This is a genomic window from Actinotalea lenta, assembly GCF_030586465.1.
Lineage (GTDB): Bacteria > Actinomycetota > Actinomycetes > Actinomycetales > Cellulomonadaceae > Actinotalea > Actinotalea lenta.
The window spans coordinates 185,720-299,924 of sequence record NZ_JAUQYP010000002.1; the positions used below are offsets into that span (position 1 = coordinate 185,720).

104 protein-coding genes and 1 pseudogene (2 of these 105 cut by a window edge) are annotated in these 114,205 nt (G+C 71.8%); 59 read left to right on the forward strand and 46 right to left on the reverse strand.

Annotated features, from left to right (window positions below):
* Positions 1–482, reverse strand: the 5' portion of a protein-coding gene (locus tag Q6348_RS14725; RefSeq protein ID WP_304602149.1) for a class II fructose-bisphosphate aldolase. It extends 388 nt beyond the left edge of the window; 482 of the gene's 870 nt are visible here — the first part of the coding sequence; it begins with the start codon at positions 480–482; the stop codon falls past the left edge of the window.
* Positions 483–726: 244 nt separating this feature from the next.
* Between Q6348_RS14725 and Q6348_RS14730 the strand changes: the two genes are divergently transcribed.
* The 4 genes from Q6348_RS14730 to Q6348_RS14745 all read left to right on the forward strand — a co-directional run bounded on the left by Q6348_RS14730 (position 727) and on the right by Q6348_RS14745 (position 5,610).
* The gene (locus Q6348_RS14730) at positions 727–1,788 is read left to right on the forward strand and encodes an SDR family NAD(P)-dependent oxidoreductase (protein ID WP_304602150.1); all 1,062 of its coding nucleotides are present in this window, start codon (positions 727–729) and stop codon (positions 1,786–1,788) included.
* A gap of 211 nt (positions 1,789–1,999) precedes the next feature.
* Positions 2,000–3,616 (forward strand): methyl-accepting chemotaxis protein, encoded by a 1,617-nt coding sequence (locus Q6348_RS14735; RefSeq protein ID WP_304602151.1) that lies wholly within the window; start codon positions 2,000–2,002, stop codon positions 3,614–3,616.
* An 84-nt stretch (positions 3,617–3,700) separates the two neighbouring features.
* Positions 3,701–4,258: a YqgE/AlgH family protein gene (locus Q6348_RS14740; protein WP_304602152.1), complete on the forward strand. Its 558-nt coding sequence runs from the start codon at positions 3,701–3,703 to the stop codon at positions 4,256–4,258.
* A 170-nt stretch (positions 4,259–4,428) separates the two neighbouring features.
* Positions 4,429–5,610: an endo-1,4-beta-xylanase gene (locus Q6348_RS14745; RefSeq protein WP_304602153.1), complete on the forward strand. Its 1,182-nt coding sequence runs from the start codon at positions 4,429–4,431 to the stop codon at positions 5,608–5,610.
* Between the two features lie 122 nt (positions 5,611–5,732).
* Here Q6348_RS14745 and Q6348_RS14750 read toward each other — a convergent pair whose 3' ends face one another.
* The 5 genes from Q6348_RS14750 to Q6348_RS14770 all read right to left on the reverse strand — a co-directional run bounded on the left by Q6348_RS14750 (position 5,733) and on the right by Q6348_RS14770 (position 8,359).
* Complete coding sequence (locus Q6348_RS14750) at positions 5,733–6,347, reverse strand: GNAT family N-acetyltransferase (protein ID WP_304602154.1); 615 nt, start codon at positions 6,345–6,347, stop codon at positions 5,733–5,735.
* A gap of 4 nt (positions 6,348–6,351) precedes the next feature.
* Positions 6,352–6,486 carry a hypothetical protein gene (locus Q6348_RS14755; RefSeq protein WP_304602155.1) on the reverse strand — a complete coding sequence of 45 codons (135 nt, stop codon included), beginning with the start codon at positions 6,484–6,486 and terminating at the stop codon, positions 6,352–6,354.
* A 201-nt stretch (positions 6,487–6,687) separates the two neighbouring features.
* Entirely contained in the window at positions 6,688–7,650 is a 963-nt protein-coding gene (locus Q6348_RS14760) for a hypothetical protein (RefSeq protein ID WP_304602156.1), read from the reverse strand.
* The gene (locus Q6348_RS14765; protein WP_304602157.1) at positions 7,647–8,045 is read right to left on the reverse strand and encodes a TIGR03618 family F420-dependent PPOX class oxidoreductase; all 399 of its coding nucleotides are present in this window, start codon (positions 8,043–8,045) and stop codon (positions 7,647–7,649) included. The genes Q6348_RS14760 and Q6348_RS14765 overlap by 4 nt, the downstream gene beginning before the upstream one ends.
* 11 nt (positions 8,046–8,056) lie before the next feature.
* Positions 8,057–8,359, reverse strand: a complete 303-nt coding sequence (locus Q6348_RS14770; protein ID WP_304602332.1) for a chorismate mutase — start codon at positions 8,357–8,359, stop codon at positions 8,057–8,059.
* Positions 8,360–8,545: 186 nt separating this feature from the next.
* On the opposite strand from Q6348_RS14770, the gene Q6348_RS14775 reads away from it, so the two are divergent.
* The gene (locus tag Q6348_RS14775) at positions 8,546–8,800 is read left to right on the forward strand and encodes a hypothetical protein (protein WP_304602158.1); all 255 of its coding nucleotides are present in this window, start codon (positions 8,546–8,548) and stop codon (positions 8,798–8,800) included.
* A gap of 47 nt (positions 8,801–8,847) precedes the next feature.
* On the opposite strand, the gene Q6348_RS14780 is transcribed toward Q6348_RS14775, so the two are convergent.
* A complete protein-coding gene (locus Q6348_RS14780; protein ID WP_304602159.1) occupies positions 8,848–9,975 on the reverse strand; it encodes a 6-phosphofructokinase in 1,128 nt (375 codons plus the stop codon).
* A gap of 141 nt (positions 9,976–10,116) precedes the next feature.
* Here Q6348_RS14780 and Q6348_RS14785 point away from each other — a divergent pair, with 141 nt between their 5' ends.
* The 23 genes and pseudogenes from Q6348_RS14785 to Q6348_RS14895 all read left to right on the forward strand — a co-directional run bounded on the left by Q6348_RS14785 (position 10,117) and on the right by Q6348_RS14895 (position 33,079).
* Complete coding sequence (locus Q6348_RS14785; RefSeq protein WP_304602160.1) at positions 10,117–10,392, forward strand: 2TM domain-containing protein; 276 nt, start codon at positions 10,117–10,119, stop codon at positions 10,390–10,392.
* A 125-nt stretch (positions 10,393–10,517) separates the two neighbouring features.
* Complete coding sequence (locus Q6348_RS14790; protein ID WP_304602161.1) at positions 10,518–12,329, forward strand: MFS transporter; 1,812 nt, start codon at positions 10,518–10,520, stop codon at positions 12,327–12,329.
* Positions 12,326–12,748: a MarR family winged helix-turn-helix transcriptional regulator gene (locus Q6348_RS14795; RefSeq protein WP_304602162.1), complete on the forward strand. Its 423-nt coding sequence runs from the start codon at positions 12,326–12,328 to the stop codon at positions 12,746–12,748. Before Q6348_RS14790 ends, Q6348_RS14795 begins: the two co-directional genes overlap by 4 nt.
* Positions 12,749–12,790: 42 nt before the next feature.
* The gene (locus tag Q6348_RS14800; RefSeq protein ID WP_304602163.1) at positions 12,791–13,420 is read left to right on the forward strand and encodes a TetR/AcrR family transcriptional regulator; all 630 of its coding nucleotides are present in this window, start codon (positions 12,791–12,793) and stop codon (positions 13,418–13,420) included.
* A gap of 45 nt (positions 13,421–13,465) precedes the next feature.
* Positions 13,466–14,266 (forward strand): ABC transporter ATP-binding protein, encoded by an 801-nt coding sequence (locus tag Q6348_RS14805; protein ID WP_304602164.1) that lies wholly within the window; start codon positions 13,466–13,468, stop codon positions 14,264–14,266.
* On the forward strand, positions 14,263–16,593 hold the full coding sequence (locus tag Q6348_RS14810; protein ID WP_304602165.1) for an FtsX-like permease family protein: 2,331 nt from the start codon (positions 14,263–14,265) through the stop codon (positions 16,591–16,593). Before Q6348_RS14805 ends, Q6348_RS14810 begins: the two co-directional genes overlap by 4 nt.
* Before the next feature lie 139 nt (positions 16,594–16,732).
* Positions 16,733–16,993 carry a sulfurtransferase TusA family protein gene (locus tag Q6348_RS14815; protein ID WP_304602166.1) on the forward strand — a complete coding sequence of 87 codons (261 nt, stop codon included), beginning with the start codon at positions 16,733–16,735 and terminating at the stop codon, positions 16,991–16,993.
* A gap of 323 nt (positions 16,994–17,316) precedes the next feature.
* Positions 17,317–17,574 carry a sulfurtransferase TusA family protein gene (locus Q6348_RS14820; RefSeq protein ID WP_304602167.1) on the forward strand — a complete coding sequence of 86 codons (258 nt, stop codon included), beginning with the start codon at positions 17,317–17,319 and terminating at the stop codon, positions 17,572–17,574.
* A 5-nt stretch (positions 17,575–17,579) separates the two neighbouring features.
* Complete coding sequence (locus Q6348_RS14825) at positions 17,580–18,008, forward strand: hydrogenase iron-sulfur subunit (protein ID WP_304602168.1); 429 nt, start codon at positions 17,580–17,582, stop codon at positions 18,006–18,008.
* 36 nt (positions 18,009–18,044) lie between these two features.
* Positions 18,045–18,524 carry a DsrE/DsrF/DrsH-like family protein gene (locus Q6348_RS14830; protein WP_304602169.1) on the forward strand — a complete coding sequence of 160 codons (480 nt, stop codon included), beginning with the start codon at positions 18,045–18,047 and terminating at the stop codon, positions 18,522–18,524.
* Positions 18,525–18,552: 28 nt separating this feature from the next.
* Positions 18,553–21,291: an FAD-dependent oxidoreductase gene (locus Q6348_RS14835; RefSeq protein WP_304602170.1), complete on the forward strand. Its 2,739-nt coding sequence runs from the start codon at positions 18,553–18,555 to the stop codon at positions 21,289–21,291.
* On the forward strand, positions 21,288–23,039 hold the full coding sequence (locus Q6348_RS14840; protein ID WP_304602171.1) for a CoB--CoM heterodisulfide reductase iron-sulfur subunit A family protein: 1,752 nt from the start codon (positions 21,288–21,290) through the stop codon (positions 23,037–23,039). Before Q6348_RS14835 ends, Q6348_RS14840 begins: the two co-directional genes overlap by 4 nt.
* Positions 23,036–23,290 carry a hypothetical protein gene (locus tag Q6348_RS14845; protein WP_304602172.1) on the forward strand — a complete coding sequence of 85 codons (255 nt, stop codon included), beginning with the start codon at positions 23,036–23,038 and terminating at the stop codon, positions 23,288–23,290. The genes Q6348_RS14840 and Q6348_RS14845 overlap by 4 nt, the downstream gene beginning before the upstream one ends.
* A 1-nt stretch (position 23,291) precedes the next feature.
* The gene (locus tag Q6348_RS14850) at positions 23,292–24,473 is read left to right on the forward strand and encodes a 4Fe-4S dicluster domain-containing protein (RefSeq protein ID WP_304602173.1); all 1,182 of its coding nucleotides are present in this window, start codon (positions 23,292–23,294) and stop codon (positions 24,471–24,473) included.
* A gap of 348 nt (positions 24,474–24,821) precedes the next feature.
* Positions 24,822–25,358 carry a mycothiol transferase gene (locus Q6348_RS14855; RefSeq protein ID WP_304602174.1) on the forward strand — a complete coding sequence of 179 codons (537 nt, stop codon included), beginning with the start codon at positions 24,822–24,824 and terminating at the stop codon, positions 25,356–25,358.
* Positions 25,359–25,373: 15 nt separating this feature from the next.
* Positions 25,374–26,360: an NAD-dependent epimerase/dehydratase family protein gene (locus tag Q6348_RS14860; protein WP_304602175.1), complete on the forward strand. Its 987-nt coding sequence runs from the start codon at positions 25,374–25,376 to the stop codon at positions 26,358–26,360.
* A gap of 93 nt (positions 26,361–26,453) precedes the next feature.
* Positions 26,454–27,422: pseudogene (locus Q6348_RS14865) on the forward strand (oxidoreductase); the annotation flags it as partial.
* A 218-nt stretch (positions 27,423–27,640) separates the two neighbouring features.
* Entirely contained in the window at positions 27,641–28,342 is a 702-nt protein-coding gene (locus Q6348_RS14870; protein ID WP_304602176.1) for an FAD-dependent oxidoreductase, read from the forward strand.
* 178 nt (positions 28,343–28,520) lie between these two features.
* Positions 28,521–29,666 carry a 4Fe-4S dicluster domain-containing protein gene (locus tag Q6348_RS14875; RefSeq protein WP_304602177.1) on the forward strand — a complete coding sequence of 382 codons (1,146 nt, stop codon included), beginning with the start codon at positions 28,521–28,523 and terminating at the stop codon, positions 29,664–29,666.
* Positions 29,663–30,490 carry an FAD/NAD(P)-binding protein gene (locus Q6348_RS14880; RefSeq protein WP_304602178.1) on the forward strand — a complete coding sequence of 276 codons (828 nt, stop codon included), beginning with the start codon at positions 29,663–29,665 and terminating at the stop codon, positions 30,488–30,490. The genes Q6348_RS14875 and Q6348_RS14880 overlap by 4 nt, the downstream gene beginning before the upstream one ends.
* Entirely contained in the window at positions 30,490–31,305 is an 816-nt protein-coding gene (locus tag Q6348_RS14885) for an NADH-quinone oxidoreductase subunit B family protein (RefSeq protein ID WP_304602179.1), read from the forward strand. Before Q6348_RS14880 ends, Q6348_RS14885 begins: the two co-directional genes overlap by 1 nt.
* Positions 31,302–32,603: a Ni/Fe hydrogenase subunit alpha gene (locus Q6348_RS14890; RefSeq protein WP_304602180.1), complete on the forward strand. Its 1,302-nt coding sequence runs from the start codon at positions 31,302–31,304 to the stop codon at positions 32,601–32,603. The genes Q6348_RS14885 and Q6348_RS14890 overlap by 4 nt, the downstream gene beginning before the upstream one ends.
* Entirely contained in the window at positions 32,600–33,079 is a 480-nt protein-coding gene (locus Q6348_RS14895; protein ID WP_304602181.1) for a hydrogenase maturation protease, read from the forward strand. The genes Q6348_RS14890 and Q6348_RS14895 overlap by 4 nt, the downstream gene beginning before the upstream one ends.
* 77 nt (positions 33,080–33,156) lie before the next feature.
* Here the strand turns inward: Q6348_RS14895 and hypE are convergent, their stop codons facing one another.
* From hypE to Q6348_RS14920, 5 genes are all read right to left on the reverse strand, one after another.
* On the reverse strand, positions 33,157–34,215 hold the full coding sequence (hypE, locus tag Q6348_RS14900; RefSeq protein ID WP_304602182.1) for a hydrogenase expression/formation protein HypE: 1,059 nt from the start codon (positions 34,213–34,215) through the stop codon (positions 33,157–33,159).
* Positions 34,212–35,324 carry a hydrogenase formation protein HypD gene (gene hypD / locus Q6348_RS14905; protein WP_304602183.1) on the reverse strand — a complete coding sequence of 371 codons (1,113 nt, stop codon included), beginning with the start codon at positions 35,322–35,324 and terminating at the stop codon, positions 34,212–34,214. Before hypD ends, hypE begins: the two co-directional genes overlap by 4 nt.
* Complete coding sequence (locus tag Q6348_RS14910; RefSeq protein WP_304602184.1) at positions 35,321–35,716, reverse strand: HypC/HybG/HupF family hydrogenase formation chaperone; 396 nt, start codon at positions 35,714–35,716, stop codon at positions 35,321–35,323. The genes hypD and Q6348_RS14910 overlap by 4 nt, the downstream gene beginning before the upstream one ends.
* A gap of 1 nt (position 35,717) precedes the next feature.
* Complete coding sequence (hypF, locus tag Q6348_RS14915) at positions 35,718–38,135, reverse strand: carbamoyltransferase HypF (RefSeq protein ID WP_304602185.1); 2,418 nt, start codon at positions 38,133–38,135, stop codon at positions 35,718–35,720.
* Positions 38,136–38,249: 114 nt separating this feature from the next.
* Complete coding sequence (locus tag Q6348_RS14920) at positions 38,250–38,948, reverse strand: hypothetical protein (RefSeq protein ID WP_304602186.1); 699 nt, start codon at positions 38,946–38,948, stop codon at positions 38,250–38,252.
* Between the two features lie 234 nt (positions 38,949–39,182).
* Here Q6348_RS14920 and Q6348_RS14925 point away from each other — a divergent pair, with 234 nt between their 5' ends.
* Both Q6348_RS14925 and Q6348_RS14930 read left to right on the forward strand, forming a co-directional pair.
* Positions 39,183–40,325, forward strand: a complete 1,143-nt coding sequence (locus Q6348_RS14925; RefSeq protein WP_304602333.1) for an LLM class flavin-dependent oxidoreductase — start codon at positions 39,183–39,185, stop codon at positions 40,323–40,325.
* Positions 40,322–40,948 carry a CE1759 family FMN reductase gene (locus Q6348_RS14930; protein ID WP_304602187.1) on the forward strand — a complete coding sequence of 209 codons (627 nt, stop codon included), beginning with the start codon at positions 40,322–40,324 and terminating at the stop codon, positions 40,946–40,948. Before Q6348_RS14925 ends, Q6348_RS14930 begins: the two co-directional genes overlap by 4 nt.
* 21 nt (positions 40,949–40,969) lie before the next feature.
* On the opposite strand, the gene Q6348_RS14935 is transcribed toward Q6348_RS14930, so the two are convergent.
* Positions 40,970–42,745: a DUF4012 domain-containing protein gene (locus tag Q6348_RS14935; RefSeq protein WP_304602188.1), complete on the reverse strand. Its 1,776-nt coding sequence runs from the start codon at positions 42,743–42,745 to the stop codon at positions 40,970–40,972.
* A 198-nt stretch (positions 42,746–42,943) separates the two neighbouring features.
* On the reverse strand, positions 42,944–44,845 hold the full coding sequence (locus Q6348_RS14940; protein ID WP_304602189.1) for a DUF4012 domain-containing protein: 1,902 nt from the start codon (positions 44,843–44,845) through the stop codon (positions 42,944–42,946).
* Between the two features lie 230 nt (positions 44,846–45,075).
* On the opposite strand from Q6348_RS14940, the gene Q6348_RS14945 reads away from it, so the two are divergent.
* The 5 genes from Q6348_RS14945 to Q6348_RS14965 all read left to right on the forward strand — a co-directional run bounded on the left by Q6348_RS14945 (position 45,076) and on the right by Q6348_RS14965 (position 50,747).
* Positions 45,076–45,681, forward strand: a complete 606-nt coding sequence (locus tag Q6348_RS14945) for an acyltransferase (protein WP_304602190.1) — start codon at positions 45,076–45,078, stop codon at positions 45,679–45,681.
* A 51-nt stretch (positions 45,682–45,732) separates the two neighbouring features.
* Entirely contained in the window at positions 45,733–47,034 is a 1,302-nt protein-coding gene (locus Q6348_RS14950) for a nucleotide sugar dehydrogenase (protein ID WP_304602191.1), read from the forward strand.
* Between the two features lie 41 nt (positions 47,035–47,075).
* The gene (locus tag Q6348_RS14955; protein WP_304602192.1) at positions 47,076–48,164 is read left to right on the forward strand and encodes a DegT/DnrJ/EryC1/StrS family aminotransferase; all 1,089 of its coding nucleotides are present in this window, start codon (positions 47,076–47,078) and stop codon (positions 48,162–48,164) included.
* A gap of 2 nt (positions 48,165–48,166) precedes the next feature.
* Complete coding sequence (locus tag Q6348_RS14960) at positions 48,167–49,174, forward strand: Gfo/Idh/MocA family protein (protein WP_304602193.1); 1,008 nt, start codon at positions 48,167–48,169, stop codon at positions 49,172–49,174.
* A 250-nt stretch (positions 49,175–49,424) separates the two neighbouring features.
* A complete protein-coding gene (locus Q6348_RS14965) occupies positions 49,425–50,747 on the forward strand; it encodes a lipopolysaccharide biosynthesis protein (protein ID WP_304602194.1) in 1,323 nt (440 codons plus the stop codon).
* 54 nt (positions 50,748–50,801) lie between these two features.
* Here Q6348_RS14965 and Q6348_RS14970 read toward each other — a convergent pair whose 3' ends face one another.
* Positions 50,802–52,649 carry a hypothetical protein gene (locus tag Q6348_RS14970; protein ID WP_304602195.1) on the reverse strand — a complete coding sequence of 616 codons (1,848 nt, stop codon included), beginning with the start codon at positions 52,647–52,649 and terminating at the stop codon, positions 50,802–50,804.
* A gap of 326 nt (positions 52,650–52,975) precedes the next feature.
* Between Q6348_RS14970 and rfbG the strand changes: the two genes are divergently transcribed.
* Positions 52,976–54,019 (forward strand): CDP-glucose 4,6-dehydratase, encoded by a 1,044-nt coding sequence (rfbG, locus tag Q6348_RS14975; RefSeq protein ID WP_304602196.1) that lies wholly within the window; start codon positions 52,976–52,978, stop codon positions 54,017–54,019.
* Here the strand turns inward: rfbG and Q6348_RS14980 are convergent.
* Positions 54,016–55,086, reverse strand: coding sequence for a glycosyltransferase family 2 protein (locus tag Q6348_RS14980; protein ID WP_304602334.1), 1,071 nt, complete (start codon positions 55,084–55,086; stop codon positions 54,016–54,018). The genes rfbG and Q6348_RS14980 overlap by 4 nt on opposite strands.
* A gap of 81 nt (positions 55,087–55,167) precedes the next feature.
* On the opposite strand from Q6348_RS14980, the gene Q6348_RS14985 reads away from it, so the two are divergent.
* Genes Q6348_RS14985 through Q6348_RS15005 form a run of 5 tightly spaced genes read left to right on the forward strand, consistent with a single transcriptional unit; the run spans position 55,168 to position 59,973 of the window.
* Complete coding sequence (locus tag Q6348_RS14985; RefSeq protein WP_304602197.1) at positions 55,168–56,121, forward strand: NAD-dependent epimerase/dehydratase family protein; 954 nt, start codon at positions 55,168–55,170, stop codon at positions 56,119–56,121.
* 53 nt (positions 56,122–56,174) lie between these two features.
* Entirely contained in the window at positions 56,175–57,011 is an 837-nt protein-coding gene (locus Q6348_RS14990) for a transketolase (RefSeq protein WP_304602198.1), read from the forward strand.
* On the forward strand, positions 57,008–57,970 hold the full coding sequence (locus Q6348_RS14995) for a transketolase family protein (RefSeq protein WP_304602199.1): 963 nt from the start codon (positions 57,008–57,010) through the stop codon (positions 57,968–57,970). The genes Q6348_RS14990 and Q6348_RS14995 overlap by 4 nt, the downstream gene beginning before the upstream one ends.
* Positions 57,971–58,004: 34 nt before the next feature.
* The gene (locus Q6348_RS15000) at positions 58,005–58,955 is read left to right on the forward strand and encodes a sulfotransferase family protein (RefSeq protein WP_304602200.1); all 951 of its coding nucleotides are present in this window, start codon (positions 58,005–58,007) and stop codon (positions 58,953–58,955) included.
* Positions 58,956–58,959: 4 nt separating this feature from the next.
* Positions 58,960–59,973: a phosphotransferase family protein gene (locus Q6348_RS15005; protein ID WP_304602202.1), complete on the forward strand. Its 1,014-nt coding sequence runs from the start codon at positions 58,960–58,962 to the stop codon at positions 59,971–59,973.
* Here Q6348_RS15005 and Q6348_RS15010 read toward each other — a convergent pair.
* From Q6348_RS15010 to Q6348_RS15075, 14 genes are all read right to left on the reverse strand, one after another.
* The gene (locus Q6348_RS15010) at positions 59,945–60,454 is read right to left on the reverse strand and encodes a GtrA family protein (RefSeq protein WP_304602203.1); all 510 of its coding nucleotides are present in this window, start codon (positions 60,452–60,454) and stop codon (positions 59,945–59,947) included. The two genes, Q6348_RS15005 and Q6348_RS15010, sit on opposite strands and share 29 nt — an antisense overlap.
* On the reverse strand, positions 60,451–61,227 hold the full coding sequence (rfbF, locus tag Q6348_RS15015) for a glucose-1-phosphate cytidylyltransferase (protein WP_304602204.1): 777 nt from the start codon (positions 61,225–61,227) through the stop codon (positions 60,451–60,453). Before rfbF ends, Q6348_RS15010 begins: the two co-directional genes overlap by 4 nt.
* 78 nt (positions 61,228–61,305) lie before the next feature.
* The gene (locus Q6348_RS15020; protein ID WP_304602205.1) at positions 61,306–62,595 is read right to left on the reverse strand and encodes an O-antigen ligase family protein; all 1,290 of its coding nucleotides are present in this window, start codon (positions 62,593–62,595) and stop codon (positions 61,306–61,308) included.
* Positions 62,596–62,776: 181 nt separating this feature from the next.
* Positions 62,777–63,970 (reverse strand): glycosyltransferase, encoded by a 1,194-nt coding sequence (locus Q6348_RS15025; protein ID WP_304602206.1) that lies wholly within the window; start codon positions 63,968–63,970, stop codon positions 62,777–62,779.
* Positions 63,963–64,541, reverse strand: a complete 579-nt coding sequence (locus tag Q6348_RS15030; RefSeq protein WP_304602207.1) for an acyltransferase — start codon at positions 64,539–64,541, stop codon at positions 63,963–63,965. The genes Q6348_RS15025 and Q6348_RS15030 overlap by 8 nt, the downstream gene beginning before the upstream one ends.
* A gap of 4 nt (positions 64,542–64,545) precedes the next feature.
* Positions 64,546–65,670 carry a non-hydrolyzing UDP-N-acetylglucosamine 2-epimerase gene (wecB, locus tag Q6348_RS15035; RefSeq protein ID WP_304602335.1) on the reverse strand — a complete coding sequence of 375 codons (1,125 nt, stop codon included), beginning with the start codon at positions 65,668–65,670 and terminating at the stop codon, positions 64,546–64,548.
* 29 nt (positions 65,671–65,699) lie between these two features.
* Complete coding sequence (locus Q6348_RS15040; protein ID WP_304602208.1) at positions 65,700–66,791, reverse strand: polysaccharide biosynthesis C-terminal domain-containing protein; 1,092 nt, start codon at positions 66,789–66,791, stop codon at positions 65,700–65,702.
* Positions 66,788–67,819, reverse strand: a complete 1,032-nt coding sequence (locus Q6348_RS15045; protein ID WP_304602209.1) for a polysaccharide biosynthesis protein — start codon at positions 67,817–67,819, stop codon at positions 66,788–66,790. The genes Q6348_RS15040 and Q6348_RS15045 overlap by 4 nt, the downstream gene beginning before the upstream one ends.
* Before the next feature lie 59 nt (positions 67,820–67,878).
* On the reverse strand, positions 67,879–69,228 hold the full coding sequence (locus Q6348_RS15050; protein ID WP_304602210.1) for a glycosyltransferase family 4 protein: 1,350 nt from the start codon (positions 69,226–69,228) through the stop codon (positions 67,879–67,881).
* On the reverse strand, positions 69,225–69,863 hold the full coding sequence (locus Q6348_RS15055) for an acetyltransferase (RefSeq protein WP_304602211.1): 639 nt from the start codon (positions 69,861–69,863) through the stop codon (positions 69,225–69,227). Before Q6348_RS15055 ends, Q6348_RS15050 begins: the two co-directional genes overlap by 4 nt.
* Entirely contained in the window at positions 69,860–70,492 is a 633-nt protein-coding gene (locus Q6348_RS15060; protein ID WP_304602212.1) for a sugar transferase, read from the reverse strand. The genes Q6348_RS15055 and Q6348_RS15060 overlap by 4 nt, the downstream gene beginning before the upstream one ends.
* Complete coding sequence (locus tag Q6348_RS15065; protein ID WP_350339682.1) at positions 70,492–71,631, reverse strand: DegT/DnrJ/EryC1/StrS family aminotransferase; 1,140 nt, start codon at positions 71,629–71,631, stop codon at positions 70,492–70,494. The genes Q6348_RS15060 and Q6348_RS15065 overlap by 1 nt, the downstream gene beginning before the upstream one ends.
* Positions 71,631–73,445, reverse strand: coding sequence for a nucleoside-diphosphate sugar epimerase/dehydratase (locus Q6348_RS15070; RefSeq protein ID WP_304602213.1), 1,815 nt, complete (start codon positions 73,443–73,445; stop codon positions 71,631–71,633). Before Q6348_RS15070 ends, Q6348_RS15065 begins: the two co-directional genes overlap by 1 nt.
* A 234-nt stretch (positions 73,446–73,679) precedes the next feature.
* A complete protein-coding gene (locus Q6348_RS15075) occupies positions 73,680–74,228 on the reverse strand; it encodes an arsenate reductase/protein-tyrosine-phosphatase family protein (RefSeq protein WP_304602214.1) in 549 nt (182 codons plus the stop codon).
* Positions 74,229–74,352: 124 nt separating this feature from the next.
* Here Q6348_RS15075 and Q6348_RS15080 point away from each other — a divergent pair, with 124 nt between their 5' ends.
* A complete protein-coding gene (locus Q6348_RS15080; RefSeq protein WP_304602215.1) occupies positions 74,353–75,102 on the forward strand; it encodes a VIT1/CCC1 transporter family protein in 750 nt (249 codons plus the stop codon).
* A 33-nt stretch (positions 75,103–75,135) separates the two neighbouring features.
* Here the strand turns inward: Q6348_RS15080 and Q6348_RS15085 are convergent, their stop codons facing one another.
* From Q6348_RS15085 to Q6348_RS15105, 5 genes are all read right to left on the reverse strand, one after another.
* Positions 75,136–76,161: a LacI family DNA-binding transcriptional regulator gene (locus Q6348_RS15085; RefSeq protein ID WP_304602216.1), complete on the reverse strand. Its 1,026-nt coding sequence runs from the start codon at positions 76,159–76,161 to the stop codon at positions 75,136–75,138.
* On the reverse strand, positions 76,158–77,618 hold the full coding sequence (locus Q6348_RS15090; RefSeq protein WP_304602217.1) for a GH1 family beta-glucosidase: 1,461 nt from the start codon (positions 77,616–77,618) through the stop codon (positions 76,158–76,160). Before Q6348_RS15090 ends, Q6348_RS15085 begins: the two co-directional genes overlap by 4 nt.
* On the reverse strand, positions 77,615–78,520 hold the full coding sequence (locus Q6348_RS15095; RefSeq protein ID WP_304602218.1) for a carbohydrate ABC transporter permease: 906 nt from the start codon (positions 78,518–78,520) through the stop codon (positions 77,615–77,617). Before Q6348_RS15095 ends, Q6348_RS15090 begins: the two co-directional genes overlap by 4 nt.
* Entirely contained in the window at positions 78,517–79,515 is a 999-nt protein-coding gene (locus tag Q6348_RS15100; RefSeq protein WP_304602219.1) for a carbohydrate ABC transporter permease, read from the reverse strand. Before Q6348_RS15100 ends, Q6348_RS15095 begins: the two co-directional genes overlap by 4 nt.
* A gap of 127 nt (positions 79,516–79,642) precedes the next feature.
* Complete coding sequence (locus Q6348_RS15105; RefSeq protein ID WP_304602220.1) at positions 79,643–80,968, reverse strand: ABC transporter substrate-binding protein; 1,326 nt, start codon at positions 80,966–80,968, stop codon at positions 79,643–79,645.
* Positions 80,969–81,294: 326 nt separating this feature from the next.
* Between Q6348_RS15105 and Q6348_RS15110 the strand changes: the two genes are divergently transcribed.
* Positions 81,295–82,002 (forward strand): helix-turn-helix transcriptional regulator, encoded by a 708-nt coding sequence (locus Q6348_RS15110; protein WP_304602221.1) that lies wholly within the window; start codon positions 81,295–81,297, stop codon positions 82,000–82,002.
* Positions 82,003–82,024: 22 nt separating this feature from the next.
* On the opposite strand, the gene Q6348_RS15115 is transcribed toward Q6348_RS15110, so the two are convergent.
* Positions 82,025–82,579: an NYN domain-containing protein gene (locus Q6348_RS15115; protein ID WP_304602222.1), complete on the reverse strand. Its 555-nt coding sequence runs from the start codon at positions 82,577–82,579 to the stop codon at positions 82,025–82,027.
* A gap of 106 nt (positions 82,580–82,685) precedes the next feature.
* Entirely contained in the window at positions 82,686–84,011 is a 1,326-nt protein-coding gene (locus Q6348_RS15120; RefSeq protein WP_304602223.1) for a Glu/Leu/Phe/Val family dehydrogenase, read from the reverse strand.
* 146 nt (positions 84,012–84,157) lie between these two features.
* Here Q6348_RS15120 and Q6348_RS15125 point away from each other — a divergent pair, with 146 nt between their 5' ends.
* Both Q6348_RS15125 and Q6348_RS15130 read left to right on the forward strand, forming a co-directional pair.
* Positions 84,158–85,129, forward strand: a complete 972-nt coding sequence (locus tag Q6348_RS15125; RefSeq protein WP_304602224.1) for an ATP-binding cassette domain-containing protein — start codon at positions 84,158–84,160, stop codon at positions 85,127–85,129.
* Positions 85,129–85,950 carry an ABC transporter permease gene (locus Q6348_RS15130; protein WP_304602337.1) on the forward strand — a complete coding sequence of 274 codons (822 nt, stop codon included), beginning with the start codon at positions 85,129–85,131 and terminating at the stop codon, positions 85,948–85,950. The genes Q6348_RS15125 and Q6348_RS15130 overlap by 1 nt, the downstream gene beginning before the upstream one ends.
* Before the next feature lie 68 nt (positions 85,951–86,018).
* Here Q6348_RS15130 and Q6348_RS15135 read toward each other — a convergent pair whose 3' ends face one another.
* A complete protein-coding gene (locus Q6348_RS15135) occupies positions 86,019–87,089 on the reverse strand; it encodes a M15 family metallopeptidase (protein WP_304602225.1) in 1,071 nt (356 codons plus the stop codon).
* A gap of 222 nt (positions 87,090–87,311) precedes the next feature.
* Between Q6348_RS15135 and Q6348_RS15140 the strand changes: the two genes are divergently transcribed.
* Positions 87,312–87,830 carry a flavodoxin domain-containing protein gene (locus Q6348_RS15140; RefSeq protein WP_304602226.1) on the forward strand — a complete coding sequence of 173 codons (519 nt, stop codon included), beginning with the start codon at positions 87,312–87,314 and terminating at the stop codon, positions 87,828–87,830.
* Between the two features lie 11 nt (positions 87,831–87,841).
* Here the strand turns inward: Q6348_RS15140 and Q6348_RS15145 are convergent, their stop codons facing one another.
* A complete protein-coding gene (locus Q6348_RS15145; RefSeq protein WP_304602227.1) occupies positions 87,842–88,348 on the reverse strand; it encodes a DUF2505 domain-containing protein in 507 nt (168 codons plus the stop codon).
* A gap of 62 nt (positions 88,349–88,410) precedes the next feature.
* Here Q6348_RS15145 and Q6348_RS15150 point away from each other — a divergent pair, with 62 nt between their 5' ends.
* Positions 88,411–89,877, forward strand: coding sequence for a sensor histidine kinase (locus Q6348_RS15150; RefSeq protein WP_304602228.1), 1,467 nt, complete (start codon positions 88,411–88,413; stop codon positions 89,875–89,877).
* A gap of 83 nt (positions 89,878–89,960) precedes the next feature.
* Here the strand turns inward: Q6348_RS15150 and Q6348_RS15155 are convergent, their stop codons facing one another.
* Positions 89,961–90,212 carry a WhiB family transcriptional regulator gene (locus Q6348_RS15155; RefSeq protein ID WP_304602229.1) on the reverse strand — a complete coding sequence of 84 codons (252 nt, stop codon included), beginning with the start codon at positions 90,210–90,212 and terminating at the stop codon, positions 89,961–89,963.
* Positions 90,213–90,548: 336 nt separating this feature from the next.
* Between Q6348_RS15155 and Q6348_RS15160 the strand changes: the two genes are divergently transcribed.
* The gene (locus Q6348_RS15160) at positions 90,549–91,004 is read left to right on the forward strand and encodes a hypothetical protein (protein ID WP_304602230.1); all 456 of its coding nucleotides are present in this window, start codon (positions 90,549–90,551) and stop codon (positions 91,002–91,004) included.
* Here Q6348_RS15160 and Q6348_RS15165 read toward each other — a convergent pair whose 3' ends face one another.
* On the reverse strand, positions 91,005–94,784 hold the full coding sequence (locus tag Q6348_RS15165) for an FtsK/SpoIIIE domain-containing protein (RefSeq protein WP_304602231.1): 3,780 nt from the start codon (positions 94,782–94,784) through the stop codon (positions 91,005–91,007).
* 88 nt (positions 94,785–94,872) lie between these two features.
* Between Q6348_RS15165 and Q6348_RS15170 the strand changes: the two genes are divergently transcribed.
* The gene (locus tag Q6348_RS15170; protein WP_304602232.1) at positions 94,873–95,556 is read left to right on the forward strand and encodes a response regulator transcription factor; all 684 of its coding nucleotides are present in this window, start codon (positions 94,873–94,875) and stop codon (positions 95,554–95,556) included.
* 11 nt (positions 95,557–95,567) lie between these two features.
* On the forward strand, positions 95,568–96,899 hold the full coding sequence (locus tag Q6348_RS15175; RefSeq protein ID WP_304602233.1) for an ATP-binding protein: 1,332 nt from the start codon (positions 95,568–95,570) through the stop codon (positions 96,897–96,899).
* Here Q6348_RS15175 and Q6348_RS15180 read toward each other — a convergent pair.
* Entirely contained in the window at positions 96,867–97,325 is a 459-nt protein-coding gene (locus tag Q6348_RS15180) for a GtrA family protein (RefSeq protein WP_304602234.1), read from the reverse strand. The genes Q6348_RS15175 and Q6348_RS15180 overlap by 33 nt on opposite strands.
* 50 nt (positions 97,326–97,375) lie before the next feature.
* On the opposite strand from Q6348_RS15180, the gene Q6348_RS15185 reads away from it, so the two are divergent.
* On the forward strand, positions 97,376–98,545 hold the full coding sequence (locus Q6348_RS15185; RefSeq protein ID WP_304602338.1) for a 5-(carboxyamino)imidazole ribonucleotide synthase: 1,170 nt from the start codon (positions 97,376–97,378) through the stop codon (positions 98,543–98,545).
* A gap of 67 nt (positions 98,546–98,612) precedes the next feature.
* On the forward strand, positions 98,613–99,125 hold the full coding sequence (gene purE, locus Q6348_RS15190) for a 5-(carboxyamino)imidazole ribonucleotide mutase (RefSeq protein WP_304602339.1): 513 nt from the start codon (positions 98,613–98,615) through the stop codon (positions 99,123–99,125).
* A gap of 46 nt (positions 99,126–99,171) precedes the next feature.
* Here purE and Q6348_RS15195 read toward each other — a convergent pair whose 3' ends face one another.
* Positions 99,172–99,831, reverse strand: coding sequence for a hypothetical protein (locus tag Q6348_RS15195; protein WP_304602235.1), 660 nt, complete (start codon positions 99,829–99,831; stop codon positions 99,172–99,174).
* A 203-nt stretch (positions 99,832–100,034) separates the two neighbouring features.
* Between Q6348_RS15195 and Q6348_RS15200 the strand changes: the two genes are divergently transcribed.
* Positions 100,035–101,279, forward strand: a complete 1,245-nt coding sequence (locus Q6348_RS15200; RefSeq protein ID WP_304602236.1) for an acyltransferase family protein — start codon at positions 100,035–100,037, stop codon at positions 101,277–101,279.
* Here Q6348_RS15200 and Q6348_RS15205 read toward each other — a convergent pair.
* Both Q6348_RS15205 and Q6348_RS15210 read right to left on the reverse strand, forming a co-directional pair.
* Positions 101,162–102,112 carry an LCP family protein gene (locus tag Q6348_RS15205; protein ID WP_304602237.1) on the reverse strand — a complete coding sequence of 317 codons (951 nt, stop codon included), beginning with the start codon at positions 102,110–102,112 and terminating at the stop codon, positions 101,162–101,164. The two genes, Q6348_RS15200 and Q6348_RS15205, sit on opposite strands and share 118 nt — an antisense overlap.
* A 366-nt stretch (positions 102,113–102,478) precedes the next feature.
* Positions 102,479–103,783 (reverse strand): LCP family protein, encoded by a 1,305-nt coding sequence (locus Q6348_RS15210; RefSeq protein WP_304602238.1) that lies wholly within the window; start codon positions 103,781–103,783, stop codon positions 102,479–102,481.
* A 283-nt stretch (positions 103,784–104,066) separates the two neighbouring features.
* On the opposite strand from Q6348_RS15210, the gene Q6348_RS15215 reads away from it, so the two are divergent.
* A complete protein-coding gene (locus Q6348_RS15215; protein ID WP_304602239.1) occupies positions 104,067–106,226 on the forward strand; it encodes a hypothetical protein in 2,160 nt (719 codons plus the stop codon).
* Between the two features lie 3 nt (positions 106,227–106,229).
* Here the strand turns inward: Q6348_RS15215 and rfbB are convergent, their stop codons facing one another.
* Positions 106,230–107,225, reverse strand: a complete 996-nt coding sequence (gene rfbB, locus Q6348_RS15220; RefSeq protein WP_304602240.1) for a dTDP-glucose 4,6-dehydratase — start codon at positions 107,223–107,225, stop codon at positions 106,230–106,232.
* 185 nt (positions 107,226–107,410) lie between these two features.
* Between rfbB and Q6348_RS15225 the strand changes: the two genes are divergently transcribed.
* The 5 genes in view from Q6348_RS15225 to Q6348_RS15245 are tightly spaced (at most 50 nt apart) and all read left to right on the forward strand, a layout consistent with a single transcriptional unit that may run on beyond the window.
* Entirely contained in the window at positions 107,411–110,137 is a 2,727-nt protein-coding gene (locus Q6348_RS15225; RefSeq protein WP_304602241.1) for an N-acetylmuramoyl-L-alanine amidase, read from the forward strand.
* Positions 110,138–110,187: 50 nt separating this feature from the next.
* A complete protein-coding gene (locus tag Q6348_RS15230; protein ID WP_304602242.1) occupies positions 110,188–111,069 on the forward strand; it encodes a class I SAM-dependent methyltransferase in 882 nt (293 codons plus the stop codon).
* Entirely contained in the window at positions 111,066–111,899 is an 834-nt protein-coding gene (locus Q6348_RS15235) for an ABC transporter permease (protein ID WP_304602243.1), read from the forward strand. The genes Q6348_RS15230 and Q6348_RS15235 overlap by 4 nt, the downstream gene beginning before the upstream one ends.
* Positions 111,896–113,095, forward strand: coding sequence for an ABC transporter ATP-binding protein (locus tag Q6348_RS15240; RefSeq protein WP_304602244.1), 1,200 nt, complete (start codon positions 111,896–111,898; stop codon positions 113,093–113,095). Before Q6348_RS15235 ends, Q6348_RS15240 begins: the two co-directional genes overlap by 4 nt.
* A protein-coding gene (locus Q6348_RS15245) for a glycosyltransferase family 4 protein (RefSeq protein WP_304602245.1) crosses the window boundary here: on the forward strand, positions 113,092–114,205 show its 5' portion. 254 nt of this gene lie beyond the right edge of the window; the window shows 1,114 of its 1,368 coding nt (coding positions 1–1,114); it begins with the start codon at positions 113,092–113,094; its stop codon lies beyond the right edge, outside the window. The genes Q6348_RS15240 and Q6348_RS15245 overlap by 4 nt, the downstream gene beginning before the upstream one ends.

The window sequence follows — 114,205 nt, forward strand, 5'->3', positions numbered from 1 at the left end:
ACCTCGACGAGGGTGGCCACGGAGTAGGCGTGCACGGCCTCGTCGGACCCGATGTCGTCCTCGACGCCGACGATGTTCTCGATCTCGCTCTCCACGTCGACGCCGGCGGCGTGCGCCTCGGCCACCACCTCGGCGGTCTCGCGCTCCGCGGTGGCGAGGTCGCGGTCGGAGGCGTCGAACAGCACGGATGACCAGCCGGCGGCGACGACCTGGGAGATCACGTCGCGGTGCGGGCAGTGGTCCAGGTGGAGCGCGACCGGCACCGGGGCGTCCTGGGCGGCGAGCCGGACCATCGTGGTGAGCAGCTCGACGCCGATCGACCGGACCGTCTTGACGGAGACCTGCACGATGACGGGGGAGGAGCGTTCGGTGGCCGCGGCGACCACCGCGCGCAGGCTGAGGTCGTCCAGGATGTTCACCGCGGCGACCGCGTAGCCGCCCTCTCGTGCGCGACGTGCCAGCCGAGCCGTGGACGTGATCATCGGGGCCTCCTCGCCGAGCCCTCCGCGATCAGGACCTATGTCCTGCTGGACAGGACTATACAAGTACGGATGTCAACGTCCAGCCTGTCGGTAGAACGTGCACGGGACGTGCGCGGGCCGGTCGGCACCGCCACCGCCGGAGCTGCTGGCGCGGCGGCTGCGCCGCGGTCTATCGTCCAAGTGGACACAGACGTCCGTTTAGAGCCGGGTGGCGAGTCCGACCCGTTGAGACGAGGAGGCCCCTGTGGCTGGACAGCTGAGTGCGAAGAGCACCATCAACGCGTGGCTCAAGCACCCCGTCGGGGGCGCGATCCTGCGCGAGATGCTGGCGGCCGGAGGGCAGGACGAGAAGGCGCTGCGCCCGGTGCGGATGTTCTCCCTCGAGCGTGTGGCGTCGATGAGCCGCGGCCAGATGACGGACGAGATGGTCGCGGACATGGTGGCCCGCGCCAATGCGGGTGGCGCCCAGGAGGCGTCCGGCGAGGCTGCGGAGGCGGTCGCCGGCGCCGCGCAGGCGGTCGGCCAGGAGACCGGGGAGGCCACCCCGCCGCCGTGGGTCGAGCGCATCGTGCCGGACCGGTTCGCGGGTCGCACCGTGATCGTCACCGGCGCGGGGTCGGGCATCGGCCGGGCGACCGCGTCCCGGATCGCTCGCGAGGGCGGACGCGTGGTCGCGGTGGACGTGTCCGAGCAGCGGCTCGCGGAGGTCGCCGCCGAGCACCCCGGGATGATCACCGTGACGGCGGACATCACCGACCCCGAGGGCGTGGCCGGCATCGTGGCCGCAGCCGGGGACCGCATCGACGGTCTCGCCAACGTCGCCGGGGTGATGGACGACATGACCCCGTTGCACGAGGTGCGCGACGCGGTGTGGCGCCGGGTCATGTCCGTCAACGTCGACGGTGCGTTCCTGCTCACGCGCGCCGTGCTCCCTGCGATGCTGGCGGCCGGACACGGGTCGGTGGTCAACGTGGCCTCGGAGGCGTCCCTGCGCGGCAGCGCCGCCGGCCTGGCGTACACGACGTCCAAGCACGCCGTCGTCGGCCTGACCAGGAGTGCCGCGTTCATGTACGGCCCGTCGGGGATCCGCGTCAACGCGGTGGCGCCGGGTCCGGTCGCCACCAACATCGAGGCGACGTTCGCCTCCGAGCTCGGTGGGCAGCGGCTCGGCCCCTTCATGGCGCTGATCCCGCCGATCGCCGAGCCCGCGCAGCTCGCGGCGTCGATCACGTTCCTGCTCAGTGACGACGGGACCAACCTCAACGGCGTGATCCTGCCCTCGGACGGGGGCTGGTCGGTCGCCTGAGGCCCGAGGCGGCGCCGACGCCGACGGGTCTGCACGCTGCTGACGCGAATCGCGCAGTTGACCACGGGATGGTGCGCCCGGACGGGTGATCGCGCGCGGGGATCGGTTGTGCCGCGAGGGCATCGGTCGATACGTAGGACGTTCGGCCTGCCCGCCCCCCGTCACGCCTGAGCCCCCCAGCCTGATGTGACACCCGTTCTACGGAGTCCTCATGGAGCAAGTCCCCCCGGTCGCGCACCCCCGCGGCCGCCGAGTGTCGATCCGGACCAAGATCCTCGGCATCGGCGTCGTCGCCACCGTCTTCCTGGCCGGCATCGGCTCGTTCGCGGTGAGCCAGCTCGTCACCCTCCGGGCACACGCCGCCCACCTCGCGGAGGTCCAGACCAGCGTCAACGGCGCCCTGTCCACCCTCACGGACGCGATGTGGAACGTGCGGATGAACGTCTACGCCGTCGCGGCCGCCCTCCCCGCGGAGAAGGACACCGCTGGCGCCGCCGTGACGAAGGCCTTCGAGGACCTGCACACCAGCGCCGACGCCTTCGCCGCGACCTACGAGTCCGAGACGGGCGCCAAGCCTGCCGTGTGGGCGGACTTCACCACCGCGCTCGCCGCCTACGACACCCAGGTCGGCGGTGCCATGGTCTCCGCCGGGCTGGCGGACAACCGGACGTCGTTCGCGGCGATCAAGGCCGGGGGTGCCGCCAAGGCGGGTGCTGACCTGATCGCGCACCTCGGTGAGGTGCAGAGCGAGGTCGGGACCCTGATGGACCGGATCGCCGCGGACGCCGCGGCGGCGGCCGCCCGTGCGACGCTGCTGACCGTCGTCGCCGTCGTGGCGGGTTCGCTGCTCGTCCTCGTGCTCGGGTGGTTCGTCGCGGGCGGTGTGCGGCGCTCGGTGGTCTCCGTCAAGCGCAGCGTCGACGCGCTGGCCACCGGAGACCTGACCGTCGTCCCCGAGGTCCGTTCGCGTGACGAGCTCGGCGAGATGGCCCACGCGATGGGGGAGGCGCTCGGGCGGCTGCGCACCCTGATGGCGGAGGTCGTGCGGACCGCGCAGTCCGTCGCGTCCTCGGCGGAGGAGCTCTCCGCCGCGCAGACCCAGGTCGCGGCCGGCTCCGAGGAGACCTCGGCCCAGGCCGGCGTGGTCTCCGCCGCTGCGGAGGAGGTGTCGCGCAACGTCCAGGCCGTGGCGGCCGGTGCCGAGCAGATGGGCGCCTCGATCCGCGAGATCGCGACCAACGCCACGGAGGCGGCGCGGGTCGCCGGGACCGCCGTGGAGGCCGCTCGCTCGACGTCGGCCACGGTGCACCAGCTGGGCGCGTCGTCGCGGCAGATCGGTGAGGTGGTCAAGGTCATCACGACGATCGCCGAGCAGACCAACCTGCTGGCGCTGAACGCCACGATCGAGGCCGCGCGGGCCGGGGAGGCCGGCAAGGGCTTCGCCGTGGTCGCCGGCGAGGTCAAGGACCTCGCCCAGGAGACCGCCCGCGCCACGGAGGACATCGCCCGCCAGGTCGAGGCGATCCAGGCGGACACCACGGGTGCCGTCGCCGCGATCGGGAACATCTCGGAGATCATCGACCGGATCAACGGCTTCCAGGAGACCATCGCCTCCGCGGTCGAGGAGCAGACGGCGACCACCAACGAGATGTCCCGCGGGGTCGCCGAGGCCGCGACCGGATCCGGCGAGATCGCCACCAACATCGTGGGCGTCGCGTCGGCGGCGGAGGACTCCACCCGCGTGCTGTCCGACCTGGGGGCCGCCGTCGCCGAGCTCGCCGCGATGGCCGCCGGCCTGCAGTCCCAGACCGCCGTGTTCACCTACTGAGGCAAGGTCCGCAGGCCCCGTCGTCCCGCACGGGCGGCGGGGCCCTGCGCGCGCCGCGCGCCCGTCCCGGTCCATGATGGAGAGATGACCGACCCCCTCACCGGGCGGCTGCTGGTGGCCGTGCCCGGCCTCCTCGACCCGAACTTCCGGCACGCCGTCGTCCTGGTCCTGGACCACAACGACGAGGGCACCCTCGGGGTGGTCGTCAACCGCCCGCTCGAGGTGGACGTGGACGCCGTGCTGCCCAGCTGGCAGCGGCTCGCGACGCCGCCGGGCCGGTTGTTCCAGGGCGGACCGGTCGGCCTGGACGGCGCCCTCGGCGTGGTCCTGGTGTCCACGACCACGGCGCCGCCACCGGGTATCGACCGGGTGTCCGGACCCTTCGGGCTGATCGACCTGGACGCCGAGCCCGAGACGCTCGCGGGCCAGGTCGCCGAGCTGCGGGTGTTCGCCGGCCACTCCGGGTGGGCCGGCGGGCAGCTCGAGGCCGAGATCGCGGCCGGGGACTGGCTCGTGCTCGACGCCGACGAGCGGGATCCCTTCTCCGTCGCGCCGGAGAAGCTGTGGAGCCAGGTGCTCAGGCGCCAGGGCGGCGACCTCGCGCTGCTGGCCAACGCCCCGGAGGACCCGCGGCTCAACTGACTGCGGCTCGGCTCGCGGCTCAACTGACTGCGGCTCGGCTGGCCCGCGGCTCGGCTGACGGCGACCGGCCCTTGCCGGGCGTCGTGCAGCCCTCCTAGGGTGTAGAACGTTGTCGACAACGTTATTACAGGGAGTCGGCACGGTTCACACCAGTGCAAAGGGGCACTCCGATGAGACGCATCACGATGACACTGGCCGCAGGTGCGGCGGCGGCAGCGCTCGCCGTCACCCTCCCGGCATCGGCCCGCTGGCACACGGGCGATCCGCAGGACCAGAGCCTGCGGGCGCTCGCCGCCGACCACGGTCTGTACGTGGGGACGGCGATCGACGTCGGTGCGCTGTCCGACCCGACGTACTCGCAGATCGCTGCGAGCCAGTTCTCGACGGTCACCGCCGAGAACGCGATGAAGTGGGAGACGATCGAGCCCGAGCGCGGGGTCTACAACTGGGCTCCGGCGGAGCAGTTCATGGCGTTCGCCAAGGCTCACGACCAGAAGGTGCGCGGCCACGTGCTGGTCTGGCAGAACCAGCTCCCGGCGTGGCTCACCGAGGGCGTGGCCGACGGCAGCATCAGCAAGGCCGAGCTGCGCGGCATCCTGCACGACTACATCACTGCCGTCGTGACCCACTTCCAGGGTCGCATCTGGCAGTGGGACGTCGTGAACGAGGCCGTCACCGACCCCTGGGACTCGCCGGACGGCCACATCACCTACAAGGGGTTCTGGTACGAGAACCTCGGTGCGGGCTACATCGCCGACGCGTTCCGCTGGGCGCGCGCGGCGGATCGTCAGGCCCTGCTGACCTACAACGACTACAACATCGACGCCTTCGGGGACGGCGGGCCGCTGGACAAGACGCAGTTCGTCTACGACATGGTCAAGGACCTGCGAGCCCAGGGCGTTCCGATCGACGTGGTGGGCAGCCAGGCGCACCTGTCGACCCGGTACGGCAACTACTCGCCGTTCCAGATCGCCGACGCGCAGCAGAAGTTCGCGTCGCTCGGTGTCGCCACCGCGCTGACCGAGGTCGACGTGCGCAACCTCATGCCCGCCGAGCAGACCGGCGACACGATGAACCCGCTGCTCCAGGCGCAGGCCTACGACTACAGCGCCCTCATGCAGGGCTGCCTGGCGTCGCGGCACTGCATCTCGTACACCGTCTGGGGCTTCGACGACGGGCACAGCTGGACCAACACCTGGGACTTCGGCGCGGGCGCCGGGGCCGAGGCGATGGCCACGCTGTACACCGCCGACTACCAGCCCAAGCTCGCCTACCGGGCGATCCAGGCCGACCTGGCCTTCACCGGCGCGCCGCAGGTGCTCTCGCGGATCCCGCAGCACCCGACGCGCTGAGCCACCGCCGTCGCCCGCCTGGGCGACAGCAGCCGAGATCGGGTGTCCGCCCAGAGATCGGGTGTCCTCGGCACCCGCTCGGGCACCCGATCTCGGCGCACGTGGCGGGAGGGGCGGGGGCGTCAGAGGAGGTCGCTCGGGGCCACCAGGAACACGCCCTGCGCGAGCCTGAGCTCCTGCATCCCCAGGTGCCGGTAGAACGCCAGCGCACGCTCGTTGTCGGGCGCGATGCCGAGGTGGACCCCGGGCGCCCCCCGGTCCCGGGCGGCGGCGAACAGCGTGCTCATCAGCCGCCGACCCCAGCCGTGGCCCTGCACCGCCGGCAGCAGGTCGATGTGCAGGTGGGCCGGGTAGGGGGCCAGCTCCGGGAGGAGGTCGCGCTCCGGCTCGTGCAGCGCCCGCACGAGACCCTCCTCCAGCGCCGTGGGCCGTGGCCCGGGCGGGTAGCGGCCGCCGACCCGCGGCAGCCAGTCGCGGCGCACCGCGGCGGCGAACGCCGCGCTGTCGGCAGTGCCGACCACGTACCCCTGCACGCTGCCGGCGACGTCGAGGACGAACGCCAGCCCCGGGTCGAGGACGAGGTACGGCAGCGCGAACAGGTCCGCCCACAGCCCGTCGTCGGTCAGCAGCCCGGTCGCGTCCCGGCCCGAGTCGGCGGTGCGCAGGCAGATGTCGGCGAGTGCCGCGGCGTCGGGCCGGCGCGCGGCACGGATCGTGCCCTGCCCGGCCCCGGGCACGTGCTCAGGCGTGGGCGTGCCTCCGGGTCCTCGCCGGGACGTCCCAGGCGGGTGCGGCGGCCGATGCCTCGAGGGCGGCGGCGGGCTCCAGGTCGAGTCCGGCGAGGCGTGCCAGGGCGGTGGCGAGTGCGGTGCTCATGGTGGTCCTTCGCGGAGCTCTCGAGCGGTCCTGCCGTGCGCGGGCCGCCTCCAGGCTACGAGTCCGCTGCGGGCGGGGAAGGTCTCGCGACGCGGCTTCCCCCGGATGGAGCAGCGAGCCGGTGCGGTTCGTCCACGTCTGGTGGTGTCTGCGCAGGGCGGGCGCCTGCGCAGGTGGCGACCTGGAGCGCGCTCCGGTTCGTCACGCCAGCAGCGTGCCGCGGCGCTGCGTCAGCTCCGCGAGGCCGTGCCGGACGGCGGCCCGCCGGTCGGCCAGACGACGGGCGACGTCGTCCACGGCCCGCCGGGCACCCGCAACCTCGTCGATCGCGTGCAGGATCGCCCCGCGGCTGCTCAGGTCGGAGAAGATGTTGTCGAACCAGATGTCCATCGTCCGGGTGAGCTCGCTGACGTGCACACCGCTCACGGGTGGCAGGTCGACGTCGGCGAGCTCGCGGCTGAGCCGGGCCAGCGCGGTGTCCGCCTGGTGGATGAGGGCCGACGCGTCGTCCATCCGCTCGTGCTTGACCATGCTGGAGACCATGCCGCCGCCGAAGAACGTGTCGTAGGTCGACCACCCGCGCGCGCTGTCCAGCCGGCCGGCGGCGGCGGCCAGCGCGCGCGCCGCGTCCCCCGCGGCGCCGACAGCCTCGTCGATCTCACGCAGCTCCTCGCGGTGCGCACCGATCCGGGACGCCACCTCGTCCAGAGCGGCGGCGATCTGCGGGTCGTGCTCGTGCAGCCACCGCTCGCGGGACGCTGTGGCGGCGGCGCGGCGGGCATCGAGGTTCCCGATCGCGCCGAGCTCGGTCTCGAGGCGGGTGGCCTCGGTGCGGGCGGACGCGACCCTCGCGCGCGCGGCGTCCAGCCGGGCCTGCGCGGCGGCGTGCTCGAGCCGGGCGGACTCGGCCTCCTCAGCGCGGCGCCCGCGCAGCGCGGCTCCCAGCCGGCGCCACGACCAGCCGCTCAGGGCCCGCTCGGCGCGTGCCGCCTCGTCCAGCCGTAGGGCGGCCTGCTGCTCGGCCGCCCGGAGGTCGCCCTCGGCCGCGCGGGCGGCCGCGAGCCGGGTGCCCAGTGCGAGCCGGAGGGCGCTGAGCCGGGCGAGCTCCTCGACCTCGTCCTGGTAGTGCGCTCGGTCACCGGCGGCGGGCTGCCCGCCGGTCACGAAGCCGGCCAGGCGTGCCAGCGGTCGAGGCGGACGTGCACGCTGACCCGGGCTCGGTCCCGCACCGGGTACGCCCTGCCCGTGTAGTGCCGCGAGAGCCGGTCGATGTCCGCGAGGTCGACGTCGTCGGTGATCGAGACCACCTCGCCCTGCACGGAGACGTGCGTGTACCAGTCCTCTCCGAGCGCGGTGAGCGCGACGCGGCCGTCCCGGCGCAGGTGCTCCAGGCGCGCCCGCGCGGCGTCCAGGTTGAGCAGCACGGTGCCGTCCGGCTCGACCAGGTACCACGTCGCGACCGTCACGGGACGGCCGTCGGCGGCGACGGTCGCCATCACGGCGGGGTTCGCGGCGCCGAGGAACTCGGCGACGGGGGTGGGCAGGGGGACGTCGGGCACCGGTGCTCCTGTCAGTCGCGGTCGGCGTGCTCGGAGGCGATCCGCTCGTGGTGGTGGATCACCTCGGCGGTGACGAAGGCGAGCCACTTCTCGGCGAATGCCGGGTCGAGGTTCGACTCCTCGGCCAGGGCGCGTAGGCGGGCGACCTGGACGCGCTCGCGCTCCTTGTCCGCCGGCGGCATCCCGGCGCGGGCCTTGAGCCGCCCGACCCGCTGGGTGAACTTGAAGCGTTCGGCGAGAAGGTGGACCAGGGCGGCGTCGATGTTGTCGATGCTGCCGCGCAACGTCGCCAGCTCCGCGCGCGCCGCGGCCATCGGGTCGGCGGGTCCGTTCGCGTCGTCCACGGAGCCAGCCTAGAGGCCGTAGGGTCGAGGACGCGTCCGGTCGGCGGCGGGTGAGACCGGGACCGAAGTCCCCTCACATCCGTGGGCCCGCGGCCGAATGGAGCCTGGCCAGGGGTGTGTCGAACGACGGGGAGTGCTGTGCTGAGCGTGTCGAGGGTGCTGGTACGAGACCAAGGGACGCGGGCGCTGCTGTTCGTCGTGGACCAGAAGACGACGCCGCTGCGCATCGAGGCGACCCAGCACTCGCTGTGGATCGAGGCGGCCGACACGGGGCGGCCGGTGGTGGACGCCCCCGAGGCGCACCTGGAGATCCTCAACGACGAGGCGATCCAGTTCGTGGGCGCGGCGCGGCTGCGCGGCGAGCGGGACCTGCGCGCGGTGCGCGTCACCCTGGAGCTGCCCTCCCGCTGAGCGCCGGGGGAGCACGGCCGTCCGGCGGTGCGGAGCGCCGGACGCGGTCAGTCGCCGAGGCCCACGCCGATCTTGCGTGCCGCCGTGACCCACTCGTGGTCCGTCGGCACGGTCTTGACCTTGCCGGCCACCTCGGACAGCGGGACCGGTTCCGTGCCCTCGCCGCGTGCGGCCACCATGTAGCCGAACTGACCGTCGGCCGCGAGGTCCGCCGCCGCGGCGCCGATCCGGGTGGCGAGCAGCCGGTCCGCGGCGCACGGCGTCCCGCCGCGCTGCACGTAGCCCAGGATCGTCACGCGCGACTCGAGCCCCGTCGCCGCCTCGAGCTCGCGCGCCAGGCGGAACGTGTGCTCGCGCTGGGCGTCCTCGACGCTGGCCAGGTGGGCGCGGGCGGCGCGCTCGGCCTCGGCGTTCTTGGCGGACTTCACCAGGAGGCGGGCGGCCTGGTAGTCGGCGGTGTCGTCGATGTCCCGCGCGCCCTCGGCCACGGCGACCACGGAGAACGAGCTGCCCCGGTCCAGCCGCGCCTGGATCCTCTCGGCGACCTTCTCGACGCTGTACGGCAGCTCGGGGATCAGGATGACGTCCGCCCCGCCGGCCAGGCCCGCGCCGAGCGTCAGCCAGCCGGCGTTGTGGCCCATGATCTCGGTGAGGATGATCCGGTGGTGGCTGTGCGCCGTGGAGTGCACGCGGTCGAGAGCCTCCGTCGCGATCTCCATCGCGGTGGCGAAGCCGAAGCTCGTGTCGGTCATCGCGATGTCGTTGTCGATCGTCTTGGGCAGGTGCAGGATGTTGAGCCCCGCGTCCATGAGGCGCTTGGCGTTCTTGGCGGTGCCACCGCCGCCGAGCAGCACGAGGCCCTCGAGCTTCTCGCGCTCGTAGTTCTCGACCACGGTGGGGACCATGTCGACGGGGCCGTCCTCGGTGGGGAACTTGTGCACCTTGTCGCGGCTGGTGCCGAGGATCGTGCCCCCGATGGTGAGGATGCCCGACAGCGCCTTGCCGTCCAGGGGCACGTGCCGGTCGCTGACGAGGCCCGTGATGCCGTCGCGGAAGCCGAGCAGCTCCCAGCCGTAGTGCCCGACGGCGGTCTTGCCGAAGCCGCGGATCGCGGCGTTGAGGCCGGGGCTGTCCCCGCCGGCCGTGAGGATCCCGATGCGCGTGGCGCTGGCCATGACCACTCCCGTGTGACGACGACGGTCCCAGTCTGGCGGCCCCGCCACGCGGCAGCCACCTTGGCGCGCTCCTCGTCGCGAACGCCGCACGCCGGGGTTCGCGCGGCGCGAGAATGGGTGCCGACGACACCGGGAGGGGACATGTCGGAGCAGGTGGGGAATGAGGAGCGCTACGCCGCCTACAAGCGCGTCAAGGCGCGTCGCGACCTGGCCGGGCACGCGGTCGCCTATGTCGTGGTCAACGCCTTCCTGGTCATCGTGTGGTGGCTGACCAGCCCGGGCGGGTACTTCTGGCCGGTGTGGGTGCTGGCCGGGTGGGGGATCGGTCTGGTCCTGAACGCGTGGGACGTCCTGGGCCGCCGACCCATCAGCGAGGAGGACGTCGACCGGGAGCTGCGCCGGGGCCAGCGGCGCTGAGGTCCGCGACCGCGACAAAGGTCCCGGTCGTCGCTAAGATACTTAGTATCTAGCAATCATTTCGGCCCGCGGCCTGGCTCACCGGCGCGCACGGATCGTGGCCGACCCGATCGACGGAGCCCCCGGTGAGCAGACGCGCCCCCTTCATCGCGGCCGACCATCCCCGCTACCGCTGGGTGGCCCTGAGCAACACCACGCTCGGCATGCTGATGGCCACGATCAACGCCTCGATCGTGCTCATCTCGCTGCCGGCGATCTTCTCCGGGATCGGTCTCGACCCCCTCCAGCCCGGCAACGTCAGCTACCTGCTGTGGATGCTGATGGGCTACATGCTGGTCACGGCGGTCCTGGTGGTCAGCTTCGGCCGGCTCGGCGACCTGTACGGCCGGGTCCGGATCTACAACCTGGGCTTCGTGGTGTTCACCGCCGGGTCGATCGCCCTGGCTCTCGTGCCGTGGGGCGGCCAGGCCGGGGCGCTGTGGTTGATCGGCTGGCGCCTGGTCCAGGGTGTCGGCGGCGCCATGCTGTTCGCCAACTCCTCGGCGATCCTCACCGACGCGTTCCCCGCGCACCGCCGCGGCATGGCGCTCGGCGTCAACCAGGTGGCGGCGATCGCCGGCTCGTTCCTCGGGCTGCTCGTCGGTGGCCTGCTCGCGGTGATCAGCTGGCGCGCCGTCTTCGTGGTGAGCGTCCCGATCGGCGTGCTCGGCACCGTCTGGTCCTACCGCTCGCTGCACGAGACCGCCCGCCGCGCGACGCGGGCCAGCATGGACTGGGCCGGCAACGCGTCCTTCGCGCTCGGCCTGACCCTGCTCCTGGTCGGGATCACCTACGGCATCCAGCCCTACGCCGGGAGCCCCACGGGCTGGACGAACCCGTGGGTGCTCGGCTCGATCGTCGCCGGGCTGGGGGTGCTGACCCTGTTCGTGGCGATCGAGCTGCGGGTCGAGGCCCCGATGCTCGACCTGCGACTGTTCCGGATCCGGGCGTTCGGGATGGGCAACCTCGCGGGTCTGCTCGCTGCGATCGGCCGCGGCGGCCTGCAGTTCATGCTCATCATCTGGCTGCAGGGCATCTGGCTGCCGCTGCACGGCTACTCCTACGAGTCGACCCCGCTGTGGGCGGGCATCTACATGCTGCCGATCACCGCGGGCTTCCTCCTCGCCGGGCCCCTGTCCGGCACGCTCTCCGACCGGTTCGGCGCGCGCGGCTTCGCCAGCACCGGCCTCGTGCTCGTGGCCCTGACCTTCGGTGCGCTGCTGGTCCTGCCCGTGGAGTTCACGTACTGGCAGTTCGCCCTCATCACGCTGCTCAGCGGGATCGGGTCGGGCCTGTTCGGCGCACCCAACCGCACCGCGATCATGAACAGCGTGCCGGCGTCGGCCCGCGGCGCGGCGTCCGGGGTGGCGGGCACCGTGCAGAACGCAGGCTCGGCGCTGTCCATCGGCGTGTTCTTCTCGCTGATGATCGTCGGCCTGTCCCGGACCCTGCCGCGCGCCCTCACCAGCGGCCTGACGGCGCACGGTGTCCCGACGGCGGTGGCAGCGCAGATCGGGCAGCTGCCGCCGGTCGGCTCGATGTTCGCGGCATTCCTGGGCTACAACCCGATCCAGACGCTGCTGGCCCCCACCGGCGTGCTCGGGTCGCTCCCGGCGTCCGACGTCACCGCACTGACCGGCAAGGAGTTCTTCCCCCGGCTGATCTCCGGGCCCTTCCACCACGGGCTGATCGTGGTGTTCGGTGTCGCGGCGGTACTCTCGCTGATCGGCGCGATCGCGTCGTTCTCGCGGGGCGGTCGCTACGTGCACGCCGACGAGCCGGAGGCCACGACGTCGGGGCCCGGTGTGCCGGCCGGCGCGCTCGACGTCGCCGGTCCGCGCGCGGGCGACGGTGCAGGTGCGGAGGTCGGCGCACGGGGCGGAACGAGGGGTGCATGAGCGACGACGCGGCCAGGCTCGCGACGGCTTTCGGCCTGCTGGCACGGCAGCTGCGTCCGGTGCGCGGGGAGCTGTCGCTGGGGCACTTCTCGACATTGGCGAGCCTGGAGCGGCATGGTCCGCAGCGCATCGGTGACCTCGCGCGGGTCGAGCGCACGAGCGCGCCGGTGATGACCCGGATCGTCAACGTGCTCGAGCGGCGCGAGCTCGTGGCCAGGGCGGTCAGCGAGCAGGACCGTCGCGTCGTCGAGGTCACGATCACGGCGGCGGGTCTCCGCCTCGTCGAGGAGGTGCGTGCCGAGCGGGCGGATGCGGTCACCCTGCTGCTCGCGGGGCTCACCGACTCGGAGCGCGAGGCGCTCGCGGGGGCGGTCGAGGCGCTCGAGGCCCTCGCCGCGCGCGCCACGCCCGACCTCTGAGGCCACCGCCCCCGGAGGCTGTACGGGTGTATAGTCCTGTACGTGCGTACAGGCGAGTGGCCGGCGGGAAAGATCCTGCTGCGGGACACGGCCCTGGCGTTGTTCGCCGAACGCGGTGTCGACGCGGTCAGTGTGCGCGACGTCGCCTCGGCGGCCGGGGTGTCGCCCGGCCTGATCGTGCACCACTTCGGAACCAAGCAGGCGCTGCGCGAGGCGGTCGACGACCACGTCACCGAGGTGCTCGAGGTCCTCCTGCGCGCGGCCGAGGAGGAGTTCGCGGGGGCGGGCTCCGCCGCCGAGCCGTCCGGGGACATGGCCGCGGGCTTCGCGGCACACCTGCTCGAGCACCTGCCCAGCGGTTCGCCGGTCGTGGACTACATGCGCCGCATGCTGATGTCGGGTGCGGCCGGGACGCCGCTGTTCCGCCGGTGGTTCGACGTCACGCTCGCCGCCGTGCGTCGGTGGACCGACGCGGGGTTCCTGCGCGAGCAGCCCGACCCACCGGTCGTCGCTGCGTTCCTGCTGGTCAACGACCTCGCGGTGTTCCTGCTCCGGGACCAGCTCGCCCAGGTGCTCGGCCAGGATCCGATGGGCCCCGAGGGGATGCGGCGCTGGAGCGCGGTGGTCCTGTCCACCTACGCCACGGGTCTGCTCGCTGTCCCCGACGGATGACGCGAGGTCCCGCCACCCCACCCCACGACCGTCAGGAGCTGCACCGTGACCGGACGCCACGACGCCGAGACCACCGATACGCGCGCAGGGACCGGTGGCGCCGACGCGCCGCACCGGCACGCGGCCGAGCACCTCGCGCCGCGCGGGGGGGTGCGGCTGGCGGGGGTGCGCAAGACGTACGGCGCGGGGGACAACGTCGTGCACGCCCTGGACGGCGTCGACCTCGAGCTCCCTGCCGGGTCGTTCACCGTGGTGCTCGGCCCCAGCGGCTCGGGCAAGACCACGATGCTCAACGTGGTGGGCGGCATCGAGCAGGCGACCGCAGGCACGGTCGAGGTGGCCGGCCAGGACATCTCGGGCCGCAGCCCGGTGGACCTGGCCGGGTTCCGGCGCGAGCACGTGGGGTTCGTCTTCCAGTTCTTCAACCTGGTCCCGACGCTGACGGCGCGGGAGAACGTGGAGATCATCGTCGAGCTCACGGGGGTGGGGCAGGCCAAGCGGGCGCCGGAGCTGCTGGCCCAGGTGGGGCTGGCCGAGCGCGCGGACCACTTCCCTGCCCAGCTGTCCGGCGGCCAGCAGCAGCGGGTGGCCATCGCCCGGGCCCTGGCCACCGACCCCGACCTGCTGCTCGCCGACGAGCCCACCGGCGCGCTCGACCTCACCACCGGCCGGCAGATCCTCGGTGTCCTGCTGGACCTGAACCGCGCCGGGCGCACGGTCGTGGTGGTCACGCACAACGCGTCCGTGGCTCAGATCGCCGACACCGTGGTCACCGTGGTCGACGGCAAGATCCGTTCGGTCGAGCACCAGGAGTCGCCGGCGGACGCCGAGGCGGTGTCCTGGTGAGTGCCTCGCTGCGCAAGGCCGTGCGGGACCTGCGGCGTCAGCGCACGCAGGTGTCCGCGGTGGCGCTGACCGTGCTGCTCGGCGTGATGATGTTCGTCGCCACCGGTGGCGCCTACCGCAACCTGTCCACGTCCTACCAGGGCACCTACCACCGGCTCGGGTTCGCGGACCTGGTCGCCACCGGCGCCGATGCGCAGGGGTTGGCCTCGGCGGCCCGTGCGGCCGGTGCGGGAGCGACCCGGGTGCGGACCGCCGTCGACGTGCCGATGACCCTGGACGGCACGCGGTTGTCCGGTCGGCTGCTGGGCACCACGGCCGACGCCCACGCCGCGGTCGACGACGTGCAGGTGGTGGACGGGCAGTACCTGTCTCCTGGTGACCCCACCGGGGTCCTGCTGGAGAAGCATGCCGCCGCCACGTTCGGGCTGGGCCCCGGCGACACGCTGACGATCGCCACCCCGAGCGGCTGGCAGACCGTCACGGTGCGCGGTGTCGTCGTCTCCCCGGAGTTCCTGTGGCCGGCGCGCAGCCGCCAGCAGGTGCTCGGCGACCCGCACTCCTTCGCCGTCGTGGTCGCGGCCCAGGCCCAGGTCGCCGCGTGGTCCGGGCAGCAGGCGAACGAGGCCCTCGTGCTCCTGGGCGGGGCGTCGCAGGACACGGTCAGCGCCGCGCTGCGCAGCGCGGGAGCGTCCGACGTGCGCACCCAGGCGGACAACCCGTCCGACGCGGCCCTGACGCTGGACCTGGACGGGTTCAACGCGATGTCCAAGGCCTTCCCCCTGATGTTCCTCCTGGCCGCGGGTGTCGCCGCCTACGTGCTGCTGGCCAGGCGGGTGCTCTCCGAGCGCCCGGTCATCGGTGCGCTGATGGCGGCGGGTGCGCGACGCGGCCGGGTCGTGGGGCACTTCGTGCTCCAGGGCCTGCTGGTCGGTCTGGTGGGGTCGGTGCTCGGCACCGCCCTGGGCGCACCGTTGACCGTTCTGATCAGCCGTGCGTACACCACCGAGCTCGGCATCCCGGACACCGTCGTGACGGGTCACCCCGACCTCGCCGTGATCGGGGTGGCGCTCGGCGCGGTCGTCGGGGTGCTGGGCGCCGCGGTGCCGGCGTTCGTCGCCGCGCGCACCGTCCCGGCGGAGGCCATGCGCAACCAGGCGGCGCTGCCCCGCCCGGGGCGGTGGAGCCGCCTGGTGGCGCGGTGGCGCAGGCTGCCGGCGACGACCCGGATGGCGCTGCGCGACGTGGTCCGCAACCCGCGGCGGACCTTCGCGACCATGCTCGGGTCGGTGCTCGGCCTGGTCCTGGTGCTCGCGGCGGTGGGCATGATGACCTCGATGGTCGCCGCGCTGGACGAGCAGTACGGGACCGTGCAGCGCGAGGACGCCTCGATCGTCGTCGCGCCGGGCACCGCCTCCCACGTCGGTGCGCAGGTCTCGGCGCTGCCCGACGTCGCCGCGGTGGAGCAGGTGCTCGCGGCCCGGGTCACGGTGGCGTACCAGGGGTCGGGCTACGCGACCGACCTGCAGGGCTTCGACCCCGGGACGACGATGCACGGCTTCGTCACCGCCGCCGGCCCGGTCGCGCTGCCCGGCGACGGGGTGCTCGCGGGCGCGGGGCTGGCCGACCGGCTCGGGGTCCGGGTCGGTGACACCCTCACGGTGCACGACTCCGCCGGGCAGGCCACGTCGGTGCGGCTGGCCGGCCTGCTGGACGAACCGCTGGGCACGATGCTCTACGGGACACCGGCCACGGTCCGCTCGCTGGCCTCGGACGCGAGCCCGGTGCTCCTGGTCCGGTTCGACGGCGGCCTGGGCACGGCGGCACGTGACCAGCTGCGCTCGACGATCACGGCGATGCCTGACGTCCTCGCCTACACCGACACCCGCGCGCTGCTGACCATGGTGCAGAGCTTCCTCGGGCTGTTCTGGGCCTTCGTCGGGGTGATCGTCGTGCTGGGCGGCGTGCTCGCACTGGCGGTGATCCAGGTGACGATGTCCGTGAACCTGGTGGAGCGGACCACGGAGCTCGCGACGCTGCGAGCCGCGGGGGTGTCGGTGCGGCGCGCTGCGGGCGTGGTCGCGACCGAGAACATGGTGGCCACGGCACTCGGTCTGCCGATCGGCCTGGTCGCGGGCGTCCTCGCGGCGCGGTGGACGCTCGGCCTGTTCGGCACCGACATGTTCCACCTGAGTCTGAGCATCGGGTGGTGGGTGCTCGCCCTGGCCGGGCTGGGCGTGCTCGCGGCCGCCGGGGCGTCGCAGCTGCCCGCGGCGCGGTCGATCCGTCGCCTCGACGTGGCCCGCGTGGTGCGCGAGCGCGCTGCCTGAGCCGGTGGGTCCGGTCCCATGCCGGATGCGGCCTGACCTGCGGGACCTTTGGCACGTGCGGCCTGCTGCCGCCGGGGAACAGGGTGGACATCGAGGTCCTCGCAGCGTCGCGGGGACCGACCAGAAGGGGGAGAGGCCAGTGGCTGCACGCGCGAGTCGTCTCAAGGCGTTGGAGTGCGTCGCCGTGGTCGACACCAGGGGGCGTCGACGCCCCGGCCCTGTCCTCGCCGTCAAGCGCTCGATCCCGCAGGCTCCGCGCGGCGGGGTGCTCGAGGTCCTCGCGACGGACCGCAGCACGCTCGCGGAGCTGCCGTCGTGGACCGCGAAGGTCGGTCATGAGTACCTCGGTGCGTTCGAGGACGACGGCGACCTGCACCTGTTCGTCCGGCGTCTGGACTGAGGGCCGGCGCCGCCGCGGCGGTCCGCGCGCGGGCGGCCGGCCCCTCTGGACCGGGTACGGCCGGGGGTATTGCGGGACCTCGGACCCGGCTCGTCCTCTAGTGTGACCTGGCTCACAGTCATACCCCAGGGGGTAGGGACGTTCGACCCGCGGCCCACAGCGCCCCCCGACCGAGGCTGAGTGCCATGAGAACGACGCACGAGGCACGGTCGGCGCACCGCGGCGCCCGTCCGGCCACGCCCGCGACGGCCTCCCTGCCCCCTCTGCTCCGTCACCGCCGTGGTGACGGCTGACCAGCACATTTACCGATCCCTGGAGGGACAATGTCCGTCACTGTCGAGGAGCTCAAGGCCCTCACCGGAACCACCGTGGTGGACGCTCGCGGCACCTCGTGCCCCGGCCCCATCCTCGCGGCCAAGAAGGCCGTCCGCGGCGTGTCCTCGGGCGCGGTCATGGAGGTCCTGGCCACCGACTCCGGGACGCTCAAGGACCTGCCCGCGTGGGCCAAGAAGATGGGTCACGAGTACCTGGGCCACTACGAGGACTCGGGCTACCTGCGCCTGTTCCTCAAGATGAAGTGACGTCCATGGGCCACGACGTCACCGGCGAGCCGATGCCCCGGATCCTGGTGTTCTCCACGAACAACATCTCGGACCCGGGCATCGACCTCGCCGGCAGCCGGCACCTGCACTATCCCGCAACGGTCTCCGTGCTCCCGGTGCCGTGCTCCAGCGGCATCAAGCCCACCTGGATCCTGCACGCGCTCGCGACGGGCCAGGACGGGGTCTTCATCGCCTCGGACGGCGAGGAGTGCTCCTACCTGCCGGACTGTGCCGAGCGCACCGCGGGCATCGTCACGCGCGCTCAGGCGCTCATGGCCGAGCAGGGGTACGAGCCCCAGCGCCTCAAGATGGCCGCGGTCTGCTCGGTGTGCGCCGAGCCGTTCGCCAACTACATGCGTGAGTTCGCCGCCGCCCTCAACGAGCTCGGGCCTCGGCCCGTCCCGGTCGGCTGACCCGCACTGCTCACTACCGGGAAGGGAACCCAAGAGGTGGAGTCGACGAAGAAGACGATCATCGTGTTCAGCGGTGATTTCGACAAGGTGATGGCCGCGTTCATCATCGCCAACGGCGCTGCCGCCATGGACGACGAGGTCGTCATGTTCTTCACGTTCTGGGGCCTCAACGCGCTCCGCAAGGACGCGCACGTGGCCGCACCGGACAAGACGTTCGTGCAGAAGATGTTCGGCGCGATGATGCCGCGCGGCCCCAAGAAGCTCTCGATGTCGAAGATGAACTTCGCGGGCATGGGACCCAAGCTCATGCAGCGCGAGATGAAGGCGCAGAACGTCATGTCGCTGCCCGAGCTCATCGAGACCGCGCGCGAGCAGGGCGTGAAGTTCATCGCGTGCACCATGTCGATGGACGTCATGGGCCTGACCAAGGACGAGCTGCTCGACGACATCGAGTACGCCGGCGTCGCCTCCTACCTGGGCGAGGCCGACGAGTCGAACGTCAACCTCTTCATCTGAGCCTGCTGGCGAGAGACGGAGCCACTCGATGGACTACGACGTCCTGGTGATCGGGAGCGGGATCGGCGGCATGGAGTCCGCGATCAAGCTCGGTGACATGGGCCACAAGGTGCTGCTGGTCGAGAAGGAGGCCAGCGTCGGCGGACGGATGATCCTGCTGTCCAAGGTCTTCCCGACGCTCGACTGCGCGAGCTGCATCTCCGGCCCGAAGATGTCCTCGACGATCAACCACCCGAACATCACCACGAAGACGTACTCCGAGGTCACGGGGATCAAGCGTCGGCCGGACGGACGCTTCACCGCGAGCGTGAAGGAGAAGTCGACGTTCGTGGACTGGGCGGCCTGCACCGGGTGCAGCGACTGCCAGACCGCGTGCACCGTCGCAGTACCTGACGAGTTCAACGCCGACCTCGCCGCACGCCGGGCCGCCTACATCGCGTTCCCGCAGGCGGTTCCGAAGAAGGCCGTGCTCGACCGGGAGGGCACGTCGCCGTGCATCGGCGCCTGCCCGGCCGGCATCAAGGCGCACGGCTACGTCTCGCTGGTGCGGTCCGGCAAGGACGAGGAGGCGTTCCAGCTGGTGCTGGACGCCACGCCGCTGGTCGGCACGCTCGGGCGGGCCTGCTACGCGCCCTGCGAGTCCGAGTGCACCCGGACCAAGCTCGAGGGTCCGGTGCCGATCCGGCTGATCAAGCGGTTCGCCGCGGACCAGCACTACGCCGCGCACGGCGAGACGCCGTCCGGCCCGGCCGTCGAGGTCGCCGCGCCCAACGGCAAGAGGGTCGCCGTGGTCGGCTCCGGGCCCGCCGGTCTGACCGCCGCCTGGCAGCTCGCCCGCCAGGGGTACCAGGTCACGATCTTCGAGAAGCGCTCACAGCCGGGCGGGTTCCTGCGTCACGCGATCCCGTCCTACCGCCTGCCGCACGAGGTGGTCGACGCGGACATCGCGAACCTCACCTCGATCGGCGTCGAGATCGAGTGCGACGCGAAGATCGACGACCTCGCCGCGCTCAAGGACTCCGGCTACGACGCCGTCGTGGTGGCCACCGGCACCCAGCACGCCACCCCGATGAACGTCCCGAACGAGGACGCCGCCGGGTCGGTCAACGGTCTGGACTTCCTCGCCGACGTCGCGAACGACAACGCGCCGGACCTCACGGGCAAGCGCGTCGTCGTGGTCGGCGGCGGCAACGTCGCGATGGACGCCGCGCGCGTCTCGCTGCGCCTGGGCGCGGCGGACGTCAAGGTCGTCTACCGCCGCACGCGTGCCGAGATGCCCGCGCACCACGTCGAGGCCGACGACGCCGAGGCCGAGGGGGCCCGGTTCGAGTTCCTGGTCACCCCGCTCGAGGTGCTCGCCACCGACGGGCACGTCACCGGCGTCCGGCTGCAGAAGATGCGGCTGGGCGAGCCCGACGCGTCGGGACGCCGCAGCCCCGAGCCGATCCAGGGGTCCGAGACCTCGGTCGCGTGCGACCTGGTCATCTCGACGATCGGCATGAGCCCGGACGCCACGCTGTACGAGAACGTGGTCACCGTCGGGCGGGGCAAGCGCATCACGGTCGACCCGCACACGCTGCAGACCGAGGTGCCCTACCTGTTCGCCGCCGGCGACGTGGCCACCGGAGCCACGGACATCACGCGGGCGATCGGTGCCGGCCGTCGTGCGGCCCACATGGTCGACCGGTGGGTCACCGGCCGGCCGCTGACCGGCTTCACCGCGCTGGACGACCGGCTCGACACGATCGGCCACGACACCGTGCTGTCCCGGCAGACCGCGTTCGGCCACCGCAACCCGATCAAGGGCGCCGTCGATCTCCAGAAGCTCCCGCGGGACTTCCACGAGATCGAGTCGCCGCTGACCGAGACGGAGGCGCGGTCGGGCGCCGGCAGCTGCCTGGACTGCGGCGTGTGCTCGGAGTGCCAGGAGTGCGTGCACGCCTGCCCGGCGGACGCGATCCGGATGGACAAGCGGGACGTCGAGAACGAGTTCGACGTCGGTGCCGTGGTCGTCTCCACCGGCTACAAGCTGTTCGCGGCGGACAACAAGCCCGAGTACGGCTGGGGCAGGTACGCCAACGTCATCACCGGCATGCAGATGGACCGCCTCCTGGCCCCCACCCGGCCGTTCAACACCGTGCTGCGGCCCGGCGACGGCAAGGTGCCCGAGCGGATCGCCTACATCTCCTGCACCGGTTCGCGCGACGCACAGGTGGGCAACCCGTTGTGCTCGAAGGTCTGCTGCATGTACTCGATCAAGCAGAACCAGCTGATCATGGGTGCCCTGCCGCTGGCCGACGTGACCATGCACTACATGGACATGCGGGCCGCCGGTAAGCGGTACGACGAGTTCTACGAGCAGGCCAAGGACATGGGCGCGCAGTACATCCGCGGCCGGGTGTCCAGGATCACCGAGAAGGAGAACGGTGACCTGGTCCTGCGGTACGAGGACACCGAGGGCACCGGCGAGATCGTCGAGGCCGAGTACGACCTCGTGGTCCTCGCGGTGGGCATCCAGCCCAACCGGGACGTCGAGCGGCTCTTCACCGACGAGCCGCTCGGCCTGGACGAGTACTTCTACGTCGCCGAGCCGAGCGAGGACCTCGACCCGGGGGTGACCGACGTGCCCGGCGTGTTCGTCGCCGGCACCGCGTCCGGCGCCAAGGACATCGTCGACACGATCGTGCACGCCGGGGCCGCGGTCGCGCAGGTCGCGGCGCACCTGGAGAAGGCCCAGCAGACCACGAAGGCAGAGGTCCTGGCATGAGCGAGAGCGGGAGCCCCCAGCGCCGGATCGGGGTGTACATCTGCCACTGCGGCGGCAACATCTCCGACTACGTCGACGTGGACAGGGTCCGTGCGGCGATCTCCGCCGACCCGGACGTCGTGGTCGGCAAGACCACGCTGTTCGCGTGCTCCGACGGCACGCAGCACGAGATGATCGACGACATCCACGGCGAGGACCTGGACGGCCTGGTCGTGGCGTCGTGCTCGCCCAAGCTGCACACCACGACGTTCCGCGGGGTGTCGACCCGGGCGGACCTGAACCCGTACGCGTACACCCAGGTGAACATCCGCGAGCAGGACTCGTGGGCGCACACCGACGACCACGAGGGCGCCACGCAGAAGGCGATCGCGCTGGTCCAGGCGGGGATCGCCAAGACGCGCCTGTCGCTGCCGCTCGAGCCCCTGCGGGTCGAGACGGTGCCCGCGACCATGGTGGTCGGTGCCGGGATCACCGGCCTGCGCACCGCGATCGGGCTGGCGGACATCGGCATCGCGGTCACGGTGCTCGAGCGCGAGTCCGAGGTCGGCGGCTGGGTCGGCCGGCTCGGGCCGATGTTCCCGCACAACGCCTCCGGTCGTGCGCAGATCGACGAGCTCATGGCGGAGATCGCCAAGCGGCCGACCATCACGGTGCTCAACAACGCCGAGCTGGTGGGCAAGACCGGGTCGTTCGGCAACTACACCGCCAAGGTCCGGCTGCGCACCGAGACCACCGAGGAGCTGCGCCAGCTCCAGGTGGGCACGTTCGTCATCGCCACCGGTGCGGACGTGTACTCGCCCGAGGCCGGCGAGCTCGGCTACGGCATCGACGGCGTGCTGACCATCAAGGAGTTCGGCGACCTGGTCGACGCGGCGAAGGGCAGCGGGTCGCTGACCTGGCAGGGTCGCAAGGTCCGCTCGGTCGCGTACGTGTACTGCGTCGGCAACCGGCAGCCCGGCGGCAACGAGTACTGCTCGAAGTTCTGCTGCGCGGCCACCGTGCACGCCTCGATCAAGGTCTCCGACCTCGACCCGTCGATCCGGCAGTTCCACCTGCACCGCGACGTGCGGGCCTACGGCCGGTACGAGCTCATGTACACCGAGTCCCGCGAGCGTGGTTCGGTGTACATGCGGTACCCGGACGACGCCCCGCCGTCGGTCGAGCAGATGCCCGACAAGCGGCTCGCGGTGACGGTCACCGACGCGTTGACGTCCCAGGACGAGATCACGCTGCCGGTGGACCTCGTGGTGCTCGTCACCGGCATGGTCCCGCGGGACAACGAGGACCTCACCACGCTGCTCAAGCTGCCCACCGGCGACGACGGCTTCTACAACGAGATCCACCCGAAGCTGCGCCCCGTGGAGACCGTCGTCGACGGCGTGCTCATCGCGGGTGCCTGCCAGGGCCCGAAGCCCGCCACCGAGGCGGTCAGCGGTGGCCTGGCGGCGGTCACGCAGAGCGCGGGGATCCTCAAGAAGGGCTTCGCCGAGCTCGACCCGCTGGTGGCCACCGTCACCGAGAGCCTGTGCACCGGCTGCGGCGACTGCCTGACCACGTGCCCGTACGACTCGATCGCGTCGTACGTGTGCGACACGGGCCAGAAGGCCACCATCGACCCGGCGAGCTGCAAGGGCTGCGGCGGGTGCGTCCCGGTGTGCCCCGAGGACGCGATCGACCTGCTGGGCTACACCAGCGCCCAGATGCTGGCCGCGATCGACGGCCTGTCGGTGAAGGAGCCCGTGGCATGACCGACACGACGGAGCGGAGCCTGCGGGACCCGCGCGAGGTCATCCGCGAGGAGATGACCATGCACGCGGTGATCAAGGCCGCGTTGGCCGACGGGCCGTTGACCGTGCCCGAGCTCGCCTCGGCGATCGGCCGGCCGGCCGAGGAGGTCCTGTACTGGGTGATGGGCATGCGGCGCTACGGCCACGTCGTCGAGATGCCGGAGGCCGACGACGAGGGCTACTTCCCCTACGCCCTCCCGAAGGGAGCGTGAGATGGCCACCGTCGTCGACATCGACCTGATGGCGGACGTGCAGAAGTTCGGCGCCGCGGACGTCAACGCGTGCTTCTCGTGCGGCAACTGCACGGCGCTGTGCCCGCTCGCCGACAACGACGCGACGTTCCCGCGCCGGATCATCAGGTACGCGCAGGTCGGGCTGACCGACGAGCTGCTCGGCTCGAAGGAGCTGTGGACCTGCTACCACTGCGGGCTCTGCTCGGAGTCGTGCCCCACCGAGGCCGACCCCGGGGAGTTCATGGCCGCGGCCCGCCGGTACGCGATCGCCTCCTACGAGCCGACCGGCCTGGCCCGGGTGCTGTACACCAAGCCCGTCATCGGCACGATCATCGCGGTGGTCGTCGCGCTCTTCTTCGCCGGGTTCATGCTGTCCCAGGCGCAGCTCGGCGGGATCGACGCGCCGCGGCTGGCGTTGTTCGACTTCGTCTCCAACGACCTCATCCACTGGATGGGCATCGTCGTGATGGCGCTGATGTTCCTGGCCGGCGCGTGGGGCGTGGTCCGCATGGTCCGGGCGATCGGCAAGCGCGACGGCGTGACGCTCAAGGACACGTTCGGGTCGGGTGCCGCGTGGACGCGCACCGTGCGGGCGCTGTGGGACTCCGTGGGCGTCGAGTCGCTGGGCCAGAAGCGGTTCCGCGACGACTGCCACGACGAGCAGGTGGTCGAGCCACTGTGGCGGCGTCGCTGGCTCGTGCACGCGCTGACCATCTGGGGCTTCCTGATGCTCTTCGCTGCGACGCTGATCGACTACGGGCTCGAGCTGCTGGGCATCAAGGAGACCGGCACCCCGATACCGATCTGGTACCCGTCGCGCGCCCTCGGAACCGTCGGCGGCCTCGCGCTGATGTACGGCGTGACCGTGTTCATGCTCGGCCGGTGGAAGCGGTGGTCCACCTCGCAGGCCACGTCGCAGAGCTCGGACTGGCTCCTGCTGACCCTGCTGTGGCTGACCGGGTTCACCGGGTTCGTCATCGAGGTCGCGCTGTACGTCACGACCCCGCCGGTGTGGGGGTACTGGTTCTTCCTGGTGCACGTCGCGATCGCGATGGAGCTGCTGCTCATGCTGCCGTTCACCAAGTTCGCGCACGTCATGTACCGCCCGGTCGCGCTGTTCTTCTACTCGCTGTCCCAGCAGAAGCACGCCACGGCGGCCTGATCCGCCCGATCTCCGCGCGGGGTTGTCACGGAAAATTCACCGGGGCACGGTGGCGCAAACCCGACTCGTCCGCCAAACTCATAGGACGAATCGAGAAGGGGGGCCGCCATGACGGACCGTCGCAGCGACACCACCGACCGCGACCAGACCACCAGGGACCGGGACAACCTCGTCGGGAACCCCAACCGGGTTCGCCTCTGAGGCAGACTTCCGAAGGCCCGCACCGGACGGTGCGGGCCTTCGGCCGTCTTCCGGGGGCACCGCCCCGGTGGCCGCGCGGTGCGTGGGACCGCGGACGTAGCGTGGGGCTGCCGCGCGGGTGCGCGGCAGCCGAGCTGAGGAGTGGTGATGGACGTCGCAGGGCTGCTCGCCGACGGGTACTCGAGGATCGCCGGCAGCGTGCACAGGGTGCTGCAGGACGTGGACGACGACCTGCTCTCGGTCGAGCCCGAGCCGGGCTCCAACACGATCGCGTGGCTGGTCTGGCACCTCACGCGCGTCCAGGACGACCACCTGGCCGACGCTTTCGGGCGCGGGCAGGTCTGGACGAGCGACGGCTGGGTCGAGCGGTTCGGGCTGCCGCTGCCGGCCGAGGACACCGGGTACGGGCACGGACCGGGTGAGGTCGCAGCGGTCCGGGTGGGTGCGGACCTGCTGGTCGGCTACCACGACGCGGTGCACGCCCGGTCCGCCGCGCTGCTGGACACGGTCGACGCCGACGCGCTGGACCGCGTGGTGGACACCCGGTGGGATCCGCCCGTCACCCTCGGCGTGCGGCTGGTCAGCGTCCTGGCCGACGACCTGCAGCACATCGGCCAAGCGGCGTACCTGCGGGGGCTCCTGGAGCGACGCACCGGCGGTCAGGAGCGCGGCGCCGACGACTGAAACTAGGGTGGGCGCGTGACTCTTCGCGTGCTCTTCCTCGGCGGTACCGGCGTGATCAGCTCGGCCAGCACGGCGCTGGCCCTGGAGCGTGGGATCGACCTGACGTTGTTCACCCGCGGCACCTCGGGCCGCCCCGTGCCGGAGGGGGCGAAGGTCCGCCAGGTCGACGTGCGCGACCCCGCAGCGCTGCGCGAGGCGGTCGCCGGCCAGGAGTTCGACGCCGTGGTGGACTGGCTGGCGTTCACCCCGGAGCACGTGCAGGCCGACCTGGACGTGCTCGAGGGCCGCACCGGGCAGCTCGTCTTCATCAGCTCCGCGTCTGCGTACCAGACGCCGCCCGCGCGACTGCCCATCACCGAGTCCACCCCGCTGCGCAACCCGTGGTGGCAGTACTCGCGCGACAAGATCGCCTGCGAGGACGTGCTGATGGCCGCCTACCGCGAGCGCGAGGCGCCCGTGACGATCGTGCGGCCCTCGCACACCTATGACGCGTCCCTGGTGCCGCTGGACGGCGGGTGGACGGCGCTGGAGCGGATGCGGCAGGGCCGCCCGGTCGTCGTGCACGGCGACGGGACGTCGTTGTGGACCCTGACCCACCACACCGACTTCGCGCGCGGACTGGTCCCCCTGCTGGGCGACCCGCGCACGCTCGGTGAGGCGTACGGGATCACCGGCGACGACGTGCTCACCTGGGACCAGATCGCCCACGCCCTGGCCGCCGCGGCCGGTGCCGAGGCCCGGATCGTGCACGTGCCCTCCGACGTCATCGCCGCCGAGGACCCCGAGTGGGGCGCCGGGCTGCTGGGCGACAAGGCGCACTCCGCGGTGTTCGACACCACCAAGCTGCGCCGGGTCGTGCCGGAGTTCACCACCACGGTGCGGTTCGAGCAGGGCGCCAGGGAGATCGTCGCCTGGCACGACGCGGACCCGGCGCGCAGGCGGGTGGATGCCGCCAAGGACGCGCTCATGGACCGGCTGGTGGAGCGCTTCGCCGTGCGTTGATCATCGGGACCTACGGCCGCCGCGAAGCGGGTGCCCGCTCCTGACAATGGCTCGGTGACCCGCGACGGTGCGGGCGTCGATCCCGGGGGAGGCATGGACCACCTGTTGTCCCCCACGCGGCTGGGTGGCCTCACGCTGCACAACCGGATCGTGCTGCCCCCCATGACCACGCGCCTGTCGGGCCCCGACGGTCACGTGAGCCAGCGGGAGGCCGCCTTCCTGGGGGCGCGGGCGCGCGGCGGTGCGGGGCTCGTGGTGGTCGGCCCGTTCGCGGCGAGCACCAGCCTCCAGGGCGCCGACGGGCTGCTGCGCATCGACGACGACCGCTTCCAGCCGGGCGTGGCCGGGCTCGTGACCGCGTTGCACGGGGCCGGTGCCCGGGTCGGGGCGCAGGTGACGGCCGGCCAGGGCCGATTGGCGGGTCCGGGGACCGAGCCGGTGTCTGCCTCGCGGGTCACGACGCCGGACGGGCGCCGCTGCCGGGCCCTGCGCGGGGAGGAGATCGAGGGGCTCGTCGCGGAGGTCGCCGCAGCCGCGCGCCGGCTGGTGGACGTGGGGGTCGACCTGCTGGACATCGACGCGCGCGCCGGTGGCCTGGTGGACCAGTTCCTGACGCCCCTGTGGAACGAGCGCACCGACGCCTGGGGCGGCGACCTGCCGCGCCGGGCAGCGCTGCTCGTGGCGCTGGTCGTGGCCGTGCGCGCCGCGGTGCCGGGCACGCCGGTGAGTGTTCGCCTGACCCTGGATCAGCACCTGTCCGGCGGCCGGGAGCTGGACACGTCGATCGAGATCGCACGCCTCCTGGCCGGTGCGGGCGTCGACCTGGTCGCCGCCGAGGAGGGGGCGGCGGAGCTGCCCTACCTGGTGGCGCCCGACTACCACCAGCCGGCCGGCGCGCACCTGGCCGCCGCCGCCCGCCTGCGGGCGGAGGTCGGGATCCCGGTGCTGGTCGCCGGTGCCACGACGGTGCAGCAGGCGGACGAGGCCATCGCCGCGGGCCGGGTGGATCTGGTGGGCCTGGGCCGGGCGCTGGTGGCCGACCCCGACCTGCCGGCGAAGCTCGCCGCGCGCCGGGGCCGGGCCCGGCCGTGCGTGCGCGGCAACTCCTGCCTGGACGCCGTGCGCAGCGGGCGTGCGCTGCGCTGCGCCGTGAACCCGCTGGCCGGTGCCGAGACCGCGCTCGCCGTCCGTCCGGTCGCGCGCCCCGGGCACGTGGTGGTGGTCGGGGCGGACCGGCGGGCCTCGAGGCCGCGCGGGTCGCCGCGCAGCGGGGCCACGTCGTGGACCTGTACGAGGCGAAGCCGTGGCTGGGCGGTGTGCTGGCCCGCGCGGCCGGCCCGGGCTTCCGTCCCGAGCTGCTGGACCTGGTGGCCTGGTACCGCGGCGAGCTGGCGGAGGCCGGGGTCACGGTGCACCTCGAGCGCACCGTGCGGATGGGCTCGCGCGTGCTGGCCACCGCGGGGTCGGTGGTGCTGGCCACGGGGGCGCGTCCCGTCCGGCCCGACATCACCGGGCTGGACCGGCCGGAGGTGCTCGACGTGCTCGACGTGCACGGTGCCGCCCTGGGTTCGCGCGTCGTGATGATCGGCGGGGGGACGTCGGGGGCGGACGCGGCGTTCGAGCTCGCCGCACTGGGGCACCGGGTGACCGTGGTCGAGGCCGGTGACGAGATCGCCCCGGGCGCGCCGGCCACGAGCCGGGCCGCGCTCCTGGCGGGGCTCGCCCAGCGTGAGGTGCCCGTGCTGACCGGGACGCTGGTGCACGCCGTCGATGCCGCCGGGGTGCACGCGATCGGTCCGGACGGTCGGGTCACGCTGCCCGCGGACAGCGTCGTGCTCGCCGTGGGCGTGCTCCCGAGCCGCGAGCTGGCGGCCGGTGGGGTGCTCGAGGACCCGCGCGTGCACCTGGTGGGCGACTGCTCCACGCCGGGCACGTTGGGCAATGCGATCGGGGAGGGATTCGCCGCCGGCCTGGCGCTGTGAGGCCGCATCGACCAGCCCCGTCAGGCGCCGGGTCATTGGTCCCGATCGCCCTCTTGACATACCCCCTGGGGTGTATTTATGCAGGTCAGACACGGTGCAGGTCCAGACCTTCGTCCTCCCCGCCCCGGCGTCCCGTGGCCCACGCTGGGCATGCACGCCGAGGTCCTAGGGAGGGCACATGCGGACGATGGGGCTGGCCGGGCTCGACGAGCTCGTCGAGGCGCTGGGCCGGGCCGGGTACGAGGTCTTCGGGCCCCGGGTACGCGACGGGGCGATGGTGCTGGCGCCGATCTCCGGGGTCGCCGACCTGCCCCGCGGCGTCGGGGACACCCAGGACGCCGCGCACTACCGGCTGCGGGACCGCGGCGACGAGAGGCTCTTCGGGTACGCCACCGCCGTCCAGGGCCTCAAGCAGGTGCTCTTCCCGTCCCACGAGCTGCTGTGGCGCGCGCGCAAGACGCCGATCGGGTTCGACGTCGAGGAGGCCGACGCCACCCCGCCCAAGCCGCGGGCCTTCCTCGGGGCGCGGGACTGCGACCTGCGCGCGCTGGCCGTGCACGACACGGTCCTCGCCTCGCGCGAGTACGCCGACAAGCCCTACCAGCAGCGCCGCGACGGCGTGTTCGTGGTGGCCGTCACCTGCGCCGACCCGGGCGGGACGTGCTTCTGCGTCTCGCAGGGCGGCAGCCCCAAGCCGCAGGCCGGCTTCGACCTGTCGCTGACCGAGCTGCTGGACGACGACGGGCACCGCTTCCTGGTCGAGGTCGGCTCGGAGCGCGGCGCGCAGATCCTGGCCGAGGTCAGCACCGCCGAGGCGGTCGCGGCGGACACCGACGCGGCCGACGCCCTGGTCGCGACGGCGACGGCGTCGATGGGGCGCACGCTGGACACCGAGGGTCTGCACGACGTGATGTTCGCCTCGGCCGACTCGCCGCACTGGGACACGGTGGCGTCGCGGTGCCTCGCGTGCACGAACTGCACCCTGGTGTGCCCTACGTGCTTCTGCACGTCGGTGGAGGACACCACCGACCTCGCGATGACCACGACGGAGCGGCACCGGGTGTGGGACTCGTGCTTCGGTGCCCGGTTCTCCTACATCCACGGGGGCGTGGTCCGGGAGAGCGGCTCGTCGCGGTACCGCCAGTGGATCACCCACAAGCTGGCCGGCTACCAGGACCAGTTCGGGCTGTCGGGCTGCGTCGGCTGCGGCCGGTGCATCACCTGGTGCCCGGCGGCGATCGACATCACCGCGGAGGCCGCGGCGCTGCGCGCGAGCCTGCCCGCCACCGAGGAGGACCTGCAGACCGTGGGGGAGACCCGATGACCGCCACCGACGTCGCCCGCGAGGCGACCGCGCCGGGGCCGATGGCGCCCCGCCCGTACCGCGTCGTGGCCCGGCGCCAGGACACCCACGACACCGCCACGCTGGACCTCATCCCGCTGTACGGGGAGCAGACCCGCTGGCGGTCGGGGCAGTTCATGATGCTCTACGCCTTCGGCGTCGGTGAGATCGCGGTGTCGATCTCCGGCGGCGCGCTGCCCGGTGAGCCGCTCCGCCACACCATCCGGGACGTCGGCGCGGTGAGCCACGCGCTCGTCACCTCGAGGGTCGGCGACGTGATCGGCGTGCGCGGGCCGTTCGGTACGTCGTGGGACGCGATGGACGCCGTGGGCGGCGACCTGATGTTCATCGCGGGCGGCATCGGCCTGGCCCCGCTGCGGCCCTCGATCCTCGAGGCGGTGCGGCGTCGCGGGGAGTTCCGGCACGTGATCCTGCTCTACGGCTCCCGCCCCGGTGAGGGCTTCCTGTTCACCGACGAGATCGAGGACTGGGAGCGCAACCACGGCTTCACGGTCCGCCAGGGTGTGCGCGCCGGGCTCGCGGAGATGACCAGCCGCGAGGAGTTCGACCCGCTGCGCACCCTCACGTTGGCCTGCGGCCCGGACATCATGATGGAGGTCGCGGCCAAGACCCTGGTCGGCAAGGGCGTGCCGGGCGAGAAGGTCCGCCTGTCGATGGAGCGCTCGATGCACTGCGGCATCGGCCTGTGCGGCCACTGCCAGCTCCGCGAGGCGTTCCTGTGCGTCGACGGACCGGTCTTCTCCTACGACCAGCTCGTCCCCCTGCTCGCCACCGAGGAGCTCTGATGACGACCACGACCACCACGCCGACCGTCGCGGTGTGGAAGTTCGCCTCGTGCGACGGCTGCCAGCTGAACCTGCTCAACGCCGAGGACGAGCTGCTCGACGTCGCCAAGGCCGTCACGATCGCCTACTTCCCGGAGGCGACCCGAGCGATGCAGGACGGCCCCTACGACGTCTCGATCGTCGAGGGTTCGATCACCACGCCGGAGGAGATCGAGCGGATCAAGCACGTCCGTGAGATCTCCGGCAAGCTCATCACGATCGGTGCGTGCGCCACGCACGGCGGCATCCAGGCGCTGCGCAACTACGCCGACGTCGAGGAGTACACCAGCTACGTCTACGCGAGCCCCGAGTTCATCGACACGCTGGAGACCTCCACCCCGATCTCCGAGCACGTGCACGTCGACTTCGAGCTGCGCGGCTGCCCGGTGGACAAGTACCAGCTGGTCGAGGTGATCTCGGCTTTCGCCCAGGGCCGGCGTCCACGGATCCCCACCTACAGCGTGTGCGTCGAGTGCAAGCGGGCCGGCAACATCTGCGTCCCGGTCGCGCAGGGCACCCCGTGTCTCGGCCCCGTGACCCAGGCGGGTTGCGGAGCGATCTGCCCGTCGTTCAACCGCGGGTGCTACGCCTGCTTCGGGCCCCAGGACTCGCAGAACTGTCACGGTATGGCGGATCGGCTCATGGCCCTCGGCATGACCACCGAGGAGATGACCCGGGCCTACCGGACGTTCAACGCGACGTGTGAGCCGTTCCAGGCCGAGAGCCTGCGGCACGAGCGCGCCCGCAAGGCCGGCGCGGAGGAGGTTGAGGCATGAGCATGCAGCCCACGAGCGAGCGCACGCTCTCGGTCGATGTCCTGGCGCGGGTCGAGGGCGAGGGCGGTCTGCACCTTCGCCTGCGCAACGGCAAGGTCGACGACGTCAAGCTGAACATCTTCGAGCCGCCGCGGTTCTACGAGGCGTTCCTGCGCGGGCGGGCGATGACCGAGCTGCCCGACCTCACGGCGCGGATCTGCGGGATCTGCCCGGTGGCGTACCAGTTCAGCGCCTGCCTGGCGATCGAGGACGCGTGCGGCGTGACCGTGCCGGACTCGGTGCGCGCGCTGCGCCGGCTGCTGTACTGCGGCGAGTGGATCGAGTCCCAGACGCTGCACATCTACATGCTGCACGCGCCGGACTTCCTGGGGTACGCGGGCGCCATCGAGATGGCCAAGGACCACGGCGCCGCCGTCGAGCGCGGGCTGAGCATGAAGAAGGCCGGCAATGCCCTGATGACCCTGGTGGGCGGTCGATCCGTGCACCCGGTGAACACCAAGATCGGCGGCTTCTACAAGATGCCCTCCGTGCAGGACATGAAGGCGCTGCGTCCGGCGATCGCCCAGGGGCTCGAGGACGCGCTGGAGACCGTGAAGCTGGTCTCGACGTTCGAGTTCCCGGACTTCGAGCGGCCCTACCTGTACCTCTCGCTGCGGCCTGAGGAGGGCTACCCGATCGAGGGCGGCCGGGTGGTCACCAGCCGTGGGGACAACTGGGACGTGCAGGAGTTCACCCAGCACATCGAGGAGGTGCACGTCGCGCAGTCCAACGCGCTGCACGGCCTCCTGGACGGCGAGCCGTACGTCGTCGGCCCGCTGGCCCGCTACTCGCTGAACTTCGACCGGCTCTCGCCCATGGCCCAGCAGGCCGCGCGTGAGGCGGGGCTGGGGGAGACCTGCTACAACCCGTTCAAGTCGATCATCGTGCGCGCGGTGGAGACCGTCGAGGCGTTCCACGAAGCGCTGCGGATCATCGACGCGTGGACGGACGGTCTCGAGCCGTCGGTACCGGTGGTGCCGCGCGTCGGCGAGGGCTTCGGTGCGACCGAGGCGCCGCGCGGGGTCTGCTTCCACCGGTACAAGATCGACGAGACCGGTCTGGTGACGGACGCGCAGATCGTGCCGCCGACGTCGCAGAACCAGCCGAGCATCGAGGCCGACCTGCGCGAGCTCGCGCAGGAGTGGATGTGGATGTCGGACGAGGACCTGACGCTGCGCGCCGAGGTCGCGATCCGCAACTACGACCCGTGCATCTCGTGCTCGGTGCACTTCCTCAACCTCACGGTGGACCGGGGGTGACGCGCCCGCGGCGGCGGGTGGTCGTGGGGCTGGGGGCCCCCGACCGGGGGGACGACGCCGTCGGGCCGACGGTTGCCCGCGTCGTGGCGGCCGAGCTCGCCGCACGGCCGGTGCCGGGTGTGGAGGTGCTGGAGCGCGAGGACCCGACGGCGCTCATCGACGTGTGGGCCGACGCGGCGATGGCGGTGGTGTGCGACGCGGTGCGCTCGGGGGCGCCGCCCGGGACGCTGCACGTGGTGCGCACCGGTCCGGACCTGCCGCCGCTGAGCGACATGCACGTGCAGGAGGCGGGTACGCACGACTTCGGCCTGGCGTCCGCGGTGGAGCTGGCGAGGGCCCTGGGCCGGCTGCCGGAGCAGGTCGTCGTGGTGGGTGTCGAGGCCCGCTCCTTCGACTGGTCCGCCCCCCTGACCCCAGCGGTGGCTGCGGCGGTCCCCAGCGCCGTCACGGAAGTCCTCACCCTCCTGGGCCCGTGATCAAGGAACTCCTGCCCACCCCAGGCCCGTGATCAAGGAATTCGTGCCCACCACAGGGGCGTGATCAAGGAATGGGGTCAGCAGATTCGGGGGAGCTGTTCGCCTACCAGCATGTCGACGATGCGCTCCGAGCCGACCAGGGTCTTGGCGGTGACCATGCCCGGGTGGTCGGCGACGACCGCGCCGATCCGGACCGCGCCCTCGCCCTCGGGGAGGGCGCGCATCGCGTCGAGCACCCGGTCCGCGCTGTCCGCCGGCACGACGGCGACGAGCTTGCCCTCGTTGGCCACGTGGTAGGGGTCCAGCCCGAGCATCTCGCACGCGCCCCGCACCGCGTCCGGGATCGGCACGGCCGCGTCGTCCAGCACCATGCCGACGCGTGAGGTCTCCGCGATCTCGTTGAGCGCCGACGCCAGGCCGCCGCGGGTCGGGTCGCGCAGCACCTTGATCCCCGGTTCGACCGCGAGCATCGCGGCGACCAGCCTGTTGAGCGGCTGGGTGTCGGACGCGATCTCCGCCTCGAACTCCAGCCCCTCGCGCACCGACATGATCGCCACGCCGTGCAGCCCGATCGGCCCGGACAGCAGGATCACGTCGCCCGGGCGCGCTCGGTCCGCGCCCAGCTGCACGCCGGCCGGCACCACGCCGACGCCCGCCGTGTTGACGAAGAGCTGGTCCGCGGCGCCCCGCCCGACCACCTTGGTGTCGCCCGTGACGATGCTGGTCCCGGCCTTCGCCGCGGCGCGCGCCGCCGACGCGGTCAGCGCACCGAGGTCCTCGAGCGTCAGCCCCTCCTCGATGACGAACGCCAACGACAGCCCCGCCGGCTGCGCGCCCATCATCGCCAGGTCGTTGATCGTGCCGTTGACCGCGAGCTCGGCGATGTCGCCGCCGGGGAACACCACGGGCGAGACCACGAACGAGTCGGTGGTGAACGCGACCTGCGTGCCGCCCAGGTCGAGCACGGCGGCGTCGTTCAAGGGCCCGCCAGGCGACGCCTGCGCCAGGCACGGCGCGAGCACGTCCCGCATCAGGGCGCCGGACAGCTGCCCGCCGGAGCCGTGCCCGAGCGTCACGCGCGCGCCCTCCGGGATCGGCACGGGGCAGCTCAGGGCCAGGGGGTCGATGGTGGTCATCCGACGCTCACTCTCCGGGGGTCGAGGCCACGGTTGGCCGCGTGGAAGGCGGCACAGGTGCCCTCCGCACTGACCATCGGTGCCCCGAGCGGGTGCTGGGGCGTGCACAGCGTGCCGTACGCGGTGCAGTCGATCGGCAGCTTCTCGCCGGTCAGGATCTGCCCGGCGATGCAGGCCGGGTGCTCGAGGGTGTGGATGTCACCGACCTCGAACTTCGTCTCCGCGTCGTACGCGGCGTAGGCCGGACGCAGGCGGTACCCCGACCGCGGGATCGGGCCGACGCCGCGCCACGTCCGGTCGCCGATCTCGAACACCTCGAAGATCTGCTTCTGGGCCAGCGGCACGCCCTCACGCTTGACCGCGCGCGCGTACTGGTTCTCGACCTCGTGCCGGCCCTCTTCGAGCTGGCGGATCGCCATGAGCATGCCCTCGAGCAGGTCCAGGGGTTCGAACCCGGTGACGACGATCGGGACCTGGTACTTCTCGGCGATCGGCTCGTACTCGGTCCAGCCCATCACCGCGCACACGTGCCCGGCGGCGAGGAAGGACTGCACCTGGTTGGTGGGGGAGTCCAGCAACGACGTCATCGCCGGCGGCACCAGCACGTGGCTGACCACGACGGAGTAGTTGTCGATGCCCTGCGCCTTGGCCTGGGCGATGGCCATCGCGTTGGCCGGCGCGGTCGTCTCGAACCCGACCGCGAAGAACACGACCTCCTTGTCCGGGTTCTCCTTGGCGATCTTGAGCGCGTCCAGCGGGTTGTAGACGATGCGCACGTCCGCCCCGCGCGCCTTGAGCGCGAGCAGGTCGGTGTCGGTGCCGGGCACGCGCAGCATGTCGCCGTAGCTGGTGAAGATCACGCCCGGCCGGGCGGCGATCGCCAGGGCCTTGTCGATCTGCTCGAGCGGCGTGACGCACACCGGGCAGCCCGGGCCGTGGATCATCCGCACGCCCTGCGGCAGCGCCTCGTCCAGCCCCTGCTTGACGATGGTGTGGGTCTGCCCGCCGCAGACCTCCATGAGCGTCCACGGGCGCGTGGTGATGCGGTGGATCTCCGCGAGCAGCGCCTTGGCCAGCTCGGGGTCGCGGTACTCGTCGAGGTACTTCATGCGCCCGCCTCCTGCGTGCTGCCGGCCTCCTGGGGAGCGCCCGCCTCCTGGGGCGCGCCGGCCGGGGTCGAACCCCGCAGCGGTCCGCCCACGACGGGCCTGCCGTCGTCGTCGACCACCGCCGGGGCGTCCATCCCCGGGCCCATGGTCTCCAGCTCGGTCTCGACGACGTCGCCCATGCTGGCCAGGACGTCCAGGGTCTTGAGCGCCTCCTCCTCGTCGACCTTGGAGATGGCGAAGCCGACGTGCACGATGACGTAGTCGCCCAGCTGCACCTCGGGGGTGTAGGCCAGGCAGGCCTCCTTGCGGATGCCGCCGAAGTCCACCTTGCCCATCAGCACGGCGCCGTCCTCGCGCAGCTCGATCACCTTGCCGGGGATGCCCAGGCACATGTCAGACCTCCTCAGGTGTGGTCGGGGTCGGCGCTCCGGCCGTGATCGCGGCGGCGACGGCCGCCTGCCCGTAGCTGATGCCGCCGTCGTTGCAGGGCACCTGCTCGTTCACGTGCACCACGAACCCGTCGGAGGTGAGCCGGTCGAGCAGCGTGGTGGACAGTCGTCGGTTCTGCAGGACGCCGCCGGACAGGCACACGACGTCGGTGCCGGTGGCCGTGCGCGCGTCGGCGAGCAGCTCGCGGGTGACCTCGGCGACGGTCTCGTGCAGCGCGGCGGCGAGCTCGGGGACCGGGGTCCCTGCGGCCTGCCCGGCCAGCAGCGCGGCGAGCGTGGGCCGCGGGTCGTAGATCACGAGGCCGCCGGACCGCTCGAGCCGGTAGGGCAGCGGTGCGGCGGGCAGGTCGCCGGCGGCCCTCTCGAGGTCGATCGCGGCCTGCGCCTCGTACTCGGCGACCTGCCGCAGGCCCAGCAGAGCGGCGGCCGCGTCGAACAGCCGGCCGGCCGACGACGCCTGGGGTGCGTTGAGCCCGCGCCGGACCTGGGTGGTCACGGTGGCGACCTCGCGCGGGTCGAGCCCGGCGACGAAGGCCGCGGCCAGCTCGGGGTCGACGGCCCCGTGGCCGGGCAGGTCCTCCGCACCCAGCAGGTAGCCCAGCGCCATCCGGTAGGGCCGCCGCACGGCCAGGGCCCCGCCGGGCAGGGGGGCGCGCGCGAAGCGTGCGAGCCGTCGGTAGCCCCGCAGGTCGGCCAGCAGCACCTCGCCGCCCCACAGGGTCCCGTCGCCGCCCATCCCCAGGCCGTCGTAGGCGACGCCCAGGAACGGACCGGTCACGCCGTGCTCGGCGGCGCACGAGGCGACGTGCGCGTGGTGGTGCTGCACGCCGATGCGCCGGTGCGCGGGCGCGTGCGCCATCGCGTACTTGGTGGACAGGTACTCCGGGTGCAGGTCGTGGACCAGCAGCTCGGGCTCCAGGGCGAGCAGCCGGGACAGGTGTGCCAGGCCGTCGGTGAACGCGGTGTGGGTGCGCAGGTCCTCGAGGTCGCCGTTGTGCGGTGCGACGTGCGCGACGCCGCCGCGGGCCAGGGTGAAGGTGTGCTTGAGCTCGGCGCCCACCGCCAGGAGCGGGCGAGCGGTCGGCACCGGCAGGGGCAGGCCCTCGGGCGCGTACCCGCGGCCGCGGCGCAGCATGCGCACACGTCCGGCGTCGACGCGGGTCACGGAGTCGTCGTAGCGGGCCCGGATGGGCCGGTCGTGCACCAGGAACGCGTCGGCCAGCGGGCCCAGGCGTTCGGTCGCGTCGTCGTCGTCGGTGGCGAGCGGCTCGTCGGCGACGTTGCCCGAGGTGAGGACGATGGGCCGGCCCACGGCTGCCATCAGCAGGTGGTGCAGGGGGGTGTAGGCCAGCATCACGCCCAGGTCGGTGGCGCCGGCGGTGACCGACGGGGCGATCGGCCCGGGGTGCGGCCGGAGCAGCACGATCGGGGCCTGCGGGCCCGTGAGCAGGGCCGCCTCGGCGTCGTCGACGTCGGCCAGCGCGCGGGCCGTGTCCAGGTCCGCCACCATGATCGCGAACGGCTTGGCCCAGCGCCGCTTGCGCTCGCGCAGCAGGGCGACGGCGGACTCGTCGGTCGCGTCGCAGGCCAGGTGGTAGCCGCCGAGTCCCTTGACGGCGACGATGCGCCCGGCGCGCAGGTCGGCTGCCGCGGCGCGGATCGGGTCGTGGGGCGGGGCGGGTGTGCCCGGGGCTGTGTCGAGGGCCGTACGGTAGGCCACCTGGGGTCCGCACGACGGGCACGCGACGGGTTCGGCGTGGAAGCGGCGGTCCGCGGGGTCGGCGTACTCGGCGGCGCACGCGTCGCACAGCTCGAACGCCGCCATGGTGGTCGCGGCCCGGTCGTAGGGCAGGTCGTCGATGATCGTGGCGCGCGGCCCGCAGTCGGTGCAGTTGGTGAACGGGTAGTGGTACCGACGGTCGGTGGGGTCGGTGAGGTCGGCCAGGCACGCGGGGCAGGTCGCCAGGTCGGGCGGGAAGTGCCGCTCGGTCGCGGCGTCCACGGCCGCGGAGGTGCTCTCCTCGATGCGGAACGGTCGCGGCAGGGCCGCGACCCACCCGTCGTCGTGCACGGGCGTGGCGGTCACCGCGTCGACGCGGGACCGGGGCGGTGCGTCCGAGGTCAGCCGGTGCGTGAGGGCCGTCAGGGACGCTGCGCTGCCGCCCACCTCGAGCTCGACGCGTCCGGCGACGTTGCGCACCCGGCCGGCCAGGCCCAGCTCGGAGGCCAGGCGCCAGACGAACGGACGGAAGCCCACGCCCTGCACCACGCCGGTCACCACGACGCGGGCCCCGGGCGCTGCCGCGCGCGCCGCGACCGGCGCGTGGCCGGGTGCCGCGGGGGCGTGCGTGGGCGTCGACATGCCGTCGATGCTGCCACCCGGCTCGCGCCTCCCGGCGGGCCGTTGGACCCCCGGCGACCGGGCAAATTCGCGGGTGAGCAGGGCGACGGCGGCCCGGGCGCGCTGCGTCCGGAGTCAGGAGGGGCGAGGTCGCCGGTGCCGCCGCACCCGTCCCACCAGGGCGCCCCGGACGCGGCCGCGGACCCCGCCGCGGCCGGCGCCGAGCCGGGTGAGCTCGCGGCGTCGGGGGCCGCCGGGCACGTCTCGCGGCAGCGATGCGGAGGCCATCAGCCACGTCGGCATGCCCAGCAGGCGCAGGGCGGCGCGCAGGCGCTCGGACTCGTACGTGGAGTCCCGGTCGATGCGTTCGTCGAGGAGCTCGGTGAGGTCCTCGCCCGCGTCGGGTCGGCCGCACGCCGCCGCGAGCTCGGTGAGGAGCTCCACGCCCTCCGGGTCGTCGGAGAGCTCGTCGTCGTCCTCGTGGCCCACCGTCGGGTCGGAGTCGTAGCGGCCGGCGCCGTCCGGCCCGGACCAGAACAGCCGCAGGACCTGGTCGTCGATGACCTGGACTGCGAGCACCAGGGTGCCCAGCCGGTCCGCGAGCCGGTCGGCCAGCGCCGCGATCCCGGTGCGGGACCCGGCCACCGGCCCGAACGGCGTCGCGGCGACGACGACGAGCCACGGCGTCTGGTCCGGTCCCACCCAGCCGCTGAACCGTGCGGCGCTCAGGGCGGAGACCACCGCGTCGCGTCCCACCCCGTCCAGGTGCACGACGAGGCCGCCGTACCGCAGCCCCTCGCGCTCCGTCCCCGGTACCGGCCCGATCGCTGTCATCCCCCCATCATCCCCGCCCCACCCACCTCCGCCCAGTTCGCTGGCCCGCGTCCGGTTCGCTGGTCCGGGTCCAGCTCGCTGAGTACACGACCTCGACCGTGATCAGCGAGCTCGGCGGGTGGGCCGGGGCGGAGGAGGGTGAGGATGGGGGTACCGGCGCGCGGGAATGCGGGGCGGTGTGGGAGAGTTGAGAGCGGGTAGTTGAACGTTGGATCATCAGAGGAGCGGGCCATGATGCAGTTCGGGGTCTTCACCGTCGGCGACGTCACGCCGGACCCGACCACCGGCCGCACCCCCACCGAGGGCGAGCGGATCGCGGCGATGGTCGCGATCGCGAAGGCCGCCGAGGACGCCGGGCTCGACGTGTTCGCCACCGGCGAGCACCACAACCCGCCGTTCGTGCCGTCCTCACCCACGACGTTGCTCGGCTACATCGCCGCGCAGACCACGCGCCTGCAGCTGTCCACCGCGACCACGCTGATCACCACCAACGACCCGGTGAAGATCGCCGAGGACTACGCGATGCTGCAGCACCTGGCCGGCGGCCGCGTCGACCTCATGCTCGGCCGGGGCAACACCGGCCCCGTCTACCCGTGGTTCGGCAAGGACATCCGCGACGGCGTCGCGCTCGCCGTGGAGAACTATGCCCTGCTGCGCCGGCTGTGGCGCGAGGACGTGGTGGACTGGTCCGGCACGCACCGCACCCCGCTGCAGTCCTTCACCTCGACCCCGCGGCCGCTGGACGGCGTGCCGCCGTTCGTGTGGCACGGCTCGATCCGCACCCCGCAGATCGCCGAGCAGGCGGCGTACTACGGCGACGGCTTCTTCCACAACAACATCTTCTGGCCGATGGAGCACACCGCAGCGATGGTCGACCTGTACCGACGCCGCTGGGAGCACCACGGCCACGGCCCGGCCGACACCGCGATCGTCGGCCTGGGCGGCCAGGTGTTCATGCGGCCCCGCTCGCAGGACGCCGTCGCGGAGTTCCGCCCGTACTTCGACGTGGCTCCCGTGTACGGCCACGGCCCGTCGCTCGAGGAGTTCATGGCGACCACGCCTCTGACGGTGGGCAGCCCGCAGCAGGTGATCGACCGGTACGCCGCGATGCGGGACGACGTCGGCGACTACCAGCGTCAGCTGTTCCTCATGGACCACGCGGGCCTCCCGCTCGAGGTGGTCCTCGAGCAGATCGCGATCCTGGGCGAGGAGGTCGTGCCGGTGCTGCGGCATGAGCTGGCGGTCGGCCGCCCGGCGCACGTGCCCGACGCGCCCACGCACGCGTCGCTCGTCGCCGCGGCGGGCGGCGCCCACGACGGCACCGTCTACGCCCCCGCGGACGACGTCACGGGCGCGAGCCCCGAGCCGGTGCGATGACGGCCTCGTCCGCGCCGCGTCGGCTGGTGGTGATCTCCGCCGGCCTGCGCCAGCCGTCGTCGACCCGGCTCCTGGCGGACCGGTTGCGCGATGCCGTGGGCACGGCCGCAGCGGCCCGGGACCTTGCCCTCGAGGCGAGCACCGTCGAGCTGCGCGAGCACGCCCGCGACCTGACGGGCATGCTCCTGACCGGCGCCCCGACGCCGGCCCTGGACGCCTTCCTGTCCCAGGTCGCCGGCGCCGACGCGGTGGTGCTGGTCACGCCGATCTACTCCGGCGCGTACACCGGGATGGTCAAGGATCTGGTGGACCTGCTCCCGGCGGAGGCGCTGGCGGGTGTGCCCGTGCTCATCGGAGGCACGGGCGGCACGGCCCGGCACGCCCTGGCCCTGGACCACACCCTGCGCCCGCTGCTGGGCCACGTCCGAGCCGTGGTGGCCCCCAGCGCGGTGTTCGCCGCCACCGAGGACTTCGGGGGTGCGGGGGAGGGCGCGCAGTCGTTGGCCCGGCGCGTGGACCGCGCCGCGCGCGAGCTCGTGGAGCTCGTCGCCGGCCGGCCGCCGCGGGCGGTGCACGACCCGTTCGACGTCTCCGGCTTCACGGACCTGCTCGGCGACGCCTGACGCCGCGGTGCGGCGGCGTGCTCAGGGCAGCGCGACGGTGCTGCAGTCCAGCGGTTCCGTGCTCGTGGTCAGGGGTCGGATGGTGGGGGTGACGTCGGTGGTCACGGGCTTGTCCCCGGGGGTGCCCATGAGCATGTCGACGCTGAGCGTGCCGGTGGCCCCCGGTGGCACCCGCACCCAGACGGTCGCGACGGGGTGCCCCGTGTCGTTGCCCACCGGGACGTCCTGCGCGGTTCCGTCGACCGTGGCCGACAGCAGCGTCGCGCCCTTCGGCAGGTAGACGTACACCATGTACTGAAGCTCGCCCTTGGCCAGGCCGAGCAGCTTCCACCCGCCGGCGACCGAGGGGCTCAGGCCGGGGACGTCGGCCGGCTTGAGCGTGTTGGTCAGGTTCATGGTGACGCGGTGCACCTCGCGGCCGTCCGCGGTGCACGACCCGGTGGCGACCGCCGGCTTGAGGTAGTAGTCGAGCTTGGACCAGGAGTGGTTCTTCAGGTAGAGACCGACGACGTCCGCGTCCTTGGTGGACTCGGGCACGCCCCGTGCGGCGAACGGGGTGTCGGCGATCGCGGCCTGCACGGCCGGGTCGGGGAACCAGACGCTGAGGTGGCGCTGGTCGGCGGCCGCTCCCATGGCGTCGAACAGCGTGACCGGGTCGACGTCCCCGGAGGTCAGCTTGGCGAACGTCGCGTTCACGGTGTCCGCGTACACGGCGTTCTGGGCGGCGTTGTCCTTGCGGTAGTCCCCGGAGTCGTAGCGCTGGTACACGTCGTGCAGGAGGAACGTCTCGACGTTCTTGGCGGTGACGGTGTCCCCGGTGGGGATCGAGACGGGGCCGACCGCCTGGAGCAGCAGGCTCAGCGCACCGCCGTCCATGGAGATCACGCCGTCGATCGTCTCGCCGAAGGTCTGCTGCCACTCCGCCTGGACGATCTTCGCGGCCGTGACCGCGTCGGGCCGGATGGTGGCGTTGGCGATGAAGATGCCGAGGAAGCCCCGGTAGATGGAGCTCACGCCGGCGGGCAGGTCGATGATGGGCGAGCCGTGCGTGCGGAAGGCGCCTCCCGACGCCGGCACGATCCGGCCGAACTCGATCCTGCCGTGGTCGACGCTGATCTCGGCGAAGGACAGCGCGGTACCGCCCAGGGCGCGCAGCTCCGCGTTGTTGAGGAACATCACGACGTAGGTGCGCTTGCCGTCCGCGCCGAGGACCGTCGGGAGCTGCTGGACGATCGGGCTGACCTTCTCCAGGGACGCGGTGGCGGTGTCGAGCAGGTCGCTCAGCGTGGTCTTGGCGTCGACCAGCTGGCGCAGCGTGCCGTCGGTGGAGATGTCCGCGAGGCGTGCCTGCAGGGCGGCGAGCTGGTCGGCGGTCGTCGGCACGAGCGTGGCGGCGCTCTCGATCGGCCCGAGCGGGATCGCGCCGTTCTGGGGCGCCAGCGACGCGGGCGTGAGCCGGTCGCCGAGCTCGGCCAGCGGCTGGGCCGCGGTCATCGTGTCGTCGACCACGGCCGTGAGCTCGCGCATGGCCCGCAGGTTCGGCCCGAGCTTCGGGACGTGCTCGGCGATGCTCCACAGCGAGCCGGTGGTGAGGTCACGGGCCTTGGTCGTGTGCGCCTGGACCTGGGAGAAGGTGTCGCGGAGGCCCGACAGCTCGCCCGCGGACACCCGGTCCTTGACGGTGCTGATCTCCTTCTGGGCCTGCTCGAGCTCACCCTTGGCGGACCACGCGCGGGTGCCCACCCAGGCGCCGGCGGCGAGCACCGCCACGACGATCAGCGCAAGGAGGGAGCCCACGACCCATCGGCGGGTGCGTCGCGGGCGGCGGTCATCGCGGGCAGGACCGGGCCGACGGCTCGCTCGACGGTCGGCCATCCTGCTCCTCAGCCCCGGGCCGCGGTCGGGGGTCCGCGGGCCCCGTGAGTATAGGCGGGGGCGCTGGCAGCGGGCCGGGTGAAAGTCGGCGGCCGGACGCGGGCCGCCGCGGCGGCGGGCTCAGGGCAGCGTGACGGTGCTGCAGTCCAGCTGCTCGGTGCTGGTGGTCAGGGGCTGGATGGTGGGCGTGACGTCGGTGGTGACGGGCTTGTCGCCGGGGTTGGCCATGAGCATGTCCACGCTGACGGTGCTGGTCGCACCGGGTGGGACCTTGACCCAGATCGCCTTGACGTCGTGGCCGCCGTCATGGCCCACGAGAAGGTCCTGTTGCGTCTCGTTCGACCTGCCCGACAGCAGCGTGGCGCCCTTCGGCAGGTAGAAGTACACGACGTACTGCTGCTCGCCCTTGGTCAGGCCCAGCCGTTCCCACCCTCCGACGATCGACGGGCTCAGGCCGGGCGCCTCGGCGGGCTTGAGGGTGTTGGTCAGGCTCAGGGTCACGCGGTGCACCTCACGGCCGTCCGCCGTGCAGGCCGCGGTGGCCGTGGTGATCGCGGGCTTGAGGTAGTAGTCGAGTTTCGACCACGACGCGTTCTTGAGGTAGACGCCGACGACGTCCGCGCTGCTGGTGGAGGTGGGCAGGCCGCGGGCCGCGAACGGGGTGTCCGCGATGGCGGACTCCTCCTGGTCGTTCGGGAACCAGACGCTGAAGCGGTGCTGCTTCGCCGCAGTGCTCATCGCGTCGACCAGGGTGATCGGGTCGAAGCTCCCGGAGGTGAGCTTGGCGAACGTCGCCGAGACGGTGTCGGCGTAGACCTTGTTCTGGGCGGCGTTGTCCACCGCCGAGATGCCGGTGTTGTACCGCTGGTAGACCTCGTTGAGCAGGAGCTTCTGGACGTTGTCCGCGCTCACGACGTCGCCGGTCGAGATCTTCACGGGCCCGACCGCCTGGAGCAGCAGGCTCAGCGCCCCGCCGTCCATGGAGATCACACCGTCGACCGGTGTGCCGTACTTGGCCTGCCACTCCGCGTCGACGATCTTCGCCGCGGTGACGGCGTCGGGCCGCACGGTGGCGTTGGCGATGAACTGGCCGAGCGTGCCCGAGTAGATCGACTCGACGTCGTCCGGGAGAGGGATCACCGGCGTCTTGCGGATCGGGAAGTTGCCGTTGCCGGCCGGCACCGTCCGCTTGAACTCGATCGCGCCGTGGTCGACGCTGATCTCGGCGAAGGACAGCGCGGTCCCGCCCAGGGCGCGCAGCTCGGCGCTGTTGAGGAACATCACCACGTAGGTGCGCGGGCCGTTCGCGCCCAGGAGGGCCGGCAGCTGCTGGACGATCGGTGTGGCCTGCTCGAGCGCGGACGTCGCGGTGTCGAGAAGGTCGACGAGCGTGGTCTTGGCGGCGTGGACCTGGGAGAGTGTTCCGGCCGTCGAGACGTCCGCGAGCCGCGCCTGGATGGCGGCGAAGTCGGTTGCGGCGGCGGGGACCGCGGTGGCGGCGGTCTCGAACGGTGCGAGCGGGATCGCGCCGTCCTTGGGGGTCAACGAGGCGGGCGTGAGCTGGTTGCCGAGGTCGGCCAGCGGTTGGGCCGCCGTCATGGTGTCGTCCACCACGGCGGTGAGCTGGCGGAGCGCACGCAGGTTGGGCCCCAGCACGGGGACGTGCTCCGTCAGGCTCCACAGCGGATCCTCGGTCAGCCCGCGGGCCTTGGCGGTGTGCACCTGGACCGCGGCGAAGGTGTCCCGAAGCCCGCCGTACTCCCCGGCGGTCAGCCGGTCCTTGACGCTGGTGACCATGGCTTGGGCTTGCTCGAGCTCACCCTTGGCGAACCAGGCCCGGGCTCCCACCCAGGTGGCGGCGAACAGGGCACCGCCGACCAGTGCCAGCGCCAGGAGGTAGCCGACGGGTCGCTTGTTGCTTCGCGGCTTGGCGCGAAGCGGGCGGTAGTGCGCGGGTTCGGCGGTCGTTCGCGGCCGAGCGTGGGCGGGCTGGGATGGTGCGCTCGGTCGAGAGTGCGCCATCCTGCTCCTCGTCCCCTCGCACGCTGCTGCGCCCGGCAGGCGCGTGGTGAGTATAGGCGGCGCTGCGAACCCATTCGGGTGATCGTGGGGCGGCGCGCGGATGGTCGGGCGACGCGCGAGCCACGGGGCCCACGCCGGGCCCCCACGTGCTCCACCGGTCCCGTCGGCGCGCCCGAGGCGCGTGCCATACTGCATGTCGCTGGGCCGTAGGAGCCGCAAGAGGGGGGCGAGTGACTGTTCACGAGGGCGCCGAGGTCGCTGCCGACGTCGCCCTGGGGCCCGGGGCCGTGGTGTGGCCGCTGGCCCAGGTGCGTGAGGGTGCCCGCCTTGGTGCCGGGTGCATCGTCGGCCGTGGAGCGTATGTGGGTACCGGCGTGACGATGGGCGACAACTGCAAGTTGCAGAACTACGCCCTGGTCTACGAGCCGGCCGTCCTCGAGGATGGGGTCTTCGTCGGGCCCGCCGCTGTGCTGACCAACGACTTCTACCCCCGCGCCATCACGCCCGACGGAACGCTCAAGCGCGGCGCTGACTGGGAGGCCGTCGGCGTCACGGTCCGTCATGGCGCGTCGATCGGTGCGCGCGCGGTGTGCGTCGCCCCCGTCACCATCGGCCGGTGGGCGCTGGTCGCTGCGGGTTCGGTGGTGACCCGCGATGTTGCCGACTTCTCGTTGGTGGCGGGCTCCCCGGCCCGGCATGTCCGGTGGGTCGGCCGCGCCGGCGTACCCCTGGAGCAGGTTACGGACGGGACGTGGCAGTGCCCGGTCACCGGGGAGCAGTTCCAGGAGGCCGGGGGTCTCCTGGCGCAGCTGTCCGGCGGCGAGACCGGCGAGTGATGCCACGCACTCCCCTCCTGTGTGTGGCCTGATCTGATTCGGAGTGCAGAGTTGAGGATTACCGTCGTCGGACTCGGGAAGATCGGCCTGCCCCTGGCCGTCCAGTACGCGGGCCGTGGGCACACCGTCGTCGGGGCCGACGTCAACCCGGACACCGTCGCTTCGGTCAACGCGGGCCGCGAACCGTTTCCCGGGGAGGCTCACCTTCAGGAGCGTCTCGCGGACGCGGTTCGCGGCGGGCTCCTCACGGCCACGACGGACACGGCCGACGCCGTCGCCCAGAGCGACACCGTCGTCGTGGTGGTCCCGCTCTTCGTCAACGACCAGGACGCGCCCGACTTCGGGTGGATGGACTCGGCCACCAAGGACATCGCTCGCGGACTTCGCCCCGGGACACTCGTGATCTACGAGACCACGTTGCCGGTCGGCACGACCAGGACGCGCTGGAAGCCGATGCTGGAGAGCGGGTCCGGGCTCGCCGAAGGTGCCGACTTCCACCTCGTGTTCTCGCCCGAGCGGGTCCTCACCGGACGAGTGTTCGCGGACCTGCGGAAGTACCCGAAGCTCGTCGGTGGTCTCTCGCCGGAGGGCGCGGCGCGCGCCGTCCGCTTCTACGAGGCCGTGCTGGAGTTCGACGAGCGACCCGACCTGGAGCGGGGCAACGGCGTGTGGGACCTGGGGTCCGCCGAGGCGTCGGAGATGGCCAAGCTCGCGGAGACGACGTATCGAGACGTGAACATCGGGCTCGCCAACCAGTTCGCGGCCTTCGCCGCGACCCAGGGCATCGACGTCTACCAGGTCATCGACGCCAGCAACTCCCAGCCCTACAGCCACATCCATCGCCCGGGCATCGCCGTCGGCGGGCACTGCATCCCGGTGTACCCGCGCCTGTACCTGTGGAACGACCCGGCAGCGAGCGTCGTCCGTGCCGCCCGGGACGCGAACGCGGCCATGCCTTCCTACGCGGTGGGCCTTCTCAAGGCAGCCCACGGGGACCTGGCCGGGGCGCGCGTGGTGGTTCTCGGGGCCGCGTACCGCGGCGGCGTCAAGGAGACGGCGTTCTCCGGGGTGTTCCCGACCGTCGCTGCGCTCCGCGCCGAGGGCGCGACGGTGACCGTGCACGACCCGATGTACACCGACGGCGAGCTTCGCGGGCTGGGCTTCGACCCGCACGAGCTCGGGACCGAGGTCGACCTCGCGATCGTGCAGGCGGATCACGCTGAGTACCGAGAGCTCTCCGCGGAGGACCTCCCCGGGCTGAGGGCGGCCCTGGACGGCCGGCGCGTGCTCGACCCGGATGCGTTCCCGGAGGCCACCGTCATCGTCATCGGAGACGGGTCCTCGCACCGCTAGCGAATCCCCACCCAGGCATACACAGTTAGGGGCTTTTTGTCATGACCGAGTTCATTCCGCCTGCACGGCCGCTGATCGGCGAGGAGGAGCGCGCCGCGGTCGACCGTGTCCTTCGGTCGGGAATGCTTGCCCAGGGCCCGGAGGTGAAGGCGTTCGAGGAGGAGTTCTCAGCCCACTTCGGTCTGGGTCGCAGCTGCGTCGCCGTCAACTCGGGGACGTCCGGCCTGCACCTTGGCCTGCTCTCCTCGGGCGTCGGGCCGGGCGACGAGGTCATCGTGCCGTCGTTCACCTTCGCGGCGACGGCGAACTCGGTGGCACTGACCGGCGCCACGCCGGTGTTTGCCGACATCAACGCTGACGACTTCTGCCTCTCGCCGGCCGCGGTGGAGGCGGCGATCACGGAGCGGACGGTCGGCATCATGCCGGTCCACCTCTACGGGCATCCCGCGGACATGCGCTCGCTCGGTGCGCTCGCCGAGCGGCACGAGCTCCAGATCTTCGAGGATGCTGCTCAGGCGCACGGTGCCTCGCTCGGAGGAACTCCGGTCGGTTCCTTCGGTTCGTTCGGCGTGTTCTCCCTCTACCCCACCAAGAACATGACCTCGGGAGAGGGCGGCATGGTGTCGGTGGCGACCCCCGAGATCGAACGGAAGCTGCGGCTCTACCGCAACCAGGGCATGGAGCAGCAGTACAAGAACGAGGTCGTCGGCTTCAACAACCGGATGACGGACATCCACGCGGCGATCGGTCGCGTCCAGCTGACCAAGGTCGACGCCTGGACGCGGCAACGCCAGGAGAACGCCGCGTTCCTCAGCGCGAACCTCGAAGGTGTGACGCCGCCGCCCGTGGCTCCCGGTGCCGTGCACGTCTACCACCAGTACACGATCCGCGTTCCCCAGGACCGGGACGGCCTCGCGAAGGCTCTCCGCGACGAGTACAGCATCGGCTCCGGCATGTTCTACCCGGTTCCCAACCACCAGCTTGCGCCGTTCGCCGTCGACGTCGACCTGCCAGAGACCACCAGGGCCGCCGCCGAGTGCCTGTCGCTGCCGGTGCATCCTTCGCTGAGTCGGGACGACCTCGAGCGCATCGTGACAGCGGTGAACACGCTCGCGAAGGCGGGTGCGTGACGATGGCGAATCTCCGGGCAGGGCTCGTCGGCCTCGGGATGATGGGCCGCCACCATGGCCGCGTCCTCGGCAGCCTCGAGGGTGTGGACCTGGTGGGTGTCGCGGACGCGGACGGCGACCCGCACGGTGTCGCCAGCGGTCGCCCGCTTCTGCGGGACGTCGAAGAACTGATCGCGCTCGGCCTCGACTACTGTGTCGTCGCCGTTCCGACCATCCACCATGAGCCCGTGGCGATGGCTCTCGCCGAGGCCGGCATCCATGCGCTGATCGAGAAGCCCGTGACGCACGACGGGCCATCGGCGCGGCGGGTGGCCGAGGCGTTCACGTCGCGTGGCCTGATCGGTGGCGTCGGCCACATCGAGCGCTACAACCCGGCGCTGCAGAGCGCGCGGGCCCGGATCGCCGCCGGCGAGCTGGGCACGGTCTACCAGGTGACGACGCGCCGCCAGGGCCCCTTCCCGGCGCGCATCGCCGACGTCGGCGTGGTCAAGGACCTTGCGACGCACGACATCGACCTGACCGCTTGGGTCACCCAGCGGGACTTCACGTCGATCGGCGCGCACACCGTCTTCACCAGCGGCCGCGAGCACGAGGACCTCGTCGCGGCGACCGGTCAGCTCGCGGACGGTACGGCGACGAACCACCTGGTGAACTGGTTGTCTCCCCTCAAGGAGCGGGTGACCACGATCACGGGGGAGAAGGGCGCGTTCGTCGCCGACACCCTGACGGCCGACCTCACCCTTTACGTGAACGGTTCGGTCAGGGTCACGCGGGACGAGATCGCGCAGTTCCGCGGCGTCTCGGAGGGTGACGTGATCCGATTCGCGATCGCGAAGCCCGAACCGCTACGGGTGGAGCATGAGAACTTCCGGGACGCCGTGTTGGGCAAGCCAGCGGACATCGTCACGCTCGAGCAGGGGATGGCGACGCTCGCGGTCGCGGAGGCGATGATCGAGTCGGCGAACACCGGTCGTACGGTCGCCATCGCGCACCGACCCCAGCGTGCCTGACACGGTTCCGCACACGTACCGCCGCGATGCGGAGCAGGCAGCGAGGGCAAGCGCGACGCGCTGAGGTCCACATGACGGTTGGCACGACGCGGCAGGGCGAGCAATGCCCGCCCCCCGTCCACAGTCCAGATGCGGACAGCCGCCGGATAGCATTGCGACGCGCCGCCACTCCGCAGCAGGCGGTGTGGGTGGGTCTTGTCCGCCGTCGGGTCCGGCCCGCGTGGGGCCCTGTGCCGGAAGGAGCGATCCTGTGACGCGCTCCCTCCTCGCGAGTGGCTTGAGTCGCACTCTGGGCCGTCTTTCGCACACCCGCCGAGGTGCGCTCACGATCCTGAGCGGGACCGCAGCGGGTCAGGTGCTCGCGCTGATCTCGGCACCGATCCTCTCGAGGCTCTACAGCCCCGCGAACTTCGGACTCTTCACGGTGATCTCCTCGGCGGTGACCGTCGTCGGAACGGTCGCCGCACTCCGGTTCGAGCTGGCGGTCCCGCTGCCCAAGGACGAACGCGACGCTCAGGCGCTGGTGGCGCTCGGGCTCGGTTCGACGGTTCTCAGTCTGATCGTGACCGGCACGCTCGTCGCCACCATGGGAGACCGCATCGCGGCGCGCTTCGACGAAGCCGGGCTCATGCCGTGGCTCTGGGCACTGCCCGTCATCTCGGCCTTCATGGGGGCATACCTGCTTCTCAACCAGCTGGCGATCCGACATCGCCGATACAGTGCGATCGGCCGGCGGAACGTCCTGCAGTCGTCCGCCATGGTCGCCACACAGCTGGGTGCAGGGTTCCTTGGTCTCAAGACGGGTGGCCTCGTCGTGGGGCTCGGCATGGGCCAGGCCACCAGCGCAGTCAGCCTCGTCGCGGGATCGCAGCTCTTCACTGCAGAGGGGCGCGAAGGGAGAACGCCGGCGCGGCTGCGCGCGATGGCGAGGCGCTACCGCCGATTCCCGCTCATCCTCGCGCCGTCCGGCCTGCTCAACGTCATGGGGCTGCAGCTGCCGGTGATCCTGATCGCCTACTGGTACGGCAGCTCGGTTGCCGGCTGGATGGGTCTGACCCAGCGTGTGCTGTCGCTGCCGGTGATGCTCGTCGGCACCGCCATGGCCCAGGTGTACCTCGGCGAGCTCGCGCGTGCGGCGCACGACGAGCCTGGGCGCGCCCATCGTCTGTTCGTGTCCGCGAGCAGGCGGCTCTTCGCGGTCGGTGCGGCCGCCGCCGTCGCGGTCGTCGCGCTTGGTCCGTTCCTGTTCGGCCTCGTCTTCGGCTCGGAGTGGCGGACCAGCGGACAGTACGCGCAGGCGCTTGCGGTCAGTCTGGCCGCGCAGCTGCTTGCCGTACCGGTCTCGCAGACGTTGATCGTGTTCGAGCGGCAGTTGCTGCAGCTTGCGTGGGACGCCGGGCGACTGGTCCTGATCGTGAGCGCGGTCGCCGCGACCTACTTCTCCGGGGGTTCGGCCCTCCACGCACTGTGGGCGTACGGCGTGGCCTCGGCCGTCGCGTACTCGGCGTCGTGGGGCATGTCCTACAGCACGATCAGGAGGAACGACCGCCCTCGCCCTGCTGTACCGAGCTAGGGGTTCCTACTGGGGCCGTCATGGGGACGCCGGTCGCTCAACCGCTCGCCGGCCTCACGGCGGCCATGAGCTCGCATCCGCCGGAGTCCGGTGAGGTGCGAGTCGCCAGATCCGCATGTCGAACGCCGGTTCGGGGGCCTCTCGGCTGGCCGCGAGGGCGAAGTCCCCGGGGAAGTCGATGCCGCACTCGGCGAGAGCCGCCGCCACCCCGACCGTCGAAGGGCCGTCCGAGACAGCGGTTCCGGGCTGCAGCACGAAGAGGTCCTTGGGAGGCCCTTTCCTGCAGGCGGACCGCACCGACGAAACGGAGACGGGGAGATAGGACTCGATACGGGGGTTCGCGTAGCCGCTGTGGTTGAAGGCGTACAGCGCACCGGGAGACGAGATCGCGATCGTCGGGACACCGTCCGCGTGCAAGGACTTCCCGGCGTTCGACATCCAGTCCATCCACTCGGCCTCCCCCTTGGTCAGCAACATGCCGCGGAACTCGGGGGCCGACGTTGTTGTGTCCTGCGACCACAGCGAGGGCGTCCGGTACGGCTCATCTGCACTTGCCTTGACCGCGAGCGCGCTCATCAGGAGCAGGGTGCAGACGATGGCCACTGGGATCACCTGTGCCGGGCTCCGAAGCGCCATGTCGTGCTCCGCCAGTAGCACGAGTGCGACGCCGAGGAGCACGGCCCAGAGCGTCGCTGCGAAGAGGAACTGGCCCGGAAGGTTGTTGTTCGTTCCGACGGCACTGATGAACGGGGCGGCCGTGAGCGCGATCCCGCCCGCAGCGACAGCGATCCTTCGGTGCGCCGCCGAGCCATGCGTCGTGGCGCCCTCACCCCGCAGGACCAGCAGGCCGATGACGCCGGCCAGACCGAGGAAGACGATCAAGGCGCCGAGGTAGTCCCACACGCTGACCTTCGGCAGCCGGAGGAGCGCGACCACGAGGAGAGCCCCCAGGAGCCAGGACGCCCAGCGCCAGGCTCCGCCGCCCGAATGCCGGCGGGCCAGGCGTGCGGTCACCATGGCAAGAGCGAAGAGGGCGAGTGCGGGCAGGACGGCCTTCCCGGCGTCGGCCAGGGTTCGGCCGTACATCGCGACCAGCTCCGAGATCGGATGGTCGAAGTCGGCCTGGGCCGATGGGTCGAGGAACAAGGACGTCACGTTGTGCCAGTAGGCGCGGATGGGGTACCCGCTGCCCCAGAGCAGGAGCAGCACCGCTGCCGCTCCAGCGCCGGCCGCGGTGCCCCGCTTCCACGCCCGAAAGGTGCTGTTCGGGACCAGGTAGATCAGCGCAAGCACCGCCGCGAACGCGACGCCGGAGGTGACCTTGGCGAACACCAGGAGCGCCGTTGCCGCTCCGAGCCCCAACCACACCGGCCACAGCGCCCGGGCTGCCAGTCGGGCGTCGGTTCCGGACAGGCCCCACGCGAGCGACAGCAGTGCCAGCGCGACGCCGATCTGGGACAGCCACGAAGCAAGTTCGTTGTGGCTGAGATAGCGCGGGGGATAGCTCCACGCCACGAAGGTGCCCACCTGAGCGATGAGGAGGACCGCCAGCCATCCCGAGCGTCCCACCGCGATGCTGAGCCTGCGCAGGATGGCCCGCGCGAGCAGGACGAGCGCCACGCTCAGGAGGACGTAACCCCCCAGTCGCATGATGCGCAGGGCAAGGACACTCTCGCCCGTCAGGACATAGAGCGGGTTCAGCAGGTGCTGGAACCCCCACGGCTCACCGACGGCGACCCGGTTGCTCGCGATCATGACGTCGACGAAGGCCTCGTCCGTCCAGTCGAATCCGCGCGGGAGCGTCCAGACGATGACGGCGTAGGCAACGAACGCCGTCGCCGCCATGAGGCCTAGCGGGAACAGGCGCAGGGCCTGGACGGCGCGGGAGCGCCAGACGCTCATGCGCTAACCGCCCCAGGGCGCTTGCACGGCCGCCCGGGCACTGCCGGATCCGACACTCGCGCGCCCCGAGACGCGGGCAGAACCGAACCACCTACGACCACGTCACAGACTCCCTGGTGTGCTGAACCGTATGCTAACGGGCCTGGAAGCGTGGCTCGGGACCCTGTCGAGGTGCCACGCCGTGGCCGGGCTTCCCGCGCGCGCCGAGCCCCACACGAGCGCGGCCTCCTGGTCTGGCGTCGTGCCGGCATCGTGGGCCCCTGCCCGCGCGTACTCTGCGCCTTGACTTCGCTCCAGGTGGCGACTGCTCCTCGAAAGGCCTGCGCATGCACTACCTCATCACCGGCCACACTGGGTTCAAGGGCGCCTGGCTTGTCGCATGGCTGCACAGCCTCGGCCATCAGGTCTCGGGTCTTGCCCTGGATCCGGTGCCTGGCGCTCTGTACTCGCGGGCGCGTCTGGACGAGCTGATGCAGGTCGACGCCCGAGGCGACGTGCGAGACGCCGCCTCGACGGCGCGGGTCCTCGAACGCGTGAAGCCGGACGTCGTCGTCCACCTGGCCGCGCAGGCCCTTGTCCGGGAGTCGTACCGGGACCCGCGGGGAACGTGGGAGACCAACGTGATGGGCACCCTCAATGTCCTCGAAGCGGTGGGGGCCACACCGAGCGTCAAGGCGCAGCTCGTGATCACGACCGACAAGGTCTACCGCAACGTGAACCAGATCTGGGGGTACCGAGAGCACGACGCACTCGGGGGCGACGATCCGTACTCCGCGTCCAAGGCCGCTGCCGACCTCCTGACCCAGTCGTGGATCGCCACAGCGGTGCCCCGGCCGCCGACAGCCATCGCCCGCGCCGGCAACGTCATCGGGGGAGGCGATGTCTGTGCCGACCGGCTGATGGTGGATCTTGTCACCGCCTGCTCGCGCGGAGAGCACGCACCCCTGCGCTTCCCTGGGGCGGTACGACCGTGGCAGCACGTGCTCGACTGCCTGGCCGGGTACCTGACCATCATCGACCACCTCCTTGCGGGCGAGGCCGATGGCCAGGCGTACAACATCGGGCCCGGAGCTGACTCGTTCGTCACGGTCGAGTCCGTCGCGCGAGAGGTCGCGAACCTCTGGGGGGTACCTGGCGAACCCGTCCTCTCGACCGAAGCACACCCGGGTGAGGCAGGACTCCTGGCGCTGGATCCGCGCAAGGCAGAGCTGGCGCTGGGGTGGCGCAATCTCCTGCCTCTCCACGACGCCTTGGAGTGGACCGTCTCGTGGGAGAAGGACGTGCATTCCGGGAGTGATCCGCGCGAGAGGATGCAGGCGCAACTGACCGCGTTCCGGGCACGTGGCGGGGCCGATCGTCGCTCCGCCTAGCGCCTCAGTCGCCGCGTGGCGCGGACCTGGCTCCGCGACGCCCCCCGAAGCGCCACGGTCGGATGCTTTGCCCTGTTGAGCCGGTCGGCCCCTGCACTCACGTCCGAGGCACGACCGGTGGGCTCGAAGTTGATCCGTTCGCGCTCGAACATCGGGGGTGCGGGACGTAGCTCGGTGTGGATGCTGATCACGTACTCGCCTGCGAGCCCGAGGAAGAACAGCTGGGTCCCGCCGAACAGGAAGGCGGCCACGATGAGCGTGGGGATTCCTGCTCCCGCGTTCGTGGAGTCTGTGGTGAAGAAGTACACGAGATTCCACAGGCCGATCCCGACCCCGAGGATCGCCGCAAGCACGCCGATCAGCAACGCTGCGCGGATTGGCGCGCGTGCGGTCGAGACCAGGCCGTTGAGAGCTTGGTCGACGAGGTCAGGAAGCGAGTTCTTGGATCGCCCAGAAACCCGCTGACCCCACTCGTACGGAACGACGGCATACCGCGGGTCCGTCTGCGCCACGAGACCACGGACATATGGGTACGAACCGCCGACGCTGACGATCGAGTCGATGACGGAACGCCGAGCCAGCAAGAACTCGCCAGCGTTCCTTGGCGGCGCCTGGCCACCCGTCCTGCGGATCAGCCCGTAGTACGCGGCGCGAGCGAAGCGCAGGACGGGGTTCTCCCGACGGTTCGACCTCACCCCGTAGACCACGTCGACGTCGTCCCGCATCGCCCCGACTAGCTTGGGGATAGCGGCCGGAGGATCCTGGAGGTCTGCAGGCACCATGGGGATGACGAGGTCACCGCTGACGTGCCGCAGCCCGTTCGCGATGTTGCGGAACGGCCCGACGTTCCGCGAGTTGGCAATGACCTTGATCCTGCGGTCCGCCGAGGCCAACGACCTTAGGATCTCGAGAGTCCGATCCGTGCTGCTGTTGTCGCAGAATATGTGCTCGTAGCGGTAGCCGGGGAGCTCCGCAGCCATGACCGACGCGATTTCTGAAGCGCAGCGCTCGACGTTGCCCTCTTCGTTGTAGCACGGCGTGACAATCGAGATCATCTGGTTCGCCATGCTCACCCTCTCTGTGTCGGTCGATTGCCGCCCGTTGGGCGCAGCTCCAGCAGAGACAGATGTGCCGGGTACCCTTGGCCGGTGACGATACTAGTGCTGGGGGCCTCGGGCTTTCTCGGTGCCTGGACCGTCCGAGCCCTCAAGGCCGCGGGTGCCGCCCCCGTCGCCCTCGTCCGCCCCAGCAGCGCTCTCGCGCGGATCGACGGCCTCGTCGACGTGCTGGCGGTCGACGAGGTGTCATGGCCGCATGCCATCGCCGACCTGCGCCCGAGTGTGGTCGTCTCGCTGGACTGGATGGGCGTCCGTGGAGGGTCGCGGGACGATCCCTCTCAGCAGGAGAACGTCGCGCGCATCCGCAGCACGGCCCAGGCCGCGTCGCGTGCCGGTGCCGCCCGGTTCGTCGGTGTGGGCAGCCAGGCCGAGTACGGCCCCCGCGACGCGCCGGTGGACGAGGCCGCCGCGCTCGCGCCCGTGACCGCCTACGGGCGGGCCAAGGTGGCCGCCGCGGAGGCCACCCGCGCGGTGTGCGCAGAGACCGGGATGGACTGGGTCTGGGCGCGGGTGTTCTCGACCTACGGCCCGCTGGACCACCCGTACTGGCTTCTTCCCAGGGTCGGCGATGCTTTGATGGCCGGCGAGAGCGTTGCCCTGACCGCAGGTGAGCAGCGATGGAGCTACCTCTACGGTCCCGACGCGGGCGCGGCGCTCGCCGCTCTCGCGACCCACGCCGACGTGCACGGGGTCGTGAACGTCGGGCATCCGGATGCACCACGACTGCGCGACACCGTCGAGACCTTCGCCACCCACTTCCCCGGGGGTGGACCACTCCGGTTCGGCGCCATCCCGTACTCCGCGAACCAGGTGATGAGGCTCCAGCCGAAGACGGGCAGGCTGGCTGCGCTCGGATGGCGGCCTTCGGTGGCTCTGGAGGACGGCCTTGCCGAGACGGCGGCATGGCTCCAGGGGAAGGACGTGACGGACCGGCTCACGGGTGTGCCCCTCCCGCGCAGGTACGCGACGCAGACGTCCGCGTAACCTCGCGGCATAGAGTGCAGCCGACGCGCGCCGGCGGCGAAGAGGATGACAAGGTGGTTGTGATCGACAGTCAGGACCTGGCACGGGCGGCTCGAGTCAGTGCCGTGCGCGCCACGCACCGCGGGAAGTCGTCACACATCGGCTCGTGCCTCTCTGTGATCGACATCCTTGCCGTCCTCTACAGCGGAGTGGCCCGCGTCAGGCCCGAGGCACCCGAGGATCCCGCTCGCGACATCGTCATCCTCTCCAAGGGCCACGCCGCCGCGGGCCTCTACTCCGTCCTCGCACATTCGGGGTTCTTTCCACTCGAGTGGCTTGCGGACTTCTCGTTGGACGGGTCCCGGCTCGGTGGCCACGTCACCAGCACCGCGGTGCCCGGGGTCGAGCTCTCGACGGGATCCCTCGGGCACGGGCTCCCGTTCGGCGTCGGTCTCGCGCTGGCCGCAAAGCGCACAGGCGCCCCACGGAAGGTCTTCGTCGTGATGTCCGACGGAGAGTGCGACGAGGGCACGACGTGGGAGTCGGCCCTGCTCGCGGCTCACCACGGCCTGGACAACCTCGTCGTCGCGGTCGACCGCAACCACCTCCAGTCGCTCGCCGACACGGAGCAGACGTTGCGCCTTGAGCCGTTCGCCGAGAAGTGGAGCGCCTTCGGGTGGGAGGTCCTCACCGTGGACGGTCATGACCACGATGGCCTGAGGAGCGCGCTGGACACGCCTCGGGAGTCCGCCAGCGGAGAGCAACGACCACGCGTCGTCATCTGCGAGACGGTCAAGGGGAAGGGCGTCTCCTTCATGGAGAACCAGGTGCTGTGGCACTACCGGTCGCCCGATGACAAGGCGCTGGCCACCGCGCTCTCGGAACTGCTGCCCGGCGCGGAGGACCGATGAGAGACGCCTTCCTCGACGAGCTCTCGGCCCTCGCACGCGAGGACGACCGCGTCTTTCTGATCGTGGGCGACCTCGGCTTCTCGGTCATCGAGGACTTCGCGGCGGAGTTTCCCGACAGGTTCCTCAACGTGGGCGTCGCGGAGCAGACGATGATCGGCGTCGCCGCCGGGCTGGCCGCGAGTGGATATCGGGTGTTCGTCTACTCGATCGGCAACTTCCCGACCATGCGGTGCCTGGAGCAGATCCGCAACGACGTCTGCTACCACGAACGGTCCGTGACGGTGGTGGCCGTCGGCGCCGGCTTCAGCTACGGCCCCATGGGCTACACCCACCACGCCATCGAGGATGTCGCTGTCATGCGGGCGCTACCTCGGATGACGGTGCTCAGTCCCGCCGACGCGGTCGAGGCGCGTGTGCTGACGCGCTACGCGGCAGGTCTCGAAGGCCCTTGCTACCTGCGGCTCGGGAAGAACGGGGAGCCGCGGCTGCACCAGGCGCCGTTGGACGTTGACGAGGCGGTGGGCGGCCAGGTGCTCTGCGAGGGCGACGACGTCACGGTGCTCGCGACGGGTTCTATCGCAAGCCTCGCGGTGGAGGCGGCCGACCTCCTTCGTGGGCGGGGCATCGCCGCGCGAGTCGTGTCGGTCCCCGTGATCGAGCCACTCCCCGAGTCCGTCCTTGACCAGGCCAGAGGCACTGCTGGAATCGTGACGCTCGAGGAGCACTCGGCACGCGGCGGCCTTGGTTCAGCCGTCCTCGAGACCGCTGCCAGGATGAGGATGACCCTGCCGGTCACGGTGATGGGGACCGATGACAGCGCCCTGGGCCGACACGTCGGGACCACCGCCTACATGCGTGCGATGAACGGCCTGACGGTCCAGTCGGTGGCCGACGCGGCTGCGTCTCTCGCCCGGGCCGACGGCCCCTCGAACCTCAGCCCTGGGTCTCCCAGAGCTTGATGCACTCCGCACCCTCTTCTACGACGGGACCACAGTGGACACGTTCAACCTGATCATGATCTCCGCCATGTACGAGAACGGTGGCAACACCACGCATCGTCACCTCGACGGGCACCCCGAGCTCTTCGTCTACCCGTTCGAGTCCCAGGTGGGCACGGGGTACGGCAATGACTTCCTGAGCAGCTACGTGCCGATCCGGTACCGGTGGCCGGAGTTCCCTACCGAGGGCGACGCGGCCCAGGACTACGAGATGTTCTGGGACGAGGAGCTCAAGACGCTGCTCCGGGCCCCGTCCCGCTCGAAGTTCCGGGACTGCGGGCTCGAGATGGATGAGTCGGCACGTCGTGCCCGCTTCGTCGGGATCGCCACCTCGCTGGGCCGCAGTCGGCGCAATCTCGTCGAGGCCTTCTTCCGCAGCACCTTCGATGCGTGGTCCAACCATCGGTCTACCGGGACTGAGAAGTACTACGTCGGCTACAACCCTGTCCAAGTTCTCGACACGGACAAGATCATGGCCGACTTCCCGGACGGTCACGTGATCCACGTCGTGCGGAACCCGTACTCCGGCTACGCCGACCAGTTCCGTCGCCCGTTCCCGCCGACGCTGCACCGGTACGCGCACACCTGGGCCTACGCGCAAACGCTCGCCCTGACATACCGCGAGAAGTACGCGGGACACTTCCACATCGTGCGCTTCGAGGACCTCGTCTCCCAGAAGGCTGCCGTGATGGGAGCCCTGCAGGATGCCCTGGGCATTGCGCGATCGGACACGATGCTCTACCCGTCCTTCAACGGTGAGGAGCTGACCAACATCGTGCCGTGGGGCACCATCAGGACGGCGACCATCGAGGAGAACCTTGCGACCGCTCGAGAGCTCTCCGCCGCGCAGCAGGCAGAGATCGCCGCGATCACCTACGTTCCCCACCGGATCTTCGGGTACGACGGCTTCCTGAACAGCGGCGAGGTCGCTCCGATGGCCTGGTGACGTGATGGAGACGGCTCAGTGGCGCGCCGGCCGGGCGATGCAGTTCTACCCCAAGGCCGACGCCGTGGACGCGCCGTCAGGGGCGCTGGCCGACGCGCCCGACGCCGACGTGGTGCTGGAGGCCTGCCGACGCTCCGGGATCGAGATCGTCAGCGTCGAGCCGGTCCACCCGGGCGGGACGTTCCACGCGCTGTTCCGCGGCGTGGACTGTCGTGGCCACAGCGTTGTGGTCAAGTGCGGCCTGACGGAGTCGACTCGGGCGAGCCTCGCGATCGAGGCAGAGCTCTCCGACGTTCTCGCCGGAGCTGACGTTCCCCACGCTCGGGTCCTTTCCGCGGACGTGACGTCCGGTTACGCGCCCTTCCCCTTCATGATCATGAGTGCGCTAGACGGGGAACCGCTCACCACGTTCGACGGCGACGACGCACGGCTCAGCCGTGTCTTCGGGCCGTATGCGTTCGCCCTGCGCCAGACGCACAGCGTCCAGGGGAACGGGTTCGGGCTCCTGTCGGGGGTCGAGTCGTCGTTCCCGCAGGCGGCGTCGATGCAGTGGTGGGGCTACGTGCGATCCCGGCTGGGCGACCACTGCTCCATCCTCGTCGCCGGGGGAGTGATCACGGAGTGGGAACGCGACTCGATCCTGTCGGTCTTCGAACAGGTTCCGAAGGAACTGGCCTCCGGGCTCGCCCCGAGGCTTCTGCACGGGGACTGCGGGATGCACAACGCGGTGTACGACGGTCGCGCGGTCGCGTTGATCGACTGGGAGGATGCCGTTCTCGGCGACCCGCTCTTCGAAGTCGCAGGCTGGGCGACGTTCCAACCGCGCCGTCGCTGGGATGCGTTCTTCAGGAGCTACTTCGGCCACGACTGGATTCCGGGGCCGCTGTTCTGGATCTACTTCCTGCGCATCGCGCTGGCGAAGCAGGTCGTGCGCCTGCGGTTCGGATACCAGGATCGGCCCGGACGTACGCCCGCCGTGGAGCGGATCTTCACCGCTCTCGATCACCTCGTCCCGTAACCTCCCGGTCCCGCGCCGACGCAGGAGCTGTGTGCGGGTCGGGCCGCGCCGTGCGGTGCACGCTGAACGAGAACTCGCGGTGGGCGATGTAGGTGGCGATGGCGAGCCCCCCGACGACCAGGGCCTGGGCGACTAGGGACGGTACGTGCCCCACCGCCACCAGGAGCGGGAGAAGGACGAGGTTGGCCCCGAAGGAACCCACGTAGACGAGCGTGAACCTCATGAGTTCCCGGAACCATGGGCCACGGCTGCGCCACACCAGAGCGCGCTGCAGGACGAATGCCTCGAGGGTCCCGACCACCTGGGATACGACCAGCGCGAGCATGTAGTGGACGTGGAGCGCTGAGACTTGGAGTACCGCGAAGACGCTGTAGGAGAACGCGGTGTTGAAGACACCGACGAGGCCGAACCGCACCACCCGGTGGCGGTGCAGGGACAAGGCGGATCGCGTCCAGGGCCGCCGGGCGGAGCCTCGGCTCACCAGGCCTTCCAGGGAGCGTCGCCCCGGGTCCACATCTCATTCAGCATCATGGCCTCGCGGAACGTGTCCATGGGCTGCCAGAAGCCGTCGTGCTGGTACGCCGCCAGCTCACCGTCCGCCGCAAGCTTGGCGAGTGGTTCGTGCTCAAGCATCACGGCGTCGCTGTCCCGGATGTAGTCGAACACGGCCGGCTCGAAGACGAAGAAGCCCGCGTTCACGCGGTCCTCCAGCCGGGGCTTCTCGTGGAAACGGGAGACGCGGCGATCACTGTCGACCTCGACGATCCCGAAGCGAGACGGCGGCCGAACGGTGGTGATCGTCGCCGTGGCGCCGTGACTCTCGTGAAACGTGATCAGTTCCGCGATGTCGAGATCTGCGAGCCCGTCGCCGTAGGTGACGATGAACCGCTCGCCAGCGACGTACCGCTCGATCCGTTCGACTCGTCCGGCGGTCAACGTCGCGTCACCGGTGTCGGCGACGGTGACTGTCCAGTCGCTCTCGTCATGGTTGCCGTGGAAGTCCACTGCGCCTCGCTCACCGAGGCGCAGCGTGAAGTCGTTGTTGCGCGCGGAATAGTTGAGGAAGTAGTCCTTGATCTGATCGCCCTTGTATCCCACGCACACGACGAACTCATCGATCCCGTGGTGCGCGAAGAACTTCATCAGGTGCCAGAGGATCGGCTTACCGCCCACCTCGACCATCGGCTTCGGCCGGAACTCGGTCTCCTCGCGGATCCTCGTGCCCATCCCGCCGGCCAGGATCACAGCTTTCATCGTCGAAGCGTGCCTTCCGTGTCGACCTGTTGCGTCCTGTCACGCCGGGCGCGCAATCCCGTCAGCATAGCCGTCGGGTCACTGATCTTGGTGCGGAGCCTCCTGCTCCGCACGGGTGGGTGCCTGGTCGCCGGCAAGTCCTGTTTCGTCCGATGGGACGCCGGTGTCAGTGCCGCCCAGCCGGGCTGTCGCGGCAACGACCCTGGGGTACGCGAGGCCCGCACCAATGGCCATCCACATCAGCCGGTTTCCGATGAGATCGGACGATGTCATTGCGGAGGCGACGGAGAAGAGCCACACCGCAAGCAGCGCGCGATCCGTGGTGGAACGGGCCGCACTGCGGATGCGGCGAAACGACGCGACTAGGAGCCAGACAAGGCCGAGGAAGGCGAGGATGCCACCTTCCGCGGCTGCTTCGGCCAGGACGTTGTGGGGGTAAAGGTGGGTGCCGGTGTACTCGCTGGCTGCGGTGGGGAGGTGCGTCGCCAAGTCGCCCCACCCGACGCCGATGGGGTGGTGAACGGCGAGCGTGAACGAGTCCCGCAGCAGGTCGAGACGCCATGAGGACGACTCCCCACCGAGGGAGAGGAGGTGAGCGAGGGCGAGGCGCGAGGCGAGCCTCAGCGACAGCAGGAGCGCAACCAGGACCGCGCCCGTCACAAAGATCAGCCGGAGCACCAATCGTCTGTTCATCGCGAAGGACCGGAGCGAGGCTCCCAGGCCGCGTCCGTGTCGTGTCAGCACGAGGGCGAGCAACGGCGCGAGGAACGCAGAAGCAAGCGGGCCGCGGCTTCCGGTCGTGACAGTTGCTCCTGCCGCGACGACTAGCCCACCAAGGGCAAGGTAGCGTGTCGCGCCGCGTCGCTCGATGGCCACAACGCCGAGGATTGCGACGGCGATGCACGTGAGTCTCGCGAGCCCGATCGGGGACCCATCCTCAACTCCGACCCTGCCGGTGTTGGGGTTGGTGGTTCCCGCGAACAGAAGGCCGGCGGATGTCGCGGCGCCGAGGCCGACGAGAATCGCCATCGTGGCCCGTCTTCGCGCTGCGGTCGTGAGTACCACCATCGGCACGATGGCCGTGAGCAGCGACAAGGTGAAAAGCGAGCGCACTTTGTCGACCGAGTACGCGGTGCCGAAGGACGTCACGGCAACGGCGGGAAGGAAGGAGATGAAGCCGACCGCGAGCACGACCCATCCAGCTGGCAGGCGCCACCGAGACGGGAACCAGACCACGCCAGCAGCCACCATCCCGATTAGTGCCGCTGCGAGTGTCGCGTCGACGGGGAGGATGTCCCGGACAGTCTGGATCTTCCACAGGTTCACCGTGCCTGTGAGGACGACTGCGGCGGCCCCGAACCAGTCCACGATGCGGTCCCTGTCCCAAGCCCGGGCCGTCATGACAGGGTTCCCTGGAGCTGCGCGGGAATCGTGGGGCCGCAGCGGTGCGCGTCGCCTGGCCCGGTTCCGATCGGAGCGCGCGACTGATCGCGGCGGTCGGAGGAGGTGGTCGCGCCCGGCCGGGGCCGTGTCGGCGACAGTCCGCGGGTCACGATGCACCGCCAAGCGGCGTCAGGAGCGACTGCACGACCCGGTCGGCGCCGAGCCAGCGGTTGGTAGTGGCTCGCCACCCCCGATCGTCATCGGACTGCCCTTTGCAGACAAGGGTTCGAATGGCGGAAGCGATCTCCTCGACAGGGTGCTCGTCGGCCGCGGAGAAGTACACCCCTGTGCCGGGGCGGAGGAGGTGGCTGACCCAGTCGTTGCTTGGAACCGCGACTGCGAGCCCGGTACCCATGGCCTGCTGAATGGTGATCGCGGGCATGCGCGGCCACACGCCGATGTCGGAAGCGTTGAAGAGCCTGTTGAGCTCGGAGGCGTCGACGAATCCGGTGAACTGGGTGCGACCGGCTAGGCCGGGGGTCGCCTTGACGGTCTCAACTAGGTCGCGCGAGTACTCGCTGTCGTCGATTCCGGTGAGGAGGAGCTTCAGCGATGGAAACTGCGGCGCCAGTGCGGCCGTCGCCGCGATCAGAAGGTCGAGGCGCTTCTTGCGCTGGGTCTTGCCTGCAGCAATCACGACGATGTCCGCGGGTGAATACCCGAGTTCCTCGCGCTTACTGAGCCTGACTTGAGGATCGAACTTGAAAATGCCTGGATCGAAAGCGAGCGGGAGCACCTCTATGGCCCTTCCCGCCGAAAATGCGCGAAGGCGCGCGACAGTGTTCGGCGTGTATCCGCGGACCTCGTTGGCGCGCGAATTCACTACCGTGTACAGGATGCCCTTCGTCATCGCAAACAGGAGGCCCTTGATCAGGCGTTTCCATCGAGGCAGGTGGGACCACATAGCGCTGTTGTCGCCGTAGAGCGCGACGCGCCTGGTGCGGTTGCCCGCGAGCGTCGCCGCAAGGGGCAGCAGTTGACCAGGCATGACCTGGATGATCAGGTCGTAATTGCCGGAGCGGATATGGCGGACGGCGGCCCACGACCACACCATCGAGCGGATCTCGGTGGTCGGGACGCGCGTGACCCTCACGCCGTGTTCCTCGGTTGTCCCAGTCGGATAGCGGCGAGGGAGTCCGAGGCTATCAAGGTGCCCATCGCTGAACATGGTGCTCACTCGGTCGCCAGTCAAGACCTCTACGGATGCATAGCGACTGAGCCACGTTGCCAGCCCAGTCTCTTGATATCCGGAGAACCAGTCGAAATATCCGACGATCAGTAGGATCTTCTTGCTAGTCATGCTCTGCATTTTCCTGCCATGCGGGCGAGTCGGCGAATTTTGGCTCTATTGGCCCTTGGAGCAATCTCGCGGCGTGAGCGTCTCGCGCTGCGTCGGTGGTGAACCTGTCTCGAAGACGTCTGGCGGGCACACCTGCCCAGACCTCGTAGGGCGGAACGTCCTTCGTGACAACAGCTCGGGCGGCGACCACGGCACCTTCACCGATCGTCACACCCCGGATGATGGTGGCCCCGTAGCCGATCCACACGTCGTCGCCGATTCGTGTGGCGTGTTGCGGTGGTCGTCCTGAGAACTGGATGGGGACGCCTGCCTTGTCGATGACGTGATCGTCTCCGACGACGGCCACCCGCGGGGCGAGCATCGAGTACTTCCCGATGATGACGCGCGGTGCCAGGTCACAGTGATGCCCAACGAAGGCGAAGTGGCCGGCGACGAGGTCGCGGGCGACCCGAGCGCTCGAGTGGACGTACGCAGTCGATGGGACGTGACGCAGGCCCTTGCGGGCGATGTTGACGCGGTTGCGGAGCTTGCGGAGGGCGGCGTACAGCGCGCTGGAGCGTGACAGTGCCATCGCGCTAGTTCCTCAGCCCGGACCAGGCGCGGTGGCGTCGCGCCGTGGACATGATGAACCTCACGGAGCGTGTCGAGGTGTTGGAGACCTGGTAGTCCGCAGGGGCAGGGCGATCATCCAGGTCTCCGCGTTCGCCCATGGCCTCCGCGACCGCCTCCACCACATCTCGCGCGTCGAGCCCGGTCATGATGATCCCGCCGGTGTCGAGCGCCTCGGGCCGCTCGATCGAGTCCCGCAAGGTCACCGCGGGAAAGCCCATGATGGTGGACTCCTCGGCGATGGTCCCCGAGTCTGACAGGACGCATGCGGCGCCGAGCTGGAGGCGGTTGAAGTCATGGAAGCCGAACGGCTCGTGGAAGACGATCCCTTCCGGCTCGGTCCAGTCCGGCAGGGACGTCAGGCGCTTCCGGGTCCGCGGATGGGTCGACACGTAGACCGGAATCTTCCACGTGTCGCGCACGGCTACCAGGCACTCGAGCAGCATTCGCAGCCTCTCGGGGGAGTCGACGTTCTCCTCACGGTGGGCGCTGACGAGGAAGTAGCCCTGTTCCGTGAGCCCGAGTCGCGTCAGGATGTCCGAGGCTTCGATCTGGGGGCGGTACGCGTCGAGCACCTCGCGCATCGGGGACCCGGTCAGCAGGATGCGGCGAGGGTGCAGGCCCTCGGCGAGCAGGTTCCGTCGAGCGTGCTCGGTGTAGACGAGGTTGAAGTCCGCTACGTGGTCGACCAGGCGCCGGTTCGTCTCCTCGGGGACGTTCTCGTCGAAGCAGCGGTTCCCAGCTTCCATGTGGTAGACGGGGATCTTCATGCGCTTTGCCATCACCGCGGCGATCGCGCTGTTCGTGTCCCCGAGCACGAGCACGGCGTCCGGCCTCTCGGCCAGCAGGACCTCCTCGGTCTTGATCAGGGTCTCACCGAGCACGTGGCCGAGGGTGCTGGTGTCGACGCCAAGCAGGTGGTCGGGTTTGCGGATCCCGAGGTCCTCGAAGAAGACCTCATTGAGGGTGTAGTCGTAGTTCTGGCCGGTGTGCACGAGGACGTGATCGACGGTGGCGTCCAGTCGTGCGATCACGCGGGAGAGGCGGATCAGCTCGGGCCGGGTGCCGACGATCGTCATGACCTTGAGCATGGTTCGGCGGTCCTGTTCGGGTGGGGGCGTCATCGCTGCACCGGCTCCGGGTACGTGTCGGGGTCCTCGGGGTTGAACAGCTCGTTCGCCCAGAAGATGGTGGTCAACTCATCCGAGCCGGTGTTGGTGATGTTGTGGACCCACATCGTGGGCATGTCGACTGCGACCGGGGCGTCGCCCGTGACCTCGAACGACACGACCTCGTCGGTGAGCACCTTACGGAGGCTGATCGTCGCCTCCCCACCGACCACGGCGAACCTCTCCACCTTGCGCAGATGGAAGTGCTCGCCCCGGGTGATGCCGGGCTTGGTGGTGGAGATGAAGGTCTGTCCCTGCCCGCCGTGGTTGCGAACGACCTCGGTCAGCGTCCCGCGCGGGTCGCTCCGGGGCGTCAAGGAGATCGGGTACAGCTCCGGGAACCGGGCCGCGCGCATGGTGTTGAAGAGGTTCGTGGCCAGGCCGGGCTCCAGCGGCGGGATGTCGCCGGAGGCGTACAGGGCGGCGAAGTCACGCAGCAGCGTGTACACGGTCGACACCGTGGTGGTCGTCCCCGCCGGCCGCACCAGGGCGTCGTCCGTGGCCAGCGCGTCGATGAGGGCTTGAGCGGCGTCCTGCACGTGCAGGAGCTCGACCTCGCGGTCGGTGATCTGGGGTGTCTCCCCGTGGCTCACGGCATGGGCGAACGTCGCCACGAACGAGTTGTAGCGCGGGCGGCCGTGCTCGCCGTAGAGGTTGGGTAGCCGCACGTCGACGAATGCGGAGCCGATGGCGGCAGCTGCGTCGGCAAGGATCCGGGCCGCCTCGCTCTTGCCGTTGCCGTACGGCGTGCCGTTCCCGGACTGGATCGAGTTCGCGTAGACGATGCGCGGGCGCGAACCGGCCGATGTAGCGGCGTCGGCGACCTCGCGGGCGAGCTCGACGTTGCCCTGCTCGACCTCGGCGTCGGGGGCCCGGTTCACACCGGCGATGTGCACGATGGCGTCAATCCCACGGGCGAGGTCGGCCAGCTGCGGCCAGGCGGAACGATCCACGGGAACGACCTCGTGCTGGCTGCGTGCATGCAGTCGGACCCGGGTGTGCCACCCGAGGAAGCCCCCGGCTCCGGTCACGAGGATCCTCATGCCCGGGCACCGACCAGCTGCTGGATCTCGGGCAGGGTCATCAGGAGCTGCTTCGTCTGCTCGACGTCCAGGCGCTCGGTGTTCTCCGAGGTGTAGTCGTCGAACTCGACGATCTCCTCCTCGCCCTCTTCGTAGTACAGCTCGTACTGGAGGGAGCGCGCGTCCAGCGGAACGCGGAAGTAGTCGCCTTCGTCCAGGGCCTTGACCTTCTCCTCGCGCGACAGCAACGTCTCGTGCATCTTCTCGCCGTGGCGGGTACCGATCCGCCTGATCTCAGGGTCCTCGACCCCGAGCAGACCCGCCACCGCCCGAGCGAGCACCTCGACGGTGCACGCGGGCGCCTTCTTGACGAACAAGTCACCCGGTTCGGCGTGGGTGAACGCGTACTCCACCAGGCCGACAGACTCCTGGAGCGACATGAGGAACCTCGTCATGCGGGGCTCGGTCACGGTGAGTGGCTTGCCGGCGAGGACCTGCTTGACGAAGAGGGGGATCACCGATCCGCGCGAGTACATGACGTTGCCGTAGCGGGTCAGCGACACGACCGTCGACGAGTTCGGGTGGCTACGGGCGAACGCCTGCGCCGTCTTCTCCATGAGCGCCTTCGACATGCCCATCGCGTTCACCGGGTAGACGGCCTTGTCCGTGCTCAGGAAGACGACCGACTTCACGCCAGTCGCGGCGGCCGCCTCGACGACGTTGTGGCTGCCGGTGACGTTGGTCTTGACCGCCTGCTGCGGGAAGAACTCGCACGACGGGACCTGCTTGAGGGCGGCGGCGTGGAAGACGAAGTCCACATCGACGAACGCGTTCATCACACTGTCGGCATCGCGGACGTCGCCGAGGAAGAACTTCAGGCGCGAGTCCGCATAGCGGGTCCGCATCTCGTCCTGCTTCGCCTCGTCGCGGGAGAACACGTGGACCTGCCCCACTCCGTTGTCGAGGAGGTGGCGCACCATGGTCGAACCGAAGGACCCCGTTCCCCCGGTGATCGCCACGGTCGCGCCCTGCGTCGCCTCAAGCCTCATGCCAGTCGCCTCTCTCGCTGGGTCCGTCGACCGGGTGTCTGCAGGCAGGCCCTCTCCGGTCATGCTGTGCCCTCCCGGCTGTCCGAAACGGTGCGCGTGTCAGCCGCGGGCGGCAACTGCCCGGACCCTCGCGCTCCTGGGTGGGACGATCTGAGCAATGAGGCGAGCGCGCCCGCATTGACCTTCTCGCTCATGTAGCTCTCGTAGTAGTGGCGGGCGCAGGCACCGCGCCTGGCCCGGTCCTCTGGGCCCGCCTCGGCTGCTGATCGCATCGCCTCGGCGAGCCGATCCACGTCGCCTGCAGGCGCCACCCAGCCTGCGCCCGACTCGAGCACAACCTGTGCGATGTCGCCGTCGGCCGACGCGACGACGGGGCTGCCGGAGGCGAGGACCGACTGTACCTTGCTGGGCATCGTGTAGGTGAAGACGGGCTGCTTGTCGAGAGAGACGACCTGGACGTCCGCTGCGGCGGCCGCCTCGGCCACTTCGCAGGGCTGCATCGGCGGTCGAAAGGTCACCACCTCCGGCGCCACCCGATCGGCAAGTTCGCGTAGCGCGACCTCGGTGACTCCCGAGCCGACGATGACGAGGGCGATGTCGTGCGTCTCGGAGGCGGACGCGGCGGCCTCGATCACCGTCGCAAGGGCCTGCGCGGGGCCAAGGTTCCCGGCGTACATGAAGAGCGTCGTCTCGTCAGCGACACCCAGGCTGGCACGGAAGGCGGACGACCTGGTTCGCGGGAAGTAGGTGGACTCGTCCGCCCAGTTGTAGGTCAGCGCGAGCTTCTCCCTCGGGACGCCGCGCGAGACGAGCAGCTCCAGCATCCCGGGGGAGATCACCGCGACCTTGTTCGCAAGGCGGTACGTCATGCGGGTGAAGGGGGATATCAGGCTCTCCGCGACTCGCCTGGCGTAGGCGTTCCGGACGAACCCCGTGGCCAGCACCGAATCTGGCCAGAGGTCCTGGATCAGCACGACGAACGGGGCGCGCTTCAGCAGCCGACAGGCAATCGCCGGCAGGGCGGCCGTTGCCGGAGACGAGTAGACCAGGAGTGTGTCCCCGGCGTTCACGCGCGTGAGTGCGCGAAGCGTCGCAGAGGCCGCCCAGCTGAAGTAGTTCAGGAGCCGGCGTGCGGCCGACAGGTCATGGCTCGGGTACAGAGGGCAACGGTCAACCGGGAAGCCGTTCACGCGCTCCGACGAGTACCTCCGGGCCGAGAAGCCCGGGGGTACGACGCCGGTCGGGTAGTTGGGGACGCCCGTGATCACGTGGACAGAGAGGCCTGCTGCTCTCAACGCCGTCGCGATGTTCATCGGCACGACGACAGGCTCCGGGGTGAACCACTGGGAGATGAGAACGACGCGTGGGTCGCGCGTGTCCTTCTCGGCTGCTGTTCTGAGTCGCTTCACCGGGCCGGCACACCCTTCACCGTGGTCCCGGGCGCGACGGACCTGGTGACCACAGCGCCCGCCCCCACCACCGAGCCAGTTCCGAGCTCGAGTCCTTGCAGAACGGTCGCCGCCGCACCGACGAGTGCCTCGTCGCCGATCGCAACACTCCCCGAGACGCACGCCTGTGGATTCACGCGGCAGAAGTCGCCGAGGGTCGAGTCGTGTCCGATCGTCACGTTCTGGTCGATGTGAACGTGGCGTCCTATGCGGATCGAGACACTCAGGCGAGCCCCCGGCGCGACGATGGTCCCGTCGCCCAGCTGGACGTCCCTGCCGACGGTGGCATCCGGGTGCACGAGGACGGGGTACGTGACCGGCGCTCCGGCCAGGCGCTCGACGACTCTCCGGCGCAGGGAGTTCGCGCCGATCGCAACCACGGCAGCGAACGGACCGGGGGAGTGCTTCAAGCCGTCCACCGTCCCGACCACTTCGGCACTGAGCGCGGCAACCCGGGCGAGGTCCACAGGCGCCGGGTGGTCGTCGACAAAGGTGACGTCGTAGTCCTCGCCGCCCGACTCGCGCACGGCCTGGACGATGGCGAACACCTCTCTGCCGAAGCCGCCAGCCCCGATGATGTAGAGGGGCGTACTCATGCCTGCCCCCGGTCCTGAGTCGTACCCCGGAACTCGTGTGCCGTCGGCGAGCCCTCGGCCGCGATGCCGTCTCGGACGACGACCGATCGAACAGTGGCCCCAAGGATTCGAAGGTCTCCGGCCAGTGTGTGGTGGTCCACGTACTCCACGTCGAGACGGAACTTCTCCTCCCAGCTCAACGCGTTCCTTCCGGAGACCTGTGCGAGGCCGGTGATGCCGGGCCGCACCTCGTGCCGCCTGGCCTGTTCGGGTGTGTACCGGGGCAGGTACTGCATGAGCAGCGGCCGAGGGCCGACGAGGCTCATGTCCCCGCGGACCACGTTCCAGAGCGTGGGAAGCTCGTCCAGGCTTGTTGACCGAAGCCGGCGGCCCAGGGTGGTCATGCGTTCGGCATCGGCCAGGTCGTCGCCGTCCGCCTCGGGCGGCTTCGGGAGCATCGTCCTGAACTTGACGAGTTCGAAGGGCTCTCCATGTAGCCCGGGGCGACGCTGACGGAAGAGGACCGGCCGCCCCAGGCGGGCAAGCACTGCGAGCGCGACGACCCCTTGGAGGGGGAGTGTGAGGATAGCGGCGGGAATGGCGACAGCGAGGTCGAAAGCCCTCTTCGCGCGCGACGAGCCCGGTGCCATCACCGACCGCCGAGCACGCCCGTGACCACGGACACGACCCGCTCGATCTCCTCATCCGTCAGGGACGAGCCGCTGGGGAGGGTGACCCCGTCGTCGAACAGCCGACCCGAGGTCCCGGTGACGAAGGCACGCTCGGAGGCGAACACCGGCTGCAGGTGCATCGGCTTCCAGAGTCGGCGTGCCTCGATGTCGTGCAGGTCGAGCTCGGCGATGACCTTCTCCGGTGTCACCCCGGTGGCGTCGGGGTCGATGTCGATGCACGTGAGCCAGCAGTTGTCCTCGCGGTCGTCGCGGCCCTCGGTCGGGCGGCCGATCACGCGGACGCCGGGGATCTCCGCGAGAGCGGACACGTACGTCTCACGTATCTGCCGTCGGCGAGCGATCATCGCGTCGAGTCGAGTCAGCTGCGCGCGCCCGAGCGCCGCCAGGATGTTCGAGAGGCGATAGTTGTAGCCCACGTCGACGTGCTCGTAGTGCGCCACAGGTAGCCGTGCCTGGGTCGACAGGTAGCGGGCGCGGTCGATCGCGGCGCGATCGTCGCTGAGCAACATCCCGCCGCCCGAGGTCGTCAAGATCTTGTTGCCGTTGAACGACAGGACCGACACCGCGCCGAAGGAGCCCGCGGCGCTGCCGTGATAGGCGGCCCCGAGCGCCTCGGCCGCGTCCTCCACGAGCGGGATCCCGCGTTCGGCGAGACCCGGCACCAGCTCGTCGTAGTCGGCCGCACGGCCGAACAGGTCCACCGACATCGCGGCCACCACGTCGGCGCCCTCCGCGCGGAGCGTGTCGACCGCCTCGAGCATCAGCGAGGCGTCGACGTTCCCGTCCTCGCGCGCGTCGACGAACACAGGCGTGGCTCCCGTGTAGACCACGGCCATCGCGGAGGCCGCGAAGGTCATGGACGGCACGACGACGACGGTCCCGGGCCGTGCACCCAGGCCGAGCAGCCCGAGGTGCAGCGCGGCCGTGCCCGAGGAGAGTGCCAGCGCGTGCCCGACCCCGATCCGTTCGGCGATCTCGCGCTCGAACGCGTCGACGTGCGGACCAAGAGGGGCCACCCACCCGGAACGCAGCGCGTCGAGGACGTACTCCTCTTCAACCTCCGTCGCGACGGCCTTGGAGAGGTGGACCCGGGCCATCAGACTCCCGCCTGGTCCGCGGCGACACCGGCGCCGTGCATCCAGGCGAGGGCGTCGGCGTGGTTCGGGAGCCGGAGCGTCCGGACCTCGTCGGCGTCGATGCGTGGCACGTCCACGCTGTTGATCAGCTCGTTCGCGGTCGGGCGCCTGTCCTCCTTGGTCGAGAACAGGTCCTCGCACACCTTCTCGCCGGGGCGCAGCCCGGTGAAGGTGATGTCGATGTCCCGTCGGCCCGACATCCGGATCAGGGTGTTCGCCACGTCGACGATGCGCACCTGCTCGCCCATCTCCAGGACCATCACCTCGCCGTCCGCGCCGATCGTCCCGGCCTCGAGGACCAGCTGGCACGCCTCGGGGATCAGCATGAAGTACCGGCGCACATCCGGGTGCGTGATGGTGATCGGTCCGCCGCGCTGGATCTGGGCGAGGAAGGTGTGCACCACGGAGCCGCGCGAGCCCAGGACGTTGCCGAACCGGACGGACACGTAGCGCCCGGGATAGTTCTCGGCGAAGTCCGCCGTCAGGCGCTCGGCGACCCGCTTGCTGTAGCCCAGCACGCACGTGGGGTCGGCTGCCTTGTCCGTGGAGACGTTGACGAACGCGCCCACCCCCACCTCGGCCGCGGCCGTGAGCACGTTGAGCGTGCCGAGGACGTTGGTCTTCCACCCTTCCAGGGGGAAGGACTCGAGCAGTGGGAGGTGCTTGAGCGCTGCGGCGTGGAACACCACGTCGGGCCGGGTGGCCGCGAACACGTCGTGCATCGCCTCGGGGTCGCGGATGTCCGCGAGCACCACCTCGTCGCCCTGCAGCAGGCCCTCGCCCGTGATGCTCATCTGAGTGGCGAGCAGGCCGGACTCGTCGCGGTCGAGCATGTAGAGCTTGCCGGGGCGGAAGCGTGCGATCTGCCGGCACAGCTCCGAGCCGATCGAGCCCCCCGCGCCCGTCACCAGGACGGAGCGCCCGGCGATCTGCTCGGCGATGGCGGTCGTGTCCAGCTTCACGGGACGCCGGCCCAGCAGGTCCTCGACGTTGACGTCGCGCAGGTCCCGGGAGGTGGGTCGGCCGCCGATGATCTCGCGCAGCGGCGGAAGGATCAGGACGTCCAGGCCGACTGCGGCGGCCCGGTCGCTCAGCTCGCGGATCAGGGAGGACTCCGCCTGCGGCAGCGCCACGACGAGGGCCGTCGCCCCGGTGTCGGTCGCCACCTGGGCGATGCCGTGCCGGGTGCCCAGGACCGGGACACCCTCGATGCGCAGGCGCTGTTTGCGGGGGTCGTCGTCGAGCAGGGCGACCGCCTGGAAGCCGCTGCCGAGGTCGCGGGCCATGCTGCGCAGCAAGCCCCGGCCGGCCTCGCCCGCGCCGAACACGATGACCTTCTTGTCCGTGGCGCGGCGGCCGGAGTTCAGCAGGCGCCAGCTGCGGAACAAGAACCTGGCGGCGAGCACGCCGGCCATGGTCAGCGCGCCGGCGATCAACGGCACCGAGCGGGGAACCAGATGGGAGGAGGCGAGAACGGCCCACCCGAACAGCACCGCGGACGTGATCACCACGGCCTGCGCGACGAACGCGGTCTCCTCGAAGGACCCCCGCTGGTGCCCCTTGCGGTAGGGGCCGAAGGTCCAGCCGGCGACGAGGTGCAGCACCACCGCGCCGATCGCGAAGATGAACGTCGACGTCACGAGCACCGGCTCGGCCTCGAGGTCCAGCCGGAGCCACATCGCCGCGTAGATCGCGCACACCCAGATGGTGGAGTCGATGACCGCCCAGGCCCAGCGGCGGACCGTCGAGCTGTTCTTCAGCTGCTGGATGTCCATGGCCCCCCTCGTCGGGCCATCCGCGACGCCACGTCTCGCCCTCCTGCACTTCGAGTCGCTGCGGCTGTCACCGCAAACGCGGCCCCAGAATACTCACGCCGGTTCCCCAAACCTAGGACGTCTCGCATGTGGTCCGGGTTTTGTCCTGGTAACTCCCGGAAGTGGTCCGTCGGAGGGTCCTCCGTCTGGCGGATAGCGGGCTGCAGGTGCGCGTGCGGGAGCGCCTGGCCCGCGTCACGGCGCCATCGCGTCCAGCGCCGCCCGGATCTCGCGGTAGGCCCGGCGGTACTCGCCCATCGACCGCCCGTAGGGGTCGTCGATATCGTCGGCCTCGGGCCCGGCGGGGTTGGTGCGGCGCAGGCGCACGGCGGCCAGGGAGGCCTCGACCAGCGCGGCGCCCGGGCCGTGCACGTCCTGCGGTCGCGGCACGGAGGGCAGGAGACGGGCGAGCTCGGCCAGCGTGAAGGTCCGCCGCAGGGCGGCCGGCACGCCCGACACGACGGCGGAGCGATGCGCACGGGTCATGGTGAGCACCAGGTCGGCCTCCGCGACCAGGGCGCCGGACAGCGCCGTGCCCCGATGCTCGGCGAGGGAGAAGCCGTCCTCGCCGGCCACCTGCGCCATCCTGGGGTCTGCCGGCGCGCCCACCAGGGCGCGCGTCCCGGCGGAGCGCACCCGGGCATCCGGCAGGCGGGCCGCCAGCACGGCGGCAGCGGCGGGCGAGCGGCAGATGTTGCCCGTGCACACCACGAGGATGCTGACGGGCCCCGGGGGCGTCGGCACGGACCCAGTCTGCCGGATCGCGCGCCTCACGGCCGCCGGGTGGCGGCCTCGGCCACCCGGAACAGGGGAGCAGGCCAGCCTCACCTTGCTGGACCCCGCCCGCGCGCATGCCTACGGTCATCACATGAGTCGGGCCGACCAGCAGCAGGGCGACAGCGCCCACGACGAGCCGCACGCCGGCAACGGGCTCAAGGCGCGCCTGAACTGGCTGCGCGCCGGTGTGCTGGGCGCCAACGACGGCATCATCTCCACCGCCGGCCTGGTCATCGGCGTGGTCGCCGCCACGCCGAGCCGCACCGCGATCATCACGGCGGGTGTCGCCGGTCTGGTCGCCGGTGCCGTGAGCATGGCGCTGGGGGAGTACGTCTCCGTGAGCAGCGCCCGGGACACCGAGGTCGCGCTCATCGCGCAGGAGCGCGGCGAGCTGGACGCCGACCCCGAGGGTGAGCTCCAGGAGCTCACCGACGCCTACCGCGCCAAGGGCCTGTCGGAGCACACCGCCCGCACGGTCGCCGAGGAGCTCACCGCGAAGGACGCCATCCGCGCCCATCTCGAGGTCGAGTTCGGGCTGGACGAGAACGACCTGACCAACCCGTGGCACGCTGCGGTGGCCTCCGCGGTCGCGTTCACCGTGGGCGCGCTGCTGCCGCTCCTGGCGGTACTGCTCGCGCCGGCCTCCGCGTCGCAGACCGCGCGCATCGTGGTCACCGCCGTCGCGGTGCTCATCGCCCTCGTGGTGACCGGGTCCGTCAGCGCCCAGTTCGGCGGAGCCGGCCGGGTGCGCGCGGTGCTCCGCCTCGTGGTGGGCGGTGCGCTCGCCATGGGCGTGACCTGGGGGATCGGCGCCATGCTCGGCACGAGCATGGCCGGCTGACGCCGCCTCGACCTCGGGCAGCCCGCGCCGGACTCAGGCCGAGGCCCGCAGCACCACCCGGGCGGTCAGCAGGGCGTGCTCCGGCTCCTTGTCCGGGTGGGCGATCAGGTCGATGAGCATCCGGCCGGCCCTCGCGGCCATCTGGGCGACCGGTTGCGACACCGTGCTCAGGGGTGGCCGGGTGCTCTCGGCCACCTCGAGGTCGTCGAAGCCCATCACGGCGACGTCCTCGGGCACCCGACGCCCGTGCGAGCTGAGCACGGTGAGGGCGCTCGCCGCCATCACGTCCGAGGCGCAGAAGATCGCGTCCAGCTCCGGGTGCTCGGCCAGGAGCTGCTCGGTCGCGTAGGTGCCGCCGTTGGTGGTGAAGTCCCCGTAGGCGATCCCGTCCGTCGGGAGCCCCGCGGACTCCATGGCCTGGCGCCAGCCGACCAGGCGGTCGATGCCGGCGGTCATGTCCGCCGGCCCGGCGATGGTCGCGACGTGCCGCCGGCCCAGTCCCAGCAGGTGCTCCGTCGCCAGCCGGGCGCCCAGGACGTTGTCGATGTCGATGTAGTGCGCGTCCTCGACGTCCAGCGGGCGGCCGATGAACACCGACGGCAGCCCGGAGGCCACGAGCTCCCGGTTCAGCGCGTCGTCGCGGTGGTGCGAGGCGACCACGGCACCGTCGACATGGCCGGTGGTGAGGTACCTCGAGGCCCGGCGCGTGCCGGACCCGTCCCGCGCGATCAGCAGCAGCATCTGCAGGTCCGCCTCCTCCAGGGCGAGGGACAGGCCGTTGATGATGTTGCCGAAGAACGGGTCGGTGAGGAGCCGGGTGTTCGGCTCCGGGACCACGAGCGCGACCGAGCCCGTGCGGCGGGTGGCCAGCGAGCGGGCCACCGGGTTCGGGGTGAAGCCGAGCTCCGCGATCGCCGCCTCGACCGCTGCCTTGGTCGTCGGGCTGACCAGGTGGCCGCCGTTGATGACCCGGGACGCCGTCGCACGGGACACGCCGGCGGCCGCGGCCACCTGACGGATCGTGGGCGCGGACGCGCGGGGTCGCCGGAGGTCGGTCACGCCTGCACGCTACTCGTGTCCCGGACGTGCCCCGTTCGGATCACGTCGGCGAAGGCCCGGGCCGAGCTCTTGGGCGTCCGGGTCTGGGTCGGGTAGTCCACGTGCACGATGCCGAACCGCTGCGCGTAGCCGTGCGCCCACTCGAAGTTGTCCAGCAGGGACCACACGAAGTAGCCGCGCACGTCGGCCCCCTGGGCGTGGGCCTCCTGGACGGCCCGGACGTGGGCGAGCAGGTATGCGGTGCGCTCCGGGTCGTGCACCGTGCCGTCCGCGGCCACGACGTCGTCGTACGCGGCGCCGTTCTCCGTGATGACCACCGGCACGCCGGCCGGACCGGTGTGCTCGGCCTGCAGGTGGACCAGGAGCCGGCGCAGCCCGTCGGGCTGGACCTCCCACTCCATCGTCGTGCGCGGCAGGTCGCGGCGGACCACGTGGCCCTGCGAACCCAGCATCGGGTTGCCCGTCGGGCGCGGCGGGGCCGGGGGACGCGGGAGGACCCGGTCCGGGGCGGGCTCGGCCGCGCTGACCAGGGCACCGTGGTAGTAGTTCACGCCCAGCACGTCGATCGGTGCGCTGATCGCCGCCAGGTCGCCGTCCGCGACGTGCGGGACGCCGCCCGCCGACGCCCAGGCGTCGAGCACCTCGGGCGGGTAGCCGCCGTGCAGGACGGGGTGCAGGAAGGCGTCGTTGACCAGCGCCTGGTGCAGTGCGGCGGCCTGGACGTCCGCGGGATCCTGCGGGTCCGCGGGGTCGGCGAGGGTCAGGTTCAGCGTGATGCCGACCATCGCGTCGGGGTCCAGCGCGCGCAGGGCGCGGGTGGCGGCGGCGTGCGAGAGGAGCAGGTGGTGGGCCGCGTCGACCGCGGCCTGCGGATCCTGCCGCCCGGGCGCGTGCTCACCGGCGGCGTACCCGAGGAACGCCGAGCACCACGGTTCGTTCAGGGTGAGCCAGTGCCGCACCCGGTCGCCGAGGGCGGCGTGCACGGCGCGCGTGTAGGCCTCGAACTCGGCGACGACACCGCGGTCCGCCCACCCGCCGCGGTCCTCGAGCCACTGCGGCATGTCCCAGTGGTAGAGCGTGATCCACGGCTCGATCCCGCGCGCCAGGAGCCCGTCGACCAGGTCCGAGTAGAAGGCCAGGCCCTCGGCGTTGACGACCCCCGGCGCGGGCACGACCCGCGCCCAGGACACCGAGAAGCGGTACGCGGCCAGCCCCAGGTCGGCCATCAGGGCGACGTCCTGGCGCCACCGGTGGTAGTGGTCGCATGCGACGTCCCCCGTGTCGCCGTCCCGCACGGCGCCCGGCACCCGGCAGAAGGTGTCCCAGATCGAGTCGGTGCGGCCGCCCTCGCGCGCAGCGCCCTCGATCTGGAACGCCGCGGTCGCGGCACCCCACACGAAGTCGGCCGGGAGCCCCGCCCCGGTGGCGGACCGGGGCGGTTCGGTCGCGGGTGTCATCCCTTGACCGCCCCCTGCATGATCCCGGAGACCAGCTGCTTGCCGGCCACCACGAACAGCAGCACCAGCGGGATGGTCGCAGCGACCACCCCGGCCATGATCAGCGCGTAGTCCTTGAAGTAGGACGCCTGGAGCAGCTGCAGCGCCACGGGCAGTGTCGGGTTGGACGAGCCCAGCACGACGAACGGCCAGAAGAAGTTGGTCCAGGACGCCACGAACGTGAAGAGCGTCAGCATCGCGGCCGCGGGCCGCGCGGCCGGCAGCGCGACGTGCCAGAAGCTGCGGAACATCGAGCACCCGTCCACGCGCGCCGCCTCGATCAGCTCGTAGGGGAGCGCGGCCTCGAGGTACTGCGTCATCCAGAACACCCCGAACGCCGTGACCATCCCCGGCACGATCACCGCGGTGAGCGTCCCGGTCCAGCCGAGCCGGGCCATCACGATGAACAGGGGGACCACACCGAGCTGGGTCGGCACCGCCATCGTCGCGATGATGAACACGAGCAGGCCGCGACGGCCCCGGAACCGCAGCTTGGCGAACGCGTAGCCGGCCAGGGTCGCGAAGAACACCACCGAGATGCTCGTGATGACCGAGACGATCAGGCTGTTGAGCACGGCGTGCCAGAAGCCGATGTCCGAGCTGAGCACGCGGTGCAGGTTGTCGACCAGGTTCGGGCCCGGGACCAGCGACGGCACCGGGTTCTGCGCGATGGTTGCCGAGTCCGAGGACGCCAGCAGCACCGAGTAGTAGATCGGGTACGCCGAGGCGAGCAGGAACACGATCAGCAGCGTGTAGGTGACCCAGCCCGGGCGCCGGGCCGCGCCCAGCCCACGGCTGCGCGACGCGGCGCGCGCGGCGCCCTTGCCGGCGGTCTGACGGATCGATGCGACCGAGGTGCTCATCGCGCACCACCCTTCTTGCGGACCTCACCGGACGACGCGATGCGCCGGGTGATGCTGAAGTTGATGAGGCCGACGGCCACGATGACGAGGAACAGGATCCAGGCGACGGCCGCGGCGCGGCCGAAGCTCTTCTGCGCGCCCCAGCCCAGCTCGTACAGGTACATCGTCACGGTCATCCACTGGCGGTCCGCGCCGCCCAGGCCGAACTGGTCGTACATGCGCGGCTCGTCGAAGATCTGCAGGCCGCCGATCGTCGAGGTGATGACGACGAAGATGATCGTGGGGCGCAGCAGCGGCACGGTGACGGAGAAGAACTGCCGGACGCGGCTGGCGCCGTCGATGACGGCGGCCTCGTACAGGTCCCGGGGGATCGCCTGCATCGCGGCGAGGAAGATCAGTGCGTTGTAGCCCGTCCAGCGGAAGTTCACCATCGAGGCGATCGCGACGTGGCTGGCCAACGGGTCGGAGTGCCAGCGGATCGGGTCGATACCGATGTCGCCGAGCAGGGCGTTGATGAGCCCGGACTGGTCGGCGAACAGCCGGGAGAAGATCAGCGCTGCGGCGACCGGCGCGACGACGTAGGGGAGCAGCACACCCATCCGCCAGAACGTCTTGGCGCGCAGGTTGGCGTCCAGCACCGCGGCGATGATGATCGCGGCGATCACCTGGGGCACGGAGGACAGCAGGAAGATGCTGAAGGTGTTGCGCAGCGCCGTGTAGAACCGCGGCTGGTTCAGCACGTCGACGTAGTTGCCCAGCCCGATGAAGTCGCCCTGGCCGCCGATCAGGTGCCACTCGTGCAGGGACACGAACAGCGTGTAGCCCAGCGGGAACAGCCCGACGATCGCGAAGAGGATGAAGAACGGGGAGATGTACAGGTAGGGCGAGAGCTTGACGTCGAGGCGTCCACGCAGGTTGCGCAGCCGGGTTCGGCGGCTCGGCGCAGACGTCGGTCTCGTCCGGGTGGGCGTCGGGGTCGCAGCGGTGGTCGCCATGCGGGCTCCAGGTGGGCGCAGTGGGTGGTCAGGGCGTACGCCGTCGACGCCCGCCGCCCGGGACCGGACCAATCCCGGGCGGCGAGCGCGACGGCAGGGGGAGCGGGTCAGCCCGCTCCCGAGCCGGTCAGCTCAGGCCGAGCTCGTTGAACGCCGTGACGGCCTTGTCCCACGAGGACGCAGCGTCGTCGGACTTGTCGACGTCCACGCGGGTGATCGCGTCGACGACGGTCTGGTGGATCGCGAAGTAGTTCGCACCCTTGTACGGCGCGACGGTCACCGCGGCGGCACGGTCGGCCAGGATCTTCCCGGTCGGCGCGTTGTTGAAGAAGGCGTTGGTCTGGCTGAGCAGCTCGTCGCTGGACAGCGCGTCGACCTGGCTGGGGAAGGTGCCCTTGGCCTTGAACGCCTTGATCTGCTGCTCAGGAGCGGTCAGCCACGCGGCGAACGCCTTGGCCTCCTCGGGGTGCTTCGACTGCGTCGGGACGGTCAGGAACGACCCGCCCCAGTTGCCGCCGCCGCCGGGGAAGACGTTGGCGATGTCCCAGCCCTGGACGCCCGAGGCGTTGCCCTCGATGACACCGAGCATCCAGCCCGGGCAGAGCATGGTGGCGAAGCCGTCGTTCTGGAACGCGGCGTTCCAGTCGTCCGTCCACTGGTTCAGGTGCGCGGACAGGTTGTCGCCCACGGAGGCCTGGAGCACCATGTTGTAGGCGTCCTTGATCTCGGTGTTGGACGCGAGGTCCTTGGCGGAGCCGTCCGACGGGTTCTCGTAGGCCGCGTCCATCTGGTTCACGACGCCCTGGTAGATCGCGTTGGCCGAGTCGTACCAGGCGGCGTCCGAGTTGGCGACGAACTTCTTGCCGACCTCGAAGTACTTGTCCCAGCCGCCCTTGAGGAGCGCGGCGACCTCGTCACGGTCGGTGGGCAGGCCCGCCGCCTTGAACAGGTCGGACCGGTAGCACACGGCCTCCGGGCCGATGTCGGTGCCGTAGCCGATGAGCTTGCCGTCCGGGGTGGTGGCCTGCGCGGCCTTCCAGTCGAGCCAGCGGCCCTTGACCTCGTCCGAGTTCAGGTCCACGAACTTGTCCGGGTACTGCATGAGCTCGGCCAGCCAGTCGACCTCGATCGCCTCGACGTCGGTCAGGCCGGAGCCTGCGGCCAGGCCGGTGAGCATCTTGTCGCGCGCCTCGTTCGACGTGGCAGCCTTGGTGTGCTCGATCTTGATGTTCGGGTGCGCGGCCTCGTACTCCTTGATGAGGTCCTCGTAGCCGAACTCGTTGAACGTGGTGAGGGTCAGGGTGATCGGCTGGTCCGAGGACCCGGCGTCGCTCGACCCGCTCGCGCCGGGCTCGGGCTCGGTGCTGCTGCCACTGCTGCAGCCGCTGACGACCAACGCGATCCCGGCCAGACCCGTGGTGAGGGCGAGCCAGGGCTTCTTGCTAGTGCGCACGTGTGACTCCTTCGTCGATGCAGACGGCGTCGCGGCCGCTGCGCGGTTGAGCCCCTGGCCCGGACGAGGCGAGGGGTTCGGGCGCCGCCGTGGTACCGGTCCCACTTCTCGCGGACAAGAAACCTGAGACCGGTCTCAGGCGATGCGAGAACGGTGCCCGTTCGCGGCCTCAGGTGTCAAACCCCGTGACCGAACCGTGATTCGTCGTTGCCGACCCGTGATGCCCCAGCTGCGGGCCGGACCGTGGTTCGTGACAACCGGTCTCGACCGTGGAATGTGCCCTGAGGTCCTACGTCAGCTCCGCGGCGGGCCGCGACACTAGGGCAATGGAGCAGGGCTGGGACGAGCACCAGGCGCTCGCGTCGCGTAGTCGCGCCGCGCTGCTCGACGTGCTGCGTGCCAACGGTGGGGCGATGGGGGTCGACGAGCTCGCCGAGTCCGTGGGACTGCACGTGAACACCACGCGCGAGCACCTCGACCGGCTGGTGAGTGCCGGGCTCGTCTCGCGTGCGCCCGAGCACCGTACGACGCGTGGCCGCCCCCGGATCCTGTACCGGCACCGCGAGCCCGAGGGTGCGCGGGTGCGCAACGTCATCGACGGTGTCCTGCTCGCCGGCTACGGCCACGCCATGGCCTCGCCGTCGGCGACCGCGGAGCTGGCGGGTCGGCAGGCCGCCGGCGACCTGATCCCCGAGGGCCTGCTCGAACGCGCCCGCACGCCGCAGGAGGCGCGCCGCATCCTGGTCACCGAGCTCGAAAGGCTCGGCTTCGCCCCGCGCGACGAGGGTGACGGTCTGCGGCTGTGCCGCTGCCCGGTGGAGTCGCTGGCCCGCGAGCGCTCCGAGGTGGTGTGTGCCGCGCACCTGGGCATGACCTCCGCGCTGGTGGAGCGGATCGGTCAGCTCGAGGTCCTGGATGCGACGCCGTTCATCGACGGGGAGTCGTGCATCGTGCGGTTGCGTCCGACCCGCGTGATCGAGGAGGGAACCGCGCAGGTGCCGGGCGAGGGCACCGCCCAGGTGCAGGGCGCCTGACGGCCCGCGCGGTCCCGGCGGCTCACAGGAACGCTGCGGGGTCGAACTCCTCGAGCGGGATGATGCGCACGCGCGGGAGCCGGACCTGGAAGGCGTGCACGTCGTTCTCCAGGTCGAACAGCTCCAGGCCGTCCTCGGTGAGCGCGCGCAGCGAGGAGGAGATCAGCTCGGAGAACGCCAGCAGGCCCACCCGGCGGGTGCCGAGCAGTGCCTGCAGGTGCTCGGCGAAGTCGCCGTCGTGGCTGGCCAGCAGGACGTCGCCGGGGCGGGAGGCCAGTGCCTCCAGGGTGCGCTGGATGCCGACGTCGACCACCTTGACGTCGGCCGTCCCGGCCAGGGGCACCGGGGTGAAGCCGATCGCGATGAGCGCCTGCACGAACGACGTCGGAAGCGTGCCGGCTGACGCGTTGAGGAAGAACAGCCCGCGGACGGTGGGTGCTCCCCAGACCGTGCGGGCGTGCTCCAGGACGCGCTCCCAGCGCGGCCGTTGCTCCGGGTTGGGTCGCGCGCCGAGCAGTCCGCCGAGTGTCGCGTCGATGTTCTCGCCGTCGACGAGCAGATAGGTCTGGGCCGCCACCCGCCCGAGGGTACGCCGTCCGAGGCCGCCCGGGGGCCACCCGGTCGGGCGACGGCGCGGGCGACGGCGCGGACGTCGGTGTGGACCGTGGCCGGGACCGGACGGCTCAGGGGTACAGGCCGCGGATCTGGTGGGCCTCGGCCACCCGTCGCACGCTGAGCAGCAGCGCACCGTCCCGCAGCGAGAGGTTCTCCCGCCGGGACGTCTCGGCGACCTGCGCGTAGGCCTGCGCCATCCGGTCGGCGAGCCGCTGCTCGATCTCCGCCTCCGTCCACCAGTACGCCTGCTGGGCCTGCACCCACTCGAAGTAGGACACCACCACGCCGCCCGCGTTGGCCAGGATGTCCGGGACCACCGTGACGCCGCGTTCGGTGAGCATCGCGTCGGCCTCGCCGGTGGTCGGGCCGTTCGCGCCCTCGACCACCCAGCGCGCCTTGACGTCGCCGGCGTTCTGGGCGTGCAGGACGTGCTCCACCGCGGCGGGGACCAGCACGTCCACGTCCAGCGTCAGCAGGTCGTCGTTGCCGATCGGGTCCCCGCCGTCGAAGCCCACGACCGTCCCGGTCGCGGCGACGTGCTCGCGCAGCCGTGGCAGGTCCAGGCCGCCCTCGCGGTGCACGCCCCCGTTCTCGTCGCTGACCGCCTCGACACGCGCGCCCGCCTCCGCGTACATCGACGCGGCCGGGCCGCCGACCTTGCCGAAGCCCTGCACCGCGACGCGCACGTCGGCCAGGTCCAGGCCCGCTTCGCGCAGCGCGGCGCGGGTGGAGTGCACCACGCCCCGCGAGGTCGCGGTCGCCCGGCCCAGCGAGCCGCCCACCTGCAACGGCTTACCGGTGACGACGGCGGGGATGGTGTGCCCGCGGTTGACGGAGAAGGTGTCCATCACCCAGGCCATCGTCTGCTCGTCGGTCCCGATGTCCGGCGCCATGATGTCGTGCTCCGGGCCGATCATCGGCATGATCTCGCTCGTGTAGCGCCGGGTCACGCGCTCCAGCTCGGAGGCGGAGTAGTGCCGGGGGTCGATGGACACGCCGCCCTTCGCACCGCCGTACGGCAGCTCGACCAGCGCGCACTTCCAGGTCATCCACATCGCCAGGGCACGCACCTCGTCGATGTCCACCGCCGGGTGGTAGCGCAACCCGCCCTTGCCCGGTCCCCGGGAGATGTTGTGCTGCACGCGGTAGCCGTGGAACAGCTCGGTGGTGCCGTCGTCGCGCCGCAGCGGGATCGCGACGTGGATCTCGCGGCGCGGGCTGGCGAGCATCATGTGCATGCCCGGGTCGTAGCCGAGTCGCTGGATCGCCCCCTCGAGCTGGCTCAGGGCGGTCGCGAGCGGACCCGTCACGCGGTCGGGCACGAGCGGGGAGACGGTGCTCTCGCGGACCGCGACGGGCTCGTGCGTCGGGTCGGTCGCCGAGGTGTCGGACATCGATGGCCTCCAGGGTCGGTCGGGCCGAGATCGTCGGCCGCCTCACACTGTGGCACCACGCCGGGGTTCGCGCGAGCGTCGTCGCCCCGTGCCGAAGGGTGGAATTCCCCTGACGCCCTGTCGGTGCCCGGACCTAGTCTCCGGACATGACCGATGCGATCGACGCCACCGGCCTCGTCAAGCGCTACGGCGACGTCGTCGCCCTGGACGGCGTGGACCTGCGCGTGCCGGCCGGCACCGTCGTGGGGCTGCTCGGCCCCAACGGTGCGGGCAAGACCACTGCGGTGCGCATCCTGACCACGCTGCTACGACCCGACGCGGGCAGCGCCACCGTCGCCGGCGTCGACGTGCTCGCCGACCCGCGGGAGGTGCGGCGCCGGATCGGGCTGTCCGGGCAGTACGCGGCCGTCGACGAGTACCTCACCGGGTTCGAGAACCTGCAGATGATCGGTCGGCTGTACCACCTGGGCCGGCCGGCGGCGCGCGAGCGCGCCCGTGAGCTGCTCGCGGCGTTCCGCCTCGAGGACGCCGCGGACCGCCCGGCGCGCACCTACTCCGGCGGCATGCGTCGCCGTCTGGACCTGGCCGGGGCGCTTGTGGCCAAGCCTCCGGTGCTCTTCCTCGACGAGCCGACGACCGGCCTGGATCCGCGCTCCCGCATCGAGATGTGGGACGTGATCCAGGGGCTGGTCGCCTCCGGGACGACGCTGCTGCTCACCACCCAGTACCTCGAGGAGGCCGACGTCCTGGCGGACACCATCGTGGTGATCGACCACGGCCGGGTGATCGCGCGCGGCACGGCGGACGAGCTCAAGCGACAGGTCGGTGGTGAGCGCCTCGAGGTGACCGTGGCTGACGGCGACCGGCTGGCGGACGCCGTGCAGGCGCTCGGCGGCCTCGGGGTCGGCGAGGTGAGCACCGAGGAGCACCGGCGCTCGCTGACCCTCCCGGTCCAGGGCGGGTCAGCAGTGCTGGTGGACGCGCTGCGTCGGCTCGACGCCGTCGGCATCGCGGTCGACGACGTGGGCCTGCGCCGCCCGACCCTCGACGACGTCTTCCTCACCCTGACGGGGCGACCGGCCGAGGACGTCGCCCAGCGTGCCGAGGAGGTGGCGTGATGCGGGTGCCCGCCGTGCTGGCCGACGCCGACGTGGTCGCGCGTCGCAACCTGACCAAGATCAAGCGTGTGCCCGACCTGCTGGTGTTCACCACGCTCCAGCCGATCATGTTCGTGCTGCTGTTCTCCTACGTGTTCGGTGGGGCGATCGGCTCCGCGCTGGGCGGCGGGGGGTCGGCGGGCGAGGCGTACCGCGAGTTCCTGATGGCCGGGATCTTCGCCCAGACGGTGATCTTCGGCGCGACGATCACCGGGTCGGCGCTGGCCGAGGACGTCAAGAAGGGGATCATCGACCGCTTCCGGTCGCTGCCGATGGCGCCCTCGGCGGTGCTGGCCGGTCGGACGCTGTCCGACGTGGTCAACAACGTGATCGTGCTCGTGGTGATGTCGTTGACCGGCCTCGCGGTGGGCTGGCGGATCCGGTCCGGGTTCCTCGACGCCGCGCTCGGGTACCTGGTGCTGCTGGCCTTCGCCTACGCGGTGTCCTGGATCATGGCGTGGGTCGGGATGCTCGTGCGTAGTCCCGAGGTGTTCAACAACGCCTCGTTCATCGTCATCTTCCCGATGACGTTCATCGCGATCACCTTCGTGCCGCTGGACACCCTGCCGGGTCCGCTGCAGCGGTTCGCCGAGTGGAACCCGGTCTCCTCGGTCACCCAGGCGGCGCGCGAGCAGTTCGGCAACGTCATCCCCGGGACGCCCGAGCCGACGGCATGGCCCCTCCAGCACGCTGCGCTGTACACGGTGCTGTGGGCGCTGGTGATCCTGGCGGTCTTCATCCCCTTGGCCAACCTCCAGTACCGCCGATCCACCAGCCGCTGAGCCTGCGGTCTCGGCGGTCCCGGCCGGCCCCGCGGCCCGGACCGGGTCGGCCCTGAGCCGTGGGCTCGTCAGCCCACGTACTCGTAGTGCCAGTACTCGGGGTCGCCGGACCGGGTCGCTGCCGGGCACACCCAGCCGTAGTCGGGGCCGTGTGCGACCAACCACTCGTACCGGGCGCTGCCGAAGGCGTAGGCCTTCCACTCGTAGACGTCGATCGCCAGCCCGAGGCCGTGGTTGGAGGTGCCGGGCGTCGCGGCCAGATTCCCGAACAGCTGCTTGGCCCGGACCTGGTCGGCGTAGGACCGGTAGGACAGGTCGATCGCGATGTTCTCCCCGAACTGCGTGCGGAACGCGTCGTTGAGCCGGACCAGGGCGGCCGCGGCGTCCGAGCGCAGCCACTGCGCGTCGCCCCGCGAGTTGACGCACCAGCCCAAGGGGGTCATCGCCGAGCGCGGCATGTGCCCGTTCGAGCCGTCGCCGTCCACGGACGGCACCGAGCTGAACAGGGCTGCCGACGCGTCCCCGGTGGCGGGCTGGTAGGAGCCCGAGCCCCCGCAGTCCGCTCCCGCCCCGAGCGTCCAGGAGCTCGCGGGCGGCGCCGGCGCCGCCCGCGCCGCCGCCCGCCGCGCGGCCTGCCAGGCCTCATGGGCGTCGCGCGTGGCGGCCGTGGCCGCGGACAGCGTGACGGCCGAGCGCGCCAGGTCGCCGACCCGTGCCAGGTCCGGGGCGTCGATCCCGGTCAGGGCCTGCTCCGTGGCGCCGATCGCCGCGGCGAGGTCGGCGCGCACCGCATCGTCGGACACCTGCCCGTCCGACTCCGCCAGGACGTTCCGGGCCCGGGCGAGAGCCTCGCCGCTGATCCCCGTGGCGGCCGTCCACGCGACGGCGAGGGTGCGTCGGCGGGCCACGTCGTGAGCCAGGACGACCCGAGCCGACGCCCGCGCCTCCCGGTCCGCGGCGACTCGGGCGAGCGCGACGCGAGCCGCCTCGGCCGCCTGCTGCTCGACGACCCGCGCGTGGTCGCCGGCGACGGCGCTCGCCCGCAGCTCGACCGCTGCGAGCCCGCCGCCGGACAGCACGAGAGCCACGACCGCGGCAGGCACCCAGCGCCGGCGGCGCGCCCGGACGTGCGTGCTCACCTCGGGAGTGTCACAAGCCCCCGCGCAGATGTCGACCCCTGCGCGGCCCGGGATCGCGACCAACCGGCGGCGGACCTGGGTCGGTAGTCCCTGAACCGACACCGGACCGGCCCGTGCGGGGCCCGTCGGCGGCGGGAACGTCGGACCTCGGGACCTGCGGCCCACGACGGCGGCCCGTGTTCGGGTGAGGCTGAGGCATCGGGACCCCGAGGGGGTGGACGCATGAGAGTCATGGTGGCTGTCGCCTCGCGGCACGGGGCCACCCGGGAGATCGGCGAGGCGATCGCCGACGTCCTGCGGGGTGCCGGGTTCGACGTGGACGTCACGGACCCGGACGACGTCGAGGACGTCGAGCCCTTCGACGCCGTGGTCCTGGGGTCCGCCGTCTACGTCGGTCGGTGGGCGGCCGGGGCGCGCGCCTTCGTGGACCGGTTCGCCGGCCGGCTCGCCCAGCGTCCGGTGTGGCTCTTCTCGTCCGGCCCGGTGGGCGACCCGCCGGCGCCGATGGGCGACCCCGAGGAGATCGGCCCGATCATGCGGCGCATGGGGGCGCGGGGGCACAAGACGTTCGCCGGGCGGCTCGACCGTGGCGGTCTCGCGCTCGCGGAGCGCGCCGTCGTGGCGCTCGTCCAGGCCGAGCAGGGTGACTTCCGCGCGTGGCCGGACGTGCAGGACTGGGCGTCACGCATCGCTGAGGACCTGCACTCCGAGGAGATCCGTCGACTGCGCCACGTGCGCTGACGCGCCGACGCTCAGGGGGCCGGGTCGGGCCGGGCGAGCCAGCTGCGGGCAGCGCCCTCCTCGGCCGTGAGCGCCGCGAGCACGGCCTCGGCCATGGCCTTCTCGACGGCCGCGCCGAACAGTGGGATGGAGGCCCGCAGCTCGCCGGCCACGGCCATCGTCGACCCTGCCGCGTCCCCGGTCAGGTGCATCGTCCCCGTCAGGCGCACGGGGGCGCCCGTGACCTCGACGACGACGGTGCCATGCCGGCCGTCGCTCCCGGCCGGCTCCCACGCCTCCACCTGACGGACCTCGAGCGTGCCCCCGACGAGGGAGCGGAACTGCACCGGGATCGAATCGGTCGGCATCTGCCGCCGGGTCGTCACGGTGAAGCCGCTGTCCGGGTCGCCCACGACCCCGGCGGTGTGGCTCAGCGCGCCGGAAGCCTCGACCTTCGCGCGCACGAAACCCTCGTCGGCGAACATCGCGGCCACGGTCTGCGGGTCCGCCCCGAACCTGGCCTCGGCCGTCACGTGCACCGTGGTTCCCCTCCGCCGCTGGTGGTCCGAGGCTAACAGCCCGTGCGCCTAGGCTCGGGGTCGTGTCGACCATCAGCACCCTCGTCGCGCGTCACTCCGACCTGACCCCGGCGGACGCCGAGTGGCTGCACCTGCTCGTCGGGGACTGGCAGCTCATCTCGGACCTGGCGTTCGCCGACCTCGTGCTGTGGCTGCCGGACCTGGAGGGCGGGTTCGTGGCCGTCGCCCAGGCGCGCCCGTCGACCGGTGCCACGGTGCACTACGACGACATCGTCGGCACGAGGGCCCCGGACGGGCAGCGCCAGCAGCTCGAGCGCGCCCTGCACGACGTGGCGATCCAGCGCTCGCGCGAGCCGCGCTGGTTCGGCACCTACGCCGTGCGTGAGGAAGCCGTGCCGGTGGTCCGGGAGGGGCGGCCCATCGCGGTGATCGCGCGGCAGACCAACCTCGGCGGTGCGCGCACCCCGAGCAGGCTCGAGCTCAACTATGTCGAGGCCGCCGACGACCTGCTCGGCATGATCTCGCGGGGTGAGTTCCCCTCGCCCAACGCGCCGACCGGGCCGCGCCGGGGAGCGCCGCGCGTGGGCGACGGGCTGATCCGGCTGAACTCCGAGGGCGAGGTGCTCTACGCCAGCCCCAACGCGCTGAGCTGCTTCCACCGGCTGGGGGTCCTGGGCTCGCTGGTCGGCCAGTCCCTGGCCGAGGTCACCACCGGCCTGCTCGAGGAGCACACGCAGACCGACGAGTCGCTCCCACTCGTGGTCACGGGCCGCGCCCCGTGGCGTACGGACGTGGAGTCCCGGGGCGTGTGCCTGTCGCTGCGGGCGGTGCCGCTGACCGAGGGCAAGCGGCGGTCCGGCGCGGTGCTGCTGTGCCGGGACGTGTCCGAGCTGAGGCGCCGGGAACGCGAGCTGCTCAGCAAGGACGCCACCATCCGCGAGATCCACCACCGGGTGAAGAACAACCTGCAGACCGTCGCGGCGCTGCTGCGCCTCCAGGCCCGACGGATGACGTCCACCGAGGCGCGCGAGGCCCTCGGCGAGGCCATCCGCCGCGTCACCACCATCGCGCAGGTGCACGAGACGCTCTCGCAGACCCTGGACGAGACCGTCGACTTCGACGCGCTCGTGGACCGGAGCCTGCGGCTCGCGGCGGACGTCGCGTCGGCCGGTGGGTCGGTGCGCACCGTGCGGGTCGGGTCGTTCGGCCTCGTGCCCGCCGAGGCTGCCACCGCGCTCGCGCTCGTGCTCACCGAGCTGGTCACCAACGCCGTCGAGCACGGCTTCGCCGACGGGCGCCCCGGCACGGTGGAGATCACCGCCGAGCGGTCCGGGGCTCACCTACGTGCGGTGGTCGCCGACGACGGCCGCGGGCTCCCGGATGCCCGCAGCCGCAGCGGCGGCCTGGGCACCCAGATCGTGTCGACCCTGGTGCGGTACGAGCTGCACGGCACCATCGAGTGGCAGCCGCGGGAGAGCGGCGGGACGCAGGTCGTGCTCGAGCTGGACCTGCGCGAGTCCCACCCGTGAGCGGCGCCCGGCCCAGCGGGAGACACCCGTGGCCGGGCATGAAAGAGCCCCGCGACCGGGGGAGATCGCGGGGCCCTCGTCAGTCAGCTGGCGGCGCGGCGAGCCCGAGCGGTCCGGCGCTTGAGAGCGCGGCGCTCGTCCTCGGACAGGCCGCCCCAGACGCCGGCGTCCTGGCCGGACTCCAGCGCCCACTTGAGGCAGGTCTCGGTGACGGGGCAGCGTCGGCACACGGCCTTCGCGTCCTCGATCTGCTGCAGGGCCGGACCGGTGTTGCCGATCGGGAAGAACAGCTCCGGGTCCTCGTCCAGGCAGGCAGCGCGGTGGCGCCAGTCCATTCGTCACTCCTCGGGACACAGGTGATCGCACACTCCGACGGAGGTGGATCATTCGGTGGGGGTTCGTAGAACGTCCTACGACTTGTCCAAGCGTCACACCTGAAGTCCCGATGCACAAGGGGTCACGACAGTGTTTCGCTCCGGTCACGAATGAGGCGTTCCTCACATCGCCCGATCGGGGTAGGCCGTTCGGCGGCGGCGCTCAGGGGGAAGGGACCAAGGTCCCTCTCCGGTCATTGGACCGGCGCGGACCCGGCGGACCCGGGAGCGCGACCGGCCGGCGCAGCCCGGCGGCGGGTGCGCGTCCCCTGGGGGGATGGTCGTAGGGTCGGGGGCGTGACGTCACGCCCCCTGTCGATCGCCGTCGTCGTCGGGGTCGGCATCGAGGTCCTCGGCCTGGTGGCCGCCGCGGCCTGGATGGCGATCCAGCTGCTGCGCGGGCGCGCCGACTCCGTCGGCACCGCCGTCGGGCTGGTGGTGTTCGCCCTGGTGTTCGCGGGCGCACTCGCCCTGGTCACCCGTTCGCTCGTGCGCACGGGCACCCGGCCCGCGCGCGCCACCGTCGTGACGTGGCAGCTCGTGCAGGCGGGCAGCGCGGGGACGATCATCGGCGCCGGAGTGGCCTCGCCCGCGGTGATCGCCACCACGTGGGCGACGGCTGCACTCGCGGTGGTCCTCGTCGCCGTGCTGGTGGCGGACGCGTGGCGCGCGAACCGTGCGGCCGGCCTCGCGCGTGTCGAGCCCGCGATGCCGAAGAAGCCGGCGCGGCCGAGCCGCCCGACGCACACCTGATCACGGTGCGACCGCGGGGGCGCACGGTGCCGCCGCGGGCTCGGTGCCGCCCGTCCGGCCCCGCCCCGCGTCCGGCCACGCTCGTGCGTCGTCCGGGCCCGCGAGCTGGAGCGGTGTCGCGACGCCCGACTCGACCAGCGCACCGCGGCCCGGGACCCGACGGGGGTCGCTGACCCGCGCCAGGTCGAACCCCGCCACCTCCGACGACCCAGGCGTCATCGGGTCGATCAGCACGACGGACGCTGCACCGCGGAGCGCTGCCACCAGCCCGCGGAAGGTTCCGGCCGCGCGGTCGGTGCGGGCGGCCACCGCCACGCGAGGAACCCCGGCGTCGCCGGCCTCGGCCGCGAGCACCCACTCCACCAGGCGGTCCTCGACGTCGGGGCGTCCCCGCAACGCGAGGTCGGCGTCGTCCACCACGAACAGCCGACGGCCGCCGCTCGAGCGCGCCCAACGGCCGACCGCGTGGTCCAGGTCGGACGGCGCCGCGACCAGCACGTCGACGCCCTGCGGCGCACCCGCCGCCAGGCGCGCCAGCACGGCGGAGCGCCCCGACCTGGCCGGTCCGCACACGAGGAGGCCCCGTCCGAGATCGGCCACCAGCTCCCGTGCGTCGTCGCCGCCTCGACCCAGCGGTGCGCCCCACGCCCCGCGCCACGGACCGAGCCCGTCGACGTGACGGGGCAGTGGCGCGAGCCGCAGCGGGGCGGACCGGGGGAGGTCGGCCGGCGGTCCGGCGGCGCGCGCCGGGCCGTCCACGGGCACCGCGACGTGGCACACCGCACCGTCGCTCTCCCGGACCCCGCGACCGGGCGCCGCGGCGCCGGGGTTCGCGCCGCCCGGTGGTGCGGCGCCCAGGCGCACCCGGGTTCCGTCGAGCCCCCGGACGTCGCGAGCGTGACCGGCGCAGGCGACCGGCACGGTCGTCGCGGCCAGGTCGACCAGGGCGCGGTCGCCGGCCCCGCGCGGGAGCCGGGCCAGTGCTGCGAGCACGGCGCCCACGTCGTCCACCAGGAGCACGTCCCGACGCCCCGGTCCCTCGGCCAGCAGCTCGAGCAGGCGGAGGGCTCGGCGCGGGTCGTCGGCGCCGACCACGGTGCCCTGGCCGCCCGGTGCGCCGCGTGGCCAGCTCCAGCCACCTGCGTGCAGGACGTGCACGGTCAGGCCCGTGCGCAGCGCCACCTGGGCGACCGTGCGCAGCGCCGTGGTGCGCCCCGAGCCGCCGGGTCCGGCCAGCACGAGCGGCCCGCGGCCCAGGTCCCAGGTCAGGGGGTCGGTACGCCGAGTGTCCGGCAGGTCCACCAGCCCGAGACGCAGCGGGCTCGCCGACCACGCCCGCAGTCCCCGCGGCGACGCCTCGCTGCCCGGGTCGTCGTCGACCCCGCCGACCAGGCGCTCGAGGTCGTCGACGTCACAGCGGTCCGGGAGCGCCGGTCGCCACAAGGGCGTCGGCGACGAGCGCGACACCGCACCGACCAGGGCGCTGGCCGGGTCGTCGACCGTGCCGGGTGCGGGCCGTGGTGGCCAGGCCGGCGCCCAGACCGGGGCGTCGTGCTCGGCGGGCAGCGCAGCCCAGGCGGTCTGCACGCGCTCGACGGGGAGGTCCGCGCGGCGCAGCAGCGCCCGGCCCGGCAGGTCCGCGGGGATCGTCGCCGCCTCCGGCGTGCCCAGCACGTCCACGGAGTCGTGCGCCTCGGCCACGCGCAGGCACACCCGCAGTGGGACGTTCGCCCGGACCTGGGCATCCAGGGCCCCGGCCGGGCGCTGGGTGGCGAGCACCAGATGGATGCCCAGCGATCGACCCTGCGACGCCAGACGGATGAGAGCGGGCAGCACGTCGGGCAGGTCCTCGCGCAGCGCCAGGAGCTCGTCGACCACCACCACGAGCCTGGGCGGCGCCGGCCCCCGGGCGCGCAGGTCCTCCAGGTCCGCGCACCCGGCCGCGGCGAGCAGGCGCTCGCGGCGCCGCAGCTCCGCGCGGACGCCGGCCAGGGCACGCGCCGCGGCGTGGGCGTCGAGGTCGGTGACCGTGCCCGCCACGTGCGGCAACCGGTGGCAGGCGCCCAGACCCGCACCGCCTTTGAAGTCCACCAGGACCAGGGCCACCCGGGACGGCGGGTAGCGGGCCGCGAGCGCCAGGACCAGGGACCGCAGCAGCTCGGACTTGCCCGCGCCCGTGGTCCCCGCGACCAGCAGGTGCGGTCCGTCCGCGATGAGGTCGAGGTCGACCACGCCGCGTGGGCCGAGCCCGAGCGGGACGGTCAGGACTCCGCCGGACGCCGGTCGTCGCAGGAGCCCGGTGAGACTGACGGCGCGGGGCAGGTCGTCGCCCGGCCGCGCGTGTCCGGCGAGCGTGCGTGCCACGGCGTCGGCCCACGGCGAGCCCGCGCGGGGCAGGCGGGGATCCGTGGCAGCGAGCACGTGGCGACACCAGGCGGGAACCTGGTGAGTGTCGCCAGCAAGCAGAAGTACGCCGACGTCGTCCTGGCGCCGCCACCACTGCTGCACGGCCGTGCCGGATCCGCCGTCCACGACCACCAGGGCGCGGCGCAGGGCCGTCCGCGGCAGGCCCACCCGCACCCGAGGCGACCACCGGCACCACGTCCAGTCGGTCGACCGGTCGGTCACCAGCACCACCTCGACGCCCGGATCCAGCAGGGCGGCGGCCACCAGCGCCCGGGCCGCGTCCAGGGCTGCGGCGCGCGCGCCCACCAGTGCGACGCCGCCCCTGGCCGACGCCCACCACGCCACCTCGCGCTCGCCGCACGTGGTGGCCAGCACGACGCTCTCGGCGGGATCTGGGCCCCAGGGGCGCGGCCGGCGGACCGGGCGCAGCCTGCCGAGCGTCGGCAGCAGGGCGGCCAGCGCGAGCAGCGCGAGCGCGGGCGTGCGCAACGCGACCGCCATCGCCACCCCGCCCGCCGCGGGGGTCAGCCAGGCCCATACCGGGCCGCGCGACGGTACCCGCGCGTCCTCGCCCGGCCGCGCGGGCACCAGCGTGCAACCGCCCACCCGGACGCCGGTCGTCCGGACCGGCCGCGGGACGGCCCAGCGGCGGCGTTCCCGCCACCACCACCGGCCCAGCACCCGGTGCAGCGTGCCGTGCCGGGCGAGCACCGCAGCGTCGGTGAGCCGCAGGTCCGAGCCGTCGGCCGAGCCCACGCGCACCGCCGGCGGCCGCCCGCGGGCCGCCGCGCACGAGCCGACGTCGGGTCCGGCGGTGACGGCCACCTGCCACCGGCCGGCCCTCGATCCGGACCGGAGCGGCCCCGGAGCAGGCGCCGTGCCCGCCGCGACCGCGACGCGGCTGCCCTCCACCCAGGGCGCCACCCCGGCCACCTGGTCCTCCGTGAGCGGGCGACCCGCCACCGAGAGCGGTGCCTCGGCCAGGGCGGTGCTGCCCACCAGCTCCACCAGGCCGGGCCGGCACGCCGCGAGCGCCACACCGTCGGGCACGTGGACGTCACCGCCGGGCTCGAGCGTGAAGCGCATGCGGGCAGGGTGCCGCCCTCGGCGGCGGGCGCCCTGCACGGGCCCGGCGTGCTGTGGACGCGTGCCCACGGGGTGGATCCGTGGACGCGTCGCCTCCTGCGTGCCGAGCGCCTCCACCGGCGGGGTGCGCGCCGCGGACCGGGCTGGCAGCACCGAGGCGAGCAGGCCGGCGGCGAGCGCCACCGCGAGCACCAGCCCGAGGTCGCGCCAGGGCACGACGAGCGCGACCGTCTGCACCCTGGCCAGCAGGATCGCGGTACCGAGCCAGCCGTTGGCGATCCCCAGCACGGCACCCCGGGGTCAGCCCGAGGTCGCAGCCCGGCGTTCCGGCCCACCAATCCGCGGTGGTGGAGCGGGGCTGTGGCAGCATGGGCCCATGACTCGCGTGCTCTTGGCTGAGGACGACCCCGCTATTGCCGAGCCCTTGGCCCGCGCCCTCGGTCGCGAGGGCTACGACGTCGTCGTGCAAGGGACTGGTCAAGGGGCGATCGACAGCGCCCCTTCCGCCGACATGATCATCCTCGATCTCGGGCTTCCAGACATGGACGGCCTGGACGTCGCGCGCCGGGTGCGCAACGACGGTCTGGCCATCCCGGTGCTGATCCTCACCGCCCGGGCCGACGAGGTCGACCTCGTGGTGGGGTTGGACGCGGGCGCCGACGACTACGTCACCAAGCCGTTCCGCCTCGCCGAGCTGCTCGCGCGCGTCCGGGCGCTGCTGCGCCGCACGCACGCCGACGGCACCGAGGAGGACGAGCTGCGGGCCCGGGACGTCAAGGTCGACCTGGGTGCACATCGTGCGTTCCAGGCGGACCGCGAGCTTCACCTGACCGCCAAGGAGTTCGACCTCCTCACCGCCCTGGTCCGGGAGGCGGGCTCGGTGGTGGGCCGCGAGACGTTGATGCGGGAGGTCTGGGGCTCGGACCCGTCGGGCTCGACCAAGACGCTCGACATGCACGTGTCGTGGCTGCGCCGCAAGCTCGGCGACGACGCGGGTGCGCCGCGCTACATCACGACCGTGCGCGGGATGGGCTTCCGGTTCGAGTCGGGCCCGGCCTGAGGCGGGACTGAGTGCGTCGCCGCGTCCTGCAGGCGACCATCGCGGCGGTCACCGTCGCGGTCGTCCTGCTGGGCATCCCGTTGGCGTTCTACGGCGCCCGCCTGGTGCGGGACACCGAGCTGCGCAACCGTGACGACCGCGCCGCGGCGCTGGCCCGGCAGGTCGACGTCCGGGTGGCCAACGGTCGGCCGATCACCGAGGACCTGCTCGAGGCGTACGTGGGTGGTGAGCACGGCAACCTGCCCGCGTCGGTGACCGTGCTGGCCCAGGACGGCACCCGGGTGCGGGCCGGCAAGCCGATCGGTGGACGCGCGTACCCGACCGTGGTGCGCGCCCCGGAGTCCGACGCGGTGATCATCTTCACGCTGTCGTGGTGGGACGTGTTCTGGGAGTCGGCACGTGCGGTCGCGCTCGTCGTCGCAGCGTCGCTGGTGGCGTTCGGCGCCGGGATCGCGGTGGCGCTGTGGTCGGCGCGACGGCTCTCCGCCCCGCTGATCTACCTGGCGGCCAGCGCCGAGCAGCTCGGCTCGGGCCAGGTCCGTCCGCACCTGAAGGCCTCCGGGGTGGAGGAGATCGACCTGGTGGCCGCGGAGCTCGGGCGCAGCGCGGACCGGCTGGCGGGGCGGCTGGCCGTGGAGCGACAGTTCGCCGCGGACGCCTCCCACCAGCTGCGCACGCCGCTGACCGCGCTGACGATGCGTCTGGACGAGATCTCGCTCGCGTCGGACTCCGACGTGGTCCGTGAGGAGGCCCGCATCGCGATGGGGCAGGTCGAGCGGCTGGTCGCCGTCGTCGACGACCTGCTGCGTCGCTCGCGCAGCGCGACCGGCGGCACGACCGAGGCCGTGCACCTGCTCGAGGTCGTGCACCAGCAGCACGAGGAGTGGGGTCCGGCATTCGCGAGGGCGGGGCGCACGCTCTCCGTCGAGGTGCCTGCGGACACCACCGTCCTGGCCACCCCGGGGGCGCTCACGCAGGTGCTGGCCACGCTGATCGAGAACTCCCTCAAGCACGGCGACGGGACCACGACGGTGCGCTCGCGGCCCTCGGGCTCCAGCGGCGCCGTGGCCGTGGAGGTGCTGGACGAGGGGCCCGGTGTGCCCGACGAGCTCGCGGCCCGGATCTTCGAGCGCGAGGTCACGTCCGGCAAGGGCACGGGGCTCGGTCTCGCACTGGCGCGGGACCTGGTGACCGCCGACGGCGGCAGGCTCGAGCTCGCGCAGCGGCGACCGCCGATCTTCGCGATCTTCCTGGCCGGTGTGCCGCGGCTGTACGACCCCGAGGTCGTGCTGCCCCGGGGTTCGGCGGTGTCACCGGGGCGCGGCCGCCGTGGCCGCCGCTGACCGCAGCGGCTCGGTCGAGGTGAACACGACGCGTCGGTAGGCGACGTACCGGAAGAGCGTGCCCAGACCCAGGCCGACCACGTTCGCGGAGATGTTGTCCGCGAGCGGTGAGGTCAGGCCGAGCAGGTAGTGCGACACCGCGAGACACACCAGCGCGATGGCCATCCCGACCACGTTGACCACCGCGAACACGACGAGCTCGCGGCCCCGGGTGGTGGTGCGCCGTTCCGCGAAGGTCCAGTACCGGTTGCCGATCCAGGACACCAGGGTCGCCACCGCGACGGAGATCACCTTCGCCGTGAGCGGCTTGTGGCCGAGGATCTCGCCCGGTCCGAACCGGAGGAGGTTGAAGAGCCCCGCGTCGACCAGGTAGGCGAGCGCGCCGACGGAGCCGAACCGGAAGAGCTCGATCAGTCGCGCACGCACGTGGCAAGGCTAACGTGCCGGGGCGCCGGGTACGCTCGGCGCCCGTGACGATGGTGGTGGCCGTGATCGGCGGCGGACAGCTGGCCCGGATGATGACGCCGGCCGCGACGGCCCTCGGTGTGCGCCTGCGGGTCCTGGTCGAGGGTCCCGACGTGTCGGCGGCCCAGGTGGTGGTCGACGCTCCGGTGGGCGCGCCCCGCGAGGTCGCGGACGTGCTGGAGCTGGTCCGCGGCGGGGCGGACGGTCCGCGGGCCGACGTGCTCACCTTCGAGCACGAGCACGTCGGGGCCGACGTGCTGGCCGCGGTGGCCGAGCTGGGGGTCCCGGTGCGGCCCTCGGCGCAGGCGCTCCTGCACGCGCGGGACAAGCTCGCGATGCGGGCCCGGCTCGCGGAGCTGGGCGTGCCCGGGCCCCGGTGGGCCCCCGTCCCGGACGCCGACGCCCTGACCGCGTTCCTGGCGCAGATGGGCGGCCGGGCCGTGGTCAAGACGGCCCGCGGCGGGTACGACGGCAAGGGCGTGCGGGTGGTCACGTCCGCCGACCAGGTCGCCGACTGGTTCGACGCCGCGGCCTCCGGGGGGCCCGAGCTGCTCGCGGAGGAGGCCGTGGACTTCGTCCGCGAGCTCGCCGTGCTGCTGGCGCGCCGGCCGTCCGGCGAGGTCCGGGCGTGGCCGGTGGTGGAGACGGTGCAGCGCGACGGGGTGTGCGCGGAGGTCGTCGCGCCCGCGCCCGACCTGGATCCGGCGGTGGCACGCGCAGCCGTGCAGGCGGCGACCACGGTCGCGGAGGGGTTGGACGTCACCGGTGTGCTCGCGGTCGAGATGTTCGAGGTCTCGGGGCCGGACGGGTCGCGGGTGCTGGTCAACGAGCTCGCGATGCGGCCGCACAACTCGGGGCACTGGACCATCGACGGCGCCGTGACGAGCCAGTTCGAGCAGCACCTGCGCGCGGTCCTGGACCTGCCCCTGGGCGACCCGGGGGCCCGAGCCCCGCACGCCGTGATGGTGAACGTGCTCGGCAGCTCGCGCGAGCGCCTGACCGACGCGTTGCCGCAGGTCCTGGCCGATCCGCACCTCCGCGTCCACCTGTACGGCAAGGGTGTGCGGCCCGGCCGCAAGCTCGGGCACGTGACCGCGGTGGGCGACGACGTGGCGGACCTGCGCGCCCGGGCCCGGGCCGGGGCGGCGTTGATCCAGGGCACGGCCGATCTGGCAGGCTGAGGGTCGCGCCCGGGTGGCGGGCGCGGAGGGAGGACGCGTGGACGTGCAGCCGCTCGTGGGTGTCGTGATGGGCTCGGACTCCGACTGGCCGGTGATGCAGGCCGCCGCGGAGGTGCTCGACGAGTTCGGCGTCGGCTACGAGGCCGACGTGGTCTCCGCGCACCGGATGCCGCAGGACATGGTGGACTACGGCCGCTCGGCTGCCGAGCGCGGGCTGCGCGTGATCGTCGCGGGTGCCGGGGGAGCGGCGCACCTGCCGGGCATGCTCGCGTCCGTGACGCCGCTGCCGGTGATCGGCGTGCCGGTCCCGTTGGCCCACCTGGACGGCTTGGACTCGCTGCTGTCGATCGTCCAGATGCCGGCCGGGGTCCCGGTGGCGACCGTGTCCGTGGGCGGCGCCCGCAACGCCGGGCTGCTCGCGGTCCGCATCCTGGCCGCCGGTGACGGGGAGCACGCCGCGGAGCTGCGCGGGGCCATGGTGTCGTTCCAGACGGACCTGCGGGCCCAGGCCGTCGCCAAGGGCGAGCGCCTGCGGGCCAAGGCGTCCGGGGCCCAGGCGACCGGCTTCACCGCCGGCTGACCCGGGCAACGGGCCGCCGGGCACCGGCACCACCCGGGTGGGGCGGTCAGACGGTCCCTTCGGCGTCCTCGACCAGCTGTTCGCCGTGCCGGAAAGCGGCGGCGAGCGCGGCGACGACCGTGCCGACCAGCAGCGGCACCGGGCGCCACGCCAGGGCGGGCACGAGCATCCCCGACTCGTCCAGGCCGGTGCGGTTCAGCACGAGCGCCCCGGCCAGCTCCGGGAGGAGCGGTGCCGCCGTGCCGATCACCGCGATCACCGCTCCGGCCCCCAGCAGCCGACCCGCATTGCCCGGGATGAACGGGCGGCCGGCCGCCGTCGACCGCAGGACGGGCCGCAGCAGCAACGCCATCGCCAGCAGACCCGCCCCTCCGAGCATCCAGTCCCCGCGCGCCAGCGCCTGCTCCGTCCGGGTCGATCGCCAGGCGTGCAGGCTGAGGTAGCCGTCGACACTGCCGAGCCGGACCCCGCTGGCCTGCGCAGGAGCGAGCCAACCGTCCTGCACCGTCACGTCCGGGACCTGCACCGAGGCGGTGTCCGGGGCGCCGGCGGCGTTCGCCGGGGCGACCGCGACCGGGACGGTGATGCCCGCGGGCGCCTGGGTGATCCCCGCGACGTCGTAGGCGACACCCCACAGCGCCGTGAGGACGCCCAGGGCGACGAGCACGGCCGCCAACCTGCTCGACTCGGTGCTCCCCGCCGACATCTGCCCCCCTGACCTGACCCAGCGCACGCCGACACTAGTCCTCGCGTCCCCCGCGGGAGGGCGGTTCACGGGCGGCCGTGAGGTGAAGATGCGATTCACCCGCGTGCCGGGCCAGGGGCGGCGCGTTGAGCCGACGCGAAGAGACTGTGCAGAAGTCGGGACCTGTCGTGCGGCATCGGGACGCGTCTGCTTAAGGTCACAAAATGATAACGACGGCAGTCGCGACCGGCAGCGAGTGGACGGGCCGTGTGCCCCCGCCGTCCGCCGGGACGCCGTCCCGGCTCAGGGCGCTGGACGGGCTGCGCTTCCTCGCCGCGGCCGGGGTGCTGCTCTACCACTTCACGGCCCGTAGCCCGGAGTGGGGCTCGGGGGTCCGGTTCCCGGTGCTGGGCAACGTGGCGATCTACCTCTCCTTGGCGCCGGAGCTGTTCTTCGTGATCAGCGGCTTCGTCATCCTGTGGACGGCGTGGGACCGGCCCGTGGCGAACGTGATCGCCTCGCGGGTCGCCCGGATCTACCCGGCCTACTGGGCGGCACTCGCGCTGACCAGCCTGCTGCTGGGGACCTGGTGGACGTCCGTGCGTCAGCTCTCGGCGGGGCAGGTGGCGGTGAACGCGACGCTGCTGCAGTCCGTGTTCGGGGTCAGCCCCGTGGACGGGGTGTACTGGACGCTGTGGGCCGAGCTGCGGTTCTACCTGCTCGTGGTGGTCCTCGCGGCGGTCGGGCTGTCCCGGCGGCGTGTGCTGGCGTTCTCGACCGCCTGGCCGGTGCTCGCGGTGCTCGCCGAGCACACGTCAGCCGAGCCCTGGGCGACGTTGCTGATCGGCGGGTACGCGCCGTTCTTCGCCGCAGGCATGGCGCTGTTCCTGATCTGGCGCGACGGGCACAGCTGGTGGCCATGGGCGATCGTGGCCGGCAACGCCGCCCTGGGCGCCGCGACCGCGGGTGTGGGGCGCGCCACGATGCTGGCCCGGCTCACCCCGTTCCAGCCCAGCACCGCGCTGGTCTGCGCCGTCGCAGTCGCGTGCGTGGCCGCGGTGGCCGCGGTGACGCTGACGCCGGCGCGCCGATGGGACTGGCGCGGCCTGACCGCGGTCGGTGCGCTCACCTACCCGCTGTACCTGGTGCACCAGTACTGGGGCCGGTTCGTCATCCAGGCGCTGCACGACCACCTGCCCCGGTACGTCACGCTCGCCGTGGCCGCCGCCGTGAGCGTGCTGATCGCGCTCGCCGTGCACCGTGGGGTCGAGCGGGTGCTGCACCGTCCGGTGCGGCGGGCCGTCCAGCGTGGTCTCACCGCGATGGCCGACCGCCTGTCCCGCGCGGGCGCTCAGCCCAGGCCGCCGACGGACCCTGGCTCGAGCGTCCCGTCCGCCACGGCCTTCCAGAAGGCAGGTGTCTTGTCCGGGTCGAGCTCGACCGTCGACCCCACGCCGCCGGGCCGGTAGTCCGGGTTGGCGATCGGCGGGGTGCCCCGCACCCCGCCCGGCCCGGTCGCGGCCCGGAACGCCAGCGCGAGGCGCCCCAGGTCCACGATGGTGGAGCGCTGGTCGACCCGCAGCGCGCCGAGCCCGGCGTCGATCAGCGCGACCTGGCGCGCGGGTTGCAGCACCAGGGACTTCTGGCTGACCTTGCCCGACACCGCGGAGATCAGCTCCTGCTGGCGCCGTGCGCGCCCGATGTCGCCCTCGCGGTCGGCCTTGCGCATGCGGGCGAAGGCCACCGCCGTCGTCCCCTCGACCTTCCGGCACCCGGGGGCCTGCCAGACGAGCCCGGAGTCCGGGTCGTTGATCGGGAAGGTGACCTTGTCGACCTTCGGGTCGAAGCACAGGGTCACGCCGCCGACCGCGTCGACGATCTCCGCAACGCCGCCCAGCCCGACCTCCGCGTAGTGGTCGACGTGCAGGCCGGTCAGCTTCTCGACCGTCGTGACCAGCAGCGGTGCCCCGCCGTAGGCGTAGGCGGCGTTGAGCTTGGCCGGGCCGTGCCCGGGGATGTCGACGTAGGTGTCCCGGGGCAGGCTGATGAGGGAAGCCGGTCCGTGCGCGGGCGCTGTGAGCAGCATGATGGTGTCCGTGCGCGCCCCGAGCGTGCCGTCGTCCGGGATTCCGTCCGCGCCACCACGCGCGTCGGACCCCGCGAGCAGGTACGTGGTCGCGGACCCGGAGTCCGGGGTGCCGCTCAGGGCGTCGACGTGCTCGATCTTGCCGTTCGCCCAGATCAGCAGCCCCACGGGCCACGCGAGCAGGAGCACGAGCACCAGAGCCAGCGTCCAGGCCACCCGTCGGCCCCAGCGTCGCCGCGGGCGTTGGACGGCCGGCACCGCACCCTGAGGCCGGCGCGGTTCCGGCGCGGCGGGGCGGCCCGCGGGCCGTGTCGGTGCGTACGAGACCGGGCGGGTGGGCCGGGCGGCGGTCCCCGGCCGCGCGGAGCCCTGCTCGGGGCCGGGAGCAGGGCGGGCCGCCGGCTCGCGCGGGGTGACCCGGATGGGCGGAGTCGAGCCGTGGTCACGGCGGGGCGGGCTGCTCGGCGGGAAGCTGGGCGGGGGCGCGTCCGCCCCCCTGCGCTCGGGATCAGAGGGGCCGGATGGACGGGGCACGCTTGAGCCTATGCACGGATGGTCGCGGAGCCGTGGTGCGACGCGGCGTCAGCCGCAGACGCCGCCGTCCGTGGCCGAGGTGGTGTCGAGATTCGGGATCGGCGCGACGGTCGGTGTGGAGGTCTGGGTCGGCGCCGAGGTGCCGGTGCTGCCGGGTGCCGGGCTGCCCGCGTCGCCCGGCGTCGAGGAGCCGGCCGTGGGCGGTGTCGGGCTGGTCGACGGCGTGACCTCCGTCTCGGTGACCGGCTCGTCGTTGGCCATGCGGTCCCAGACCTTGTAGGACGCGGAGGTCCACACGACGCGGTTCGGGTCCGACGGTGCGGTGGCCACCGGGATGGTCATGAACACGATGTGATCGGTGTGCAGGTTCTTCAGGCTGAGAGCCAGGCCGGCCATGTCGGTGAGGTGGCTCAGGCCCGGGTCCACCGTGAGCGACTTGGTCGCCGCGTCCAGGAACTGCAGCAGCTCGCCCACGTTGGTGAGCAGGTTCTTGGACTTCAGCTCGCGCACCATGGCGGCGATCAGCGCCTGCTGGCGCGTGGTGCGCTGCAGGTCCGACCCGTTCATGTTCGTGCCCTTGCGGGCGCGGGCGTAGGCGAGCGCGGTGGGGCCGTCCAGGGTCTGGAAGCCGGCCTTGACGTTCAGGCCTGCGTCGGGCGAGTAGTAGTTCTTCGGGATGCAGATCGGCACACCACCGACCGCGTCGATCATCTGCTGGAAGCCCGCGAAGTCCACCACCACGAAGTGGTCGATCGTCAGACCGGTCGTGGCCTGGACCGTCTTGATCGTGCACCCGGCGGCGGATGCCATGTCCCCACCCATGTCCCAGCCGGTCGCGAAGGCGGAGTTGAACATCGCGTGCTTCTGCGGGTAGGACTTCTTGCCGTTCGTCATGGTGCACGACGGGATGTCGACCAGCGAGTCACGCGGGATCGACACGAGCTCGGCTCGGGTCCGGTCCGCGGACAGGTGCGCGACGATCGTGGTGTCCGAGCGCATGCCGGCCACGTAGCCGCCGATCTTGGCGTTCGCGCCGTCGCGCTCGTCGGAGCCCATGATCAGGATGTTGACGTCCTTGCCGGCCTGCGGGTCGGTCGGGTCCGGTGCGGCGGTCTGCGTCGCGTCCGGGCTGGCCGACGGGGTGCGGGCCGGCGCGGGGCCGGCGAGGGAGATGGCGTCGGCGACCGTGACGTTGCCCTCGAACCGGTTCAGTGCCGTGGCGACCCCGGCGCCGGTGAAGGCGAGCACGGCGACGATGACCAGCGCGGCGGTGTGCCGCACGCGGTGCGCGCGCAGCGACAGCGCGTGCCGCGGGGTGCGGGCGCGCCGGGACGAGGCATGGCGTCGGGTCACGTGATCGAGAATAGGTGGAAGACGTGGGACGACGGGCGGTGGAGCCGCGCCGTTCGCGTGGAGACCCTGTGCAGGATCGTGCGTCCCGACCGCCGACGGGGTGCGTTGCAACGGATAGGCCTTTGGGCCTAGCCCGGGTGAGTCGCGTTGACCCGTACGGGTGTCAGGCGCCACCGATACGGGGGACCGTATGTCGGAATCATCCCCTTTTCGAGGTCGTTCTGGGAGCGTTGCACCAGGGGCCCGCGATCGTGGGGCCGCGTCCGTGGCGAAGAGGTGTGGCGTGCGACGATCACGAGTGGCAACGGTCCTGGCGGCGGTGATGGTGATGGTGGCCCCGGTGGCCGGCGCGACACCGGCCGCGGCGGTGGTCGCCACGACCGTCGGCGGCACGCTTGCGGTCGACCCCGGCGCGGGGGTCGGTTCCGTCCTGGCCCACCTGGACTGCGGAGCCGTGCCGACCGCCCTGGTCGGTGCGCTGGGTGCGGACGGAGGGCCGTTCGAGTTCGACGTCACGACGTCCTCGACCGCCACCTGCCGACTGAACGTGATCGTGCTCGGCAACGGTGAGTGGTCCCTGGACGGGTGGTACGTGGACGAGGGGACGACCGGCCGGCTCGGTCTCGACTCCGAGGCGACCGTGATCACCGTGCACCCCGGCGACACCCTCAGCCTTCCGCCCATCACCGTCAGTCGTGCGGTGCTCACGGTGGACGTGGCCGACTCGGCGGGTCGCGACCTCGGTTCGTCGCTCGACCCTGCCTCAGCCGTCGTGCTCCGGGGGGCCGGTTCCCTCGATCCGACGGACGCGACGGGCAGCGGGGGAAGCCTGAGCCTGCTGCCGGGCTCGACCTACCTCGTGGACGCCAACCGGGCGCCTCGCGAGTCGCCCTACACCGGGCGGTACTACGCCGGTGATGGCGCGCTCGGCGCCGCGAGCGCGGCCGCTGCAACGACCGTGAGCCTGGCCGCCGGCGAGGCGCGCACGGTATCGGTCCGGCTGGATGGGTGCGCCACGGTCAGCGGCACCGTCGCCGGTGGAGCGGACCTGACGGACCGGACCGTCACCGTCGCGAATCCTTCCGATCCAGACCTGGTGACCCGCCTGGGGACGGTGGCCGCAGACGGCTCGTTCACGGTGCGGGGGCTCCTGCCAGGCGACTACTACGTCTGGGCATCGGCCGTCGCCAGTGCGACCTCGTCCCAGGTCACCGGCCCGTACTACCGCGGGGCGGATCCCGCGGCGGACGCTGCCCCGCTGCACCTGTCGGGCTGCACGGCGACGGCGGCCGGCCTGGTGCTCGAGCTCCCGGGCCTCAGCGGCGTCATCTCGCAGACCCCCGTGCGGGTGCGGGACGATCGTGCCGTGCCTCCCGACGCCCCTCGCTGCGTCCAGGTCGCGGGGACGGCGGGCGTCCCCGAGTCCGCGGCGGGGGCCGTGCTCAACGTCACGACCGACGGGCCCACCGGGCCTGGATACGTCGTGGTGTACCCGGACAGCTCGGGCACGGGGAACACCGCCCCGCCCCGAGGGTCCACCGTGAACTTCGAGGTCGGCGCGTCGGTTGCCAACGCGGCATTCGTCCGCCTACCCGACGACGGCAAGCTGTGCTATGCGACGCGCGGACCGAGCACGGTGCGGATCATCCTCGACGTCACCGGATACATGATGTCCGGCTCGGGGATCACGACGCAGGTCTCGCAGCGCCTGCTCGACACCCGCCTCGCGACACACGTAGGCCAACTCGCCGGCGCACTTGACCCCAGGCAGGTGTACACGGTGGACGTCGCGGGCCACGCCGGGGTCCCGAGCGACGCCACGGGTGTCCTGGTCAACGTGACAGTGGTCGGCGCGACTGCACTCGGGCACCTACGGGTCTTCCCGGGGGGTGCCGCGGTCCCCAACGCCTCGACGGTGAACTATGCCCCGGGGCAGACGAAGGCCAACGCCACCGTGGTCTCGTTGTCCGCCGCGGGCGCGATCTCGCTGTACTCGGTGACGTCCACCAGGGTCGACGTGATCCTGGACGTCGTGGGCTGGGTGTCCGCGGGGGGTGCATACGCGCCGATCACGCCGACCCGGGTGATCGACTCCCGCCCGGGCTCGGGCCGCACGAACCTGGAGGGCCCGCTCACGGGGCGCATCCCGTACCAGGTCGACCTCGGAGGTGCGGCCGGGATTCCTGCGGATGCGACCGCGGTGGTGCTCAACGTGACAGCGGTGCACCCGACGGCTCTCGGCAACCTCCGGGTCTACCCCTTGGCGTTCAACGGGGATGACACGCCCCCGTACGCGTCCTCAGTGAACTACATCCCGGGGCGGGACATCCCGAACCTCGTCGTGGTCGGCATGCAGCCGCACTCCACCGTGGTGTTCTACTCGGACACGTCCGGATCGGTGAACGTGATAGCGGACGTGGTCGGCTACCTCACGGCGCCGTGACCGTCAGCGACCGAGCTCGGCGTAGCGTGCCTCGGTGGCCTCCTTCTGCGGCCGCCACCACTCCTCGTGGGTGCGGTACCACTCGATCGTCGCCGCGAGGCCGTCGCGGAACGTCGTGTACCGCGGCCGCCAGCCCAGCTCGGTGCGGAGCTTGGTGGCGTCGATGGCGTAGCGCAGGTCGTGCCCCGGCCGGTCGCTGACCAGGTCGTAGGCGTCGGGTGCCTGCCCCATCAGCTCCAGGATGAGCTCGACCACGTCCTTGTTGTTCTGCTCGCCCTCGGCCCCGATCAGGTACGTCTCGCCGAGGCGACCGCGCTCGAGGATCGCCCAGACGGCCTGGTTGTGGTCCCACACGTGGATCCAGTCCCGCACGTTCTGCCCGGTGCCGTACAGCTTGGGCCGTACCCCGTCGAGGACGTTGGTGATCTGCCGCGGGATGAACTTCTCGACGTGCTGGTAGGGGCCGTAGTTGTTGGAGCAGTTGGAGATCGTGGCGCGCACCCCGAAGGACCTGCTCCAGGCCCGGACCAGGAGGTCGGAGGACGCCTTGGTCGACGAGTAGGGGCTCGAGGGGTTGTACGGCGTCTCGGGCGTGAACTTCGCCGGGTCGTCCAGCTCGAGGTCGCCGTAGACCTCGTCGGTCGAGATGTGGTGGTACCGGACGTCGTGCCGGCGGACCGCCTCGAGAAGCGTGAAGGTCCCCATGACGTTGGTGCGCAGGAAGGGCGAAGGGTCGTGCAGCGAGTTGTCGTTGTGCGACTCCGCGGCGAAGTGCACCACCGCGTCGGCGTCCGCGACCAGGGGGTCGACCACGTCGGCGTCCGCGACGTCGCCGGTGACGAAGGTGATCCGGTCGGCCACCGGTGCGAGCGAGGCGCGGTCTCCGGCGTAGGTCAGCGCGTCCAGGACCGTCACCTCCACGTCAGGACGGTCCACGACGGTCTGGTGGACGAAGTTGGCGCCGATGAATCCGGCACCTCCGGTGACGAGCAGGCGCACGGGGACCTCCGATCGGGATGGTGCGGCAAGCGTAGCGGCGCTCCCGGTTGTCAATCGTCGGGATGTTCGTGGGCAAACCGGACGGGCGTCCTTGACCCGGTGCCCGAGCATGCCGACACTCATAGAGGCCGCGTGTCACATCAGTAACACCAGCCACTCCCGTTACGTCCGGCGTCAGGGTTCGCATGAGTCTCCGCATCGTCGTCAGTGCAGCCCTGGCCGCTCTCGGCCTGGCCGTCCCGCTCGCCCTCAGTCATGCGGCCGCTCCCGCCCCGACGCTCCTCGAGGACCGCATCGTCGGAGGCCCCAGCCAGCTCGACGCCTTCGACGCGGCCGCGCGGACCGCTGCGGCCACGGACACCAGGACGCCGCCGGCCTCGGAGGCCGCCCAGGTCCGCACCCTGGACGTCGAGGTCGCCACCTCCCACGACGGCCTCGCCATGGCCCCGACGGCGCCCGGCAGCACGGGACGGCTCGTCGCGGACGCCGTCAGCGGCGGTCGGGTGCAGAGCGCCACCATGACGACGGGCGACTTCCAGACCCTTGGCCTGACCTGGCCCGACGGTGCCGACGTCGCGGGCCTGGACCCGCAGGTGCGCACCCGCAGCAAGGGCGGCACGTGGACGGACTGGACGGCCCTGCCCGCGTCCGACAACAGCCCCGACGCCGGCACCCCGGACGCCGAGCGCGCCAAGCGCGGTGGCACGGACTCGCTGTGGGTCGGGGACTCGGACGCGGTCCAGGTGTCGTTCGCCGCCGACCGGGCCGCGAAGGCCTCCGGTCTCGAGCTCGCCCTCGTGGACGTCCCGCCGATCCCCGCCGCAGCTGCCCAGAGCGTGGGCACGGCGTGGTCCGGTCAGGCGCAGATCGTCCCTGCCGTGGCAGGCCTGCCCACGCTCAGCCAACCGCGGATCATCTCCCGCGAGCAGTGGGGTGCGCGCCCCCAGGTGTGCCAACCGGCCGTCGCCGATGGCCTGGTCGGTGTCGTGGTGCACCACACCGCGGACTCCAACGACTACTCCACGGTCGCCGAGGCGATGCAGAAGATCCGTGGCGACCAGGCGTACCACATCGACGGTCGCGGCTGGTGCGACATCGGCTACAACTTCATCGTCGACAAGTGGGGCAACATCTACGAGGGCCGGGACAACTCCCTCACGGAGCCCGTCATCGGCGTGCACGCGGGAGGGTTCAACACGGGCACGGTCGGGATCTCGATGCTCGGCACCTACTCCGCGGCACCGCCCCAGGTCACCCAGGAGGCCGTCGCGACCCTGGTCGCCTGGCGCCTGCGGGAGTACCACCGGGACCCCACCGCGACGATGCGGTACTACACCTACTGGGGCGAGAACTCCCGGTTCGACCACCAGTGGGTGACGCTGCCGCGCGTGCTCGGCCACCGGGACGTCGCCTACACGGCGTGCCCCGGCCAGGGCGGGTACGAGGCCCTGCCCTGGATCCGCACCCGCGCCAAGCAGCTCATCGGGCCGTCGTTCATCGACCCGACCGCTCCCAAGACCGTCGCGTCCGGCCAACCCGTGACCCTCACCGCGTCGACCATCGGGGACCTCTCCTGGTCGCTGACCGTCCGTGACCCCCTGACCGGGTACACGTTCGCCACGAACTCGGGAGTGGCGCTGCAGTCCGACGGCGGGCTCTCCGTCACGTGGGACGGCACCAACGGCGCCGGGCTCCCTGTCGGTGCCGGGACGTACTCGATGTACGTCACGGGCACGGACCAGGCGACCGGGGCCAGGGTCGTGCCCATCGACCAGCGCGTCGTCGTGACCCGGACGGACAACCCACCGACGGTGGACCCGGTCCCGCTGGTGGGCGACCTCACGTTCCATGCGATCACGCCGGAGCGGGTGCTGGACACGCGTCCGTCCGCCCAGTCCCTGGGGCCGCGCTCGCGCGCCGACGTCAAGGTCGCCGGGGTCGGTGACGTCCCGGCGGACGCGAAGGCCGTGTCGGTCACCCTCACCGCGGTGGCGGCCTCGACCGCGACCTTCCTGACCGTGTGGCCGGCCGGTGCCGACCGACCCCTAGCCTCGATCCTCAACGCCGACGCGCACCACACCGTTCCCGCGAGCACCATCGTGGGAGTCGGCGGTCAGGGCATGATCAGCGTCTACAACGCCTCCGGCTCGGTGCACGTGGTCGTCGACGTGACCGGCTACTGGTCCGACGACGGCGCCGGCGACCTGTTCACGCCCCTGCCCACCGCGACGCGGCTGTACGACTCGCGCACCTCGGGCGGGCAGTTCGCGAGCGGGGAGACCCGGACCCTCACCGTGGCCGGCGTCGACGGCGTGCCCGCGGACGCGACGGCGGCGATGCTCAACGTGGTGTCCGTCGGCGCGAAGGACGACGGCTACGTCTCGGTGGTGCCGCACGGCAGCGACCCGACCCTGACCTCCACGGTCAACAACGTGCCGGGGGGAGACGCCGCCAACCGCTCCCTGGTCCCGCTGTCGGGCGGCCAGGCCGACGTCTACCTCCGCGGGGGCGCGGCGGACGTGGTCGTGGACGTCGTCGGCTGGGTCGGGCCGTCCGGCTCGTACCGCTTCACGCCGGTGCAGCCCGTGCGTGCCTTCGACACCCGGGACGCCAGCGCGCCGCTGACCGAGGGGGAGCAGCGGACCTTCCAGCTGCGCGACGCCGTCGGAGCGGCCGACGCGCAGCTCGCCCTGGTGAACCTCACGGCGACCCAGGAGACCGCGCCGGCGACCTATCTGACGGTGTGGCCCGGGGGCTCGGACCAGCCCGGGACCTCCGACCTGAACGCCAGCAGGGGCCGTGACCAGGCCAATGCCACGGTGGTCGGTTGGGACAGCGGCGGAGAGGTCACCGCATACAATGCACGAGGCTCGACCCATCTGATCGCGGACGTGTACGGCTTCTTCCGCTGACGGGTCGCCTTCCCGACATCCGTCGGGCGACCGCGACCGGAGACTGGGGAATGCCGACGTACGACACGACCGTCGATCCCGACGCGGCCAACACCAGCCACGCCCTGATGCTGGACCTCGTGGGCGGTGGCTCCCGGGTGCTCGACGTCGGCTGCGCGACGGGCTACCTCGCCCAGGCGCTCGCTGCCCGCGGGTGCACGGTGAGCGGTGTCGAGATGGATCCCGCCGCCGCGGAGATCGCCAGGCCGCTGCTCGACCGCCTGGTGGTGGGCAACCTCGCGGAGCTCGACCTCGTCGCCGAGCTCGGGGCGGGTCAGTTCGACGTCGTCGTGCTCGGTGACGTCCTGGAGCACCTCGAGCAGCCGGAGGCCGTGCTGCGCTCGATGGTCCCCCTGCTGGCACCCGGCGGCTCGTTCGTGATCTCCACGCCGAACGTCGCGCACGGCTCGCTGCGGCTCGGCCTGCTGCTCGGCCGCTGGGAGTACACCGACCGCGGCCTCCTGGACCGCACCCACCTGCGGTTCTTCACGCGTGCCTCGCTGCGCGCGCTGCTGCGGACCGCGGGCCTGGTGCCCACGGAGCTGCGCCGCACCGTCGTCGACCCGCTCGGGGGCGAGGTGCGGATCGATCCCGCCACCCTGCCCGCCGGGCTGATCGACTGGGTCCGCGCGCAGCCCGATGCGGACACCTATCAGTTCGTGTGGCGCGCCGTGCCGGACACCGACGCGGCGGTCGCCCAGCTGGCGCGCGAGCGTGACGAGCTGACCGACCGGCTCGGAGCCCTCGGCGCCGAGCTCGCGTCCGCGCGGCGCGAGCGGGACGACGCCCGCGGTTCCCTGGACGAGCTGCAGCGGACCCGGGTGATGCGCTGGAGCGCCCTGCCGCGCGGTGCCTACCGCCGCGTGCGGACCGCGATGGGGCGCGGCCGATGAGCCTGGTCAGCGACACGTTCCGGTCGCGCGAGCTGCTCGCCAACCTCACCCGGCGGGAGATCAGCGGCAAGTACAAGCGCACCGCGCTGGGGCAGCTCTGGTCGCTGGTGAACCCGCTCGCCCAGATGGTGATCTTCTGGGCGGTCTTCTCCTTCGTGATCCGGATCAAGCCGGCGCCCGGTGACCCGAGCGGGCTGGACATCTTCGCGGTGTGGCTGCTGTGCGGGCTGCTGCCGTGGGCGTTCTTCGCCAACGTCGTGAACAACGGCATGGCGTCGCTCGTCAGCAACGAGAACCTGATCAAGAAGGTCTGGTTCCCCCGGCTCGTGCTGCCGGTCTCCTCGACCCTCGCGGTCGTGGTGAGCTGGGCGATCGAGATGGCCGTGCTGACCGTCGTCCTGGTCGTGGTCGGGGGGCGCCCGCTGGTCTGGCTCCCGCTCGTGGTGGTCGCCATGGCCCTGCTGGCGTTGTTCTCCCTCGGTGTGGGGCTGATGTTCGCCGTGCTCAACGTCTACTTCCGCGACACCCAGCACTTCATCGGCATCCTCATGCAGGCGTGGTTCTACGCGACCCCGGTCATCTACCCCGTGAGCTACGTCGCCAAGGTCTCCGGCGAGACCGGGGCGCTGTTCGGCTCCGTCACGCTGTACGACCTGTACCGCCTCAACCCGATGGAGCGATTCCTCGAGGTGTTCCGGACGCTGCTGTACGACAACCGCTGGCCGCCGCTCGACTCGACGCTCGCGGCGTTCGGCTGGGCGGCGGCCGCGCTCGCCCTCGGCCTGTGGGTCTTCTCGCGGCACCAGCGCAGGCTCGCGGAGGTGCTGTGAACGCGGCGGTCAGCGTGGAGGGGGTCTCCAAGCGGTTCCGGGTCTACCACGAGCGGAACCAGACCCTGAAGTCGGCCATCATGCGTCGCCGGCGCGCCGTGTACGAGGACTTCTGGGCGCTCCGGGACGTGTCCTTCGAGATCCCGGCCGGGCGCACCTTCGCCCTGGTGGGGGACAACGGGTCGGGCAAGTCGACGCTGCTCAAGACGCTCGCCCAGATCCTGTACCCGGACGAGGGGACCGTGCGGGTCAACGGCCGCGTGGCGGCCCTGCTCGAGGTCGGCTCCGGGTTCCACCCCGAGCTCTCCGGCCGCGAGAACGTGTACCTCAACGGGTCCATCCTCGGGATGACCCGCACCGAGATCGAGCGCAAGTTCGACGACATCGTCGGGTTCTCCGGGGTCGAGGACTTCATCGACCAGCCGGTGAAGAACTACTCGTCCGGCATGTACGTGCGGCTGGGGTTCTCGGTGGCGATCAACGTGGACCCGGAGATCCTGCTCGTCGACGAGGTGCTCGCGGTGGGCGACGCCGCGTTCCAGGACAAGTGCGCGGAGAAGTTCGCCGACTTCCGTCGCGAGGGCCGTACCGTCGTCGTGGTCAGCCACTCCATGCCCTCGTTGCGGGCGATGGCCGACCAGGTGGCCTGGCTCGACCACGGCTCGCTGGTCAGGACCGGGGACGCCGGCACGGTGCTGGAGGAGTACCTGGACTCCACGCGGCAGGGTGTCCGGGTCGACGAGTCCGGCCGGGTCCGTTGGGGGAGCGGTGAGGCGCGCATCGACCGCGTCGACGTGGTCTCGGGCGGCCGCACGACGGACGTCGTCCGGTCGCTGGCCCCGGTGACGCTGCGGGTGCACTACACCGCCGACGAGGCGATCCCCAACCCCGTCTTCGGCCTGGCGATCGAGAGCCACGACGGCGTCTACCTGTGGGCGAACAACACCCGTGACCAGGGGTGGCACACGCCGAGGATCGCCGGGTCGGGCGTCCTGGAGTGCCAGGTGCCCGCACTCGCGCTGCAGCCGGGGGGGTTCAGCGTGCTGGCCTCGGTGGTGGACGAGACCACCACGCACGTCTACGACTACCTGCGCGACGCGGCACGGTTCCAGGTCACGCACGGTGACCTGCACGAGTCCGGGGGGTTCGTCGCCCTGGACGGCCGGTGGTCCGCGCCCGGCGAGGGGGCGTCGTGAGACGACGGGTCCTCGTGGTCACCCTCGACACGATCGGTGACCGGATGGCCGGGCCGGCGATCCGTGCCTGGGAGATCGCCCAGGCTCTCGCGGCCGAGCACGACGTGCGCCTCGTCACCTTCGGTGCCTGCACGCGCAGCGACGGCCGGGTCTCGCTGGGCCAGGTCACCGTCGACGGGTTCCGGGCCGAGGTGGAGCGGGTCGACGTCGTCGTGGTGCAGGGCTTCGTCTTCGCGACGTTCCCCTGGTTGCAGACGTGCGAGCAGGTGCTCGTGGTGGACCTGTACGACCCGTTCCAGATCGAGACCCTCGAGGTGGACCGGTTCAAGCCCCGCGCCGAGCGCCAGCATGCGCTGCGCACCGCGCTGGCCGAGCTCGCCGCCCAGCTGCGCCGCGGCGACCTGTTCCTGTGCGCCTCGGCGCGCCAGCGCGACCTGTGGATCGGGCACCTGACGGCCGCGGGACGCGTGAACCCCGACACGTATGACGCAGACCCGAACCTGTCCCGGTTGCTCACCGTGGTGCCGTTCGGCATGCCCGCGGAGCCGCCGCGGCAGGCCACCCGGGCGATCAAGGGAGCGGTCGACGGGATCGGGCCGGACGACGTCGTGCTGCTGTGGGGCGGCGGGGTCTACAACTGGTTCGACCCGATCACGTTGGTCCGCGCGGTCGACCGGCTGCGCCACGAGATCCCCACCCTGCGGCTGTACTTCCTGGGGATGCGGCACCCGAACCCCGACGTGCCCGAGATGGCGGTCGCGGCCAGGACCCGGCGGCTCGCCGAGGAGCTGCACCTCGTGGGCAGCCACGTGTTCTTCAACGAGGAGTGGGTGCCCTACGAGCGCCGGGCGGACTTCCTCCTGGACGCGGACATCGGTGTGAGCTGCCACTTCGACCACGTCGAGACGGAGTTCTCGTTCCGGACCCGGATCCTGGACTACCTGTGGGCCGGCCTGCCGATCGTCAGCACGCGGGGTGACTCCTTCGCGGCGATGGTCGAGCGCGAGGGCCTCGGACGCACCGTCCCCGCCGCCGACGTCGAGGCGCTCGTCGACGCCCTGCGGGACCTGATCACGCGGCCCGACGAGCTCGCCTCGGCCCGAGCCGCCG

Excerpts from the sequence above, each read along its gene's own strand:
- Q6348_RS14735 (WP_304602151.1), top strand. The coding sequence starts at position 2,000 with ATGGAGCAAGTCCCCCCGGTCGCGCACCCCCGCGGCCGCCGAGTGTCG.
- Q6348_RS14740 (WP_304602152.1), top strand. The coding sequence starts at position 3,701 with ATGACCGACCCCCTCACCGGGCGGCTGCTGGTGGCCGTGCCCGGCCTC.
- Q6348_RS14745 (WP_304602153.1), top strand. The coding sequence starts at position 4,429 with ATGAGACGCATCACGATGACACTGGCCGCAGGTGCGGCGGCGGCAGCG.
- Q6348_RS14755 (WP_304602155.1), bottom strand. The coding sequence starts at position 6,486 with ATGAGCACCGCACTCGCCACCGCCCTGGCACGCCTCGCCGGACTCGAC.
- Q6348_RS14770 (WP_304602332.1), bottom strand. The coding sequence starts at position 8,359 with ATGGCCGCGGCGCGCGCGGAGCTGGCGACGTTGCGCGGCAGCATCGAC.
- Q6348_RS14780 (WP_304602159.1), bottom strand. The coding sequence starts at position 9,975 with ATGGCCAGCGCCACGCGCATCGGGATCCTCACGGCCGGCGGGGACAGC.
- Q6348_RS14785 (WP_304602160.1), top strand. The coding sequence starts at position 10,117 with ATGTCGGAGCAGGTGGGGAATGAGGAGCGCTACGCCGCCTACAAGCGC.
- Q6348_RS14795 (WP_304602162.1), top strand. The coding sequence starts at position 12,326 with ATGAGCGACGACGCGGCCAGGCTCGCGACGGCTTTCGGCCTGCTGGCA.
- Q6348_RS14820 (WP_304602167.1), top strand. The coding sequence starts at position 17,317 with ATGTCCGTCACTGTCGAGGAGCTCAAGGCCCTCACCGGAACCACCGTG.
- Q6348_RS14825 (WP_304602168.1), top strand. The coding sequence starts at position 17,580 with ATGGGCCACGACGTCACCGGCGAGCCGATGCCCCGGATCCTGGTGTTC.
- Q6348_RS14835 (WP_304602170.1), top strand. The coding sequence starts at position 18,553 with ATGGACTACGACGTCCTGGTGATCGGGAGCGGGATCGGCGGCATGGAG.
- Q6348_RS14840 (WP_304602171.1), top strand. The coding sequence starts at position 21,288 with ATGAGCGAGAGCGGGAGCCCCCAGCGCCGGATCGGGGTGTACATCTGC.
- Q6348_RS14845 (WP_304602172.1), top strand. The coding sequence starts at position 23,036 with ATGACCGACACGACGGAGCGGAGCCTGCGGGACCCGCGCGAGGTCATC.
- Q6348_RS14850 (WP_304602173.1), top strand. The coding sequence starts at position 23,292 with ATGGCCACCGTCGTCGACATCGACCTGATGGCGGACGTGCAGAAGTTC.
- Q6348_RS14855 (WP_304602174.1), top strand. The coding sequence starts at position 24,822 with ATGGACGTCGCAGGGCTGCTCGCCGACGGGTACTCGAGGATCGCCGGC.
- Q6348_RS14875 (WP_304602177.1), top strand. The coding sequence starts at position 28,521 with ATGCGGACGATGGGGCTGGCCGGGCTCGACGAGCTCGTCGAGGCGCTG.
- Q6348_RS14880 (WP_304602178.1), top strand. The coding sequence starts at position 29,663 with ATGACCGCCACCGACGTCGCCCGCGAGGCGACCGCGCCGGGGCCGATG.
- Q6348_RS14885 (WP_304602179.1), top strand. The coding sequence starts at position 30,490 with ATGACGACCACGACCACCACGCCGACCGTCGCGGTGTGGAAGTTCGCC.
- Q6348_RS14890 (WP_304602180.1), top strand. The coding sequence starts at position 31,302 with ATGAGCATGCAGCCCACGAGCGAGCGCACGCTCTCGGTCGATGTCCTG.
- hypE (WP_304602182.1), bottom strand. The coding sequence starts at position 34,215 with ATGACCACCATCGACCCCCTGGCCCTGAGCTGCCCCGTGCCGATCCCG.
- hypD (WP_304602183.1), bottom strand. The coding sequence starts at position 35,324 with ATGAAGTACCTCGACGAGTACCGCGACCCCGAGCTGGCCAAGGCGCTG.
- Q6348_RS14910 (WP_304602184.1), bottom strand. The coding sequence starts at position 35,716 with ATGTGCCTGGGCATCCCCGGCAAGGTGATCGAGCTGCGCGAGGACGGC.
- hypF (WP_304602185.1), bottom strand. The coding sequence starts at position 38,135 with ATGTCGACGCCCACGCACGCCCCCGCGGCACCCGGCCACGCGCCGGTC.
- Q6348_RS14920 (WP_304602186.1), bottom strand. The coding sequence starts at position 38,948 with ATGACAGCGATCGGGCCGGTACCGGGGACGGAGCGCGAGGGGCTGCGG.
- Q6348_RS14925 (WP_304602333.1), top strand. The coding sequence starts at position 39,183 with ATGCAGTTCGGGGTCTTCACCGTCGGCGACGTCACGCCGGACCCGACC.
- Q6348_RS14930 (WP_304602187.1), top strand. The coding sequence starts at position 40,322 with ATGACGGCCTCGTCCGCGCCGCGTCGGCTGGTGGTGATCTCCGCCGGC.
- Q6348_RS14940 (WP_304602189.1), bottom strand. The coding sequence starts at position 44,845 with ATGGCGCACTCTCGACCGAGCGCACCATCCCAGCCCGCCCACGCTCGG.
- Q6348_RS14955 (WP_304602192.1), top strand. The coding sequence starts at position 47,076 with ATGACCGAGTTCATTCCGCCTGCACGGCCGCTGATCGGCGAGGAGGAG.
- Q6348_RS14960 (WP_304602193.1), top strand. The coding sequence starts at position 48,167 with ATGGCGAATCTCCGGGCAGGGCTCGTCGGCCTCGGGATGATGGGCCGC.
- Q6348_RS14970 (WP_304602195.1), bottom strand. The coding sequence starts at position 52,649 with ATGAGCGTCTGGCGCTCCCGCGCCGTCCAGGCCCTGCGCCTGTTCCCG.
- rfbG (WP_304602196.1), top strand. The coding sequence starts at position 52,976 with ATGCACTACCTCATCACCGGCCACACTGGGTTCAAGGGCGCCTGGCTT.
- Q6348_RS14980 (WP_304602334.1), bottom strand. The coding sequence starts at position 55,086 with ATGGCGAACCAGATGATCTCGATTGTCACGCCGTGCTACAACGAAGAG.
- Q6348_RS14995 (WP_304602199.1), top strand. The coding sequence starts at position 57,008 with ATGAGAGACGCCTTCCTCGACGAGCTCTCGGCCCTCGCACGCGAGGAC.
- Q6348_RS15005 (WP_304602202.1), top strand. The coding sequence starts at position 58,960 with ATGGAGACGGCTCAGTGGCGCGCCGGCCGGGCGATGCAGTTCTACCCC.
- rfbF (WP_304602204.1), bottom strand. The coding sequence starts at position 61,227 with ATGAAAGCTGTGATCCTGGCCGGCGGGATGGGCACGAGGATCCGCGAG.
- Q6348_RS15025 (WP_304602206.1), bottom strand. The coding sequence starts at position 63,970 with ATGACTAGCAAGAAGATCCTACTGATCGTCGGATATTTCGACTGGTTC.
- Q6348_RS15030 (WP_304602207.1), bottom strand. The coding sequence starts at position 64,541 with ATGGCACTGTCACGCTCCAGCGCGCTGTACGCCGCCCTCCGCAAGCTC.
- wecB (WP_304602335.1), bottom strand. The coding sequence starts at position 65,670 with ATGCTCAAGGTCATGACGATCGTCGGCACCCGGCCCGAGCTGATCCGC.
- Q6348_RS15040 (WP_304602208.1), bottom strand. The coding sequence starts at position 66,791 with ATGAGGATCCTCGTGACCGGAGCCGGGGGCTTCCTCGGGTGGCACACC.
- Q6348_RS15045 (WP_304602209.1), bottom strand. The coding sequence starts at position 67,819 with ATGAGGCTTGAGGCGACGCAGGGCGCGACCGTGGCGATCACCGGGGGA.
- Q6348_RS15055 (WP_304602211.1), bottom strand. The coding sequence starts at position 69,863 with ATGAGTACGCCCCTCTACATCATCGGGGCTGGCGGCTTCGGCAGAGAG.
- Q6348_RS15060 (WP_304602212.1), bottom strand. The coding sequence starts at position 70,492 with ATGGCACCGGGCTCGTCGCGCGCGAAGAGGGCTTTCGACCTCGCTGTC.
- Q6348_RS15065 (WP_350339682.1), bottom strand. The coding sequence starts at position 71,631 with ATGGCCCGGGTCCACCTCTCCAAGGCCGTCGCGACGGAGGTTGAAGAG.
- Q6348_RS15070 (WP_304602213.1), bottom strand. The coding sequence starts at position 73,445 with ATGGACATCCAGCAGCTGAAGAACAGCTCGACGGTCCGCCGCTGGGCC.
- Q6348_RS15080 (WP_304602215.1), top strand. The coding sequence starts at position 74,353 with ATGAGTCGGGCCGACCAGCAGCAGGGCGACAGCGCCCACGACGAGCCG.
- Q6348_RS15090 (WP_304602217.1), bottom strand. The coding sequence starts at position 77,618 with ATGACACCCGCGACCGAACCGCCCCGGTCCGCCACCGGGGCGGGGCTC.
- Q6348_RS15095 (WP_304602218.1), bottom strand. The coding sequence starts at position 78,520 with ATGAGCACCTCGGTCGCATCGATCCGTCAGACCGCCGGCAAGGGCGCC.
- Q6348_RS15100 (WP_304602219.1), bottom strand. The coding sequence starts at position 79,515 with ATGGCGACCACCGCTGCGACCCCGACGCCCACCCGGACGAGACCGACG.
- Q6348_RS15110 (WP_304602221.1), top strand. The coding sequence starts at position 81,295 with ATGGAGCAGGGCTGGGACGAGCACCAGGCGCTCGCGTCGCGTAGTCGC.
- Q6348_RS15120 (WP_304602223.1), bottom strand. The coding sequence starts at position 84,011 with ATGTCCGACACCTCGGCGACCGACCCGACGCACGAGCCCGTCGCGGTC.
- Q6348_RS15125 (WP_304602224.1), top strand. The coding sequence starts at position 84,158 with ATGACCGATGCGATCGACGCCACCGGCCTCGTCAAGCGCTACGGCGAC.
- Q6348_RS15130 (WP_304602337.1), top strand. The coding sequence starts at position 85,129 with ATGCGGGTGCCCGCCGTGCTGGCCGACGCCGACGTGGTCGCGCGTCGC.
- Q6348_RS15140 (WP_304602226.1), top strand. The coding sequence starts at position 87,312 with ATGAGAGTCATGGTGGCTGTCGCCTCGCGGCACGGGGCCACCCGGGAG.
- Q6348_RS15155 (WP_304602229.1), bottom strand. The coding sequence starts at position 90,212 with ATGGACTGGCGCCACCGCGCTGCCTGCCTGGACGAGGACCCGGAGCTG.
- Q6348_RS15170 (WP_304602232.1), top strand. The coding sequence starts at position 94,873 with ATGACTCGCGTGCTCTTGGCTGAGGACGACCCCGCTATTGCCGAGCCC.
- Q6348_RS15185 (WP_304602338.1), top strand. The coding sequence starts at position 97,376 with ATGGTGGTGGCCGTGATCGGCGGCGGACAGCTGGCCCGGATGATGACG.
- purE (WP_304602339.1), top strand. The coding sequence starts at position 98,613 with ATGGGCTCGGACTCCGACTGGCCGGTGATGCAGGCCGCCGCGGAGGTG.
- Q6348_RS15195 (WP_304602235.1), bottom strand. The coding sequence starts at position 99,831 with ATGTCGGCGGGGAGCACCGAGTCGAGCAGGTTGGCGGCCGTGCTCGTC.
- Q6348_RS15200 (WP_304602236.1), top strand. The coding sequence starts at position 100,035 with ATGATAACGACGGCAGTCGCGACCGGCAGCGAGTGGACGGGCCGTGTG.
- Q6348_RS15225 (WP_304602241.1), top strand. The coding sequence starts at position 107,411 with ATGAGTCTCCGCATCGTCGTCAGTGCAGCCCTGGCCGCTCTCGGCCTG.
- Q6348_RS15230 (WP_304602242.1), top strand. The coding sequence starts at position 110,188 with ATGCCGACGTACGACACGACCGTCGATCCCGACGCGGCCAACACCAGC.
- Q6348_RS15235 (WP_304602243.1), top strand. The coding sequence starts at position 111,066 with ATGAGCCTGGTCAGCGACACGTTCCGGTCGCGCGAGCTGCTCGCCAAC.